At 59.0% G+C, this 115,343-nt stretch carries 91 protein-coding genes, 5 tRNA genes, 7 rRNA genes and 4 pseudogenes; 39 read left to right on the forward strand and 68 right to left on the reverse strand.

The window, feature by feature from the left end:
- Nucleotides 1-100 precede the first annotated feature (100 nt).
- From CLU84_RS18195 to CLU84_RS18285, 19 genes and pseudogenes are all read right to left on the reverse strand, one after another.
- Nucleotides 101-177: transfer RNA gene (locus tag CLU84_RS18195), tRNA-Ile, on the reverse strand.
- Between the two features lie 99 nt (nucleotides 178-276).
- A 16S ribosomal RNA gene (locus CLU84_RS18200) occupies nucleotides 277-1,802 on the reverse strand.
- Between the two features lie 352 nt (nucleotides 1,803-2,154).
- A 5S ribosomal RNA gene (gene rrf / locus CLU84_RS18205) occupies nucleotides 2,155-2,267 on the reverse strand.
- 180 nt (nucleotides 2,268-2,447) lie between these two features.
- Nucleotides 2,448-5,323: ribosomal RNA gene (locus tag CLU84_RS18210) — 23S ribosomal RNA — on the reverse strand.
- A gap of 418 nt (nucleotides 5,324-5,741) precedes the next feature.
- A tRNA-Ala gene (locus CLU84_RS18215) sits at nucleotides 5,742-5,817 on the reverse strand.
- Nucleotides 5,818-5,846: 29 nt separating this feature from the next.
- Nucleotides 5,847-5,923 (reverse strand) — tRNA-Ile (locus CLU84_RS18220).
- 100 nt (nucleotides 5,924-6,023) lie between these two features.
- A 16S ribosomal RNA gene (locus CLU84_RS18225) occupies nucleotides 6,024-7,556 on the reverse strand.
- Nucleotides 7,557-7,908: 352 nt separating this feature from the next.
- Nucleotides 7,909-8,021: ribosomal RNA gene (gene rrf / locus CLU84_RS18230) — 5S ribosomal RNA — on the reverse strand.
- Between the two features lie 180 nt (nucleotides 8,022-8,201).
- Nucleotides 8,202-11,081, reverse strand: a 23S ribosomal RNA gene (locus CLU84_RS18235).
- 418 nt (nucleotides 11,082-11,499) lie between these two features.
- A tRNA-Ala gene (locus tag CLU84_RS18240) sits at nucleotides 11,500-11,575 on the reverse strand.
- A gap of 29 nt (nucleotides 11,576-11,604) precedes the next feature.
- Nucleotides 11,605-11,681: transfer RNA gene (locus CLU84_RS18245), tRNA-Ile, on the reverse strand.
- 100 nt (nucleotides 11,682-11,781) lie between these two features.
- A 16S ribosomal RNA gene (locus CLU84_RS18250) occupies nucleotides 11,782-13,314 on the reverse strand.
- Together the 16S, 23S and 5S rRNA genes with 5 tRNA genes alongside form the textbook arrangement of a ribosomal RNA operon.
- Nucleotides 13,315-13,725: 411 nt before the next feature.
- Entirely contained in the window at nucleotides 13,726-14,676 is a 951-nt protein-coding gene (gshB, locus tag CLU84_RS18255) for a glutathione synthase (RefSeq protein ID WP_099739139.1), read from the reverse strand.
- 72 nt (nucleotides 14,677-14,748) lie between these two features.
- Nucleotides 14,749-15,927 (reverse strand): benzoate/H(+) symporter BenE family transporter, encoded by a 1,179-nt coding sequence (locus tag CLU84_RS18260; RefSeq protein WP_099739141.1) that lies wholly within the window; start codon nucleotides 15,925-15,927, stop codon nucleotides 14,749-14,751.
- Between the two features lie 138 nt (nucleotides 15,928-16,065).
- Nucleotides 16,066-17,933, reverse strand: a pseudogene (locus CLU84_RS18265) (potassium transporter Kup).
- 79 nt (nucleotides 17,934-18,012) lie between these two features.
- Nucleotides 18,013-19,308 (reverse strand): glutamate--cysteine ligase, encoded by a 1,296-nt coding sequence (gene gshA / locus CLU84_RS18270; protein ID WP_099739143.1) that lies wholly within the window; start codon nucleotides 19,306-19,308, stop codon nucleotides 18,013-18,015.
- A 79-nt stretch (nucleotides 19,309-19,387) separates the two neighbouring features.
- The gene (locus CLU84_RS18275) at nucleotides 19,388-20,854 is read right to left on the reverse strand and encodes a TrkH family potassium uptake protein (RefSeq protein ID WP_099739145.1); all 1,467 of its coding nucleotides are present in this window, start codon (nucleotides 20,852-20,854) and stop codon (nucleotides 19,388-19,390) included.
- 9 nt (nucleotides 20,855-20,863) lie between these two features.
- Entirely contained in the window at nucleotides 20,864-22,324 is a 1,461-nt protein-coding gene (gene trkA / locus CLU84_RS18280; protein WP_099739147.1) for a Trk system potassium transporter TrkA, read from the reverse strand.
- An 84-nt stretch (nucleotides 22,325-22,408) separates the two neighbouring features.
- A complete protein-coding gene (locus CLU84_RS18285; protein ID WP_233210304.1) occupies nucleotides 22,409-23,689 on the reverse strand; it encodes a glutamate-5-semialdehyde dehydrogenase in 1,281 nt (426 codons plus the stop codon).
- Between the two features lie 107 nt (nucleotides 23,690-23,796).
- Between CLU84_RS18285 and CLU84_RS18290 the strand changes: the two genes are divergently transcribed.
- A complete protein-coding gene (locus CLU84_RS18290; RefSeq protein WP_099739151.1) occupies nucleotides 23,797-24,099 on the forward strand; it encodes a hypothetical protein in 303 nt (100 codons plus the stop codon).
- A 3-nt stretch (nucleotides 24,100-24,102) separates the two neighbouring features.
- On the opposite strand, the pseudogene holA reads toward CLU84_RS18290, so the two are convergent.
- The 3 genes and pseudogenes from holA to leuS form a co-directional block, all read right to left on the reverse strand.
- Nucleotides 24,103-25,148: pseudogene (gene holA, locus CLU84_RS18295) on the reverse strand (DNA polymerase III subunit delta).
- Nucleotides 25,149-25,318: 170 nt separating this feature from the next.
- Complete coding sequence (lptE, locus tag CLU84_RS18300; protein WP_099739153.1) at nucleotides 25,319-25,828, reverse strand: LPS assembly lipoprotein LptE; 510 nt, start codon at nucleotides 25,826-25,828, stop codon at nucleotides 25,319-25,321.
- A 128-nt stretch (nucleotides 25,829-25,956) separates the two neighbouring features.
- A complete protein-coding gene (leuS, locus tag CLU84_RS18305; RefSeq protein ID WP_099740035.1) occupies nucleotides 25,957-28,638 on the reverse strand; it encodes a leucine--tRNA ligase in 2,682 nt (893 codons plus the stop codon).
- 359 nt (nucleotides 28,639-28,997) lie between these two features.
- Between leuS and CLU84_RS18310 the strand changes: the two genes are divergently transcribed.
- The 3 genes from CLU84_RS18310 to CLU84_RS18320 all read left to right on the forward strand — a co-directional run bounded on the left by CLU84_RS18310 (nucleotide 28,998) and on the right by CLU84_RS18320 (nucleotide 31,354).
- Nucleotides 28,998-30,236: a mechanosensitive ion channel family protein gene (locus CLU84_RS18310; RefSeq protein WP_099739155.1), complete on the forward strand. Its 1,239-nt coding sequence runs from the start codon at nucleotides 28,998-29,000 to the stop codon at nucleotides 30,234-30,236.
- A gap of 70 nt (nucleotides 30,237-30,306) precedes the next feature.
- Nucleotides 30,307-30,888 carry a DJ-1/PfpI family protein gene (locus tag CLU84_RS18315; protein WP_099739157.1) on the forward strand — a complete coding sequence of 194 codons (582 nt, stop codon included), beginning with the start codon at nucleotides 30,307-30,309 and terminating at the stop codon, nucleotides 30,886-30,888.
- Between the two features lie 118 nt (nucleotides 30,889-31,006).
- Nucleotides 31,007-31,354 carry a ribbon-helix-helix domain-containing protein gene (locus CLU84_RS18320; RefSeq protein ID WP_099739159.1) on the forward strand — a complete coding sequence of 116 codons (348 nt, stop codon included), beginning with the start codon at nucleotides 31,007-31,009 and terminating at the stop codon, nucleotides 31,352-31,354.
- Between the two features lie 5 nt (nucleotides 31,355-31,359).
- Here CLU84_RS18320 and CLU84_RS18325 read toward each other — a convergent pair whose 3' ends face one another.
- From CLU84_RS18325 to trxA, 6 genes are all read right to left on the reverse strand, one after another.
- Nucleotides 31,360-31,854 carry an META domain-containing protein gene (locus CLU84_RS18325; protein WP_099739161.1) on the reverse strand — a complete coding sequence of 165 codons (495 nt, stop codon included), beginning with the start codon at nucleotides 31,852-31,854 and terminating at the stop codon, nucleotides 31,360-31,362.
- 76 nt (nucleotides 31,855-31,930) lie between these two features.
- A complete protein-coding gene (locus tag CLU84_RS18330) occupies nucleotides 31,931-32,710 on the reverse strand; it encodes an SDR family NAD(P)-dependent oxidoreductase (RefSeq protein ID WP_099739162.1) in 780 nt (259 codons plus the stop codon).
- A gap of 137 nt (nucleotides 32,711-32,847) precedes the next feature.
- Nucleotides 32,848-34,629 carry a GDYXXLXY domain-containing protein gene (locus CLU84_RS18335; RefSeq protein ID WP_099739164.1) on the reverse strand — a complete coding sequence of 594 codons (1,782 nt, stop codon included), beginning with the start codon at nucleotides 34,627-34,629 and terminating at the stop codon, nucleotides 32,848-32,850.
- A complete protein-coding gene (locus tag CLU84_RS18340; protein ID WP_099739166.1) occupies nucleotides 34,626-35,606 on the reverse strand; it encodes a DUF2157 domain-containing protein in 981 nt (326 codons plus the stop codon). Before CLU84_RS18340 ends, CLU84_RS18335 begins: the two co-directional genes overlap by 4 nt.
- A 56-nt stretch (nucleotides 35,607-35,662) precedes the next feature.
- Nucleotides 35,663-36,661, reverse strand: a complete 999-nt coding sequence (locus CLU84_RS18345) for a nuclease-related domain-containing protein (protein ID WP_099739168.1) — start codon at nucleotides 36,659-36,661, stop codon at nucleotides 35,663-35,665.
- 142 nt (nucleotides 36,662-36,803) lie between these two features.
- A complete protein-coding gene (trxA, locus tag CLU84_RS18350) occupies nucleotides 36,804-37,754 on the reverse strand; it encodes a thioredoxin (RefSeq protein WP_099739169.1) in 951 nt (316 codons plus the stop codon).
- A gap of 316 nt (nucleotides 37,755-38,070) precedes the next feature.
- Here trxA and CLU84_RS18360 point away from each other — a divergent pair, with 316 nt between their 5' ends.
- From CLU84_RS18360 to CLU84_RS18405, 10 genes are all read left to right on the forward strand, one after another.
- The gene (locus tag CLU84_RS18360) at nucleotides 38,071-39,063 is read left to right on the forward strand and encodes an ABC transporter ATP-binding protein (protein ID WP_099739173.1); all 993 of its coding nucleotides are present in this window, start codon (nucleotides 38,071-38,073) and stop codon (nucleotides 39,061-39,063) included.
- A complete protein-coding gene (locus tag CLU84_RS18365; RefSeq protein WP_099739175.1) occupies nucleotides 39,060-40,460 on the forward strand; it encodes a hypothetical protein in 1,401 nt (466 codons plus the stop codon). Before CLU84_RS18360 ends, CLU84_RS18365 begins: the two co-directional genes overlap by 4 nt.
- A 120-nt stretch (nucleotides 40,461-40,580) precedes the next feature.
- A complete protein-coding gene (gene purE / locus CLU84_RS18370; RefSeq protein WP_099739176.1) occupies nucleotides 40,581-41,075 on the forward strand; it encodes a 5-(carboxyamino)imidazole ribonucleotide mutase in 495 nt (164 codons plus the stop codon).
- Nucleotides 41,072-42,247, forward strand: a complete 1,176-nt coding sequence (locus CLU84_RS18375) for a 5-(carboxyamino)imidazole ribonucleotide synthase (protein ID WP_099739178.1) — start codon at nucleotides 41,072-41,074, stop codon at nucleotides 42,245-42,247. Before purE ends, CLU84_RS18375 begins: the two co-directional genes overlap by 4 nt.
- Before the next feature lie 9 nt (nucleotides 42,248-42,256).
- Complete coding sequence (locus CLU84_RS18380; protein ID WP_099739180.1) at nucleotides 42,257-43,255, forward strand: L-threonylcarbamoyladenylate synthase; 999 nt, start codon at nucleotides 42,257-42,259, stop codon at nucleotides 43,253-43,255.
- Nucleotides 43,256-43,375: 120 nt separating this feature from the next.
- The gene (locus tag CLU84_RS18385) at nucleotides 43,376-44,404 is read left to right on the forward strand and encodes an ABC transporter substrate-binding protein (RefSeq protein WP_099739182.1); all 1,029 of its coding nucleotides are present in this window, start codon (nucleotides 43,376-43,378) and stop codon (nucleotides 44,402-44,404) included.
- Nucleotides 44,401-45,279 (forward strand): ABC transporter ATP-binding protein, encoded by an 879-nt coding sequence (locus CLU84_RS18390; RefSeq protein ID WP_099739183.1) that lies wholly within the window; start codon nucleotides 44,401-44,403, stop codon nucleotides 45,277-45,279. The genes CLU84_RS18385 and CLU84_RS18390 overlap by 4 nt, the downstream gene beginning before the upstream one ends.
- On the forward strand, nucleotides 45,276-46,112 hold the full coding sequence (locus CLU84_RS18395) for an ABC transporter permease (protein ID WP_099739185.1): 837 nt from the start codon (nucleotides 45,276-45,278) through the stop codon (nucleotides 46,110-46,112). Before CLU84_RS18390 ends, CLU84_RS18395 begins: the two co-directional genes overlap by 4 nt.
- Nucleotides 46,105-46,965 (forward strand): hypothetical protein, encoded by an 861-nt coding sequence (locus CLU84_RS18400; protein ID WP_233210305.1) that lies wholly within the window; start codon nucleotides 46,105-46,107, stop codon nucleotides 46,963-46,965. The genes CLU84_RS18395 and CLU84_RS18400 overlap by 8 nt, the downstream gene beginning before the upstream one ends.
- A 39-nt stretch (nucleotides 46,966-47,004) precedes the next feature.
- Nucleotides 47,005-48,168, forward strand: a complete 1,164-nt coding sequence (locus CLU84_RS18405) for an acyl-CoA dehydrogenase family protein (protein WP_099739186.1) — start codon at nucleotides 47,005-47,007, stop codon at nucleotides 48,166-48,168.
- Nucleotides 48,169-48,228: 60 nt separating this feature from the next.
- On the opposite strand, the gene CLU84_RS18410 is transcribed toward CLU84_RS18405, so the two are convergent.
- The 3 genes from CLU84_RS18410 to dacB form a co-directional block, all read right to left on the reverse strand.
- Nucleotides 48,229-48,900 (reverse strand): OmpW family protein, encoded by a 672-nt coding sequence (locus tag CLU84_RS18410; RefSeq protein WP_099739188.1) that lies wholly within the window; start codon nucleotides 48,898-48,900, stop codon nucleotides 48,229-48,231.
- Nucleotides 48,901-48,934: 34 nt separating this feature from the next.
- On the reverse strand, nucleotides 48,935-50,110 hold the full coding sequence (locus CLU84_RS18415) for an SGNH/GDSL hydrolase family protein (protein ID WP_099739189.1): 1,176 nt from the start codon (nucleotides 50,108-50,110) through the stop codon (nucleotides 48,935-48,937).
- Between the two features lie 232 nt (nucleotides 50,111-50,342).
- On the reverse strand, nucleotides 50,343-51,791 hold the full coding sequence (dacB, locus tag CLU84_RS18420; RefSeq protein WP_099739191.1) for a D-alanyl-D-alanine carboxypeptidase/D-alanyl-D-alanine-endopeptidase: 1,449 nt from the start codon (nucleotides 51,789-51,791) through the stop codon (nucleotides 50,343-50,345).
- A gap of 135 nt (nucleotides 51,792-51,926) precedes the next feature.
- Between dacB and tsaB the strand changes: the two genes are divergently transcribed.
- The 4 genes from tsaB to corA all read left to right on the forward strand — a co-directional run bounded on the left by tsaB (nucleotide 51,927) and on the right by corA (nucleotide 55,256).
- On the forward strand, nucleotides 51,927-52,646 hold the full coding sequence (gene tsaB, locus CLU84_RS18425; protein WP_099739193.1) for a tRNA (adenosine(37)-N6)-threonylcarbamoyltransferase complex dimerization subunit type 1 TsaB: 720 nt from the start codon (nucleotides 51,927-51,929) through the stop codon (nucleotides 52,644-52,646).
- A gap of 6 nt (nucleotides 52,647-52,652) precedes the next feature.
- Nucleotides 52,653-53,168, forward strand: coding sequence for a ribosomal protein S18-alanine N-acetyltransferase (rimI, locus tag CLU84_RS18430; RefSeq protein WP_099739194.1), 516 nt, complete (start codon nucleotides 52,653-52,655; stop codon nucleotides 53,166-53,168).
- Nucleotides 53,159-54,058 (forward strand): uracil-DNA glycosylase family protein, encoded by a 900-nt coding sequence (locus CLU84_RS18435; RefSeq protein ID WP_099739196.1) that lies wholly within the window; start codon nucleotides 53,159-53,161, stop codon nucleotides 54,056-54,058. Before rimI ends, CLU84_RS18435 begins: the two co-directional genes overlap by 10 nt.
- 211 nt (nucleotides 54,059-54,269) lie before the next feature.
- Nucleotides 54,270-55,256, forward strand: coding sequence for a magnesium/cobalt transporter CorA (gene corA, locus CLU84_RS18440; protein ID WP_099739198.1), 987 nt, complete (start codon nucleotides 54,270-54,272; stop codon nucleotides 55,254-55,256).
- 124 nt (nucleotides 55,257-55,380) lie between these two features.
- Here corA and CLU84_RS18450 read toward each other — a convergent pair whose 3' ends face one another.
- From CLU84_RS18450 to CLU84_RS18470, 5 genes are all read right to left on the reverse strand, one after another.
- Nucleotides 55,381-56,130 (reverse strand): 5'-methylthioadenosine/adenosylhomocysteine nucleosidase, encoded by a 750-nt coding sequence (locus CLU84_RS18450; protein ID WP_099739200.1) that lies wholly within the window; start codon nucleotides 56,128-56,130, stop codon nucleotides 55,381-55,383.
- Nucleotides 56,131-56,256: 126 nt separating this feature from the next.
- Entirely contained in the window at nucleotides 56,257-57,933 is a 1,677-nt protein-coding gene (locus CLU84_RS18455; RefSeq protein WP_099739202.1) for a long-chain-fatty-acid--CoA ligase, read from the reverse strand.
- Nucleotides 57,934-58,136: 203 nt separating this feature from the next.
- Entirely contained in the window at nucleotides 58,137-59,201 is a 1,065-nt protein-coding gene (gene fba, locus CLU84_RS18460; protein ID WP_099739204.1) for a class II fructose-bisphosphate aldolase, read from the reverse strand.
- A gap of 129 nt (nucleotides 59,202-59,330) precedes the next feature.
- Nucleotides 59,331-60,689, reverse strand: coding sequence for a histidine kinase dimerization/phospho-acceptor domain-containing protein (locus CLU84_RS18465; protein ID WP_099739206.1), 1,359 nt, complete (start codon nucleotides 60,687-60,689; stop codon nucleotides 59,331-59,333).
- A complete protein-coding gene (locus CLU84_RS18470) occupies nucleotides 60,686-61,381 on the reverse strand; it encodes a response regulator transcription factor (protein ID WP_099740037.1) in 696 nt (231 codons plus the stop codon). Before CLU84_RS18470 ends, CLU84_RS18465 begins: the two co-directional genes overlap by 4 nt.
- Nucleotides 61,382-61,546: 165 nt before the next feature.
- Here CLU84_RS18470 and CLU84_RS18475 point away from each other — a divergent pair, with 165 nt between their 5' ends.
- A complete protein-coding gene (locus tag CLU84_RS18475) occupies nucleotides 61,547-62,134 on the forward strand; it encodes a phosphatase PAP2 family protein (RefSeq protein WP_099739207.1) in 588 nt (195 codons plus the stop codon).
- Between the two features lie 71 nt (nucleotides 62,135-62,205).
- Complete coding sequence (locus CLU84_RS18480) at nucleotides 62,206-62,946, forward strand: phosphatase PAP2 family protein (RefSeq protein WP_099739209.1); 741 nt, start codon at nucleotides 62,206-62,208, stop codon at nucleotides 62,944-62,946.
- 182 nt (nucleotides 62,947-63,128) lie between these two features.
- Here CLU84_RS18480 and pyk read toward each other — a convergent pair whose 3' ends face one another.
- From pyk to CLU84_RS18500, 4 genes are all read right to left on the reverse strand, one after another.
- Entirely contained in the window at nucleotides 63,129-64,565 is a 1,437-nt protein-coding gene (pyk, locus tag CLU84_RS18485) for a pyruvate kinase (RefSeq protein WP_099739211.1), read from the reverse strand.
- Nucleotides 64,566-64,931: 366 nt separating this feature from the next.
- Nucleotides 64,932-65,711: a CPBP family intramembrane metalloprotease gene (locus tag CLU84_RS18490; protein ID WP_099739213.1), complete on the reverse strand. Its 780-nt coding sequence runs from the start codon at nucleotides 65,709-65,711 to the stop codon at nucleotides 64,932-64,934.
- A 20-nt stretch (nucleotides 65,712-65,731) separates the two neighbouring features.
- Nucleotides 65,732-67,114, reverse strand: a complete 1,383-nt coding sequence (locus CLU84_RS18495) for an aminopeptidase P N-terminal domain-containing protein (protein WP_099740038.1) — start codon at nucleotides 67,112-67,114, stop codon at nucleotides 65,732-65,734.
- A 34-nt stretch (nucleotides 67,115-67,148) separates the two neighbouring features.
- A complete protein-coding gene (locus tag CLU84_RS18500) occupies nucleotides 67,149-67,991 on the reverse strand; it encodes a sulfite exporter TauE/SafE family protein (protein ID WP_233210306.1) in 843 nt (280 codons plus the stop codon).
- A gap of 420 nt (nucleotides 67,992-68,411) precedes the next feature.
- Between CLU84_RS18500 and CLU84_RS18505 the strand changes: the two genes are divergently transcribed.
- The 4 genes from CLU84_RS18505 to CLU84_RS18520 all read left to right on the forward strand — a co-directional run bounded on the left by CLU84_RS18505 (nucleotide 68,412) and on the right by CLU84_RS18520 (nucleotide 72,006).
- Entirely contained in the window at nucleotides 68,412-68,915 is a 504-nt protein-coding gene (locus CLU84_RS18505; RefSeq protein ID WP_099739215.1) for a hypothetical protein, read from the forward strand.
- A 1-nt stretch (nucleotide 68,916) separates the two neighbouring features.
- Nucleotides 68,917-69,582, forward strand: a complete 666-nt coding sequence (locus tag CLU84_RS18510; RefSeq protein WP_099739217.1) for a PspA/IM30 family protein — start codon at nucleotides 68,917-68,919, stop codon at nucleotides 69,580-69,582.
- On the forward strand, nucleotides 69,579-70,205 hold the full coding sequence (locus CLU84_RS18515; protein WP_099739219.1) for a YqiJ family protein: 627 nt from the start codon (nucleotides 69,579-69,581) through the stop codon (nucleotides 70,203-70,205). Before CLU84_RS18510 ends, CLU84_RS18515 begins: the two co-directional genes overlap by 4 nt.
- Nucleotides 70,206-70,272: 67 nt before the next feature.
- A complete protein-coding gene (locus CLU84_RS18520; RefSeq protein ID WP_099740040.1) occupies nucleotides 70,273-72,006 on the forward strand; it encodes a flotillin family protein in 1,734 nt (577 codons plus the stop codon).
- A 26-nt stretch (nucleotides 72,007-72,032) separates the two neighbouring features.
- On the opposite strand, the gene CLU84_RS18525 is transcribed toward CLU84_RS18520, so the two are convergent.
- The gene (locus CLU84_RS18525) at nucleotides 72,033-72,797 is read right to left on the reverse strand and encodes a nucleotidyltransferase family protein (RefSeq protein WP_304441943.1); all 765 of its coding nucleotides are present in this window, start codon (nucleotides 72,795-72,797) and stop codon (nucleotides 72,033-72,035) included.
- 154 nt (nucleotides 72,798-72,951) lie between these two features.
- On the opposite strand from CLU84_RS18525, the gene tkt reads away from it, so the two are divergent.
- From tkt to CLU84_RS18540, 3 genes are all read left to right on the forward strand, one after another.
- The gene (tkt, locus tag CLU84_RS18530) at nucleotides 72,952-74,997 is read left to right on the forward strand and encodes a transketolase (protein WP_099739223.1); all 2,046 of its coding nucleotides are present in this window, start codon (nucleotides 72,952-72,954) and stop codon (nucleotides 74,995-74,997) included.
- 149 nt (nucleotides 74,998-75,146) lie between these two features.
- Complete coding sequence (gap, locus tag CLU84_RS18535) at nucleotides 75,147-76,145, forward strand: type I glyceraldehyde-3-phosphate dehydrogenase (protein ID WP_099739225.1); 999 nt, start codon at nucleotides 75,147-75,149, stop codon at nucleotides 76,143-76,145.
- Between the two features lie 219 nt (nucleotides 76,146-76,364).
- Nucleotides 76,365-77,867, forward strand: coding sequence for a rhomboid family intramembrane serine protease (locus CLU84_RS18540; RefSeq protein ID WP_099739227.1), 1,503 nt, complete (start codon nucleotides 76,365-76,367; stop codon nucleotides 77,865-77,867).
- An 18-nt stretch (nucleotides 77,868-77,885) separates the two neighbouring features.
- On the opposite strand, the gene CLU84_RS18545 is transcribed toward CLU84_RS18540, so the two are convergent.
- Nucleotides 77,886-79,205 (reverse strand): hypothetical protein, encoded by a 1,320-nt coding sequence (locus CLU84_RS18545; RefSeq protein ID WP_099740041.1) that lies wholly within the window; start codon nucleotides 79,203-79,205, stop codon nucleotides 77,886-77,888.
- Nucleotides 79,206-79,627: 422 nt separating this feature from the next.
- On the opposite strand from CLU84_RS18545, the gene CLU84_RS18550 reads away from it, so the two are divergent.
- Nucleotides 79,628-80,044 (forward strand): OsmC family protein, encoded by a 417-nt coding sequence (locus CLU84_RS18550; RefSeq protein WP_099739229.1) that lies wholly within the window; start codon nucleotides 79,628-79,630, stop codon nucleotides 80,042-80,044.
- 63 nt (nucleotides 80,045-80,107) lie between these two features.
- Here CLU84_RS18550 and CLU84_RS18555 read toward each other — a convergent pair whose 3' ends face one another.
- A complete protein-coding gene (locus CLU84_RS18555) occupies nucleotides 80,108-80,389 on the reverse strand; it encodes a hypothetical protein (protein WP_099739231.1) in 282 nt (93 codons plus the stop codon).
- A 233-nt stretch (nucleotides 80,390-80,622) separates the two neighbouring features.
- Between CLU84_RS18555 and CLU84_RS18560 the strand changes: the two genes are divergently transcribed.
- Nucleotides 80,623-81,555, forward strand: coding sequence for a pirin family protein (locus CLU84_RS18560; RefSeq protein WP_099739233.1), 933 nt, complete (start codon nucleotides 80,623-80,625; stop codon nucleotides 81,553-81,555).
- Between the two features lie 305 nt (nucleotides 81,556-81,860).
- Entirely contained in the window at nucleotides 81,861-83,261 is a 1,401-nt protein-coding gene (locus tag CLU84_RS18565) for an aspartate ammonia-lyase (RefSeq protein ID WP_099739234.1), read from the forward strand.
- 124 nt (nucleotides 83,262-83,385) lie between these two features.
- Here CLU84_RS18565 and CLU84_RS18570 read toward each other — a convergent pair whose 3' ends face one another.
- The 5 genes from CLU84_RS18570 to CLU84_RS18590 form a co-directional block, all read right to left on the reverse strand.
- Nucleotides 83,386-83,763 carry an HPF/RaiA family ribosome-associated protein gene (locus CLU84_RS18570; RefSeq protein ID WP_099739237.1) on the reverse strand — a complete coding sequence of 126 codons (378 nt, stop codon included), beginning with the start codon at nucleotides 83,761-83,763 and terminating at the stop codon, nucleotides 83,386-83,388.
- Between the two features lie 279 nt (nucleotides 83,764-84,042).
- A complete protein-coding gene (locus CLU84_RS18575; RefSeq protein ID WP_099739239.1) occupies nucleotides 84,043-84,486 on the reverse strand; it encodes a biopolymer transporter ExbD in 444 nt (147 codons plus the stop codon).
- A 23-nt stretch (nucleotides 84,487-84,509) separates the two neighbouring features.
- Complete coding sequence (locus tag CLU84_RS18580; RefSeq protein WP_099739242.1) at nucleotides 84,510-85,172, reverse strand: MotA/TolQ/ExbB proton channel family protein; 663 nt, start codon at nucleotides 85,170-85,172, stop codon at nucleotides 84,510-84,512.
- 60 nt (nucleotides 85,173-85,232) lie between these two features.
- Nucleotides 85,233-86,066: a 4-hydroxy-tetrahydrodipicolinate reductase gene (gene dapB, locus CLU84_RS18585; protein ID WP_099739245.1), complete on the reverse strand. Its 834-nt coding sequence runs from the start codon at nucleotides 86,064-86,066 to the stop codon at nucleotides 85,233-85,235.
- Between the two features lie 108 nt (nucleotides 86,067-86,174).
- Entirely contained in the window at nucleotides 86,175-86,720 is a 546-nt protein-coding gene (locus tag CLU84_RS18590; protein ID WP_099739247.1) for an outer membrane protein assembly factor BamE, read from the reverse strand.
- 146 nt (nucleotides 86,721-86,866) lie between these two features.
- Between CLU84_RS18590 and fur the strand changes: the two genes are divergently transcribed.
- From fur to CLU84_RS18605, 3 genes are all read left to right on the forward strand, one after another.
- The gene (fur, locus tag CLU84_RS18595; RefSeq protein ID WP_099739249.1) at nucleotides 86,867-87,292 is read left to right on the forward strand and encodes a ferric iron uptake transcriptional regulator; all 426 of its coding nucleotides are present in this window, start codon (nucleotides 86,867-86,869) and stop codon (nucleotides 87,290-87,292) included.
- A gap of 135 nt (nucleotides 87,293-87,427) precedes the next feature.
- The gene (locus CLU84_RS18600; RefSeq protein WP_099739253.1) at nucleotides 87,428-89,026 is read left to right on the forward strand and encodes a DUF1800 domain-containing protein; all 1,599 of its coding nucleotides are present in this window, start codon (nucleotides 87,428-87,430) and stop codon (nucleotides 89,024-89,026) included.
- Between the two features lie 22 nt (nucleotides 89,027-89,048).
- Nucleotides 89,049-90,260, forward strand: coding sequence for a DUF1501 domain-containing protein (locus CLU84_RS18605; RefSeq protein WP_099739256.1), 1,212 nt, complete (start codon nucleotides 89,049-89,051; stop codon nucleotides 90,258-90,260).
- 83 nt (nucleotides 90,261-90,343) lie between these two features.
- On the opposite strand, the gene hprK is transcribed toward CLU84_RS18605, so the two are convergent.
- From hprK to hpf, 3 genes are all read right to left on the reverse strand, one after another.
- Complete coding sequence (hprK, locus tag CLU84_RS18610) at nucleotides 90,344-91,303, reverse strand: HPr(Ser) kinase/phosphatase (protein ID WP_099739258.1); 960 nt, start codon at nucleotides 91,301-91,303, stop codon at nucleotides 90,344-90,346.
- 37 nt (nucleotides 91,304-91,340) lie between these two features.
- Nucleotides 91,341-91,814 carry a PTS sugar transporter subunit IIA gene (locus tag CLU84_RS18615; RefSeq protein WP_099739260.1) on the reverse strand — a complete coding sequence of 158 codons (474 nt, stop codon included), beginning with the start codon at nucleotides 91,812-91,814 and terminating at the stop codon, nucleotides 91,341-91,343.
- A gap of 156 nt (nucleotides 91,815-91,970) precedes the next feature.
- A complete protein-coding gene (hpf, locus tag CLU84_RS18620; protein WP_099739262.1) occupies nucleotides 91,971-92,330 on the reverse strand; it encodes a ribosome hibernation-promoting factor, HPF/YfiA family in 360 nt (119 codons plus the stop codon).
- Nucleotides 92,331-92,773: 443 nt separating this feature from the next.
- Here hpf and CLU84_RS18625 point away from each other — a divergent pair, with 443 nt between their 5' ends.
- The gene (locus CLU84_RS18625; protein WP_099739265.1) at nucleotides 92,774-93,691 is read left to right on the forward strand and encodes a phosphoribosylaminoimidazolesuccinocarboxamide synthase; all 918 of its coding nucleotides are present in this window, start codon (nucleotides 92,774-92,776) and stop codon (nucleotides 93,689-93,691) included.
- Nucleotides 93,692-93,895: 204 nt separating this feature from the next.
- On the opposite strand, the gene CLU84_RS18630 is transcribed toward CLU84_RS18625, so the two are convergent.
- The 4 genes from CLU84_RS18630 to CLU84_RS18645 all read right to left on the reverse strand — a co-directional run bounded on the left by CLU84_RS18630 (nucleotide 93,896) and on the right by CLU84_RS18645 (nucleotide 97,324).
- On the reverse strand, nucleotides 93,896-94,381 hold the full coding sequence (locus CLU84_RS18630; protein WP_099740042.1) for a peptidylprolyl isomerase: 486 nt from the start codon (nucleotides 94,379-94,381) through the stop codon (nucleotides 93,896-93,898).
- 104 nt (nucleotides 94,382-94,485) lie between these two features.
- Entirely contained in the window at nucleotides 94,486-95,541 is a 1,056-nt protein-coding gene (locus CLU84_RS18635) for a pirin family protein (RefSeq protein WP_099739266.1), read from the reverse strand.
- A 135-nt stretch (nucleotides 95,542-95,676) separates the two neighbouring features.
- On the reverse strand, nucleotides 95,677-96,393 hold the full coding sequence (locus CLU84_RS18640; protein ID WP_099739269.1) for a glutathione binding-like protein: 717 nt from the start codon (nucleotides 96,391-96,393) through the stop codon (nucleotides 95,677-95,679).
- A gap of 52 nt (nucleotides 96,394-96,445) precedes the next feature.
- On the reverse strand, nucleotides 96,446-97,324 hold the full coding sequence (locus CLU84_RS18645) for a LysR family transcriptional regulator (RefSeq protein ID WP_099739270.1): 879 nt from the start codon (nucleotides 97,322-97,324) through the stop codon (nucleotides 96,446-96,448).
- A 163-nt stretch (nucleotides 97,325-97,487) separates the two neighbouring features.
- On the opposite strand from CLU84_RS18645, the gene CLU84_RS18650 reads away from it, so the two are divergent.
- A complete protein-coding gene (locus CLU84_RS18650; RefSeq protein WP_099740043.1) occupies nucleotides 97,488-98,300 on the forward strand; it encodes a substrate-binding domain-containing protein in 813 nt (270 codons plus the stop codon).
- 66 nt (nucleotides 98,301-98,366) lie between these two features.
- On the opposite strand, the gene CLU84_RS18655 is transcribed toward CLU84_RS18650, so the two are convergent.
- Entirely contained in the window at nucleotides 98,367-98,849 is a 483-nt protein-coding gene (locus tag CLU84_RS18655; protein WP_233210307.1) for a DUF1439 domain-containing protein, read from the reverse strand.
- Between the two features lie 325 nt (nucleotides 98,850-99,174).
- On the opposite strand from CLU84_RS18655, the gene CLU84_RS18660 reads away from it, so the two are divergent.
- Entirely contained in the window at nucleotides 99,175-99,843 is a 669-nt protein-coding gene (locus CLU84_RS18660) for a DUF924 family protein (RefSeq protein WP_369826886.1), read from the forward strand.
- Nucleotides 99,844-99,849: 6 nt separating this feature from the next.
- On the opposite strand, the gene CLU84_RS18665 is transcribed toward CLU84_RS18660, so the two are convergent.
- The 7 genes from CLU84_RS18665 to CLU84_RS18695 form a co-directional block, all read right to left on the reverse strand.
- Nucleotides 99,850-100,947, reverse strand: coding sequence for an acyltransferase (locus CLU84_RS18665; protein ID WP_099739276.1), 1,098 nt, complete (start codon nucleotides 100,945-100,947; stop codon nucleotides 99,850-99,852).
- 440 nt (nucleotides 100,948-101,387) lie between these two features.
- Complete coding sequence (locus CLU84_RS18670) at nucleotides 101,388-102,149, reverse strand: sterol desaturase family protein (RefSeq protein ID WP_233210308.1); 762 nt, start codon at nucleotides 102,147-102,149, stop codon at nucleotides 101,388-101,390.
- A gap of 59 nt (nucleotides 102,150-102,208) precedes the next feature.
- On the reverse strand, nucleotides 102,209-103,165 hold the full coding sequence (locus CLU84_RS18675; RefSeq protein ID WP_099740046.1) for a transporter substrate-binding domain-containing protein: 957 nt from the start codon (nucleotides 103,163-103,165) through the stop codon (nucleotides 102,209-102,211).
- Nucleotides 103,166-103,338: 173 nt separating this feature from the next.
- A complete protein-coding gene (locus tag CLU84_RS18680) occupies nucleotides 103,339-104,151 on the reverse strand; it encodes a tRNA-uridine aminocarboxypropyltransferase (RefSeq protein ID WP_369826897.1) in 813 nt (270 codons plus the stop codon).
- A 33-nt stretch (nucleotides 104,152-104,184) separates the two neighbouring features.
- On the reverse strand, nucleotides 104,185-104,796 hold the full coding sequence (locus CLU84_RS18685; protein ID WP_099740047.1) for a class I SAM-dependent methyltransferase: 612 nt from the start codon (nucleotides 104,794-104,796) through the stop codon (nucleotides 104,185-104,187).
- Nucleotides 104,797-104,957: 161 nt separating this feature from the next.
- Complete coding sequence (locus CLU84_RS18690; protein WP_099739281.1) at nucleotides 104,958-105,200, reverse strand: hypothetical protein; 243 nt, start codon at nucleotides 105,198-105,200, stop codon at nucleotides 104,958-104,960.
- Nucleotides 105,201-105,424: 224 nt separating this feature from the next.
- Nucleotides 105,425-105,808, reverse strand: a complete 384-nt coding sequence (locus tag CLU84_RS18695) for a VOC family protein (protein ID WP_099739283.1) — start codon at nucleotides 105,806-105,808, stop codon at nucleotides 105,425-105,427.
- Nucleotides 105,809-106,148: 340 nt separating this feature from the next.
- Here CLU84_RS18695 and CLU84_RS18700 point away from each other — a divergent pair, with 340 nt between their 5' ends.
- Nucleotides 106,149-106,982 (forward strand): hypothetical protein, encoded by an 834-nt coding sequence (locus CLU84_RS18700; RefSeq protein ID WP_233210309.1) that lies wholly within the window; start codon nucleotides 106,149-106,151, stop codon nucleotides 106,980-106,982.
- A pseudogene (locus CLU84_RS18705) lies at nucleotides 106,975-108,038 on the forward strand (PAS domain-containing protein). The gene CLU84_RS18700 and the pseudogene CLU84_RS18705 overlap by 8 nt, the downstream one beginning before the upstream one ends.
- A gap of 1,518 nt (nucleotides 108,039-109,556) precedes the next feature.
- Here the strand turns inward: CLU84_RS18705 and CLU84_RS18710 are convergent.
- From CLU84_RS18710 to CLU84_RS18720, 3 genes are all read right to left on the reverse strand, one after another.
- Nucleotides 109,557-110,219, reverse strand: coding sequence for a hypothetical protein (locus tag CLU84_RS18710; RefSeq protein ID WP_099739288.1), 663 nt, complete (start codon nucleotides 110,217-110,219; stop codon nucleotides 109,557-109,559).
- 32 nt (nucleotides 110,220-110,251) lie between these two features.
- A complete protein-coding gene (locus tag CLU84_RS18715) occupies nucleotides 110,252-112,054 on the reverse strand; it encodes a 3'-5' exonuclease (protein WP_199173800.1) in 1,803 nt (600 codons plus the stop codon).
- A gap of 387 nt (nucleotides 112,055-112,441) precedes the next feature.
- Complete coding sequence (locus tag CLU84_RS18720; protein ID WP_099739292.1) at nucleotides 112,442-113,449, reverse strand: NAD(P)-dependent alcohol dehydrogenase; 1,008 nt, start codon at nucleotides 113,447-113,449, stop codon at nucleotides 112,442-112,444.
- Between the two features lie 167 nt (nucleotides 113,450-113,616).
- Here CLU84_RS18720 and CLU84_RS18725 point away from each other — a divergent pair, with 167 nt between their 5' ends.
- Complete coding sequence (locus CLU84_RS18725) at nucleotides 113,617-114,027, forward strand: helix-turn-helix domain-containing protein (protein WP_199173801.1); 411 nt, start codon at nucleotides 113,617-113,619, stop codon at nucleotides 114,025-114,027.
- 89 nt (nucleotides 114,028-114,116) lie between these two features.
- On the opposite strand, the pseudogene CLU84_RS22525 reads toward CLU84_RS18725, so the two are convergent.
- Nucleotides 114,117-114,215, reverse strand: a pseudogene (locus CLU84_RS22525) (hydrolase); the annotation flags it as partial.
- An 18-nt stretch (nucleotides 114,216-114,233) separates the two neighbouring features.
- Nucleotides 114,234-115,130, reverse strand: coding sequence for a pirin family protein (locus CLU84_RS18735; protein WP_199173817.1), 897 nt, complete (start codon nucleotides 115,128-115,130; stop codon nucleotides 114,234-114,236).
- Nucleotides 115,131-115,343 lie beyond the last annotated feature (213 nt).

Consider the following 115,343-nt stretch of genomic DNA (forward strand, 5'->3'; position numbering starts at 1 on the left):
GGAGGATGACGGGATCGAACCGACGACCCCCTGCTTGCAAAGCAGGTGCTCTCCCAGCTGAGCTAATCCCCAGGATCCTCTTGCACTGGCATTGGAATCTTGGTGGGTCTAGTTGGGCTCGAACCAACGACCCCTGCGTTATCAACACAGTGCTCTAACCAGCTGAGCTACAGACCCATTCCTCAACACAACAAGCAAGTTTCCTTGCCTATCAAGCTTTGGCTTGTTCCAACAACCGATAAGTGTGGACGTTCATTTAAAGCAGCATTTTTCCAGAAAGGAGGTGATCCAGCCGCACCTTCCGATACGGCTACCTTGTTACGACTTCACCCCAGTCACGAACCCCGCCGTGGTAAGCGCCCTCCTTGCGGTTAGGCTACCTACTTCTGGCGAGACCCGCTCCCATGGTGTGACGGCGGTGGTACAAGACCCGGGAACGTATTCACCGTGACATTCTGATCCACGATTACTAGCGATTCCGACTTCACGCAGTCGAGTTGCAGACTGCGATCCGGACTACGACTGGCTTTATGGATTAGCTCCCCTCGCGGGTTGGCAACCCTTTGTACCAGCCATTGTATGACGTGTGTAGCCCACCTATAAGGGCCATGAGGACTTGACGTCATCCCCACCTTCCTCCGGTTTGTCACCGGCAGTCCCATTAGAGTGCTCAACTGAATGTAGCAACTAATGGCAAGGGTTGCGCTCGTTGCGGGACTTAACCCAACATCTCACGACACGAGCTGACGACAGCCATGCAGCACCTGTGTTACGGTTCTCTTTCGAGCACGAAACCATCTCTGGTAACTTCCGTACATGTCAAAGGTGGGTAAGGTTTTTCGCGTTGCATCGAATTAAACCACATCATCCACCGCTTGTGCGGGTCCCCGTCAATTCCTTTGAGTTTCAACCTTGCGGCCGTACTCCCCAGGCGGTCAACTTCACGCGTTAGCTTCGTTACTGAGTCAGTTAAGACCCAACAACCAGTTGACATCGTTTAGGGCGTGGACTACCAGGGTATCTAATCCTGTTTGCTCCCCACGCTTTCGTGCATGAGCGTCAGTACAGGTCCAGGGATTGCCTTCGCCATCGGTGTTCCTCCGCATATCTACGCATTTCACTGCTACACGCGGAATTCCATCCCCCTCTACCGTACTCTAGCCATGCAGTCACAAAGGCCGTTCCCAGGTTGAGCCCGGGATTTCACCTCTGTCTTACATAACCGCCTGCGCACGCTTTACGCCCAGTAATTCCGATTAACGCTTGCACCCTACGTATTACCGCGGCTGCTGGCACGTAGTTAGCCGGTGCTTATTCTTACGGTACCGTCATGACTCCGGGATATTAGCCCAGAGCTTTTCGTTCCGTACAAAAGCAGTTTACAACCCGAGGGCCTTCATCCTGCACGCGGCATTGCTGGATCAGGCTTTCGCCCATTGTCCAAAATTCCCCACTGCTGCCTCCCGTAGGAGTCTGGACCGTGTCTCAGTTCCAGTGTGGCTGGTCGTCCTCTCAGACCAGCTACAGATCGTTGGCTTGGTGAGCCTTTACCCCACCAACTACCTAATCTGCCATCAGCCGCTCTAGTAGCACAAGGTCTTGCGATCCCCTGCTTTCATCCGTAGATCTCATGCGGTATTAGCTACTCTTTCGAGTAGTTATCCCCCACTACTAGGCACGTTCCGATGTATTACTCACCCGTTCGCCACTCGTCAGCATCCGAAGACCTGTTACCGTTCGACTTGCATGTGTAAAGCATGCCGCCAGCGTTCAATCTGAGCCAGGATCAAACTCTATAGTTCGATCTTGAATTTAAAGTCTTTCGACTGCTCACTCACTTGACGGAATCAAGAAGAATAAATTCTTCAATAATTACTGTTTTTGTGAGCGCTTGATACTCCGAAGAGTTTTGTTCCGAAGAACTGGCTGCTTGCCATCAAACGCCCACGCTTATCGGCTGTATTTTTTTAAGGAACCGAGAACTCAAAACCGGCAGAACCACTTTTGAATTTCGTTGCTTGCTGTGATCAGCGAAGCCTTAGATTTTAGCACTGTTTTGCAGCACTTTAAAAACGTTTTTGCGTTTTCTTCTCACCCCTCTTTCGAAGAGAGAGAAGAAAACGCCTGGCGTGAGCCAGGCGTTTTGGCGTAAGAGCCTGACGATGACCTACTTTCACACGGGAACCCGCACTATCATCGGCGCTAAGTCGTTTCACGGTCCTGTTCGGGATGGGAAGGAGTGGTACCAACTTGCTATGGTCATCAGGCATAAACTTTTTGTCAGATTGATCGCTCTTCGATTAACTTCTTAATCAAAGCTCACTTTCAATCCAACGAATTCATAGAGTCTCGATCAGCTTATTCGATTGCGCCTTTTTGGCATAACTTGAATGATCACTTGCATGATTCATTCTGTCTTTTCATTTCTGAGCTAAACCCAAAGTTATAGGGTCAAGCCGCTCGGGCAATTAGTACTGGTTAGCTTAACGCATTACTGCGCTTCCACACCCAGCCTATCAACGTCGTGGTCTACAACGACCCTTCAGGGGGCTCAAGGCCCCGGCAGATCTCATCTTGAAACGAGTTTCCCGCTTAGATGCTTTCAGCGGTTATCTCTTCCACACTTAGCTACCCTGCGATGCCACTGGCGTGACAACAGGTACACCAGAGGTGTGTCCACTCCGGTCCTCTCGTACTAGGAGCAGGCTTCCTCAAATCTGCAGCGCCCACGGAAGATAGGGACCAAACTGTCTCACGACGTTTTAAACCCAGCTCACGTACCTCTTTAAATGGCGAACAGCCATACCCTTGGGACCGACTACAGCCCCAGGATGAGATGAGCCGACATCGAGGTGCCAAACACCGCCGTCGATATGAACTCTTGGGCGGTATCAGCCTGTTATCCCCAGAGTACCTTTTATCCGTTGAGCGATGGCCCTTCCATACAGAACCACCGGATCACTATGTCCTGCTTTCGCATCTGCTCGACTTGTCAGTCTCGCAGTTAAGCACGCTTATGCCATTGCACTATCGTCACGATGTCCGACCGTAACTAGCGTACCTTCGAACTCCTCCGTTACGCTTTGGGAGGAGACCGCCCCAGTCAAACTGCCTACCATGCACTGTCCCCGATCCAGATAATGGACCAAGGTTAGAACCTCAAACGCACCAGGGTGGTATTTCAACGTTGGCTCCATGTGATCTAGCGACCACACTTCAAAGCCTCCCACCTATCCTACACAGATCCGTTCAAAGTCCAATACAAAGCTACAGTAAAGGTTCATGGGGTCTTTCCGTCTTTCCGCGGGGAGATTGCATCATCACAAACATTTCAACTTCGCTGAGTCTCAGGAGGAGACAGTGTGGCCATCGTTACGCCATTCGTGCAGGTCGGAACTTACCCGACAAGGAATTTCGCTACCTTAGGACCGTTATAGTTACGGCCGCCGTTTACTGGGACTTCAATCAAGAGCTTGCACCCCATCATTTAATCTTCCAGCACCGGGCAGGCGTCACACCCTATACGTCCACTTTCGTGTTTGCAGAGTGCTGTGTTTTTATTAAACAGTCGCAGCCACCAATTTTTTGCAACCCCTTTTAGCTCCGTTTGTTCAACTTCACTGACTTGGGGTACACCTTCTCCCGAAGTTACGGTGTTAATTTGCCGAGTTCCTTCTCCTGAGTTCTCTCAAGCGCCTTAGAATACTCATCTCGCGCACCAGTGTCGGTTTGCGGTACGGTCGTCAATAGCTGAAGCTTAGTGGCTTTTCCTGGAAGCAGGGTATCACTCACTTCGTCTGCAAGCAGACTCGTTATCACCCCTCATCTTAGCCCGGCGGATTTGCCTACCAGGCATGACTACAGGCTTGAACCAACATATCCAACAGTTGGCTGAGCTAACCTTCTCCGTCCCCACATCGCACTATTGATCGGTACAGGAATATTGACCTGTTTCCCATCAGCTACGCATCTCTGCCTCGCCTTAGGGGCCGACTCACCCTACGCCGATGAACGTTGCGTAGGAAACCTTGCGCTTACGGCGAGGGGGCTTTTCACCCCTTTAACGCTACTCATGTCAGCATTCGCACTTCTGATACCTCCAGCATCCGTCTCCAGACACCTTCACAGGCTTACAGAACGCTCTCCTACCACGTGCCATAAATGACACATCCGCAGCTTCGGTAACTGGCTTAGCCCCGTTACATCTTCCGCGCAGGACGACTCGATCAGTGAGCTATTACGCTTTCTTTAAATGATGGCTGCTTCTAAGCCAACATCCTGACTGTTTTAGCCTTCCCACTTCGTTTCCCACTTAGCCAATTTTAGGGACCTTAGCTGGCGGTCTGGGTTGTTTCCCTCTTGAGTCCGGACGTTAGCACCCGGTGCTCTGTCTCCCAAGCTGTACTCGTCGGTATTCGGAGTTTGCATAGGTTTGGTAAGTCGCCATGACCCCTAGCCTAAACAGTGCTCTACCCCGACGGTAATACTTGAGGCACTACCTAAATAGTTTTCGGAGAGAACCAGCTATTTCCAAGTTTGTTTAGCCTTTCACCCCTATCCACAGCTCATCCCCTAATTTTGCAACATTAGTGGGTTCGGACCTCCAGTACCTGTTACGGCACCTTCATCCTGGCCATGGATAGATCACTTGGTTTCGGGTCTACACCCAGCGACTGATCGCCCTATTCGGACTCGATTTCTCTGCGCCTCCCCTATTCGGTTAAGCTTGCCACTGAATGTAAGTCGCTGACCCATTATACAAAAGGTACGCCGTCACCCCTTACGAGGCTCCGACTTTTTGTAAGCATACGGTTTCAGGATCTATTTCACTCCCCTCCCGGGGTTCTTTTCGCCTTTCCCTCACGGTACTGGTTCACTATCGGTCGATGATGAGTATTTAGCCTTAGAGGATGGTCCCCTATATTCAGACAGGGTTTCTCGTGCCCCGCCCTACTTGTCTGCAGCCTAGTACCACCGATCGGTTTTCACATACGGGACTATCACCCACTATGGTTGGCCTTTCCATGCCATTTTGTTAACCGGTCGACTATCACTGCAAGGCTCTTCCGAATTCGCTCGCCACTACTATCGGAATCTCGGTTGATGTCTTTTCCTCTGGGTACTTAGATGTTTCAGTTCTCCAGGTTCGCTTCGCATGACTATGTATTCATCATGCGATACCTCTTGCGAGGTGGGTTCCCCCATTCAGAAATCTCCGGATCAAAGCTTATTTGCCAGCTCCCCGAAGCTTATCGCAGGCTATCACGTCTTTCGTCGCCTATCATCGCCAAGGCATCCACCATATGCTCTTAGTCACTTGACCCTATAACTTTGACGTCTCTTGCGAAACACAAAGCTCTAGATTTCAAAGACTGGTGAGGTCTTGCACCTCACGCGTTATGCCGTAATGTGAATATCTTTGGCTGTATCTTTCGATACAGCTTAGAGAATATTCGTCATTACTAAATATCTTTGCTTTCGCAAAATATTTGTTTTGACGCAATCAAAAAGTTGCTGATGGCACGGTGCACAAACCTTGGTTTGCGCTTTCCACCAGCAACGCTGATTTCGACTCTATGAATTTTTAAAGAACAGCCTATTGATCAAAGATCAATATAAAAGCAGTCTGCTTCAGACTGCTTTTATATTGAATTTCTGTTTTCTTGCTTCTCAACCTCATGCCTTGCAACATCTGCTGAGCCAACGATTATAGCACCTTCAGGCGCTATCATTTTTAAACTTGGTGGAGGATGACGGGATCGAACCGACGACCCCCTGCTTGCAAAGCAGGTGCTCTCCCAGCTGAGCTAATCCCCCAGGATCCTCTTGCACTGGCATTGGAATCTTGGTGGGTCTAGTTGGGCTCGAACCAACGACCCCTGCGTTATCAACACAGTGCTCTAACCAGCTGAGCTACAGACCCATTCCTCAACACAACAAGCAAGTTTCCTTGCCTATCAAGCTTTGGCTTGTTCCAACAACCGATAAGTGTGGACGTTCAATTTAAAGCAGCATTTTTCCAGAAAGGAGGTGATCCAGCCGCACCTTCCGATACGGCTACCTTGTTACGACTTCACCCCAGTCACGAACCCCGCCGTGGTAAGCGCCCTCCTTGCGGTTAGGCTACCTACTTCTGGCGAGACCCGCTCCCATGGTGTGACGGGCGGTGTGTACAAGACCCGGGAACGTATTCACCGTGACATTCTGATCCACGATTACTAGCGATTCCGACTTCACGCAGTCGAGTTGCAGACTGCGATCCGGACTACGACTGGCTTTATGGGATTAGCTCCCCCTCGCGGGTTGGCAACCCTTTGTACCAGCCATTGTATGACGTGTGTAGCCCCACCTATAAGGGCCATGAGGACTTGACGTCATCCCCACCTTCCTCCGGTTTGTCACCGGCAGTCCCATTAGAGTGCTCAACTGAATGTAGCAACTAATGGCAAGGGTTGCGCTCGTTGCGGGACTTAACCCAACATCTCACGACACGAGCTGACGACAGCCATGCAGCACCTGTGTTACGGTTCTCTTTCGAGCACGAAACCATCTCTGGTAACTTCCGTACATGTCAAAGGTGGGTAAGGTTTTTCGCGTTGCATCGAATTAAACCACATCATCCACCGCTTGTGCGGGTCCCCGTCAATTCCTTTGAGTTTCAACCTTGCGGCCGTACTCCCCAGGCGGTCAACTTCACGCGTTAGCTTCGTTACTGAGTCAGTTAAGACCCAACAACCAGTTGACATCGTTTAGGGCGTGGACTACCAGGGTATCTAATCCTGTTTGCTCCCCACGCTTTCGTGCATGAGCGTCAGTACAGGTCCAGGGGATTGCCTTCGCCATCGGTGTTCCTCCGCATATCTACGCATTTCACTGCTACACGCGGAATTCCATCCCCCTCTACCGTACTCTAGCCATGCAGTCACAAAGGCCGTTCCCAGGTTGAGCCCGGGGATTTCACCTCTGTCTTACATAACCGCCTGCGCACGCTTTACGCCCAGTAATTCCGATTAACGCTTGCACCCTACGTATTACCGCGGCTGCTGGCACGTAGTTAGCCGGTGCTTATTCTTACGGTACCGTCATGACTCCGGGATATTAGCCCAGAGCTTTTCGTTCCGTACAAAAGCAGTTTACAACCCGAGGGCCTTCATCCTGCACGCGGCATTGCTGGATCAGGCTTTCGCCCATTGTCCAAAATTCCCCACTGCTGCCTCCCGTAGGAGTCTGGACCGTGTCTCAGTTCCAGTGTGGCTGGTCGTCCTCTCAGACCAGCTACAGATCGTTGGCTTGGTGAGCCTTTACCCCACCAACTACCTAATCTGCCATCAGCCGCTCTAGTAGCACAAGGTCTTGCGATCCCCTGCTTTCATCCGTAGATCTCATGCGGTATTAGCTACTCTTTCGAGTAGTTATCCCCCACTACTAGGCACGTTCCGATGTATTACTCACCCGTTCGCCACTCGTCAGCATCCGAAGACCTGTTACCGTTCGACTTGCATGTGTAAAGCATGCCGCCAGCGTTCAATCTGAGCCAGGATCAAACTCTATAGTTCGATCTTGAATTTAAAGTCTTTCGACTGCTCACTCACTTGACGGAATCAAGAAGAATAAATTCTTCAATAATTACTGTTTTTGTGAGCGCTTGATACTCCGAAGAGTTTTGTTCCGAAGAACTGGCTGCTTGCCATCAAACGCCCACGCTTATCGGCTGTATTTTTTTAAGGAACCGAGAACTCAAAACCGGCAGAACCACTTTTGAATTTCGTTGCTTGCTGTGATCAGCGAAGCCTTAGATTTTAGCACTGTTTTGCAGCACTTTAAAAACGTTTTTGCGTTTTCTTCTCACCCCTCTTTCGAAGAGAGAGAAGAAAACGCCTGGCGTGAGCCAGGCGTTTTGGCGTAAGAGCCTGACGATGACCTACTTTCACACGGGAACCCGCACTATCATCGGCGCTAAGTCGTTTCACGGTCCTGTTCGGGATGGGAAGGAGTGGTACCAACTTGCTATGGTCATCAGGCATAAACTTTTTGTCAGATTGATCGCTCTTCGATTAACTTCTTAATCAAAGCTCACTTTCAATCCAACGAATTCATAGAGTCTCGATCAGCTTATTCGATTGCGCCTTTTTGGCATAACTTGAATGATCACTTGCATGATTCATTCTGTCTTTTCATTTCTGAGCTAAACCCAAAGTTATAGGGTCAAGCCGCTCGGGCAATTAGTACTGGTTAGCTTAACGCATTACTGCGCTTCCACACCCAGCCTATCAACGTCGTGGTCTACAACGACCCTTCAGGGGGCTCAAGGCCCCGGCAGATCTCATCTTGAAACGAGTTTCCCGCTTAGATGCTTTCAGCGGTTATCTCTTCCACACTTAGCTACCCTGCGATGCCACTGGCGTGACAACAGGTACACCAGAGGTGTGTCCACTCCGGTCCTCTCGTACTAGGAGCAGGCTTCCTCAAATCTGCAGCGCCCACGGAAGATAGGGACCAAACTGTCTCACGACGTTTTAAACCCAGCTCACGTACCTCTTTAAATGGCGAACAGCCATACCCTTGGGACCGACTACAGCCCCAGGATGAGATGAGCCGACATCGAGGTGCCAAACACCGCCGTCGATATGAACTCTTGGGCGGTATCAGCCTGTTATCCCCAGAGTACCTTTTATCCGTTGAGCGATGGCCCTTCCATACAGAACCACCGGATCACTATGTCCTGCTTTCGCATCTGCTCGACTTGTCAGTCTCGCAGTTAAGCACGCTTATGCCATTGCACTATCGTCACGATGTCCGACCGTAACTAGCGTACCTTCGAACTCCTCCGTTACGCTTTGGGAGGAGACCGCCCCAGTCAAACTGCCTACCATGCACTGTCCCCGATCCAGATAATGGACCAAGGTTAGAACCTCAAACGCACCAGGGTGGTATTTCAACGTTGGCTCCATGTGATCTAGCGACCACACTTCAAAGCCTCCCACCTATCCTACACAGATCCGTTCAAAGTCCAATACAAAGCTACAGTAAAGGTTCATGGGGTCTTTCCGTCTTTCCGCGGGGAGATTGCATCATCACAAACATTTCAACTTCGCTGAGTCTCAGGAGGAGACAGTGTGGCCATCGTTACGCCATTCGTGCAGGTCGGAACTTACCCGACAAGGAATTTCGCTACCTTAGGACCGTTATAGTTACGGCCGCCGTTTACTGGGACTTCAATCAAGAGCTTGCACCCCATCATTTAATCTTCCAGCACCGGGCAGGCGTCACACCCTATACGTCCACTTTCGTGTTTGCAGAGTGCTGTGTTTTTATTAAACAGTCGCAGCCACCAATTTTTTGCAACCCCTTTTAGCTCCGTTTGTTCAACTTCACTGACTTGGGGTACACCTTCTCCCGAAGTTACGGTGTTAATTTGCCGAGTTCCTTCTCCTGAGTTCTCTCAAGCGCCTTAGAATACTCATCTCGCGCACCAGTGTCGGTTTGCGGTACGGTCGTCAATAGCTGAAGCTTAGTGGCTTTTCCTGGAAGCAGGGTATCACTCACTTCGTCTGCAAGCAGACTCGTTATCACCCCTCATCTTAGCCCGGCGGATTTGCCTACCAGGCATGACTACAGGCTTGAACCAACATATCCAACAGTTGGCTGAGCTAACCTTCTCCGTCCCCACATCGCACTATTGATCGGTACAGGAATATTGACCTGTTTCCCATCAGCTACGCATCTCTGCCTCGCCTTAGGGGCCGACTCACCCTACGCCGATGAACGTTGCGTAGGAAACCTTGCGCTTACGGCGAGGGGGCTTTTCACCCCCTTTAACGCTACTCATGTCAGCATTCGCACTTCTGATACCTCCAGCATCCGTCTCCAGACACCTTCACAGGCTTACAGAACGCTCTCCTACCACGTGCCATAAATGACACATCCGCAGCTTCGGTAACTGGCTTAGCCCCGTTACATCTTCCGCGCAGGACGACTCGATCAGTGAGCTATTACGCTTTCTTTAAATGATGGCTGCTTCTAAGCCAACATCCTGACTGTTTTAGCCTTCCCACTTCGTTTCCCACTTAGCCAATTTTAGGGACCTTAGCTGGCGGTCTGGGTTGTTTCCCTCTTGAGTCCGGACGTTAGCACCCGGTGCTCTGTCTCCCAAGCTGTACTCGTCGGTATTCGGAGTTTGCATAGGTTTGGTAAGTCGCCATGACCCCCTAGCCTAAACAGTGCTCTACCCCCGACGGTAATACTTGAGGCACTACCTAAATAGTTTTCGGAGAGAACCAGCTATTTCCAAGTTTGTTTAGCCTTTCACCCCTATCCACAGCTCATCCCCTAATTTTGCAACATTAGTGGGTTCGGACCTCCAGTACCTGTTACGGCACCTTCATCCTGGCCATGGATAGATCACTTGGTTTCGGGTCTACACCCAGCGACTGATCGCCCTATTCGGACTCGATTTCTCTGCGCCTCCCCTATTCGGTTAAGCTTGCCACTGAATGTAAGTCGCTGACCCATTATACAAAAGGTACGCCGTCACCCCTTACGAGGCTCCGACTTTTTGTAAGCATACGGTTTCAGGATCTATTTCACTCCCCTCCCGGGGTTCTTTTCGCCTTTCCCTCACGGTACTGGTTCACTATCGGTCGATGATGAGTATTTAGCCTTAGAGGATGGTCCCCCTATATTCAGACAGGGTTTCTCGTGCCCCGCCCTACTTGTCTGCAGCCTAGTACCACCGATCGGTTTTCACATACGGGACTATCACCCACTATGGTTGGCCTTTCCATGCCATTTTGTTAACCGGTCGACTATCACTGCAAGGCTCTTCCGAATTCGCTCGCCACTACTATCGGAATCTCGGTTGATGTCTTTTCCTCTGGGTACTTAGATGTTTCAGTTCTCCAGGTTCGCTTCGCATGACTATGTATTCATCATGCGATACCTCTTGCGAGGTGGGTTCCCCCATTCAGAAATCTCCGGATCAAAGCTTATTTGCCAGCTCCCCGAAGCTTATCGCAGGCTATCACGTCTTTCGTCGCCTATCATCGCCAAGGCATCCACCATATGCTCTTAGTCACTTGACCCTATAACTTTGACGTCTCTTGCGAAACACAAAGCTCTAGATTTCAAAGACTGGTGAGGTCTTGCACCTCACGCGTTATGCCGTAATGTGAATATCTTTGGCTGTATCTTTCGATACAGCTTAGAGAATATTCGTCATTACTAAATATCTTTGCTTTCGCAAAATATTTGTTTTGACGCAATCAAAAAGTTGCTGATGGCACGGTGCACAAACCTTGGTTTGCGCTTTCCACCAGCAACGCTGATTTCGACTCTATGAATTTTTAAAGAACAGCCTATTGATCAAAGATCAATATAAAAGCAGTCTGCTTCAGACTGCTTTTATATTGAATTTCTGTTTTCTTGCTTCTCAACCTCATGCCTTGCAACATCTGCTGAGCCAACGATTATAGCACCTTCAGGCGCTATCATTTTTAAACTTGGTGGAGGATGACGGGATCGAACCGACGACCCCCTGCTTGCAAAGCAGGTGCTCTCCCAGCTGAGCTAATCCCCCAGGATCCTCTTGCACTGGCATTGGAATCTTGGTGGGTCTAGTTGGGCTCGAACCAACGACCCCTGCGTTATCAACACAGTGCTCTAACCAGCTGAGCTACAGACCCATTCCTCAACACAACAAGCAAGTTTCCTTGCCTATCAAGCTTTGGCTTGTTCCAACAACCGATAAGTGTGGACGTTCAATTTAAAGCAGCATTTTTCCAGAAAGGAGGTGATCCAGCCGCACCTTCCGATACGGCTACCTTGTTACGACTTCACCCCAGTCACGAACCCCGCCGTGGTAAGCGCCCTCCTTGCGGTTAGGCTACCTACTTCTGGCGAGACCCGCTCCCATGGTGTGACGGGCGGTGTGTACAAGACCCGGGAACGTATTCACCGTGACATTCTGATCCACGATTACTAGCGATTCCGACTTCACGCAGTCGAGTTGCAGACTGCGATCCGGACTACGACTGGCTTTATGGGATTAGCTCCCCCTCGCGGGTTGGCAACCCTTTGTACCAGCCATTGTATGACGTGTGTAGCCCCACCTATAAGGGCCATGAGGACTTGACGTCATCCCCACCTTCCTCCGGTTTGTCACCGGCAGTCCCATTAGAGTGCTCAACTGAATGTAGCAACTAATGGCAAGGGTTGCGCTCGTTGCGGGACTTAACCCAACATCTCACGACACGAGCTGACGACAGCCATGCAGCACCTGTGTTACGGTTCTCTTTCGAGCACGAAACCATCTCTGGTAACTTCCGTACATGTCAAAGGTGGGTAAGGTTTTTCGCGTTGCATCGAATTAAACCACATCATCCACCGCTTGTGCGGGTCCCCGTCAATTCCTTTGAGTTTCAACCTTGCGGCCGTACTCCCCAGGCGGTCAACTTCACGCGTTAGCTTCGTTACTGAGTCAGTTAAGACCCAACAACCAGTTGACATCGTTTAGGGCGTGGACTACCAGGGTATCTAATCCTGTTTGCTCCCCACGCTTTCGTGCATGAGCGTCAGTACAGGTCCAGGGGATTGCCTTCGCCATCGGTGTTCCTCCGCATATCTACGCATTTCACTGCTACACGCGGAATTCCATCCCCCTCTACCGTACTCTAGCCATGCAGTCACAAAGGCCGTTCCCAGGTTGAGCCCGGGGATTTCACCTCTGTCTTACATAACCGCCTGCGCACGCTTTACGCCCAGTAATTCCGATTAACGCTTGCACCCTACGTATTACCGCGGCTGCTGGCACGTAGTTAGCCGGTGCTTATTCTTACGGTACCGTCATGACTCCGGGATATTAGCCCAGAGCTTTTCGTTCCGTACAAAAGCAGTTTACAACCCGAGGGCCTTCATCCTGCACGCGGCATTGCTGGATCAGGCTTTCGCCCATTGTCCAAAATTCCCCACTGCTGCCTCCCGTAGGAGTCTGGACCGTGTCTCAGTTCCAGTGTGGCTGGTCGTCCTCTCAGACCAGCTACAGATCGTTGGCTTGGTGAGCCTTTACCCCACCAACTACCTAATCTGCCATCAGCCGCTCTAGTAGCACAAGGTCTTGCGATCCCCTGCTTTCATCCGTAGATCTCATGCGGTATTAGCTACTCTTTCGAGTAGTTATCCCCCACTACTAGGCACGTTCCGATGTATTACTCACCCGTTCGCCACTCGTCAGCATCCGAAGACCTGTTACCGTTCGACTTGCATGTGTAAAGCATGCCGCCAGCGTTCAATCTGAGCCAGGATCAAACTCTATAGTTCGATCTTGAATTTAAAGTCTTTCGACTGCTCACTCACTTGACGGAATCAAGAAGAATAAATTCTTCAATAATTACTGTTTTTGTGAGCGCTTGATACTCCGAAGAGTTTTGTTCCGAAGAACTGGCTGCTTGCCATCAAACGCCCACGCTTATCGGCTGTATTTTTTTAAGGAACCGAGAACTCAAAACCGGCAGAACCACTTTTGAATTTCGTTGCTTGCTGTGATCAGCGAAGCCTTGAATTGTAGCACAACTTTCAGCATTTCAATTTCTTGATTTACCTCGAGAAAACCAAGTGATCTCGTTCAGTGCAGCCTTGCATTGTACACAGAAATTTAAGCACTTCGCAACCCGCACCAAGACAATCGAAAAAGAAGCCAGACAGGCCTTGGCCTGTCTGGCTTCTTTTTTCTTACAAGGACAGGGCCGCAGATTCCAAGGCATCGACAAACAGTGCTGCGACATCACAGCCTGTCTGGTCAAAGATCTCCTGGAAGCAGGTAGGACTGGTCACATTGATCTCGGTGACGTTATGGCCGATGACATCCAGACCAATGAGTAGCAAGCCACGCTTGACCAGTTCTGCACCGATGAACTCTGCAATGGCTTTGTCTTGTTTAGCCAAGGGCTGAGCCACGCCCTTACCGCCTGCAGCCAGGTTACCGCGCACTTCATTACCTTGAGGGATGCGAGCCAGACAGAAGGGGACAGGCTTCCCGCCAATAATGAGGATTCGCTTGTCGCCATGAACGATGTCGGGCAGGAACTTCTGCACCATGACACTGATTGCACCGCCCTGATTCAGGGTTTCGATAATGCTGCCCAGGTTGCGGCCATCTTCACCGACGCGGAAGATACCCATGCCACCCATGCCATCAAGTGGCTTGAGGATGATGTCTTTGTGCTCTTCATGGAACGCACGGATGTCCTGAGCGCTGCGTGTAACCAAGGTGGGCGAGATGAACTGCGCAAATTCCATGATGGCGAGCTTTTCAGGGTGCTCGCGCAGGGAACTGGGCTTGTTGAAGACCTTGGCACCTTCACGCTCGGCTTGGCTGAGCATGTGCGTGGCATAGAAGAACTCGGAATCAAAAGGAGGATCCTTGCGCATGACGATGGCACCAAAGTCAGCCAGGTTCACCGCTTTGCAGGCTGTTTCATCAAACCAAGCATCCTTATTACCGGTCAGCGAGATGTAGCGCACCTGCGCTTTTACCTTGCCACCGCTTTGCCAAGAAATGTGCTTGGGCTCGCAGACCACGATCTGGTGACCACGGCGCTGGGCCTCGCGCATCATGGCAAAGGTGGAGTCTTTGTAGATAACAAAGGATTCCAGCGGATCGGCAACAAACAGTATTTGCATGGTAATGAACTCTATCGGTAGATATAGGCATCATGCCCACCCGGGCATAACACCACAAAGGGCAGCAGATGATCAAACCGCCCGAGCTCGGAAGCTCTGGACGAACAAAGCCAGACTACCAGCAACCACGCCCCAGAATGCCGAGCCCACGCCGCCAATGACTACGCCGCTAAGCGTAACGAGGAAGGTGATGAGCGCTGCCTCCCGATGTTTTTCATCTTTGAAAGCGGTCGCCATACCGCCACCAATGGAGCCCAGCAGGGCCAAGCCCGCAATGCAGGCGACCAACTCTTTAGGAAAGGCCGTCAGCAACCCGGTGACGATGGCACCAAAGATACCTATCAATATATATAGCAGGCCGCACACAGCTGCAGCGGTGTAGCGCTTGTTTCTATCCTCATGGGCCTCATCACCCATACAGATAGCAGCAGTAATGGCGCTCAGGTTCAAAGCATAGCCGCCAAACGGCGCCAGCAGCAAGGTCGCCACGCCCGTGGTGCTGATGATGCGAGACACAGGAATTGGATAGCCTGTGGCACGGATTACCGCTACACCCGGCAGATTCTGAGAAGCCATGGTCACCACAAACAGGGGCAAGGCTAGGCTGATGAGCGCCTGCAGCGAGAACTCGGGAGCCGTATAAACCGGAATCGCCAGCCCAGCATGCACGGCCGACCACTGCATTTGCCCCCGCAGTGCGGCCCAGAGCGTGCCAACCAGCAAGGTAATGATGACGGCGTAGCGCGGAACCATGCGACGCGACAGCAGATAGGCCAGCAGCATGACCAGCACCAGAGGCAGATTGCTCTCTGCCGCTGAGAAGGCCTGCATGCCGAACTTGGCCAGCACCCCGGCCAGCAGGGCTGAGGCAATTTCCATAGGGATGCGGTTCATGATGCGCTCGAACCAACCAGTCACGCCCACCAAAATGATGAGCGCCGCGCTGACGATAAAGGCTCCGATGGCCTCGCCCATAGAGAAACCACCCGCCAGACCGGCCGTAGCCAATACCGCCGCACCCGGCGTGGACCATGCCACCATGACGGGCATACGCAAAATAAGCGAGGGCACCAGCGAGCAAAGCCCCATGCCCAGACCCAGCGCCCAGATCCAGGAGGTGATTTGCTCAGGCGTGGCATGAAAAGCCTGCGCCGCCTGAAACACCAGAGCCACAGAGCTGGTAAAACCGACCAGAACCGCCACAAAGCCTGCGGCAACAGCGGCAGGACTCAAGTCTTTGAAAAAGCGCATCTGCGCATTCTGGCATCAGGTCGGCCAGATTTTCTGCCGCATGTGCGACGACAGATGCAGCTCAAACGCACCACTATTAAATGAGTAGCTGCTAGCGCTTATATATAAAGCGCTAAAGCACTATTTGAGTCAAAGTTCTTACAGCTCGATCTTGGAGCCCAGCTCCACCACCGAATTGCTGGGCAGGTGCAAAAAGTCTGCAACACGGCTGGCGTTGCGGTGCATCTGGGCAAACAGCTTCTCCCTCCAGTGGGCCATGGAGTTGTTCATGCGCGGAATGATCACATCACGCGACAGGAAGTAGCTGGTGGACATAGGGTCCAGCAAACAACCCTGGGTACGCAGCTGCGCCAGCGCGGCGGGTACATCGGGCTCATTCTTGAAGCCATAGTGAATCATGACTTCCCAGCAGTCGCCTCCCAGCGACTCGGACTCCACCCGTTTATCCAGACCTACCCATGGCACCTCATGATTGCGCACGGTCACAAAGAGATTGCGCTCATGCAGCACCTTGTTGTGCTTGAGGTTGTGCAGCAGCGCATGGGGCACCGTGCCCGGCTCGCCCGAGAGGAACACCGCCGTGCCCGGTACGCGCGTGGGCGGATGACGCCAAGTGGATTCCAGAAAATTGCGCAAATTCAGCGCGTCGGCCTGCAGCTTCTGATGCAGCAGGTCACGGCCACGGCGCCAGGTCATCATCAGCGTAAAGACCGTGCCACCAATAAGCAGTGGGAACCAGCCGCCTTCAAACAGCTTGAGCAGGTTGGAAGCAAAGAAAGCCAAGTCCACCAAGAAGAAGAAACCAGTGCTCAGCAGGCACAGAGCCAGCGGGTAGTTCCAGCGATAGCGAATCACGAAGAAGGTCAGCATGGTGGTGATCAGCATGTCCAGCGTCACCGCAATACCGTAGGCCGCGGCCAGATTGCCACTGCTTCTGAACAACAGCACGGCCAGCGCAATCGCCACAAACAGACCCCAGTTGACCAGCGGCATATAGATCTGACCGGTTTCCTTCACGCTGGTGTGGCGTACCTCAAAGCGCGGAAAATAACCCAGTTGAATGACCTGGCGGGTCACGCTGAAGGCACCAGTAATCAGCGCCTGCGAGGCAATCACGGTGGCCATGGTGGCCATGATGACCAGCGGCAGCAGAGCCCAGCTGGGTGCCATCATGAAAAACGGGTTCTTCACGGCCTCTGGGTTGGCCAGCAGCAGCGCACCCTGGCCAAAGTAGTTCAACGTCAGCGCCGGCATGGCGATGCTGAACCAGGCTAGGCGAATCGGTTTTTTGCCAAAGTGCCCCAGGTCGGCATACAGCGCTTCCGCACCGGTCACGCAGAGCACCACGGCGCCCAGAATGATGAAGCTGGTGCCGGGGTTGTTCCAGATGAACAGTACGGCGTAGTGTGGGCTCAGGCCCGCCAAAATTTCAGGGTGGCCCATGATCTGGCGCACGCCCAGCAAGGCGATACAGGCAAACCAGGCGACCGTGATGGGGCCAAAGAACTTGCCAATGCCTGCCGTACCGCGCTTTTGCACAAAGAACAGCAGAAACAAAATCACCAGCGTCAGCGGAATCACCGCCTTGGTGAAATGCGGCGAGATGACCTCCAGCCCCTCAACCGCCGAGAGCACGGAGATTGCCGGGGTGATCACCCCATCGCCATAAAACAGCGAGGTACCGAACATGCCCACCAGAAACAGCGCGCTAGAGAGGCGCGGCTTGTCTTTGACGGTCTGCGATGCCAGAGCCAGCATGGCCACCAGCCCCCCTCGCCGTTGTTATCGGCGCGCAGCACCAGAACCACATATTTGAGAGAGACGATGACCGTCAGCGTCCAGAACAGTACCGAGAGCACGCCGTAGACGTTGGCCGGTGTAAAAGGCACATGGCCTGAGCCGAAAACCTCCTTAACCGAGTACAAAACACTGGTGCCAATGTCTCCATAGACAACACCAATTGCACCCAAGGTCAGGGCGCCTAGCGAGGATTTCGAATTTTGCACAGGTCAGGAAGCGACTCGTAAGGCAGTCACCGAGTGATGAAATTGACGGCATTGTGCGCTGTCCCGCGCACATGCGATATCAGTCGTAGATTTCTGCGTCAGGATTAGTGGCTTCCAGCTCATAGCTCGCCGCCAACATGGCCAAACGTGCTACCACGCCATACATATAGAAGCGATTAGGTGCGCTGGCACCAGGGCGCATGCCCGCCTGAGGCAGGTGATTGCTCTGCTGGAAGGCCAGCGGCACATAGCCGGCACCGGGGGCATTGAGGTTTTCGTCCTCACCGCGCTCAGGGTGCATGCGGTAGAAGCCGCCCACCACATAGCGATCCATCATGTAGACCACGGGCTCGGCCACGGCATTGTGCATGCGCTCATAGGTCAGCACGCCTTCCTGCACGATGACGTCATGCACGGTCTGGCCGTCTTTAATGATGCCCATCTTGTTGCGGCTCTTGCGCGGCAGTGCAGCCAGCTCCTTGGCATCACGCACGGTCATCACGCCCATGCCGTAGGTGCCGTTGTCGGCCTTGACCACGGCAAACGGCTTTTCCTTGATGCCGTATTCCTTGTACTTGCGGCGCACCTTGGAGAGGATCACATCGACCTGATCGGCCAGCGCGTCCATACCCGTGCCTTCGGCAAAGTCGATATTCTCCACCTGACCAAACAGCGGGTTGATCAGCCACGGATCAATCCCCAGCAGCTTGCCAAAGCGCTTGCCGACTTCTTCATAGCTCTGAAAATGGCGGCTCTTGCGGCGCACATTCCAGCCTGCATGCAAAGGTGGCAGCAGATATTGCTCGTACAGCTCTTCGACAATCCCGGGAACGCCTGTGGACAAATCGTTGTTCAGCAGGATGGTGCAGGGGTCGAAATCCTTGAGGCCCAGACGGCGCTTGCTACGAATCACCGGCTCTAGCTGAATCACATCACCCAATGGCAAAGTGATGGACAGTGTCTTCTTGATCTCTGGGCTGATGGAGCCAATGCGCACATTGAGACCCGCCATGGAGAAGATGCGCTTGAGCTGCAGCACGCTGGCCAGATAGTGGGTGTTGCGCGTGTGGTTCTCAGGAATGATGAGCAGATTGCGCGCTTCAGGACATATCTTTTCGATAGCAGCCATCGCAGCCTGTACGGCCAGCGGCAGCATTTCATCGGTGAGATTGTTCCAGCCACCCGGAAACAGGTTGGTGTCCACCGGTGCCAGCTTGAAACCCGCATTACGAATGTCCACCGAGCAATAGAACGGTGGCGTGTGCTCCATCCATTCAAGGCGGAACCAACGCTCGATGGCAGGCATTGAATCGAGAACGCGCTGCTCAAGTTCGTTAATGGGGCCGGTCAAAGCCGTGACAAGATGTGGAACCATAAATACCCTCAGGAGACGGTGGTGGGGTGCGATTGTAGAGATTGGAGCATGAGATAGGTGTTTTCCCTAGTTTTTTGTCTCAGCGACGCCAGAAAGCCGGCGTCAGCAAAGCCATAAAACTCAGGATCTCAAGCCGCCCCAGCAGCATGGCTAGAGTACACACCCAGATCTGGAAATCAGTCAACACCGTGTAGTTGGATGCCGGCCCAATCGCCCCAAGTCCTGGCCCCATGCAATGCACACTGGCCAGAACAGCAGAAAAAGCAGTCAGAGGATCAAGGTCCGTCAGCAGCAACACCATGCTCAACACAATGACCGTGGCGCCATAGACAAGCATGTAGGCCAGCACCGAAAAAATCATCGGGTTATCCACCACTGCATCGCCCAAGCGCACGGGTTGCACAGCGCGCGGATGCACAAGGCGCGTCATTTCGCGCCTGGCCTGCTTGACCAGAATCAGCATGCGCACCATCTTGATGCCGCCGCCAGTCGAACCCGCGCTGGTGGCCACCCCGGAGAGCAGCAGCAGTAGTACCGGAATGAAAACCGGCCAGGAAAGATAGTCTGTGGTGGAAAAGCCCGTGGTGGTGGCCACCGAGACGGTGTGGAACATGCCAAAGCGCAGTGCATCCAGCGGGCCGTACACGCCCTTGACCCAGAGCAGCAGCGCCACCAGCAGACCCGCCCCCACCAGCACGCCAATCGTGGCGCGCATTTCGGGGTCACGCATAAAGCTGTCTAGCCGCCCCTTGCGCATGGCCACAAAGTACAGCGCAAAGTTGCAGCTGGCCAGCAGCATGAACAGCAGCGCAGCGGCCTCCAGCAGGGGCGAATTGAAATAGGCAAAGCTGCTGTCGTGCGAGGACAAGCCACCCAGACTTACCGTGGCAAACATATGCATCAGCGCATCGAGCGGCCGCATGCCACAGACCCAGAAGGCAAGAAAGCAGCCGATGGAGAACAGCGCGTACACGCCCCACAGGCCCTTGGCGGTTTCGGTAATGCGCGGGGTGAGCTTGGTATCTTTAACGGGGCCAGCCGCCTCAGCGCGAAACAGTTGCGCCCCTCCAACACCCAGCAGCGGGAGAATGGCCACAGCCAGAATCAGAATCCCCATGCCGCCCATCCACTGCATGAAAGTACGCCACACATTGATGGATACCGGCAGTTGATCCAGCCCGTTGAGAATGGTCGCCCCGGTTGTCGTCAGGCCAGAAACTGCTTCAAAATAGGCATGGGTAAAGCTGATGGAGATACCCACCCGGCTCAGCCCCATCATCAGCGGAACCATGGCGCACAGCGGCAACACCACCCACACCAGCGTCACCAGAATCACACCATGGCGCGGCTGCAAGTCCTGCTTGTAGCGATGCAGACCGCCCCACAGCAGCAGGCCCACGCTCACGGTCAGGCCAATCGCCCAGGGGTAGATGCGCCAGATGCCATCCTGCATGAACCATGAGACGCCAAAAGGCAGGAGCATGGAAGCGGCAAACATGATCATCAACATGCCCAGCACGCGCAGGACAGGAAGCAGGTCTTTCATGGGAGCAGCTTAGAAAAAGGTAGCGCTGACGCGGAACAGGTTTTCCACGTTGCGCACCAGCCGCTTGTTAGGCAGGAAGAACACCACATGGTCGCCGGATTCGATCACCGTATTGCTGCGCGGAATGATGACCTCGGTCGCCAGCGGCAAACCCGCAACCTCTTCACAGGTCTTGCCTTCGGGGATGCCGCGCACGATAAGACCGATGTGCACATCCTCAGGCAGGCGCAGCTCTTCCACCTTGCGGCCCACCACACGCGAGCTTTTCCGGTCGCCGCGCGCCACAATTTCCAGCGCCTCGGCCACGCCGCGGCGCAGGCTGTGCACGGCCTGTACATCGCCACGGCGCACATAGGCCAGAAACTCGCCCAGCATGGCCTGCGCAGGGGACAGCGCAATATCAATCTGCGTGCCATGCATCAGATCGGCATAGGCACGACGGTTGATGAGCGACAGCACCCGGCGCGCACCCATGCGTTTGGCCAGCAGGCTGGACATGATGTTGTCCTCATCGTCGTCTGTCAGCGCCAGAAACAGGTCCACCTCTTCGATGCCCTCTTCCTCCAGCAGGTCCTCATCTGTGGCATCACCCTCCAGCACCAGCACTTCGGCAGGCAGGGCGGACGCAAGGCTCAGGCATTGCTGCGCATTGTGTTCGATGATCTTGACGTGAAAGCGCCCTGGCGTCTGCGCCAGCTTCTTGGCCAGACGCAGGCTGAGCTGACCGCCACCCGCAATCATGATGCGATAGACCGGACGGCTCGGACGCCCCTCTGGCAGGTTGATGGCTTTCAGTGCCTCCGGCACATGCACGGTGGCAGCCAACATGAAGACTTCATCGCCGGGCTCAATGCGCGTATTGCCATCACAGCGCACAAAGCGGTCCGGCTCATCCATAAAACGGCGGTAGATGGCAACGATGCGCATGGCCAGCGCAGGCATACGTTCACGCACCTGAGCAATCTGCAAGCCCACCGCTGGCGCGCCAGCCCGGGCGCGCACCGACGCCAGCGCTGCACGGCCACCCGCAAAGGAGCGCACCTGCATGGCTTCGGGGTACTCAATAAGCTTGCTGATGTAGTTGGTGACGGATTCTTCAGGGCAGATGATGCGGTCTACCGCAAAGCCATCTTTGCCCAGTACAGGGTCATCGACCGCAAAGCTCGAGGAGCGCACCCGCGCAATGCGGGTGGGAATATCAAACATGGCCTGCGCAATCTTGCAGCAGACCAGGTTGGTCTCATCCATGGACGCACAGGCGATGAGCAAGTCCGTATCTTTGGCCCCCGCCTCGGCCAGCACTTGCGGGTCAATGCCATTGCCGACCACGCCACGCAGATCAAAGCGCGACTCCAGATCACGCAAGGCGCGTGCATTGGTGTCGATGACAGTGATTCCGTTTTGCTCGGAAACCAGACTTTCGGCCACACTTTGACCTACGCGCCCGGCACCCAGAATAATGATTTTCATGGTGTTATGGAGAGGGGAACCCAAGCTGCGGTATCAATTCAACGCTGGAGAAGGCCGCTGATGGCCTCCCCCGGCAGGCAGTCTTCAGCCGCGGACTTCGCCGTCGCCCAAGACCACGTATTTGAGCGACGTCAGGCCTTCAATGCCCACAGGACCACGCGCATGGAACTTGTCGGTGCTGATGCCGATTTCGGCCCCCAGACCGTACTCAAAGCCATCGGCAAAGCGGGTGCTGGTGTTGACCATGACGCTGGACGAGTCCACCTCGCGCAAAAATTTCTGCGCATGCTGATGATTGGTCGTCAGTATGGACTCGGTATGGTGGCTGGAGTATTTGTTGATGTGGGCGATGGCCTCATCCACGCCATCCACCAGCTTCACGCTGATGATGGGAGCCAGATATTCCTCGTACCAGTCTTGCTCGGCGGCTTCGGCCAGCTTGGCATCCTTGACCGATTGCAAAATGGCCAGTGCCTCGGCATCACAGCGCATTTCCACACCCTTGGCGGCAAAGACAGCGCCAATCAGGGGCAAAAATTCAGCGGCCACGGCGCGCGCCACCAGCAGACTTTCGCTGGCGTTGCAGGGGCTGTACTTGCTGGTCTTGGCGTTATCGGCCACTTTCACCGCCATGGCGATGTCGCAGGGGTCGTCCACATAGGTATGGCAGTTTCCATCCAGATGCTTGATGACAGGCACCTTGGCTTCGCGACTGATGCGCTCGATCAGGCCCTTGCCACCACGGGGGATGATGACATCGACATAGTCAGGCATGGCAATCAGCTGACCCACGGCATCGCGGTCGGTCGTGCCAACCAGCTGCACGCCGTTTTCAGGCAGACCTGCCTCAGCCAGCGCCTGGGCCACCAGCTTGGCCAGCGCCTTGTTGGACTCGATGGCCTCGGAGCCGCCACGCAAGATGCAGGCATTGCCGCTCTTGATAGACAGGCTGGCCGCTTCAATCGTCACATTGGGGCGGCTTTCGTAAATCATGCCGAACACGCCGATGGGCACACGCATCTGACCGACACGAATACCGCTGGGCATCTGCTTGAGGCCGCTGATCTCGCCAATCGCATCGGGCATGGCTGCCAGCTGCTCGCAGCCTTCGGCGCAGGTCTCCAGAACCTTGGGGGTCAGGCGCAGTCTATCGACCATGGGAGCGGCCAGGCCATTGGCCACAGCACGCTCCAGATCCTTGGCGTTGTCGATCTGCAGCGGCTCGACATGCGCGCGCAGCAGGCGGGCAAGCGCCTTGAGTGCTTTGTTTTTAGTAGCTGCAGACGCACTAGCCATCAGCGCAGAGGCAGCTTTTGCCTGTACGCCAAGGTGATGCATGTATTCGACGGTGTTGAGCGCGTTCATATGTTGATTTTCGCCGAGTTGCGGGCTTTGCGCAGACAAGCCCATGCAAGAGCGTATTTATCTCGCAACCGCCACCTACACTGGGCAGCAAAATTGCAAGGAGCCCCATGACCGCCACCACCTCGCCCACGCTTCTAGAAGCCACACGCCAGCTCCAGCAACTGCGCAGCGGCTTTGAGCAACTGGCGCAAGCGCAAATCTCGGCAGCCGCCCTCAGCCAGCAAGCGCGCGCCGCCACAGCCCTGCTGCAGACGCTGCCACCGCGCTATAGCGAAGTTTTGTTCAATCTGCTGGACCGGCTTGAATCCAGCGCGCTGTTTACCGAGGAAAGCTGCTCTTTCAGCCAGAAAGGCCTGCTGGACAATCTGCAGATGTGGGCTGACAAGGCTCAAGGCAAGCTCAACGCATGAAGATCAGCGCCCGGCCTGCGCCAACTGCATGGCCAGCTGACGCAAGGCCTGCCAGCTGTCGCGCGGCCAGCCTGCGCTGGGAAGACCTTTGACAATGCCGTCCACCGCATGCGCAGACTGCAACAGTTGGGCAGCGCGCGCATCGCTGACGCGGGGCAGCAAACGCTCCATCAGCCGTTCCTTGGGTCCCCAGATGCGGTTTTCGCGCAGCGCCATGGGCAAGGGCTTGCCGCCTGCCATGGCGTCTTTCACCCGTTTGATATTGCGAATATCTTCGGCCAGCGCCCAATGCACCAGCACTTCGGCCTCGCCCTCGGCCTGCAATCCATCAAGCATGCGCATGCTGCGCGCAACCTGACCGGAGAGCACGGCTTCTGACAGCTTGAACACGTCATAACGCGCCACGTTGAGCACGGCCTGCTCGACCTGCTCAAAGCTCAGCTCACCCTCTGGGTGCAGCAGCGCCAGCTTCTGAATTTCCTGGTGCGCAGCCAGCAAGTTACCTTCCACGCGGTCAGCAAAAAATTGCAGCGTGCGCTGACCTTCCTCGCCCGCCGCCACGCGTTGGTTTTGCAGCGCCAACCGTTGGGCAATCCAGTGCGGCAACGCGCCACGCTCTATGGGCTCGACCTGAATGGTGACGCCCTGAGCATCCAGCGCCGAGAACCATGCGCCCGTGCGCGTGGCCTTATCCAGTCGCGGCAGGCTGATCAGAGTCAGCGTGCTGTCATTGCCCTGCGCACTGCTGGCCAGTTGCTGCAGCGCAGCGCCCCCCTCTTTACCCGGTTTACCGCTGGGGATGCGGACTTCCAGAATCTGCTTGTCGGCAAACAGGGATAGAGAGCCCCCGCCGCCAGCACCGCACTCCAGTCAAAGTGCGCGCCCATCACGGTGTAGCTGCTGCGCTCGGTATAGCCCTGCGCACGCGCCGTGGCGCGAATGGCATCCGCCGCTTCCTGCAGCTGCAGCGGTTCGTCCCCATGCAGCACATAGAGCGAGCGCAAGCCCTTGGCCAGATGAGAGGAAAGCTGGTTCAGCGCAAGCTGCATGAGAATATATTTCTATTGAAAAATGCCTGCAGCGCCCATCATTAAAGCGCTGGCAGCTATCAAAATTAACATTTTTGCTTGCACGCCTGACTCATGCGAGAGACAGCAAGCAAGGGCCGCCCCGCAGCGAGGCTGTCGTCCCCCTTTCAGGGGGGAAGGCGCAAAGCGCCTCAGGGAGTTAATGTTTTCACAGCCGCCAGACGACGAATGATTTGCTGAACGATGTCGTTGCGCATGTCCTTGTTCAGCATTTCTTCTTCTGTCGCCTTGGACAAGGCATTGGTTTCGTTATAGGTCACGTTGCGAATCTGGCGAATCTCGGTCGGCTCAATCACAGCATCGCCACCGGGAGTACGCAGAGCAAAGCGCACGATCAGTCGCAGCTCGATTTCACGCACCTGACCGGCGACGTTGGAGCCGATGATGATGCGCTGGGCCTGCTCACTGACGACCTGGCAGATCACCTCTGCCGTATCGGGTGAAGCCGGGTCTTTGACCACGGTGAGCTTGTCGCTGGAGGACTCCAGATTACGACGCAACAATGTGCCTACGGGCGAACCGCGCCCAGCCTGCACATAGATGGAGCGGAACACAAAGTTCGGCGCACCGCGCAAACGGAATCCGCAGGCTCCCAGCAAAGGCGTCAAGGCCATGGCGGCCAGCAGCGTACGTTTTTGCATCAACTGTCCTTTAATCTACAAAATCCTGCTGCCTCACCAGAAGCAGCAGGATCACGGCGGGTGGCGCTGCACCTATCGCCACCTCTCAAAGACAGAGGTGGCAGGCGCGCCAGCGCCTCAGGGAGTGATTAGATCACCACGTTCACGAGACGACCGGGCACCACAATGATTTTCTTGGGTGTCTTGCCTTCGGCGAACTTCTGGTACTCCTCGTGGGCCAGAGCCGCAGCTTCGATGGTGGCCTTGTCGGCACCTGCAGCCACCAGAATGGAGCCGCGCAGCTTGCCATTGACCTGCAGCACCAGCGTAATCTCGTCCTGCACCAGTGCCTTGGGGTCCACCTGAGGCCATGCGGCATCCAGCAGATCACCCATGTGGCTGGCGTAGCCCAGCTCGCTCCACAGCACATGGGCGACGTGAGGCGTTGCGGGGTACAGCACGCGCAGCAGAATGCCGAAGCCTTCGATCAGCGCGACCTTGGCACCAGCGTCATCCAGCGCCTTGAAGTCTTCCAGGGCGTTGATCATCTTCATCGCGCCAGAGACCACGGTGTTGTACTGCATGCGCGAGTAGTCGTACTCGACCTGCTTGAGCACGTTATGGATTTCCAGACGCAGGGCCTTGGCGGCCTTGCTGAATTCCACATCGTCCAGCGACTGGGCACCGGCAACGCCTGCCACGGCAGAAGCCATATCCATGCCCGCCAGCTTGGTGCCGAAGTTGTAGACGCGGCGCAGGAAGCGATAGCTGCCTTCCACGGCGGACTCGTTCCACTCCAGTGTCAGCTCTGGCGGCGAGGTGAACATGGTGTACAGGCGCGCGGTGTCGGCACCGTACTTTTCGATCAGGTCCTGAGGGTCCACGCCATTGTTCTTGGACTTGGACATAGTCGTCATCTCGTAGTCGAGCTTGGAGCCATCGGCCTTGAGCGTGCAAGTCGCGACGTCCACGTCCTTTTCCCAGTAGTACTCCTTGGCACCGCTGGGCAGTTTTTGCGAGTACGCACCGCGCAGCACCATGCCCTGCGTCAGCAGCTTGGTGAAGGGCTCGTCGATCTTGAGCAGGCCCAGATCGCGCATGACCTTGGTCCAGAAGCGGGCGTACAGCAAGTGCAGGATGGCGTGTTCCACACCACCGATGTACTGGTCCATGCCGCTGCCACCGGTCGCCAGATTCTGATCGCGCATCCAGTAATCAGCGCCTGCGCCCACCATCTGCTCGCTGTTCTTCGCATCGCAATAGCGCATGAAGTACCACGAGCTGTCCACAAAGGTGTCCATGGTGTCGGTTTCACGGCGGGCTGGCTTGCCGCAGCAAGGGCAGACCACACCGGCGTGGAACGCTTCGCTCTTGATCAGCGGGTTACCTGAGCCATCGGGCACCAAATCCTGTGGCAGCACCACGGGCAGGTCCTTCTCAGGCACAGGCTGGGCACCGCAGTCTTCGCAGTGAATGATCGGGATAGGCGTGCCCCAGTAGCGCTGGCGGCTCACACCCCAGTCGCGCAGACGCCAGGTGGTCTTGAGTTCGCCCAGACCCTTGTCGCCCACAATCTTGGCCACGGCTTGCACGGCATCCTTGTGGTTCAGGCCGTTCAGCTCGCCAGAGTTGATCAATACGCCGCGTTCCTTGTCGCCGTACCAGTCGCTCCACTGCTTGTCGTCGTACGCGGCCTGGCCTTCAACCGTCACCACTTGCTTGATGGGCAAGTTGTATTTGTTGGCAAACAAGAAGTCGCGTTCGTCATGGGCAGGCACGCCCATGACAGCGCCGTCGCCATAGCTCATCAGCACGTAGTTGCCAATCCACACTTCGACTTGCGCGCCGGTGATGGGATGGGTGACGAACAGGCCGGTGGGCTTGCCTTCTTTTTCACGAACGGCCAGTTCAGCCTCTGTGGTGCCGCCCTTTTTACATTCTTCAATGAAGGCAGCCAGCTCGGGCTTGTCTGCAGCGGCGTGCGTGGCCAGCGGATGCTCTGGTGCCACGGCGCAGAAGGTCACACCCATGACGGTGTCGGCACGGGTGGTGAAGACGTACATCTTGCCGTCTTGGATCAGGTTGCCGTCGGCACCCTTGATGTCGTGGGTGAACGCAAAGCGCACGCCCGCCGACTTGCCGATCCAGTTTTCCTGCATCAGGCGCACCTTGTCGGGCCAGCCGGTCAGCGTAGCCTTCTCGTTGCCCATTTGCACATGGTCGAGCAGCTCTTGCGCATACTGCGTGATGGCTAGGTAGTAACCGGGGATCTCGCGCTTTTCCACCAACGCGCCAGTGCGCCAGCCGCGGCCGTCGATCACTTGCTCGTTGGCCAGCACGGTCTGGTCCACCGGGTCCCAGTTCACGACCTGGGTCTTGCGGTAGGCAATGCCCTTGTCCAGCATCTTCAGGAACAGCCACTGGTTCCACTTGTAGTAATCAGGGTCGCAGGTGGCGATTTCACGCGACCAGTCGATGGCCAGGCCCATGGCCTGCATCTGCTTTTTCATGTACGCGATGTTCTCGTACGTCCACTTCGCAGGCGGCACCTTGTTCTTCAGGGCTGCATTTTCAGCGGGCAGACCAAAAGCATCCCAGCCCATGGGCATGAGGACGTTGAAGCCCTTCATGCGCAGCTGGCGCGTGAGCATGTCGTTGATGGTGTAGTTGCGCACATGGCCCATGTGCAGCTTGCCGCTGGGGTAAGGCAGCATGGAGCAGGCGTAGTACTTGGGCTTGCTGCTGTCTTCGGTAACGCGGTAGGCGTCCTTGGCTTGCCAATGATCTTGCGCGGCGCGCTCGACGTCGATGTGGTTGAATTTTTCTTGCATGGTGCAGTGCAGTGGCCGCCAGCCCCCTTGGGTCACGGCAAGGTAGTAATCTGAAATCAGCAGGGATTTTAGGCTGCCCGCTCGCTTGCGCCAGTTTCGGCCAGCATGACCGCAAAGTGCGCTGCGCCTTCCAGCCCTGGCTTCCCACGCGCAACACTGGGAAATGCCGCTGTGCGTAAGCTTTGGGCTGAACTTTGGCACCTGCCAGCAGTCTCACCCTTTCTGCCCCGCCATCGCCGGCCCTCTGCCAGAGTCTTGTCAGACCGTATCGGCTTGCGCCCCTTACCCCAATGAATTTGCTTTCTGAGGAGCTGTTGTTGCTTTCCCTATGGTCTTTTGCTTCTGAGTGGAACCCTTCCATGCAAACGCTGGCGGCACTGTGCGCGCTGGCCTTTGCGGCCATGCTGGCCGGCTGGCTGACCCGCTGGCTGGTGCTCAAGGTGTTTAGGCACATGCGCGATACGCTCAAGACCGGCTGGTCGCAAGTCCTCATGCACGACAAAGTGCTGCGCCGCATTGCCAAGGCCGTGCCATCCCTGATCGTGCAGTTTGGCGTGATGGGCGTGCCGTATCTGGAGCCGCGCTGGACCACGCTGATCACCAATGTGGCGATTGCATTCACGGTCTACCACCTGGGACGCGCGCTGTGCGACCTGCTCAACGCCATGAACGAGGCGCACGAACGCGACGAAGAGCGCAAGGCCGCAGCGCAGACCCACTCCATCAAAAGCTATGTGCAACTGGGCAAGCTGCTGATCTGCAGCTTTGCGGTCGTACTCATCGTGGCCACGCTGCTCAACCGTTCGCCCCTGCTGCTGCTGTCGGGGCTGGGCGCCATGTCGGCCGTGCTGATGCTGGTGTTCAAGGACACCATCCTGTCCTTTGTCGCAGGCGTGCAGCTGGGCAGCAACGACATGCTGCGCGTGGGCGACTGGATCGAGATGCCACAGGTCGGGGCCGACGGCTTTGTGATCGACATCGCACTCAACACCGTCAAGGTGCAGAACTTTGACAAAACCATCACCACCATCCCCACCTGGCGTCTGATGAGCGACAGCTTCAAGAACTGGCGCGGCATGTTCGAGGCCGGAGGCCGCCGCATTCAGCGCTCGCTATCCATCGATGCCCACAGCATTCACATGCTATCCAAAGATGAGCGGCATGCGCTTTCTGACATTGCGCTGCTGCGCGATTACTGGAATGAAAAAACCGGCTTGCGGGCCGTGGACGATGTACAGCCCGGCAGCATTACGGCCCAGAGTGGCCACCTCATCGCCCCCAATCAGGTCAGCAATCTGGCCGCATTCAAAGCCTATGCCTATGCCTATCTGCTGGCCCACCCCCGCATTCACCAGGGGCCGGGCATGTTTTTGCTGGCACGCACGCTGGAGCCGTCGCCACAGGGTGTGCCGCTGCAGCTGTACTGCTACACCAACACCACCATCTGGGTGGAGTACGAAGCGATTCAGGGCGAAATCTTCGACCACCTGATCGCCATGCTGCCGCACTTTGGGCTCAAGCTGTATCAGCGCTCTTCCGACTACGGCATGCACTACCCCGTCCCCGGGCCTGTCACAACCACACCGACAGCAATGTAGTAGCCCATTAACACCCGCTGCGCCCCTTGCCTGCCCACAATGGTTTGACCACCTACAAAGGAGACAGACCATGGCAGGCAAGAAGATTTTGATGATTTGCGGCGACTACTGCGAGGATTACGAGACCATGGTGCCGTTTCAGGCACTGCTGGCCGTCGGCCACACCGTGCACGCCGTCTGCCCCGACAAAAAGGCCGGCGACCAGATCAAGACCGCCATTCACGACTTTGAAGGCGCTCAGACCTATAGCGAAAAGCCTGGCCACAACTTCACGCTCAACGCCACGTTTGCCGACGTGAAAGTGGCCGACTACGACGCGCTGGTCATCCCCGGCGGTCGTGGCCCCGAGTATCTGCGTGGCTATGAAAGCGTGCGCGCCGCTGTGCGCCACTTTTTTGACACCAACAAGCCCGTAGCCGCCGTCTGCCACGGTGCGCAGCTGCTGGCTGGCGCTGGCGTGCTCAAGGGCCGCACCTGCTCCGCCTACCCCGCCTGCCGTGCGGAAGTGGAACTGGCGGGTGGCACCTATGCCGATATTCCCGTCGATCAGGCCCATACCGAAGGCAATCTGGTCAGCGCGCCCGCCTGGCCTGCGCACCCTGCGTGGATTGCACAGTTCCTGGCGCTGCTGGGCACCAAGATTTCGCACTGAAATCGGCCTCCAGCGCTTATTCAACAAGCGCTTTAAGCTACACATTCAAGAGCAAGCCTCTTGACTCCACGCAAACCGGGCCACACCATGGCCCGGTTTTGTTTTGGAGAGCCGCGCCATGTGCCAGGTCTTTATCAGCGCCGACCCACAACTCTGGAGCCACCGGGCTCGCTCCATCCGTCTGCATGGGGTGGCAACCAGCATCCGGCTGGAAAACCTGTTCTGGCAGGTACTGGAAGAAATCGCTGCCCGCGATGGCTTCAGCGTGCCGCAACTGTGCACCAAGCTCTATGACGAGCTGATTGCCGAGCGCGGCGCGGTGGACAACTTCAGCTCTTTTTTACGCGTATGCTGCACCCGCTACCTGGCGCTGCAGCTGTCGGGCGAGATTCCGCAGGACATGGGCATACCGATTCGCTCGCTGAGCAACACACCCGGGCGCGAAGCGTCATCCCTTGCGCACTGATGCTTTCAGCGCAGATACACCGCCTCAAAGCGCAGCAGCACCTGACCATCGGCATCGCTCAGCGCCAGCTTCTGGCCCTGCACCGCAAAGCTGCTGACCTGCGCCAGCGAGCTGAGAAACGCCTGCTCCCTGAGCCGCCCCTGCACACAGGCCATTCGGGTCGTCGTCACCGCAGACAGGCGCAGCCAGCGCCCATCAAGGCTATAGCTACCCCGCAGCCGGTTGCAGCCACCCGCGCCGTGAAAGCGGCCGGTGCCGGTCTCCAGCACGATATGCGGCTCGGGCTGGTTGTCATAAGCGCTGACATGCGAGCCATCGCCCATTTGCACCAGCCTCCAGTAGGTATTTAGCAGCGGCGCGGACTCTGCGGCCATGGCTCCGGCTTCGCTCACGCCTGCGGGCTGATTCACCTCGGCCGCGCAACCCGCCAGCGCCCATAACATGCACAGTGCGCCCAGCGCCGGGCGAAGAAAGCCTCTGAAATGAGATGTGGCATGCATGGCAGGAAGTAATTAAGAGATAAAAGTGCCGCTAATGCCTACAGGCTAAGCACTAGCAGCTCATTTTTCAGGAGTCCTACATCCCCGGCGCACCGGGCATTCCCACATAGTAATGACCTGCCGTCATGCCGCCATCCACCACGATTTCTGCACCAACCATGTAAGAGGACTCGTCGCTGGCCAGAAACAGCGTGGCAGCCGCCACTTCTGACGGCTCACCCACGCGCTGCAGCGCAATGTTGGTAAAGCCTTGGTTGACCTGCTCACGCGAACGCTGGCCGGGGTTGCCCATGGCGGTATCGACACCGCCCGGGTGCACGGAATTCACGCGCACGCCACGGTGACCCAGCTCCATGGCTGCCACCTTGGTCAGCCCGCGCACGCCCCATTTGCTCGATGCATAGGCCGCCAGCCCGTTCGCGCCCTTCATGCCATCGACGGAGGACAGGTTGACGATGGAGCCGCGCCCACGCTCGATCATGCCCGGTGCCACGGCCTTGATGCCCAGAAACTCACCCACCAGATTGACCTTGAGAACGCGTTCGTAGTCTGCCAGCGAGGTGTCAAGCAAGGTCTTGAACAGCAATACGCCTGCGTTATTGACCAGCACATCGACCACGCCCAAGTCTTTCTCCACATTGCGCACCAGCGCGGCCCAGGATTCTTCGCTGGTCACGTCATGGGGGTAAAAACGAGCCGCGTCACCCAGCTCGGCAGCCAGTGCCCGGCCTTCGGCCTCCAGCATGTCGGCAATCGCCACTTTGGCACCCTGCTCTACAAACAATCTGCAAGTAGCCGCGCCCATGCCGCGTGCGCCGCCGGTGATGATGGCGGTCTTGCCTGCCAGTCGGTTCATTGCTTTGTCTCCTTATCGTTATGAAAAAAGCCTCGTAAGAGGCTTTTTGATTATTGGTTGCATACCCCTTTGGCCCCCGGCCAATTTCTGCCGGGATATACCTAGGCCAAACAGGGGTAGCGCAATGTGTAAGGCAGCTATGGGCGTGGCTCCTTCGCACCCTCCGCAGGCTCTACGGCAGCCTCGGTCTGCTCCTCAGCGGCGCGCTCGCTGGGGCTGGCGGCATCCGCCCCGGATTTCCAGCTCCAGATGGGGCCACCGGGCAAAGGCTCAATGACTTTGCCCTCGGCATCGGCCAGCCCCACCAGCAGAGCGCGACCATCGGGCAGCACGCGAAAGTCGCCGTATTTGCCGCTTTCAAAATGCGTGCCCTGCCCTTCGGGGAAGAAGTAGGCATCGGTCACCAGCACCCACTGTCCTTTGAGCCGCTTGAGCGGCAAGATCACCTCGCCCGCGCCAGCTTGCTTGTGGTCAGTCACCAGCGCCTGCACCGTGGCAATGCCTTGAGCATCGACGGCGGCACGCACATAGGCTGTAGGGGACGTGATATTTTCCAGCCCTTCTCTGACGGCAGGCGGCAGATCAAAGCGCAGCGCCATATAGTCACCCTGCATCAGCGACCGCGGGTCCACAGGTATCAGCGGCACCAGAATGCGCTGACCGTGGGCAATGACTTGCTCTTTGCCGCGCACATCCCAGTTGACCGCGCCAAACACCAGCACCGCGCTCGCCAGCATCCAGGCCAGCTGCGCCTTGTTGCTGCGCGTTTGTGGCTGCGCGGCTTGCGGCACCGCAACTGCGGCTGTGCGCTGGCGCAGCGCCCACAGGCCTGCCAGAAGCACGGCACCCAGCGCGGCTACGCCAACACCTTTGATGGCCAGCGGCCAGTGCGACTCGTAATAAAACTGACTCAGCATCACCAGGCCCAGCAGCGCGCACAGCAAAGCAATACGCCAGCGCCCAGCCAGCAGGGCGGCAGCGGCAATCAGGGCAATGGCTCCCAGATCCAAACGAAACCATGCGCACACAGCCAGCAAAGCCCCCACCAGCATCAGCAATGCCGGCATGCGGGCTTGCAGCAGGCCCCGGCCGCGCCAGGTGCGAACCAGCAGCGCCGTAGCCAGCAGCACCTCTGCAGCAGACAGCCAGCGCGCGGCAACAAAAGCCCAGCTCCAGCCTTCTTCCCAGCCTTGGCTCCAGCGCATCTGCCCCTGCACATCCAGCCAGTCATTGCCGTAGCTGCCCTTGGCAATGAGCAGCAGCACCCCGACGATTGCGGCATCGGCAAACACCGCCCAGCGAGTCTGCGCCGACCCTTGCCGAGGCCGTGCCAGCCGTGCGGGTTCGGCCCGCAGCCACAGCCACCACAGGGCCACCAGCAGCAGACTATCGAGCTGCAGCGGCAACAGCCACGGCAACCAGCTTTGCAGCACCATAAAGAAAACCAAGGCAGCGACCGCCCAGGCCACACCCATGATGGCCTGAATCCAGCGCGCCGCAGACAGCCAGGCCCCCAACACCTTCAGGGCCGCCAACAACACACAGGCCATCAACAGGTGGGGGCGGGAATCCAGGTAATCGACACCCAGATTGATCAGTACCAGCGCCTCGCCCAGCAGCCACAGCACCAGCCCTGCGCAGCCTGCAAAAGCCTGCGGCCCGCTGCGCAGCAAAGCACCGCCACCGGCCAAGGCCAGCAGGCCTAGCACCATGCCGCCATGACCTAAAAACATCTCTTCGCCCAAGCCCAAAAACGCAAAGGCAAGCAGTGGAACCATGCAGACCAGCACGCCCAGCATGGCCATGACAATGACCAGCACCGAGGGCTCGTGGGCATCAACGGGCGCAGCATCGCCCTGCACCAGCCCTTGCTGCCGCGCGGCAGGCCACCAATGGGGCTGTGATGAAAAATACTTCATACCTGCTCCTCCCGCATGCGCTGCTGCACGCTCACCAGCCAGCGCACCGAGCCGCCCAGACAGGCCAGCCCCACCAGGGAAAAAATCAGCAGACCGCCAATATCTGCACGCACCAGAACCCGGGCCGCCGCCGACAGCAGCAGTGCATTGACGGCCAGCGTGGCCAGGCAAAGCGAGACATAGTCCTGAAAACGCCCTTGCAGCGACAGCACCAGACTGGCGACCACCAGTGCCAACGTGCAGACCAGTACCGCACCCGTGCCACGCTCCTCAAAATCAAAAACCTGCGCCACAAACATGCTGCTCCACACCGTCAGCGCACAGGCCAGCGCCGCACGGTGCGACCACCAGCCCATGCCGCCCTGCACACGCAACCAGGGCAGCAGCGACACCAGAGTGGGCACACAAAGCAGCGCCAGCCACAGGCCGATGTTCAGCCAGCGGCTCGGTTGCGAGCCATTGCCGAGGAACAGCACATCGCCCCAGTCCAGCCGCCCCGTCCACATGACAATGCCCAGCGCCACAATCAGCACCCACAGCAGCCACAACCAGTCACTGCGCAACATGCCCACCCAGATCAGCGACAGCGCGGCCCACACGGCAAACAGCTGCCAGGCATCGGCCCCGGTTTGGTAGGTCTGCCCAACAAAAGCCAGCAAGCCGCCCAGCACCAGCGTGGCGCAGAACAGTGCAGCCACCCGCATGCTCGGCCACAGGCAGGCTGCCAGCACGGCTGCCGCCAGTGCCGCTTCAATCAAGCTTAGTTTGAACAGGCGAGACTGCTCCTGCCAGTTGGCCGCAATCCAGAAAATCAGACCACAGCCCAGCAACAGGGCGGCCACCAGCAGCAGGCCGGTGCGCATACGCGCTTCCATGGTTTGCGGGTTGCGGGGTGACACCGCCAGTTGATAGAGCTGCGCCACGCGCTCTTGGTCGGGCACCAGTGGCTGGGAGACCTGATACAGATGAGGGTCCATCACATGCTTTCTGTTCAATCAGCCCATCATGCATGGCAAGCGCGGACTCTGACAAATCAGCTGTGTGACGCTTCCTCTTGCACAAAGCTGCAAGCTGCCGTATTGGTGCAGCGCCAGACGCCCTGTCCGGCCAGTGGTCCACGCTGCATTACCAGCTTGCGCAGCGGCCATGTGCACTGCGGGCATTCGCGCACCTCATTCATGCGCTTGACTGCGGCAAGAGTCCGGTCAGGGACGGGAGCGGCTCGCTCGGGCGGCACATCTACCGGCAACTCGACCATCGCCGCAGCCACCGGCTCCAGCAAGATATCGACCACATCGGGCGGCGGTGGCTTTACGGGCTCTGCCACAGGCTCAGGCTTGGGCCGCGCAGGCGTCTTGCTCTGCATCTTTGGCTTGGGTTGCAACTTGGCGGCTTGCAACTCCTTCACATGCGCCACATGCTGCTTATCCGTGGCGCGGCCAGGTTGCAGACGCACGGCTTCGAGCTTGTCCAGCAGCTCCTGCATTTGCTCAGGGCTCCATACCCTCTGTGTAAAGCTCTGGATGTGGCTGACAAAGCCATCGCCACGCGTGACTTGCGGCGGCATCTCTGTCTTGAACTCGCAGTCGCCTACAAAGGCAATCACCGAGTGCACATGTTCAGGCGCAACGCCCAGCAACTCCTGAATCGCCTTGGTGTGCTTGTAGTTCTGGCGCAGCGGGTTCTGAAAGCGGCTGCGCTTTTTAAAGATTTGCTGCGTCCACTGCGACTGGCGCTCGCTGCCAAAAATCCAGCCCTGATAGTTCTTGGTTTCCAGCACAAACAGGCCGTAGGGCGAAAAAATCAGGTGGTCAATCTGCGTGCTGCCATCGGCTGTGGGCAAGGTGACGTTGTGCAGATCCACATAGACCAGCGGATTGAGCTGCTTGCGAATGGTGTTTTGCACCGTCCGCTCCCCACGCCAGCCCTTGAAGCGCGGTGAGCGCAACACGCCCAGCAGCACGGCAACCAGCAGCGCCAGTCCCAGATACAAAAACAGGCCCTGAAAGGCCGTCGCAAAAATCTGATTCATACCGCCCCTAAGGCCAAAAACCGTCACTCACCCAACAAGGGACAGCAAGCAAGCGCCGCCGCGCAGCGAGGCTGTCGTCCCCCTCCCGCATTGCGAAGCAAAGCGAGAGAGGGGGAAGGCGCAAAGCGCCTCAGGGGGAGCCTTAATTCAACGCCATGCTCAAACGACGGCGGTAGCTGTTGACCATGGCGGTCGCCTCATCCAGCTCGGCGTTGCTTTTGCCCAGCAGCTCGATGCCGCCAGCGGCCTGGCCGGGCACGGCGTCTTGCTTTTTGGGCTTGGGCGGGGTGAGCAGTTCCAGCACTGCGACGATGAGCTTGCGAGCGGCCTGATCGTTCCAGCTCTTGTCGCGCATGATGATTTCCAGCAGCTCATCCATGGCCATGGTCCACTGGTTGTGGGCCAGCAGGGCTCGGGCGCGGCCAAAGCGGGCGTCAAAGTCGCGCTTGTTGGCGGCGATCAGCGGGTCGTATTTGGCCACGTCGGCGTTGTCGCCTTCGGTGGCAAATTCCAGCGCCTTGAGCCACTGGTTCAGCGCTTCAAAGCGCAGCGGCTGGGGGATGCGCTTGATGGGCTCGGCCAGCAGGGCGCGGGCTTCTTCAAAGCCGCCGGTGGCGATCAGCAGGCGCACATAGTCAAAGCGGGCGTCGTCGTTGGCGGGGTCGGCCGCCAGTGCATCGGCCATTTTTTGCAGTGCGGCCTGGGTGTCGCCCGCCGCCAGCAGGGCTTGCGCTTCGTCAACTTCAGATTCAGCCGCCATCTCGTCGCCTGCAGGCAGGTGCTTGTCGAGGAATTCGCGCAGCTTGCCTTCGGTCTGAGCCCCTGTGAAACCGTCCACGGGCTTGCCTTCAATCATCAGCACGCAGGTGGGAATGGAGCGAATGCCAAACATGCTGGCCAGTTGCTGCTCTTGATCAGAGTCGATCTTGGCCAGCTTGAAGCGACCTTCGTAGGCGATTTCCAGCTTTTCCAGAATCGGACCAAGCGTCTTGCAGGGGCCGCACCAGGGCGCCCAGAAGTCCACCAGCACCGGCACGGCCATGGAGGCGGCAATGACTTCGGCTTCAAAATTCTCGATGGTGATGTCAATCATGTGATTCCCAATGCTGCTTGTGCGCTGCCACGGGGCAGCGGCGCTGATGTGTCGGCGATCTTCCGGTCACTGCCCGGCCGCCGCGCGATGCTGCGATTCTCCATGCAAATGCGCGCCAGCAATTCATAGGCTGGCGCAGGGCGGGTCTTTGCTGCACGAATGAGAGCGGCTAGCGCCTGCATCAAATGCTTTTAAACATGTTTTATGCCAAAAACCAATATGGATAAAGCGCTAGCCGCTCTCGTTTTGAGAGTGCACACGATGCAGCCCTGACAGCCGCCTCCGCTATATTGCTCACCAACCAAGGAGCGCAGACTTGATTGAAGTTTCACAACTGGTGTTCGAATACCCCGGCCACCGCGCACTCGATGGCGTGAGCGTCTCGATTGGCGCAGGCAGCGTCACCGCGCTGGTGGGGCCCAATGGCGCGGGCAAATCCACGCTGATGCGCTGCATTGCCGGGCTGGATCAACCGCTGTCCGGCCATATCCGCGTCAAAGACTTGTCCGTCGAAGAGCAACCGCGCGAAGTGCACCGCCACCTCGGCTATCTCTCTGATTTTTATGGTCTGTACGACCGCCTGAGCGTCATGCGCTGCCTGCAGTACTCGGCGCTGTCCATGGGCGTGGCGCCCAGTGGCGTGCCCGCCCGCGTGCAGCAGGTCGCTGCGCAACTAGGGCTGACGGAGCTGCTGCACCGCCACCCTACCGAGCTGTCTCGCGGCCAGCGCCAACGGGTGGCGATTGGGCAGGCGATTGTTCACCAGCCCAGCGTGCTGCTGCTGGATGAACCCGCCAGCGGGCTGGACCCGGATGCGCGCAGCAGCCTGTCACAGCTGTTTCGCCAGTTGCAGGCGCAGGGCATGACGCTGATCGTCTCCAGCCACATCCTGAGCGAGCTGGACGAGTACTGCACCCACATTCTGAGCATTCGCAACGGCCGCATTGAAAGCCATGAGGCGCTGCAAAGCGCAGGCGGCGTCAGCCAAAGCCAGCAGAGCCATCAGGCCGCCGCCAACGCTCAGCCACAGCTTTACGCGCTGGAAGTGCCCATGCCGCAGACCGAGGGCTTTGAAGCCCGCCTGCGTCAGGCGCTGCTGACCACCACGGTGCAGGACTTTGACATCACCGGCAGCCGCCCCATTCAGCTGTGGCTGCCCGCCGCTGCGCCCGCCCGGGCCGAGTGGCTGAGCCAGCTGGTGCAGGCAGGCATTCCCGTCGCATCGCTGGCCTCTGTGCGTGAACGGCTGCAAGACCGTTATGCCCGCACGGCCCAGGCCCGTGATACCGAGAACAAGGAGCAAGCATGAGCGCCGCGCGCAACCCCGAATTTCAGCGCCAGCTCTGGCTGAACTGGCGCCCCTCGCTGCTGGCATGGAGTCTGGGCCTAAGCCTGCTGATACTGGCCATGCCGCTGGCCCTGTCTTCCCCCAAGGATTTGCCGGGCTCACTCAGCATGACGGCCATTGCCGGGGTGTGGGTGGCCGCCATCGTCTACGGCAGCGTGCTGGCCGGGCGCAGTCTGGCCGAAGAAGCCAGCCAGAACACCTGGGACTGGCAGCGCCTGTCTGCCCTGTCGCCCTGGCAGATGGCATGGGGCAAGCTGCTGGGCGCGGCCCTGCCCGCATGGCTGTATGTGCTGTGGTTTGCGATTGCCTCGGCAGCCATTGCCACCCTGTGGGTGATGGAGCCCATAAAGATTCACCACACCATTGGCTTGGCCGTGCTCTGGGGGCTGGGCCTGCAGACCTGGGCCATGAACTCGGTGCTGATGAGCTGGGGCCAGCAAGACCGCCCCGTCAACCGCAGGCGCGCGGCCCTGTTGCCATTGCTGCTCCTGTTTTTCATACCCGGCCCCTTCATCAGCCATGTTTACACAAGCGTGGTGGAGAACAGCAGCGATCCCGTGCTGTGGTGGGGCATGGATGTCGGCGGACTGGGGCTGGCCTATCTGTCTGGCGGGCTGATACTGGGTCTGGGCCTGTTGGGTCTGTGGCGACAGCTGTGCACGCGGCTGGATGTGCGCACCCTGCCCTGGGCCTGGCCGCTGGGTCTGACTCTGACGGGCTTTTTCTCCGCTGGTTCGATGCACATGGGTACTGCCGCTTTTTTCAGCAGTACCGCCTTGATTGCGCTGGCAGGCACCGCCTATGTCGCGCTTCAGCACATGGACCAGCATCTGCGAGCATGGAGGCAGGTCCAATGGTCGGCCAGCCGCCAGCGCTGGCGCGAGGCACTTGAGGCGCTGCCGCTGTGGCCCGTCAGCCTGCTGCTGGCTTTTGCCATGGCCTTGCTACTGCTGTTCGCCCCGCATAGCTTCGAGGCTGCCATCCGCGGCCAGCTCAACAGCCTCAACCTCTATCTGTGCTTGCATTTGCTGCGCGACTGCCTGCTGCTGACGGGTTTTGCCCTGCTGGCGGGCAAGCTTAAATCGCCCATGGCCGCGTTTGTGATTGCCTGGCTGATCCTCAACTTCGCCGCGCCGCTGCTGGCCTATGGCGTGGGCGGCTCTACAGGTGCCTTGATTGTGCAACCCGTGGTCGCCATGTGGTTTGGCTCGACCAATGCGGCAGAGCAAGTCGGCGCATGGGTGCGCTATGTGCCGTGGGTGTCTCTGAGCCTGCAGATTCTGGTCACGCTGGGCTGGGTGGTTTACGTCTTCAAGGACCGCGTACTGGGCTTTGCGCGCGACAACGCGGCGGCCTGAATCGGGCGGTCATAGCTGCTTTGCAAAGCAGGCTATGACCCACCGCCGCAAGGCCGTGCAGCAAAACCGTAAAATCAGGGGTTCCACTAGGCCGGGCGGCAGCCGCCCTCAAGAGACAACATGAACCCCATCCAAGTTGGCGTAGTCATGGGTTCCAGCAGCGACTGGGACACCATGCAACACGCAGTTGCCATCCTCCAGCAATTCGGTATCACTTTTGAGGCCAAGGTCGTGTCGGCCCACCGCATGCCGGACGACATGTTCCGCTTTGCCGAAGGCGCAGCAGACCGCGGTATCAAGGCCATCATCGCCGGTGCTGGCGGCGCAGCCCACCTGCCCGGCATGATTGCCGCCAAGACCACCGTGCCCGTGCTGGGCGTGCCCGTGGCCAGCCGCCACCTGCAAGGTGTGGATTCGCTGCACTCCATCGTGCAAATGCCCAAGGGCGTGCCCGTGGCGACCTTCGCCATCGGCACCGCCGGTGCTGCCAACGCGGCCCTGTTTGCCGTGGCCCTGCTGGCCAATGAAGACCCTGCGCTGCGCGCCAAGCTCGACGCCTTCCGCGTGGAGCAGACCGAAGCCGCCCGCAACATGACGCTGCCGGTGAACGAATGAGCAACGCCAACAACACCGCCGTGATCTTGCCGGGAGCGACCCTCGGCGTGCTGGGCGGCGGCCAGCTGGGCCGCATGTTTGCGCACTCCGCGCAGGCCATGGGCTACTTCACCGCCGTGCTGGACAAAGACGAAACCAGCCCTGCGGGTCTGGTCAGCCACCACCACATCCGCACCGGTTACGAGGATGCGCAAGGTCTGGCAGAACTCGCCCAGCTGTGCGCTGCCGTGACCACCGAATTTGAAAACGTGCCCGCCGCCGCTTTGAACAAGCTGGCGGAGAGCCTGCCCGTATCGCCCGCCGGTTCTGCCGTGGCGATTGCTCAGGACCGCGCTGCCGAGAAGGCCCACTTTGTGAAGTGCGGCGTGCCCTGCGCGCCATACGCCGTGATTGAGACACCCGCGCAACTGGCTGTCGTCAATGACGCACTGCTGCCCGGCATCTTGAAGACGGCCCGCATGGGCTACGACGGCAAGGGCCAGATTCGCGTCAAAACCCGCGAAGAACTGGCCCAAGGCTGGGCTGAGCTGGGTCATGTGGCCTGCGTGCTGGAAAAGATGCTGCCGCTGGCACACGAATGCTCCGTCATCGTGGCCCGTGGCCGCAATGGCGACATCGTCAACCTGCCCGTGCAGCGCAATCTGCACCGCGACGGCATTCTGACCGTCACCGAGGTTTATGAAGGAAATCTGCCTGCAACGCAGGTAGAACAAGCGATTGCAGCTGCAAAGTCTGTAGCAATCGGCCTCGACTATGTGGGCGTGCTGTGCGTAGAGTTCTTTGTGCTGGACAACGGCCAGCTCGTGGTCAACGAGATTGCCCCGCGCCCGCACAACAGCGGCCACTACAGCCAGAACGCGCTGGATGTGTCGCAGTTCGACCTGCAAGTGCGCTGCATGACCAACCTGCCGCTGACACAGCCCCGCCAGCACAGCGCCACCGTCATGCTGAACCTGCTGGGCGACCTGTGGTTCAAGGACAGCGATGTGGCCCAGAGCCCTGCGTGGGACCAGATTCTGGCCCTGCCCGGCGCTCACCTGCACCTGTACGGCAAGGTCGATGCCAAGCGCGCCCGCAAGATGGGCCACTTGAACATCACCGCCGCCACGCCCGAAAAAGCGCGTGAAACCGCGTTGAAGGCTGCCGAAATTCTCGGCATCGAAGCGTTTTAAGGAACTGACGTGATTTTGGATGGAATGCTGGACGCCTCGGTACAAGCCGCTGCGCTTGCCCTGCAACAAGGCAAGCTGCTGGGCCTTCCCACCGAGACGGTTTATGGCCTGGCAGCAGACAGCGACAACGACGCTGCCGTGGCCCAGATCTTTACCGCCAAGGGCCGCCCCGCCAACCATCCGCTGATCGTGCATGTGGCAGACGCTGCGGCTATCACCCGCTATGCCAAGCAAGTACCGGTCTTTGCCCAGCAACTGATTGACGCTTTCTGGCCCGGCCCCCTCACCCTGATCCTGCCTCGCCTGCCCGAAGCCGCCAAGGCATCGACGGGCGGGCAGGACAGCGTGGGCCTGCGCTGCCCCAGCCACCCCGTGGCGCATGCGGTGCTCAAAGCCTGCCAGCAGTTGACGCCGCCCGTGTGGGGCGTATCGGCCCCCAGCGCCAACAAGTTTGGCCGCGTCAGCCCCACCACGGCCGAGCATGTGACCACAGAGTTTGGTGACGACCTGCTGGTGCTGGACGGCGGCGCTTGCGAAGTGGGCATTGAATCCACAATCGTCGACTGCACACGCGGCGTGCCCGTGCTGCTGCGCCCCGGAGCCATCACCCGCGACGATATTGAACGCGCTTGCGGCATGAAGCCGCTCTCAAAAGAAGAGCTGTCAGCGGATACACCACGTGCGTCAGGCACGCTTTTGGCGCATTACGCTCCCAACGCCAAGGTGCGGCTCATGGACGCCAAGCAGCTGCAAGCAGCGCTGGATATTCTGGGCAAAGACGGTAAGAACATCGCCATCTACCACCGCAGCCCTCTCAAGGCACCCAGCGCCCAGTTGCTGCTGCGCCGCATGTCTGACGACCCCCGCGACGTGGCCCGTGAGCTGTTTGGCATGCTGCGCAATTTTGACGACTGGGGCGCCAAGCTGATCTGGATTGAAACCCCGGCTGACACCGCCGACTGGGAAGGCGTGCGTGACCGCCTGCAGCGCGCCGCCGCTGCGGGTTAAGAGCCGTAAAACGCTTCTTTAGCTAAGTTCAAAGTAAAGATACAAATTTTTATTCGTTTTCTTTATTAGCGGCTTTCTCTAACCTTTGATGCATCAACTGCAACATCAAAGGTCAGAACCATGGGTACCCGCCGCGACGCGCTTAGCAAGCTTTTATTCATCAGCTCGGCTTCCCTGGGCCTCGCGGCCTGCTCCCACTCGGACGATACGGCCAGCAGCCAGACCTCGCCTGCAGACAAGCTGGCCCAGAACGGCGGCAAGATCGTGCCGTTCAACTACCCGGACAACCCTTCGTTCGACCTGATCTATCTGGCCGATCGCCTGGGTTACTTCGAGGGCACCTCCACCCGCCCCAATTACATAGGCAAGGTTGCCGCACCGCAAATCATTCCGCTGGTGGGCACGGGCGATATTCACTTCGGTGCCCGCATGGTGCCCCTGGTCATCTCGGCCATTGCCGCCGGGGCCGACATGAAGGTGATTGCCGCCGGCAGCAAGACGCTGCAGGAAGCGCCGCACATGAAGTACTTTGTGCGCAAGGATTCCGCCATCCGCACGCCCAAAGATCTCGAAGGCAAAACCATTGGCTTCAATAGCTTTGGTGCCTGTGCAGAGTTCGTCTCCAAGACCTATTTCCGCGAGCATGGCGCGGATGTGAGCAAGATCAACTTTCTGGTCGTGCCTGACAACCAGAACGAGCAGGCCGTGCTCAGCAAGAACGTGGATCTGGCCATCATTCACCCGCCGCATTCCGGCGGCGCCGAAGCCAACCCCGAGCTACTGCGTCTGTGGAGCGATTACGACCTGGACCGGGGCCTGGGCGGCATGTCGCCCTATAGCGTCAACGGCAAGTTCGCCCGCGAGAATCCTCAGGCCGTGCGCGATGTGGTCACCGCCATCGCCAAGGCCGGAAACTGGGTCAACGCCCACACCGACGAGGCGCGCCAGTACACGGCCGAACGTCTGGGAATGGATCTCAAGCATGTGGAGCGCTATGCCTATGTGGACGACCAGATCATCACCGAGCCGCCCATCCAGTACTACATCGACATACTGGAGCGCGAAGGCAAGCTGCAGCCGGGCAAGGTCTCGGTCAAGGATGTCTACACCAACGCCTTCAATCCCTTTGTCAACGGAACGGCCGCATGAGTGGGGGCCCCGCCATCAAGATCCAGGCACGCGATGTGCGCATGGATTTCTCCATCGCCGATGACCGAGGGCGCAAGCAACAGATCTCGGCACTGCAGGACTTCAACCTCGACATCCGCGAAGGCGAGTTTTTCACCATCCTGGGCCCCTCGGGTTGCGGAAAATCCACCTTCTTGAACGTGCTGGCCGGCTTGGCCCGCAAGACGGGCGGCAGCATAGACATAGACGGGCAGGCGGCCAGCGGCATCAACCGCCAGCAAGGCGTGGTGTTCCAGGGCTATGCGCTGTTTCCCTGGCGCAACGTGCTGCATAACATCGAGATGGGGCTGGAGATTCGCCGCGTACCCCGGCGCGAACGCCGCCAGACGGCCGAGCATTTTCTGCATCTGGTGGGACTGGACGGCTTTGGTCACCGCTATCCGCATGAGCTGTCCGGCGGCATGCGCCAGCGCGTGGCGATTGCACGCGCGCTGGCCTACTCGCCCAGCCTGCTGCTGATGGACGAGCCTTTCGCTGCATTGGATGCCCAGACACGAGAAATTCTGCAGTCCGAGCTGCTGCGCATCTGGGAGCAGCACAAGACCACCATCGTCTTCATCACCCACAGCCTGGATGAAGCCATTTTCCTGTCGGACCGCATGGCCGTCATGACGCACCGCCCCGGGCGCATCAAGTCCATTCTGGACGTGCCGCTGGCCCGCCCCCGGCCCGCGGAGATCCGCCACTCGCCTGGCTTTGTTCAGCTGCGCGAGCAGGCCTGGGACATTCTGCGCGACGAGGTCGCCTTTGCCAGCGGCCACCGCCAGCAGCCTCTGGCACCCATCACACCCAGCGCCCCCGACTACTCCCTGGCCTTGCGAGGATTTGCCCTATGACCGATTTGACCGCCCCGGCAGCTCCTCGCGCCGCCCCCAGCATTCGCTCGGGCCTGAATCTATGGAAATTAGGCGTCAAGTGGCTGGAGCGTTTGACCTGCCTGCTCCTGTTTTTTGCAATCTGGGAGTTTCTGCCGCGCGCTGGCATCGTCAGCTCGGCCTTTCTGAGCCCGCCTTCCGCCGTGCTGGCTGCCATCGCCCAGCTGATAGAAAGCGGGCAGCTGAACAAGCATATCTTCGCCAGCCTGCAACGCTCGCTGGCCGGTCTGTCGCTGGCCATTCTTGCGGGCGTGAGCCTGGGCCTGCTGATGGGCGTGGTCCGCCGCTTTGAAGCCTTCGTCGATCCCCTGCTGCAGCTGTTCAGGCAGGTTTCGGCTCTGGCCTTGTTTCCGGTGTTTCTACTGTTCTTCGGCATTGGCGAAGCCTCCAAGATCGCCATCATCTTCTGGGCGGCTTTCTGGCCCGTGCTGCTCAACACCATCAGCGGTGTCAAACAGGTGGAAAAGCTGCTGATTCACTCGGCACTTTCCATGGGTGCCACACGCGGCTTCATCTTCTTCAAGGTCATCCTGCCGGCCGCTGCGCCTTCCATCTTCACCGGCATCCGCTTGGCCGGGGCCTACTCCATCACGGCACTGGTGGCGGCCGAGATGATTGGCTCGCATGCGGGCCTGGGCTTTCTGACGCTGAACTCGCAGGAGATCTTTCAGATTCCCAGCATGTATGCGGGCATCGTTCTGCTGGCTTTGTTGGGCCTGGCGCTCCACTATGTGCTGGCCTTGCTGGAAAAGCGGCTGACGCGCTGGCGCAGCGGGCTGGAATTTCATGAATAAGTTCAGCCCCGTACCGACGGCCAGAGCAGCGGTCATTGCCAGCATCGCCGCCGCCGTGGCGTTGGCATTGTTCTGGCCCTCGCTGCCCGCATATTCCAGCGCCAGCCCCGGCCCGGTCTTGGCGCAGGCACAGCAGCAAGGCGTGCTCAAGCTGGCTTTGCGCAGCTACTCGCGTCCTTCCCTGCCCAGCGATCCGCTGCCGCCGGAGCCCGATGTGCTTGATCAGGCTCTGGCCCAGTGGCTGGGCCGGCAGTTGGGCGTGCGCGTAGAGCTCACCAACGTGCAGCAGGCAGATATTGCGCTGCAAGGCATACACCTTGAAAATGCCGCTCCGCAGACCGTCAGCGCCTATGCCGAGCCGGGCCTGCAACTGGTGTCGCTCAAACAGCAAGCGGCGCGCTGGCCCAGCTATGCACCTAGCTACTGGCAGCTGCTTGAGCCCAAGACTCGCCAAGCCACGACCGGCCCCAGCGTGTGCGTGGGCTCGGGCGTGGCCTCGGCCAAGTCCTTGCAAGCCAGAGGCTTGCAGCCGCGTATAGCCCCCTCTTCGATTCACGCCATCAGCGACTTTCTGGCCGGCCGATGCGATTTGCTAGCCGATACGCCGGCCGTCATTGACCGCCTGCTGACGCAGGACTCCTGGCGCTTTTATGCCCGGTTAGGCCACGGCTTTGCTTCCGATGATCCGGAAGGCATCACCCTGCGCAGCAAAGACGAACAGTCTGCCCAATGGTTGCAGCAAAGCCTGCAGCAATGGCAGGCCAGCGGCCAGCAGCAGAAGGCCTTCAACAACCGTGTGAGCACGATTGCGCTGGAAGCGTCGCTGCTGGAAGACGGTGCCATCTGCCACTGATGGCCGGCCTCCATTCTTCAGTCTCTTGATTGTTTTCTCATGCTCTCTTGCGCCTTCAAAGACGTTCTCTCCGCACTCGAAAAAACCGCCGTCGCACGTGATCGCCAGGGCGGCCACGCAGCGCATGAAAAAGCGCTGCTGCGCGATGCAGGCCTGCTGCGCCTGGCCATCCCGGCACAGCATGGCGGCAACGAACGCAGCTGGCCCGATATCTACCAGCATATCCGCGCCCTGGCGGCGGTGGACAGTGCGCTAGCCCATGTGCTGGCCTTCCACCAGTTACAGGTGGCCACGGTGTTGATCTACGGATCACCCCAGCAGCAGCGCGCTTGGCTGCGCCGCACCACGGATGAAAACGGCTGGTGGGGCAATGCACTCAATCCGCGTGACACGCGGCTGCAGGCCTTGCCCAGCAAGGCCGCTGCGCCCGGCTATGAACTCAACGGCATCAAGGGCTTTTGCTCGGGCACGCGTGGCTCCCACTATCTGACCGTGTCGGCCCGCGTCGAAGGTCATTCACAACCCGTACTGGGCCTGCTGGAAACTGCGGCTGCTGGCATTGCCGTCAAGGACGACTGGAACCCCATGGGCCAGCGCCAGACGGATAGCGGCTCCGTGCAGTTCAGCCAGGTGCATTTGCCTGCCAGCGCCGTGATGCGCGATGAAACCGCAGGCACCAGCGCATTTCATACCTTGCGCAACTGCCTGGCCCAGTTGGTGCTGGTCAATCTGTTTGTGGGCGTGGCCCAGGGCGCGCGCCAGCAGGCGCGTGACTACGCGCTGCAGCATGCCAAGCCCTGGATGGGGTCCACGGTGGAACGCGCCACGGACGATCCCTATCTGCTGCGCCGCATGGGCGAAATGCAGGCCCAGATTTCCGCTGCCGCGCTGATGGCCGATCATGCCGCCGCACTGCTGCAAAAGGCCTGGCTGCGTGGCGAGAGCCTCGTCACCAGTGAGCGTGCAGAAGTGGCCATTGCCGTGTTTGAAGCCAAGGTCATGGCGCATCGCTGCACGCTGTTTGCCACGCAGGAGATGTTCGATGTGGTGGGATCTCGCGGCACCCATGCCGATCTGGGCTTTGACCGTTTCTGGCGCAATGTGCGCACCCATACCCTGCACGACCCGCTGGACTACAAGCTCCAGGCCCTGGGCCGCTGGGCCGTATATGGCGAAGAGCCTTCCGCAGTGAATTACAACTGAGCACTGCGCCAACAAAAAATCCGGGTCTGGCCCGGATTTTTTCGTTGCACCCATAGCTGATTAGAAGCGGTAGCCGACTCCCAGAGAGAACACATTGGGATTGAGCTTGACGCTAATGCTTTGACCTGAAGACAGATGAATCTGGGTCTTCAGAAAGCTCTTGGAATAAGAGGCATCGACAAACCAGCGCTCGTTGAACTGATAGACAAAGCCCAGTTGCGCGAGCGCGCCGAACTTGTCGTCCACCTTGGCCGTGGTCGGATTGGCTTGGGTGCCGCCAGTCAGGCCGTTGAGCGTGGCCGTGGTCTTTTCGCCAAAAAAGTGGGCATAGGTCACGCCCGCTGCCACATAGGGCCTAAAGCTCGCATTGGCCGCGTTGAAGCGGTACTGCAGCAGCAGCGTGGCGGGGAGCGCCTTGGTGCTGCCCAGCTTGCCCACGCCGGCAATCGCACCGTCGCCAATCAGGTCATGCTTGAATGGCATGGCCAGCGGTACATCCAGTGCCAGATTGTCGGTGACCATATAGGTAATGCCGCCCGACAGCTGGGTGCTGCTCTTGGCATCCACCTTGGTGTTGGGAAAGGACGGAGCCGAGAGATTGCCGCTGCTCACATCGGGAGCCAGATGGGTGACGCCCAAGCGCGCCGACCAGCTTCCGGCCGACTGGGCACTGGCCCCACCGCAGGCTGCCAGTGCAACCAGGGCCGTTGTAATCCGCATAGTGTTTTTCATAGATGTCTCTGCTTGTTGTTATTGCGGATGGTGATTACAGCCAGCCCTTTTGGGACAGCGAGCGCGCGACCAGCTGGCTTAGCTGCTGGTGGCCGTAGGGCGTGGGATGGAAGCTGTCGGCAAACACATGGTGCTGCCACCAGTCAGGGCTGGGCTTGCCCGGCGTCGCGCTCAGGGCGGCGGCCGTGCAGGTGGGGAAGGTATATGTGGGCAGACCGCTGCTGTCCACGCCGGTGACAGGGCAAACAGGGTCTTTGACGTTGTCAAAGTCGTACTGGGCGGGGTTGCTGATCTGGCTCTTGAACTCTGTGTAGAAATCGACCAAAGCCACCTGGGATTGGCCGGACAGGCTGGCTGCCAGCTGGTTGTTGAACACCTGCACCAGGGAGTCGAAAGCGGCTTCTTGCTTGGCAGCGGCGGCAGCGCCCGTGTCACCGCCGCCGGCGGCCTGGGCAATGCTGGCCAGGACCATCTGGAAGCGCGGCGTCTTGGTGATGGCCGGAACGTTCAACACCGCAACCCGCGTCGCGCCTTTGGCGATCACATTCTGTGCAATGGAGCCGGCCAAGGTCTTGGCCAGGGTCTGCAGATAAGCGCCTGCGGCAAGGCCGGCAAACTTGGAGGCATCGCCCCCGGCCTGCGTCATCAGCGCCGTGGACGTGCCCGGCGCTTTGGAATCCAGCCAGGCCACCATGGCATTGAGCGGTTGCGAATCACCTCTGGCTGCCGCAATCAGGGCGCCGATCACATCCGCAGCATCATTGGCACCACCATCGATGATGACCAGATCATCCGCGCTGAATCCGGCCTTGGCTGCCGCCTGAATCTGCACCAGCACCGACTTCGGCGATGTCGGTGCATCCAGCGGATTCACGCGACCGCCACCCACCGCATAGTTGGTGCAGCTGGCGACCTCCTGGTAGGTCGTCAGATTTTCGTCTCCAGCGCGGTAGTGAGCGCACAAACTCTTGCTGAACTGGTCGGCGATACGCTCGGGCCAGATCAGGGTGGAGCCGGCACCGGTGGGAACCGAGCCCTGCACCGTGAACTTAAAGCCAAAGGTGCCGCTGTCCGCCAGACTGTCGCCCATGACCTTGACCGAAGTCACCTTGGCCTTGGGCGTGGTGTCTGCCCCGCCACCGCCGCCACAGGCAGCCAGCAGACCGGCGGTTGCCAAGGCCGCAGCCAGGAGTTTGAGTTTGTTTGCCAAGATGAGTCCTCCATCGTGTTGTTAATAGCACGGTCGTGCTTTTTCGATGTGACATCATCCTAGCGACTCCCGTTGCAGAAAACACGTCGGGCAAACACTGAGAAGCTGTGGAGGATTTCCCGCGATGGATCACAGGGGAAATCATGGGTTTGCGCATGCGGCAGCCAACGGGCGCCAAGCCCGTAGCACCTGACAGAGGATCGGCCTGAACCCGCCGCCTAGAGCCTGACGTTTACTGCGCCGCCGTCCAGTCCACCAGCGCATCCCAGGCGGCGCGGGCCGCTGTGGCGTTGGCGTGGTTGGCCATGGCTACCAGCACATAGCGCTGGCCGCTGATGCCATCGACATAGCCTGCCAGCGCCGCCGAATCACGCAGGGTGCCGGTCTTGAGGTGAGCAGAGCCCGCAAATTTGCTGCGGCTGCGGCGCAAGGTGCCATCCACGCCGACGATGGGCATGGAGGAGACGAACTCCGGCATCACGGGCGACACCCAGGCGCTTTGCAGCATGCGACCCAGGCCGTTGGCGGTAATGCTGGCATTGCGGCTCAGGCCTGCGCCGTTGTCCACGGCGGGCTGTTCGACATTGCCAAGACGTGCCGTCCACCACTGCGCCAGAGACTGGCGTGCGGACTCGTAATTTGTCACGCCCGTGCGTTGCATGCCCAGCGTCAGCAGCACATGCTGGGCCATGATGTTGTTGCTGTATTTGTTGATGTCGCGCACCACTTCAGACAGCGCGGGCGACTCTAGCTGAAACGCAGGCTGCAGACCTTGCGGCACGGTGCCGTCATGCGCGCTGCCGGTGAGCTTGCCGCCCAGCTCGCGCCACATGCCTTCGATGGCCTTGGCCGCAAAGCGCTCGGGCTGCGCCGGGGCGATGGACCAGCTCTTGTCGCCGCAACTGGCCGGATAGCTACCGTTGAAAGCGATGCGCTGCGGGTTGGCCATATCCAGCTGCATCTTGCTGCGCCAGTCGCCGCAATCAGAATTAGGAGCTGCCAATGCCAGTGTTTGCTGGTTATCCATGCCAAACATTGGTGGATCGTACTGAATACGAGCGACACCAGCTCCTGTATCAGGAGCGATATTGACCGCCACCGCCTTGTAATTGATCAGCAGCGCATCGGGAGATGCGTTGTAGGGGCGCCAGGGTTCGTTGTCAAAACCGGCCGCATCATGCGCGGGCAGCTGGAAAGCACTGCGGTCCAGCACGATGTCGCCCACGATGACCTTCACGCCCATGCCTTGCAGGCGACGCAGCATCAGCCACAGGCGCTCCAGCACCAGCTTGGGGTCGCCCTGGCCTTGAATGTAGAGATTGCCGCGCAACGCGCCGTCGACCACAGGGCCACCCAGATACACGGGCGTACGCCACACATAGGCTGGGCCGAGCTGGTCGAGCGCCGCATAGGTGGTGACCAGCTTCATGACGGATGCCGGGTTCATGGGCTGCTGCGTGCGCCAGGCCAGGCTGGGAGCCGTTTTTCCGTCCACGTTCACCACCAGCAAGGACACGGCCTCGCGCGGAATCTTGGCGCGCTGCAGCGCGGTTTCGACCACCGCGGGAATGCGCGTATCAGCAGGCTGGGCCTGGCTGTGAGAGGTCTGAGCCAGCAGCGCCAGCAAAGGTGCGCCAAGCACGGTGAGGGTCTTGCGAAGAAAGGTAGGGGTCAGCAGCATCGCGCAAGTCTACGCCGGGCTTTGGCAGCGCCAGCGGCAAGGTAGCGGCTGGCGTCCGATAATGTCAGCCTCCCTCTGCCAGCCCGTGCAGCACGAATAGCGCTCCAGCCCCATGCGGCTGACGCCCCGCCGAACATGAATCTTCTCGCCATCGACACCAGTACCGATACCCTGTTTGTTGCCGTCCAGCAGGGTGATGCCGTCTGGCAGCACAGCGGACCGGGCGCACAGCAGTCGTCGGCCCAGTTGCTGCCCGCCATTCGCCAGCTTTTGAAGGATGCCGGACTTACCTTCAAGCAGCTGGACGCCATTGCCTTTGGCCGTGGCCCCGGCTCCTTCACGGGTCTGCGCACGGCCTGCGCCATCACGCAAGGTCTGGCCTTTGCCGCCAAGGTGCCGGTGCTGCCCATTGATTCACTGCTGACGGTGGCCGAAGAAGCCCGCCACCTGCATGGCTGCACCGAAGTCGAAGCCGTGCTGGATGCACGCATGAACGAGGTTTATCACGCGCCGTTTCGTTATGTGGATGGCCAGTGGATAGAGCCCGAAGACTTTGGCCTGTGTGCGCCCAGCGTGCTGCAAGTCGCCACCGGCATGACGGTGGCCGGCAATGCCCAGCCCGTCTACCCCGAGCTGCTGGCCCCCGCCGCCGCTCATGTGCAGGCCATGCCCACCGCCACCGCCATGCTGCGCCTGGCACCCGCGCTGTTGGCAAAAGGCTGCGCCGTACCAGCGGAAGAGGCGCTGCCCCGCTACATCCGCGATAAAGTGGCAAAAACGACGGCAGAGCGCGAGGCAGAGAAAGCCGCCGCTGCAGCTGCCGCACTGGTCGCCACCGACAACGCCGCTCAATAAGCTTCAATGACATCACCCAGCAGCTCCTCACTGCCCGCCACCAGCGCCTGCGTGGACGATGCGGCATCTCTGGTGCATTTCGAGCCCTTGTCTGCGCTCTGGCTTGATACCCTGCTCCCCATTGAGGAGCAAGCCTATGCTCACCCCTGGTCGCGCGGCAACTTTCAGGATGCCATGGTGGCCGGGTATGAGGTGCAGTTGCTGGTCGATGCCAATCACCAGTTGCTGGGCTACTTTGTTGCCATGTCCGTGCTCGATGAGGTTCACCTGCTCAACATCACCGTCAACCCTGCTCACCAGCGCCAGGGATGGGCACGCCTGCTGCTGGATGCGCTGGCCCTGTGGTCGCGGCAAAAGAATGCGCAGTGGATCTGGCTGGAAGTGCGCGAAAGCAATCAGCGCGCCCGCGAGGTCTATCTCAAGCACGGCTTCACCGAAGTAGGCCTGCGCAAAAATTACTACCCCAACCCCAACGGCCCGCGTGAAAACGCCGTGCTTATGAGTCTGAAACTATGGCCCTGAACCTGGACGCCCGCCAGCGGGCCATGCTGGAAGCAATGGGCATTACCGTCTGGTTGCCCGAACCTGTAGAAACGGCTGTAGCGCTGGAGACCAGCGCTGTCATTGAAGGCACCGAATTGCGTGCAACTGAGCCTGCGCCTGCGATGCGCGCTACTGTTATTGCACCCGTCGCGGCACCAGCCCCCGTGTCTGCGCCTGAGCCGCAATCTGCAGTGCCAGCACCTGTTGCGGTGCCTGCCCCGGCCCGCGCACCCGCACGGCAACCAGCCCCCATTCTCCCCAGCCACCCGCATGAGCCTCGCCAGTTTGTGCAGCAACCTGCGGCAGGCCCTGCGGGGGAGCCCGGTCTGGGCTGGACGATCAGCCCTCCGCAACTGGTCTACCCGCACGCACCGCAGCATGTGCAGGCCAGCGAGCAAGGCGGCTGGCTGATCTTGCTGGAGCCTGCAGCCAACCCGCCCCTCATCAGCCCTGCGCAAAAGCCCACGCCCGACAGCGCGCAGACCGCGCTGCAAGGCGATGCGGCAAGGCTGCTGGACAATATGCTGCGCGCCCTGCAGCTGCAAGAAAAGCCGCGCGTCTTCAGCGCTGCGCTGCACCGCGCGCCGCCTGATGCCGACCTGAGTCACGCCCAGCCACTGCAACCCGCACTGGAGACCTTGCTGCGCGAGCTGCGCCCCGACTGTGTGCTGGTACTGGGCCTTGCCAGCGCCCGCGCCGTACTGGGCCGCCACGATGCGCTGGGCCGCCTGCGCTCCGAGCCGCACCGCATTGCAGGCGTGCCAACCGTGGTCACTTACGACCCCAATTACCTGCTGCGCGCACCGCAAGCCAAGGCAGGTGCCTGGGCCGATCTGGTGCAGGCCCATGCATTTACAAAACCGGTGTGACAGGGAAAAGACAAGCCCTGCTTACCCACTCTCCCATGCACGTTGCACGCGACATGTTGCGGTGCAACGTAGCATAATCATTGGCTTAGCTTTATTGAAAGACATCCGTGGAAACCTACCCTAGTTGGTAGCTTTCAGCTCCCGGTTCGAACTGCGGGGTTGAAAGCGTCCTGATCCCTGCAGAACCTCAAGAACAACCGGGAGTGAGCTGATGCTCAACATCTTTACGCTAGCCAATGGCCGACTCGTTCAGGAAGAAATCGAGTCCCTGGCCGACCTCGAACGCTTTCAGCCTATCTGGGTCGATCTGGAGTCGCCCACCGCCGATGAAAAGCGCTGGATCAAGCAGCACTACGAGCTGTCCATCCCCGAAGACGCGATGGACGACGATATCGAAGAGTCGGCGCGCTTTTACGAAGAAGACAACGGCGATCTGCACATTCGCAGCGACTTCTTGATTGATGACGTCGAAGACCCGCGTTCGGTACGCGTGGCCTTCATCATCAATCAGCACAACAAGAACCTGCGCAGCTGCGGCGTGCTGTTCTCGATTCACGATGAAGACGTGCCCGTGTTCCGCCTGCTGCGCATGCGTGCCCGCCGTGCACCGGGCCTGATCGATGAAGCCAAGGATGTACTGCTCAAGCTGTTTGACGCGGACGCTGAATACTCTGCCGACACGCTGGAGCGCATTTACGACGACCTGGAAAAAGTCAGCCAGCAAGTGCTTTCCGGCAACGTGACCGACGAAGCAGCCAAGGATGTGCTGGGTGCCATTGCCCGGCAGGAAGATTTGAACGGCCGCATTCGCCGCAATGTGATGGATACGCGCCGCGCCGTGAGCTTCATGATGCGCTCCAAGATGCTAAATGCTGAGCAGTTCGAGGAAGCACGCCAGATCCTGCGCGACATCGAGTCCCTGGACAGCCACACGGCCTTCCTGTTCGACAAAATCAACTTCTTGATGGACGCCACCGTCGGTTTCATCAACATCAACCAGAACAAGATCATCAAGATCTTCTCGGTGGCCAGCGTCGCCTTGCTGCCGCCCACGCTGATCGCCAGCGTCTACGGCATGAATTTCCAGTTCATGCCCGAGCTGAACTGGGAATATGGCTACCCCTATGTGGTCGCTCTCATGGTGGCCAGTGCGCTAGGCCCCATGCTGTATTTCCGCAAGCGCGGCTGGTTGAAATAAAGCTCCCCCTGAGCGGCTTTGCCGCTTCCCCCTCTCTCGCTACGCGGGAGGGAGACGGCACCTTCGCTGCGAGGCGGCTCTTGCTTGGTGCCCCTGGCCTAGATCGCGTCAGTTTTTGGAGTACTTAGAGACGCTTGCACAGGTCTTCAATCACGGCTTGCGCGTAGCGGCTGGCAATGCTCTGCACAAACAAAGGAAAGTCCACGTGCGCCGCGTCGTCGGCCTTGTCCGAGATGCTGCGCATGGCGGCAAATGGCAGGTCGTAATCGGCGCAGACTTGGGCAATGGCGGCACCTTCCATCTCTACGGCCAGCGGTGCAAGATCAGCCTGCTCCAGCCCTTGGCGCAACTGCTCTGCTTCTTCGCTGCCAGAGACAAAGCGATCACCGCTGACAATCAGGCCTTCGTGCACCTGCGGCGCGCCAAGGCCCAGCTCTGCCGCCCATTCCCCAGCCTGCTGCTGTACACAAGCCTGCACCGATTGCAGCAAGGCATTGGAGAGCGTCGCATCGCAGTCAAACACGGCACGGCCATAGCCTGGCACCTCAAAGCACGGAAACAGCGGCGATGCATCCATATCGTGCTGCACATACTGGCGTGCCACCACCACATGGCCCACATGCACGGTATCACCCAGTCCGCCCGCCACGCCGGTGAAGACGATGGCTTTGGCGCCAAAGCGCTCAATCAGCGCCACCGCCGTGGTGGCCGCGGCCACCTTGCCAATGCCAGACAGCGCGCAGATCACCTCTTTGCCATGCAGCTTGCCAGTCCAGAAGATGCGGCCTGCATGCCGAGCTTGCTGCGCGTTCTCCAGCAAATGGACGAGTCCGTCCTGTTCTTCGGCAAGCGCGCTGAGTATGGCTATCGGCATGGAGAAACTCTTCTTGGGTTCAGATCAAAGAGCCTATTGTGGCCGCTGCCGTGATCGCCGATGAAGACAAAAAAGGAGCGCATGGCGCTCCTGTGAAATTGCCTTGGAAAGACAAGATGAAATCAATCAGGCATCGCGCAACTCGCGGCGCAAAATTTTGCCTACAGGGGTCTTGGGCAGCTCGGTGCGGAAGACGATGTGACGCGGGCGCTTGTAGCCAGTCAGATTGGCATGGCAGTAGTCACGCACGATCTGCTCGGTCAGCGCCGGATCTTTCTTGACGATGACCAGCTTGATGGCCTCGCCTGATTTTTCGTCGGGCACACCGACCACGGCACATTCCAGCACGCCGGGGCAGTTGGAGACCACGTCTTCCACTTCATTCGGATAGACGTTGAAGCCGCTGACGATGACCATGTCCTTCTTGCGGTCCACGATCTTCACAAAACCGCGTTCATCCATGGTGCCGATATCGCCGGTCAGAAAGTAGCCGTCAGCCGTCATGGACTTGGCTGTTTCATCGGGGCGTTGCCAATAGCCAGCCATGACCTGCGGCCCCAGCACAGCCACTTCGCCAGGCTGACCCCATTCGGTCACCTCTTGCCCGTCGCTGCCCACCAGCTTGACGTAGGTGCTGGGCAAGGGCACGCCAATCGTGCCCGAGTAAGCAGTTGCCGTGACAGGGTTGCAGGTGACAGAGGGACTGGTCTCCGACAGGCCATAGCCTTCGCAGATGGGGCAGCCGGTCTTTTTAAGCCACAGCTCGGCCACAGCGCTTTGCACGGCCATGCCACCGCCCACCGAGACCTTGAGATGGCTCCAGTCCACCGTGTCGAAATCGGGGTGATTGGCCAGCCCATTGAACAGCGTGTTGACGGCCGGCAGGCTGTGAAAGCGGTGCCTGGACAACTCTTTCAGCGTCGCCTTGAGGTCACGCGGATTGGGGATGAGCACGGTTTTTCCGCCCGTGCGCATGGAGAGCATCATGTTCACCGTAAAGGCGAAGATGTGATACAGCGGCAGTGCGCAGATGCTGGTGGGCTGCTCGCCCGCAGGCACCTTTTTCATCGCCGGCTCGTTCCACGCTTCGGACTGCAGCACGTTGGCAATGATGTTCTTGTGCAGTAGCACCGCGCCCTTGCTCACGCCCGTGGTGCCGCCTGTGTATTGCAGCAATGCCATGTCGTCGGCCTTGAACACGGGGGCCGCAAAGTTGCCGCCGCGCCCCTTGGCCAGCGCGTCTTTGAAGCGCACAGCACCGGGCAGGCTGAAGGCTGGCACCATCTTCTTGACGGAGCGCACCACGTAGTTGACCAGCGCGCCTTTGAGAAAGCCCAGCTCGTCGCCCATGGCGCACAGCACGATATGCTCAATAGCGCTGCCATGCATGCCGTCTTGCAGCGTCTTGGCGAAGTTCTCGATGATGACGATGGCTTTCGCACCCGAGTCCTTGAGCTGGTGCTCCAGCTCGCGAGCGGTGTAGAGCGGGTTGACGTTGACGACCACATAACCGGCACGCAGCACCCCCGCCACTGCCACCGGATACTGAGGAATATTGGGCATCATCAGCGCCACGCGGTCGCCGCGCTGCAGGCCCAGCCCCTGTAGATAGGCGGCAAAGGCCTTGCTCTGCGCATCAACCTCGGCAAAGGTCAACTCCTTTCCCATAAAGGAGTAAGCGACCTTGTTGGCATGCTTGGCAAAGGCCTCCTCCATCAAGGCCACCAGCGATGGATACTGGGACGTATCAATGTCCGCAGGAACACCCTCCGGATATGCATTCAGCCAAGGACGGTCACTCATTCATCTGTCTCCGTGTCTTATCGTCTGATCAGACTATTCTGATAAAAAGCACGGTCGTTCGGTAGTCTCGTAACCCCTTAGAGAATTGCGTAAAAGTCATTTCCAAAAACAAAAAGCCCGCAAGAACCAGTCCTGCGGGCTTTAAGTATTTCAAGCCTCTAGCGCTTATCAATCAAGCGCAATTAGCTATCAAAACTGTAGTCTTACTTGACCAGCTGAGCCAGATCGCCAGCAGCGTACTTCTTGGCCATTTGATCCAGGGTGTAGCCCTTGATCTTGGAGCCCTGGCCTTCGCAGCCGAACTCGATGTAGCGAGCCTTGCAGACCAGCTTGGCAGCTTCACGGGCAGGCTTGAGCCATTCGCGGGCGTCAAACTTGTCGGGGTTCTCGGCCAGGAACTTGCGCACAGCGCCGGTCATCGCCAGACGGATGTCGGTGTCGATGTTGATCTTGCGCACGCCGTACTTGATGGCTTCCTGGATTTCCGACACGGGCACGCCGTAGGTTTCCTTCATCTTGCCGCCGAACTCGTTGATGATGGCCAGCAGCTCTTGAGGAACGGAAGACGAGCCGTGCATCACCAGGTGGGTGTTAGGGATGCGGGCGTGAATTTCCTTGACGCGGGAAATAGCCAGAATGTCGCCTGTAGGGGGGCGGCTAAACTTGTAAGCGCCGTGGCTGGTGCCGATGGCGATCGCCAGAGCGTCCAGTTGCGTGGCTTGCACAAACTGAGCAGCTTCTTCGGGATCAGTCAGCATCTGGCTGTGGTCCAGCTTGCCGACAGCGCCGATGCCGTCTTCTTCACCGGCTTCACCGGTTTCCAGGTTACCCAGGCAACCCAGTTCGCCTTCAACCGTGGCACCAATCTGGTGAGCCATGGCCACAACCTTCTGAGTCACTTCGATGTTGTATTCGAAGGAGGAAGGAGTCTTGCCGTCGCTCATCAGCGAGCCGTCCATCATTACCGAGCCGAAGCCCAGGTTCAGCGCGCCCTGGCAGATTTCAGGAGTCGTGCCGTGATCCTGGTGCATGACCAGAGGGATGTGGGGATACATCTCGGCAGCAGCCTGAATCAGGTGCTTGATGAAGGGCTCACCGGCGTACTTGCGGGCACCAGCGCTGGCCTGCAGGATCACGGGCGCGCCGACTTCGTCAGCAGCCGACATCACGGCCTGGACTTGTTCCAGGTTGTTCACGTTGAAGGCGGGGATGCCATAGCCGTTTTCAGCAGCATGGTCCAGCATTTCGCGCATCGAGATCAAAGGCATGGTGGGTTCCGTTCAAAATTTTGATAGGCAACGCCCCGGCGAGGGAATGGCTGTAGTGCCCTGCACAGCAGCTTGCGGCCTGAAGAATGACCAGGGCCACGCTTGGTAACCACTTGGTAACCCGTCATTTTAACCGGCAGACGGCATTTCCATGCGATAGCAGGTGGTGAAGCCTTGTGGTGCATCCGCCACCGCAAAGCGCCCGTCGTGGGCCTGCATGACGCGGCTGACGATTTCATGGCCCAGGTGCAGGCTGTCCACAGGCGGCACATGGGCAGGCGCGGCATCACGCCGCCCGTCATCGCAGACCTGCACCCATGCCAGACCAAGTGATGAATCACACCCGGCCTGCACCTCGATCTGCGTGCCCGGCGGCGTATGGCGCACCGCGTTTTCGACCAGATTGCGCAGGGCAGAATCCAGCAGCAGTGCATTGCCGCGCACCATGACGGACTCAGGTGCATCCACCGCCAGCGTGTCTTCGCGCAGCCATGCGCTCTGGGCCTGTGCAGCAGCCACATCACGCGCCACGGCAGCCCAGTTCACGGCCTGCAAGGGCGCATCCAGCATGCCGCGCCCAGCTCTGGCCAAGGTCAGCAGTTGGTCAAGCACATGCCCGGCATGCAAGGCATCTTGCCCAATACGCTGCAAAGCCGCCTGCATGGCTGCGTTATCGGTCTGCGGGCCAGACTTGAGAGCTTGCGCCTGCAAAGCAATGGAGGCCAGCGGCGTGCGCAGCTCATGCGCGACCTCGTTGGCCAGATTGCGCTCGCGCGCCAGTGCCTCTTGCTGGCGGTCAAGCAGCGTATTGATGGAGTTCACCATGGGCGACAGCTCACGCGGCACATTGGCATCTGATACGCGCTGATCGCGACTTAAATCGAGGGCTTCGACCCGCTGCGTGATCTGGTTCAGCGGCCGCATGCCCCGGCGCACAGCCACACCCAGCGCAATCACGATAATGGGCAGCAGCCAGAAGCCCGGCTCAATCATCTGCATGGCGATGTCATCAGCTAGGCTATCGCGCTCGGCCAGGTCAATCATCACTGTGACCTTGGCTTTTTTGTCTTGACTCCACTGGGTAAAGCTGCGCCAGGCCTTGTGCTCGGTTTCGCTAAGCGTGGCGAAGCCCTGATCGATATTGAAGTCCGGCAAAGGGGCCTGACCCGTGCGTGAAATCAGCAGGCCCTGAGCATTCCACAGTGCCACGCTCAGCGACTCCTGATAGTCGTGGGCGCGCAGTCCAGGCGGGCGTTGCGTCGGGGTTGTTTCCCGTACGGGCACGTCGTCCTGCACATGCCAGTTCAACGCCAGCGTTGCCACACTGGCCAGATGGCCGTCCGTCAGCTCATCGGCTTCCGTGACGCCCGTCTGGTAACCCCAGATGACAAAACTGCCCCAGACCAGCGCCAGCGCCGCCAGCACCCAGGCCAGCAGAGTCAGCTGCAATGAGCTGCGGCGCTTTTCGGTGGGCGCTGCGGCACTCATTCTTGCTCCTGCGGCATGAAGTAGCCCACTCCGCGCATGGTGACGATAATTTTCTGGCCCAGTTTTTTGCGCAGATGGTGCACATAGACCTCTACCGCATTGCTCTCCACCGTATCGCCCCAGCTGTAGAGATGCTCTTCGATCTGCGGGCGCGACAGCACCCGGCCGCGCGCCAGCAGCAAGGCCCAGAGCACGGCAAATTCACGCGGTGAGACCTCTACCTTCTGCCCCGCCTGCCTGATGATTCGGGCCGCCGGATCAACCTCAAGATCGGCATGGCGTATGACCGGTGATGCCTGACCGGCAGCGCGGCGCATCATGGCGCGCAGGCGGGCTTCCAGCTCGTCCATGTCAAAGGGTTTGACCAGATAGTCATCGGCCCCCAGGTTCAGCCCCGCAACCCGGTCCTGCACCTGATCGCGCGCCGTCAGAATCAGTACTGGCGTAAAGGCGTCGGGCAGTTGCGGCAGTCCGGGCCGGGCCACCTGCGCGCGCAAGCGGCGCACCACCTCGCTGCCGTCGCCGTCGGGCAGGCCGAGGTCAAGCAGTACGGCATCAAAGCGCTCTGCCGTCAGCGCGCCCCAAGCTTGCGCCACGCTGGCGCACACATCCACCGCATAACCGCGCTGCATCAAATTGCTGCGCAGGCCTTCGGCAATGCCTTCGTTGTCTTCAACCACCAAAATTCGCATGCCTGCATTGTGCGGCGCAAGCGAATATCCGCCAGCTTTGCAAGCACACCTATTTGCCGGAGGCTCCACGCCGCCCTGAGCCGCCACAAATTTGACATCACCTTTGCGGCATTTCGCCTTACCATCCAAGCACTTATCATTGCCACCGCCCGCTGCAGCGCCTTTATGTTCTTCTTCGATCGTTATCTGTTTGCTCTGATCAATGCCGACGCGCAAACCCCCTGGTTCAGCATCGAATTCGCGCGCCTGCTCTCGGCATGGGCTCCCAATATCAGCGCCATTCTCGTGATCATCGCTCTGCTATTTGGCTCACCGGCGGTGCGTCGCACAATGCTGCTGCTGCTGCTGTCCATGGCGACCGCCTGGCTGATCGCAAGACTCATACGCTGGGGCTTCCCAGCGCCGCGCCCATTTCAACTGAACCTGGGCACGCTGTGGATTCAGCATGGCGGGCGCGCCAGCTTCCCCAGCCAGCATGCCAGCGGTGCTTTTGCGCTGGCCATGGCGCTCAGTCTGGGCGTGACGCGCCACCGCAAGGCGCTGGTGGCTCTTGGCTGGACGGTGGCCATTGGCGTCGCCTGGAGCCGTGTTCACCTTGGCGTGCACTTTCCTTCGGATGTGATGGCCGGTGCGCTGGTCGGCATCAGCGCAGCCTTGCTCGTCTGGAATGCGGCTTTCTGGCTGCGCAGCCGACGCTATCTGCGTGTGGCGCCGCACATTAAAAAACTGCGTCTGCGCATCAAGGCCCAGTAAAAGCCAACGAGGCGAGGCAGGTGCCTGCCGCCTTAAGCGCTTGTTAAGAAGTGGTTTCTATCGTTGCGGGCATGCATTCGCCCTTTCGCAATCCCCCCTCAGAAACCACCACCTCACAGCTGCTGAGCTGGACCCTCATCGCCCTGGTCTGTGTCGTGGCCTGGGACTTCAGCGGGCTGGATCTGGCCATGGCGCGCTGGTTTGGCAGCAGCAATGGCTTTGCGCTGCAAAACAACTGGTTCATGGTCAACATCGCCCATGAAGGTGCGCGCAAGCTGGCATGGGCCATTGTGCTGGGGCTGAGCCTGATGATCTGGTGGCCGCTGGGTCTGCTGCGGCAAGTGCCTTATTCGCGGCGCATACAGCTGGTGGTTGCGTCTCTGGTCTCACTCATCGTCATGGCCGTCATGAAACGCATCAGCGCCACCAGTTGCCCCTGGGATCTGAGCGAATTTGGCGGACTGGCCCACTATGTCTCTCACTGGGCATGGGGAGTGACGGATGGCGGCGGCGGCCACTGCTTTCCGGCCGGTCATGCCTCGGCAGGCTTTGCCTTTGTCAGCGGCTACTTTTCCCTACGCCACACGGCAGCCCATGCCGCGCGCCTGTGGCTGGCAGCCGCTCTGGCAGCGGGCTTTGCACTGGGACTGGCCCAGCAAATGCGCGGCGCCCACTTCATGAGCCATACGCTGTGGACAGCATGGCTGTGCTGGACAAGCTGCTGGATCTGCGATCTGGCTGTGACGCGATACCTCACACGCCAGACCCGCAACGCAGGCGCTGCACCCAGCGCAGCCTACCCGGCCGACTGAAGAATCAGGCGCTATCAAAACAAAAGCTGCCAGCGCTTTATTGATAAGCGCTGGCAGCTTTTTTACTGGAAACCGGCACACCCCCAACAAGAGACATCCAGCAAGGGCAGCCCCACAGCAAGGATGTCGTACCCCTCCCGAGGAGAGAGGGGAAGGCGCGCCGCGCCTCAGGGTAACGTCAGTTACTCAACCCGGCAAATTTTGAGCATGTTCGTACCACCGGGCTGGCCCATGGGCTCGCCGCAGGTGATGGCGTACACGTCGCCAGATTGCACGATGCCGCGCATCAGCAGATGGGTCTTGGCCTGATCCAGAGCCGTATCGCGGTCAGCGCTGGTGTCCATCAGCAGAGGACGTACATTGCGGTACAGCGCCATCTTGCGCTGGGTCGCCAGACGAGGCGTCAGAGCGTAGATGGGGATGTGGATGCGGTGACGGCTCATCCACAAAGCGGTAGAACCGGAATCCGTCATGGCCACGATGGCCTTGGCGCCCAGGTGGTGAGCGGTGAACAGAGCGCCAATGGCAATGGCCTGATCGGTACGCTTGAACTGGCTGTTGCTGAAATCTGCATCCTTGACGCGGTCTTCTGCAGCTTCTGCAGCGGCGCAGATGGCGGCCATTTCCTGCACGGTTTCCAGTGGGTACTTGCCGGCAGCAGTTTCAGCGCTCAGCATCACGGCATCGGTGCCGTCCAGCACGGCGTTGGCCACGTCGCTCACTTCCGCACGGGTAGGCACGGGGTTGGTGATCATGGACTCCATCATCTGGGTCGCAGTAATCACCACCTTGTCCATGTCACGCGCCATGCGGATCATCTTCTTTTGCAGCGCAGGCACGGCAGCGTGACCCACTTCCACAGCCAGGTCACCACGGGCAACCATGATGCCGTCCGAGACCTTCAAAATTTCTTCAAGACGAGGAATGGCTTCAGCGCGCTCGATCTTGGCGATCAGGCCGGGCTTGTGGCCGTACTGGGCCGCTGCCACGTTGCACAGCTGGCGGGCCATTTCCATGTCGGTGGCGTTCTTGGGGAAGCTCACAGCCACGTAGTCAGCCTGGAAGGACATCGCAGTCTTGATGTCCTCCATGTCCTTGGCGGTCAGCGCGGGGGCCGTCAGGCCGCCACCTTGCTTGTTGATGCCCTTGTTGTTGGACAGTTCGCCGCCCAGCTTGACGATGGCATGCACGGCATCGCCACGCACAGCTTCCACCGTCATCACGATCAGGCCGTCATTCAGCAACAGCACGTCGCCGGGTTTGACATCGCGCGGCAGTTCCTTGTAATCCAGGCCCACGCCGTTGATATCGCCGGGTTCGGTGCGCGATGCGTCCAGCACAAAGCGGGCGCCGGGCTCCAACATGACCTTGCCCTCGGCAAACTTGCCGACGCGAATCTTGGGGCCTTGCAAGTCGGCCATGATGGCTACTTCACGGCCAGCACGCTTGGCGGCTTCACGCACCATGGTGGCGCGGTCCACGTGGTCCTGGGCCTTGCCGTGGCTGAAGTTCAGGCGAACAACGTTTACGCCCTCGCGCACCATTTGCTCAAGCAGTTGCGGATCGCTGGAAGCAGGGCCCAGTGTGGCGACGATCTTGGTAGCACGACTTACTTGCATGATGGAATGTCTCTCTCGCGATGGAATGTAATCGGGTTTCAATTCTTGCATGAATGCAGTTACATGAATGCATCATCAAAGGTGCTGTAACACATGACCTTTAGAGCACAGCTGCACAAAAATAGTAGCTGCTCGCGCCCGCCCCTGAATTGAATAAGATCAAATATGCGCTGAAACCTAGGTATTTCAAGCGCTTGCAGCTACTTTTTTAGAAGTGCAAGAGGGAGTTTCTAGCGAAAGAAGACATCCGTTGTGCAGCGCATCAACGACCGCGTCGAAACAGTTTTGCCCGGCGGGTTCAAATGCAGGAACGGGCGGATGCGTCGAAAGCGAAAAAGCCGCCAATTAAGGGTGGCGTCAGCGACTCTAAATCAGCCCGTGAGAGAGCAGATAAGTCACCAAGTGGGTCAGCATGGCTGACTCAAGGCCGTAGCGCCAGAACATGACGCCTGCAAGCAGGCCATAGACAATTTCACAGACCAGCAGTTGCGCCACGATGGCGGCAGACATGGTGCCCGTCACCGTCCAGCCCAGGTACACCGGAATGCCAGCCGACAGCAGAGCGGCAATAGCAATGGCCGACCAGCCAAGCAACCAGCGGGGGCGGCGTTTAGGGCTACCGAAGGCTTTCCACAGCAGCCACATGACCAGCGACAACATGCCAAAGCGCAGCAGCAGCTCTTCGGTAAAGCCGCCATAAAGAATCTTGGGCAGCAGCGGCAGGCCGTAGACCGGGTCGACAAACGACATGCTTTCGGGCCAGACCACCGCCAGCGTCACCAGCCAGGCAGCGCCGATCACGCCCCCAGCCACGCCCGGCAGGCTCAGCACACGCATGCCGCGCCAGGGTATGCGGCCCTCTACGACAGCATGGATCAACGGCGTACTCAAACCCACTTGCGGGCCCAGTTTCAGCCCTAGCCCTATGGCCAGCGCCAGCATGATGCCAAAGCCCATTACCGCAACCCAGCCCAGCGTCTCTGCAGACGCTCCGCCTGCCAGAGTGACTAGCCAGGCGGGCGGTGCCGTGTGAGCCAGAGCCACCGCGCCGGGCATGCCCATGACCCACAGCGCTAGTCCCATGCGCGCAGCGGGTAAAGGCTGGGTCGCAACAGGTAGCAGGACGCGTTGGGAGGTCAAGGGCATGGTGCGATCAACCTCGCAAATTAGCCACGCATCAGCGCTTCAATTTCATCCGCCTTGACGGGCACGCCTCGCGTGATGAGCTCACAGCCGCTTTCGGTGACGATGGCATCGTCCTCGATGCGAATGCCAATGTTGTGGAACTGCTCAGGCACGCCCGCAGCCGGACGCACATAGATGCCGGGCTCGATGGTGGTCACCATACCGGGCCGCAGGATGCGGCTGGGACGGTTGGCAATGGTTTCGCCCGAGATCGGGTCCTTGCGCTCGCTGACCACATCCAGCTCGGTCGGATCCACATAGCTGCCGCAGTCATGCACATCCATGCCCAGCCAGTGGCCGGTGCGGTGCATATAGAACTGAAAGTAAGCGCGCGACTCGATCACATCCTGAGCCGTGCCGTACTTGCGCTTGTCCAGCAAACCCAGATCGAGCATGCCCTGTGCCAGCACGGCCACGGTGGCATCGTGTGGGTCATTGAAGCGGTTGCCGGCCTTGGTGACGGCCACGGCCGCCTCCTGGCTGGCATGCACCAGGTCATACAGCGCGCGCTGCGGTCCGCTGAATTTTCCATCGGCCGGGAAGGTGCGGGTGATGTCGCTGGCGTAACCATCGAGCTCGCAGCCCGCATCAATCAGCACCAGCTCGCCAGGTCGCACGGGAGCTTTGTCGGCCTGATAGTGCAGCACGCAGGCATTGGCGCCGGCTGCCACGATGGAGCCGTAAGCCACATATTGCGAGCCATGCTGGCGGAATTCGTGCAGCAGTTCGGCATCCAGGTGGTATTCACGCACCTCTTCACCATTGCGAATCATGCGGGCAGAGCGCTGCATGGCGCGCACATGGGCACGCGCGCTGATCTCGCTGGCACGGCGCATGATGTCCAGCTCGTGCGCGTCTTTGACCAGTCGCATTTCATCGAGCAACGCACAGGCATCGCCTTGCTGAGTAGGACACAACACGCCAAAGCGCGAGCGGCCACGCACCTGACCCAGCCAGCCTTCAATCTGTTCAGCCAGGCCTTTATGCGTGGCAAACGGGAACCAGACCCGCTCGCGGTTTTCAAGCAGACGCGGCAGGCGTGCGTTGATTTCATCGCTGGAGAAAGCCTGATCCACGGCCAGCTTTGCCTTGGCCGCCTCGGGGCCGAGACGGTAGCCGGTCCAGACCTCGCGCTCGAGATCCTTGGGCTGACAGAACAGCACGCTTTTGCCATCGCTGGTCAGCACCAGACAGGCATTGGGCTCGCTGAAGCCGGTGAGGTAGTAGAAGTAGCTGTCGTGGCGATACAGATATTCGGTATCGCGGTTGCGGTGCAGCTCTGGGGCCGTGGGGATGATGGCGACACCGCCAGCGCCCAACTGGGCGGCCAAGCGTGCGCGGCGTTGAGCATAAACAGAAGTCATTGGCATATCGTACTGCTGCGCGGCCTGTTGCACATCAGCTTTGCGCTGAGAGCGTCAGTAATTGCGCATCAAAACACTGCTCGGTGTGCGTCAGTGAGGCGGTTGAATCATCGGGCACCACCGCCTCCGGCTGGCTGGCTTTCCAGCCCGACCACAGCAGGCTGCCGCCCGACAGAATCAGCAGGCCGCACACCAGCCATTCCACCAGTTTTTTGGGCAGCGCGGGCGGGCGCTTGGCACTCCACCAGGTCACGCCCGTCACCATAGGGAAGGCCAGAGCCGTCCAGCCCATAACGCCCCAGTTCAGTTGTCCTTCCACAGCCACCATGGCGGCGCGCAGCAGCGAGCAGGTGACGAACATGGCAAACAGGCAATGGCGCACCAGCATGCGATCAAGCGGCTGGCGGTAGAGGTGATAGACCATGGGTGGGCCGGGCGTGGCGAACAGGCCACCCAGCAAACCCGATGAGATGCCCGCAAACCACAGTGCAACAGGGCCAGAAGGCTTGTCCAGCGCTTTTTTCTGCATCAACAGCAAAAGCGCACACAGCACGATCACCACGCCCAGCAACATGCGCAAACCGTTCAGCGTATTGCCGCTGAGCCAGTGCAGCAGCAGCACGCCACCAATCACCCCCAGCACACTGCTGATGAGCATGGGTTTAAGCAGCGTCCAGTCCGCCTCAAAACGGTAGGCGCGCATATAGCTCACGCCATTGATGATGGACAGCAGACAGGCCACGTTGGCCGCATCGGCAATATTCATCAGGCCCGTGGCACCGGCCACACCCACAAAGATCAGCCCGAACGCAAAACCCGTGAGGTTCTGACAGAACGAGGCCAAGCCCACAAGGGCCATGAAAAAAACAATTTGCATGCACTCATCCGATGACGGCCATCCATGCAGCGGTGAAAAACGCACCCATCACGCCCGTCAGAAAGGGCAAAAGCATAGTCGACGCATGACATGTCCAGCATCCGTGCAACCCACAAGCAGCTCTCAAATTAATAGCTGAGAGCGCTTTATGCAAAAGCGCCAAAAGTACTTTCCATGCATCTATCAGCATGGTCTGCTGGCCCAAGCACAGCACTCATTGCCGACGCGACCCATGCCAGCACAGGGGTGCAAAGCTTTATGTTCTGGCATCTCCAAGTCCCATCCAATCTTCAACATCGCTTCCTGGGCACAGACCACTCTTTGCACTCATGAAATACAAAAGATGCCGCTTGATGTAAGGCTGTTGACGCATGAATCCATTTGAATACAATCGTTTTCAAGCTTCCGAGGATAAGCACCATGCCCGTACTCACCGCTTCAATGGAACCCCTGTCGGCTCGCATTCCCAGCGACATCTACCTGTGGCTGGCGCAGCTTCCCGTGGAAGGTGCCACCACCAATAGTGACAAGCTACGCGTGCTGCTGGGCCAACTCAAGCGCCAGCACGACGGAGCCATGGACTACCCCACCGCCCACGGTTGGGCGCGCGACATCACCGCCCCGCTTCGTGACGCCACCGTCCGCCTTGAGGGCAACACAGGTCGCAACTCCGAAGTCCTGAATCTGCTGCTGGAGCATGTGACCGCCAGTCTGGCCATGATCGTGAGCCACACCCCCGACAACGAGTCCCAAGCCGCCGAGCTGGAGGACATGCTGGTGCGACGCCTGTTTGGCCTGAGTGCCAGCCTGCTGCGCCAAGCGACCACTGAGAAAGCCCAAGCTTATGACCCGGCGGTCATCCGGCGGCATATGGGCGCAACCATCGAGCTGGCCCAAAGCATTCCCAACCCCGAAGGAGTATGAAATGGCAGATTCCCTGAAGACTCGTGTTGGCCGCGTCATCGCAGGCAGCGCCCATGCCTTGGTAGATCGACTGGAAAATCAAGCGCCGCAAGCGGTCATGGAGCAATCCGTTCGAGAAGTGCAAACCATCATTGGCGAAGTACGCTATGAACTGGGCCTGGTCAGCGCCAACCGTCACCTGACGCAGCAGCAGCACTCCAGCCTCAATGGTCAACATTCCAAGCTCGATGAGCAAACCCAGCAGGCGCTGGCATCGGGCCGCGAGGACCTGGCCCGTGCGGCCGTAGCTAGGCAGCTTGACATCGAAGCACAAATCCCGGTGCTAGAAACCGCATTGGCCGAGCTTGCGCGCAAGGAAGAAGAGCTGACTGGCTATATCGCCGCTCTGCTGGCAAAGCAGCGCGAGATGAATGATGCGCTGGAGAATTTCGTGCGCAGCCGTGCCGCCAGTGCAGCGCCCACCGCAACGCCCTCTGCCAATGCCCAGCAACGGCTGGAATCGGCCACCGATTCATTTGACAGACTCTATCAGCGCCATACCGGCCTGACGCCCACTGGCGTCGGCGCAACCCTGGATCAGGCTGCAAAGCTGAAAGACCTGGAAGAGCTGGTGCGCCAAAACAAAATCAACGAGCGGATGGCGCAACTGCGCAACAACCAATCGTGAGCCTGTTCACCACCCCCGAGACCCTGCCTTTTGGCGTGGCCTTCGCCATGATCGTGGGCATTGCTCTGATCGAAGGTGTGGGCATTCTGGCTGCCATGAGCCCCAGCCACCTCATCGATAACCTGCTGCCTGACGTTCACGGCGACTCGGGACTAGACCGCATGCTGGGCTGGTTGCACCTGGGGCGCGTGCCGTCGCTGGTGTTGTTGATCCTATTCCTGGCGGGCTATGCACTGTTCGGCTTCGGTCTGCAAATGGTGGCTCATGGTCTGATAGGCCACTATCTGCCCGCCTGGCTGGCGGGACTGCTGGCAGTGCCATCAGGACTGGCCACGGTGCGTGGCCTTGGCGCACTGGTCGCACACATCATTCCTCAGGATGAGACCAGCATCGTCAGCGAGCAGTCTTTGCTAGGCCGAGCGGGCGTGGTCTCCGCAGGCGCTGCACGACGCGGCCTTGCCGCCCAGGCCCGTGTGCGCGATGCCCATGGCCGAACTCACTATCTGATGGTGGAGCCGGACATCGACAGCGATATCTTCGAGGAAGGTGCACAAATTCTGGTGGTACGCAAGATCGGTGCCATCTACCGCTGCATCGCCAACCCGCATCCTTCGCTGCTGTGAGCAGGCAACCACCTTTTCCAAAAGCATTTACAACCTGACCTGGGGGAGTTCGCAAAATATGAACAGCATGAGCAATTTGGCAGACCTGAGCCTGATGACCATCATCGCCCTGGTGGCGCTGCTGGCCATCGGCATCATCTTCGCGCGCTTGTACAAGCGCTCAACCAAGGAAATCGCCTTCGTGCGAACCGGCCTGGGTGGGCAAAAAGTCATCATGGATGGCGGTGCCATCGTGCTGCCGATATTCCACGAGCGTGTGCTGGTCAATATGAACACCCTCAAGCTTGAAGTCCAGCGTCGCGAACGCGAGAGCCTGATCACCAAGGACCGCATGCGTGTGGACGTCACCGCCGCCTTCTTTGTGCGCGTCAAACAAACCGAGGAAGCCGTTAGCATCGCCGCGCAGACACTGGGCACCCGCACCATGAGTCCAGATGAACTCAAGGCACTGGTGGAAGACAAGTTCGTCGACTCGCTGCGCGCCACCGCCGCGACCATGACCATCCAGGAGTTGCAAGACATGCGCCGCGACTTTGTGCAGGCTGTACAGAATGCAGTCGCCGAAGACTTGGAAAAGAACGGACTGGAGCTGGAGTCCGTCTCACTGACCAGCCTGGACCAGACCGACAAAAAGTTCTTCAACCCCGACAACGCCTTTGACGCCGAAGGCTTGACGCGACTGACCGAGCAAACCGAAGCCCGCCGCAAGCAGCGCAACGATGTGGAGCAAGACACCGAAGTGCAGGTACGCACCAAGAACCTGGATGCCACACGCCAAAAACTCACGATCGAGAAAGATCAGGAATTTGCCACCCTATCGCAACAGCGCGAGATTGAAAACACGCGCGCTGAGCAGTCGGCATTGATTGCCACGCAACTAGCCGAACGCAGCCGTGAAGCCGAAGCCGCCAAGATCGAGGCGGAGCGCCTAGTGAGCCAGCAGCGCATCGAAGCCGAACGGCAAGTAAGCCAGCAACGCATTGAAGCAGACCGCGAGATTCGAGCCTCCGAGATTGAGAAAAATCTGGTGATTCAAACCCGCGAAATCGAGCTGGAGCGGCATACAGAGACCAAACGCGCAGAGCAGCGCAAACAGGTCGAAATTGCCCGCCAAGACACACAAATCGCGATCTCCACCAAGTCACGCGAGCAATCTGACGCCGACGCCGTCGCCAATATGGCGCGCGCCGAGGCCGTGAAGGCCGAAGAAGCGGTGAACACCGCCCGTCAGGTCGCAGTCGCCGAGCGGGAAAAGAACATTCAGCTGATCGAGGCCTCCAAGGAAGCAGAGCAGAACGCCATCTCCGTCAAGGTGTCGGCGGCAGCAGAGAAAGAAGCCGCAATGGATCGCGCCGAAGCGCTGACCATTGAAGCCCGCGCCCGCCAGGCCGCAGCACTGGCAGAAGCCGAAGGCAAGCGCGCTATCAATGAGGCACTCAACACCTTGTCAGCGGCCCAGATCGATCTGCAGGTGCGCACGCAGCTCTTGCAGCAATTACCTTTGATCCTGTCTGAGGCCGTACGCCCCATGGAAAAGATCGACTCCATCCGCATCGTTCAAGTGGCAGGCATGCCCGGCGGCGCAAGCACGACGGGCCAAGGCAATGCAGCTCAAGGAACATTTCCGGAGCAGGTCATGAACTCGGCCCTGCAATATCAAATCGCCAAACCTATCGTCGATGCGGTGATGAAGGATGCAGGCCTATCCAATGAGGGCATTACCGGCATGGCCCAGAGCTTGGCGGGCATGCTCTCCACGCAAGAATCGGCAGCTACTTCGTCCGCCTTGCTCCAAGGGTAAATCTGCAAGCCCGCTGGCTCAGCGCTTCATTGGTTGAGTTGCGCCAGTCTCTCGGGCGTGCCCACATCCACCCAGCGGCCGGTGTAGAGCGATGCGCCTACACGGCCATCCGCCATGGCGCGACGCAGCAGCGGGGCCAGCGGAGCGCGCAAGCCTTCAGGGTTTCCGGGATGTACCTCAAACCAGGGCTGCGCAAACAGCTCTGCTTTCAGTAGCGCGATGGTGCTGTAGGTGTAGCGCGGGCTGGCGTCATCTGCGGGCAGGTCGAGTGCCTTACCGTCTTCACTCAAGCCAAAGTCGCCGCGCAAGTTGTGCGCGGGGTTGGGCACCAGCCACAGGTGGGCCAATTCATTGCTTTGCGCAAAAGCCTGCGCAGCATCGGCAGAAAAAGTGAAGTCTGGCGCATACACATCGCCAGCCGCCAGCCAGAAAACATCACCTAACTGGGGCAAGGCGCGGCTGATGCCGCCTGCGGTTTCAAAGGCTTTTGCAGGCTCGGCTGAGTAAACAAGCGATAGCTGCTTGCGCTCATCCCCATTGCCTTGCAGCACAAATTGACTACCAAAGTGGGCAGGAATTTGCTCACCCAGCCAGCCAGTGTTGATGACGGCGCGCGACACGCCTGCGGCTACCAGCGACTGCATGTGGTGCTGCAGCAGCGGCACGCCCTGCACTTGTAGCAGGGGCTTTGGCGTGACATCGGTCAGCGGCCGCATGCGCTCGCCACGGCCTGCGGCCAAGAGCATCACTGGGGGTTGAACAAAGGGAGAAGTGGTGGTTTTTGCAGTCATTCGCGCTCAGTTTTCAGACGGACTTTTCAACAAGGCTACTGCCCGTTTTCTGAATAGCACTGTAGAGCATTGACCCGTACGCCGCCTGCGAAAACTCACCCTCCATTAAAATGATGGGCTTAGCAGAATTACACCCTCCTTTTGGAGCGCCCTGATGGCCAACACTCAACAAATGGCGAATGCGATCCGCGCACTCGCAATGGATGCCGTTCAACAAGCCAACTCCGGCCACCCCGGCGCCCCCATGGGCATGGCCGATATGGCCGTTGCGCTGTGGAGCCGCCACTTGCAGCACAACCCCGTGAACCCTCACTGGGCTAACCGCGACCGCTTCATTCTGTCCAACGGACACGGCTCCATGCTGATCTACGGTCTGCTGCACCTGAGCGGCTACGACCTGTCGATCGACGAGCTGAAGAACTTCCGCAAGCTGCACAGCAAGACCGCAGGCCACCCCGAAGTGGGCGTGACTCCCGGCGTGGAAACCACCACCGGCCCTCTGGGCCAAGGCATCACCAATGCCGTAGGCTTTGCACTGGCTGAAAAGCTGCTGGCTGCCGAGTTCAACCAGCCCAAGCACGAGATCGTGGATCACCACACCTTCGTGTTCATGGGTGACGGCTGCCTGATGGAAGGCATCTCGCACGAAGCCGCTGCTCTGGCTGGCGCCTGGAAGCTGAACAAGCTGATCGCCCTGTGGGACGACAACGGCATCTCCATCGACGGCAAGGTCACTCCCTGGTTCGGCGACAACACCCCCGCCCGTTTTGAAGCCTACGGCTGGAACGTGATCAAGGGCGTGGACGGCCACAACGTGGACGCCGTGGACGCCGCCATTGCCGCCGCCAAAAAGAGCGCCGACAAGCCCACGCTGATCTGCTGCAAGACCCACATCGGCAAGGGCTCGCCCAACCGCCAAGACACGGCCAAGGCTCACGGCGAGCCTCTGGGTGCTGAAGAAATCGCTCTGACCCGCACCGCGCTGGGCTGGACTGCTGCGCCTTTCGAAATCCCTGCCGAGGTCTATGCTGACTGGAACGCCAAGGACCAGGGCGCCAAGATCGAAGCCGCATGGGACAAGAAGTTCGCTGCCTACACAGCCGCCTTCCCCGAGCAAGCAGCCAACTTCACACGCCGCATGGCGGGCAATCTGCCCGAAAATTTCGGTGAAATCGCCGCCAAGATCGCTTCCGACGCGCATGACGCCGGTGCCACCGTGGCCAGCCGCAAGGCCAGCCAGCTGGCCCTGGAAGGCCTGACCGCTGCGCTGCCCGAACTGCTGGGCGGCTCTGCCGACCTGACAGGCTCCAACCTCACAAACACCAAGTCCACTCCCGCTTTCCGCGTGGACGACAAGGGTGCCGTGGTCAAGACCGAAGAAGGCCAGATCGGCCGCCACATCAACTACGGTGTGCGCGAGTTCGGCATGGCCGCCATCATGAACGGTGTAGCGCTGCACGGCGGCTACATCCCCTACGGCGGCACCTTCCTGACCTTTGCCGATTACAGCCGCAACGCCATCCGCATGGCTGCGCTGATGAAGCAACGCGTCATCCACGTCTTCACCCACGACTCCATCGGTCTGGGCGAAGACGGCCCCACCCACCAGTCCATCGAGCACGCAGCATCCCTGCGCCTGATCCCCGGTCTGGATGTGTGGCGTCCCGCTGACACCACAGAAACTGCCGTGGCTTGGACCGTGGCACTGAGCCAGAAGAACAAGCCCACAGCCATGCTGCTGAGCCGCCAGAACCTGGCTTACTCGCCCAAGAGCGAAGACGCGCTGGACAACATTGCCTGCGGCGCTTACGTGCTGAGCGAGCCCAAGGACATTGGCTTCAAGAAGAAGGCTCAGGCCATCATCATCGCTACCGGCTCCGAAGTGCAACTGGCTCTGGCTGCCCAAAAGCTGCTGGCCGAGCGCAAGATCGCCGTGCGCGTGGTCTCCATGCCCAGCACCACCACCTTCGACAAGCAGGATGTGAAGTACAAGAAGGCCGTGCTGCCCGCCGGCCTGCCCCGCATCGCCGTTGAAATGGGCGTGACCGACTTCTGGTGGAAGTACGGCTGCGCCGCTGTGGTCGGTATCGACACCTACGGTGAGTCCGCTCCTGCACCCGTGCTGTTCGAGCACTTCGGCTTCACGCCTAAAAACGTGGCTGACACCGTGCAGGTCGCTCTGCAAAACGCTGCCAAGTAAGCGCAAAAGGGGCCTCGTGCCCCTTTTTTCTGGCTGAAGTGGACGCTTTTGTACTCATCAGCCATCCGGACGAGGCACCCATCCCGCCAGTCCGGGCACAATCTGCCCCAGTTTTTGTTTTTTCACTATCCAACCATCTAGAGGCAACTATGACGATCAAGGTAGGCATCAACGGTTTTGGCCGCATCGGCCGTAACGTGCTGCGTTCCGCAGTGCAAAACTTCTCCGACATCGAAATCGTCGGCATCAACGACCTGCTGGAGCCCGACTACCTGGCTTACATGCTCAAGTACGACAGCGTGCACGGTCGTTTTGACGGCGAAGTTTCGGTTGAAGGCAACACCCTGGTCGTCAACGGCAAGAAGATCCGCCTGACCCAAGAGCGCGACCCCGCCAACCTGAAGTGGAACGAAGTCGGTGCCGACATCGTGATCGAATCCACCGGCTTGTTCCTGACCAAGGAAACCGCCCAGAAGCACATCGACGCTGGCGCCAAGAAGGTGATTCTGTCCGCGCCTTCCAAGGACGACACCCCCATGTTCGTGTTCGGCGTGAACCACGCCACCTACAAGGGCGAAGCCATCATCTCCAACGCATCGTGCACCACCAACTGCCTGGCTCCCGTGGCCAAGGTGCTGAACGACAAGTGGGGCATCAAGCGCGGCCTGATGACCACCGTGCACGCAGCGACTGCCACACAAAAGACCGTGGACGGCCCTTCCAACAAAGACTGGCGCGGCGGCCGCGGCATTCTGGAAAACATCATTCCTTCCAGCACTGGCGCAGCCAAGGCCGTGGGCGTGGTGATTCCCGAGTTGAACAAGAAGCTGACCGGCATGTCCTTCCGCGTGCCTACGTCTGACGTGTCCGTGGTCGACCTGACCGTGGAACTGAACAGCGAAGCCACCTACGAAGAAATCTGCGCCGAAATGAAGGCCCAGTCCCAAGGCGCTCTGAAGGGCGTGCTGGGCTACACCGAAGACAAGGTTGTTGCGACTGACTTCCGCGGTGAAACCTGCACTTCCGTGTTTGACGCCGAAGCCGGTATCGCCCTGGACAAGACCTTCGTCAAGGTCGTGTCCTGGTACGACAACGAGTGGGGCTACTCCAACAAGTGCCTGGAAATGGTGCGCGTGGTGGCCAAGTAATCTCTGATTACAAACCAAACATGCCTCTAGCGCTTATCTGATAAGCGCTAGTAGCTATCAAAAAGCCAGTATGGGACGCCATGCTGGCTTTTTTGTTGCCCAGGCGCAAGTCGTCACGCAAGCAGGCTGGGCAGCGGCTCGGATACATTTGTAACGCGCAGCGGGCAACGGACTTCCAGCCTCCTGAATGCGCAGCCATTTCCTTTCGACAAGGCCGCCATGTTTATCGCGATCCCTCTTGAGAACAAGCCTTCCTGGCGCTCTCCGCCCTGGATGACGGTGCTGCTCATCGCCGTCAACTGTTTGATTTTCTGGGGCTGGCAGGCTCCCGAAGAAACAGCGGTAGAACGGGCCGGGGCCCGATACGCCCAGACCATGCTGCCCACAATCGAGCTGCCCTTGTTTCTGAGCCATCTCAAGCAACAGGCTGCTCAAGGCAACACCCGCTATGAGCACAATATCGTCCAGGCGGCCGAGGGCCTTTACAAACGCAAGGCCTACGCCCAGCTGTATGCGCTGATGTGGCAGGAAAAGAAATTCCGCCAGCAGTTACTGGATGGGCTGCTCATCACGACCAGCCATCCACGCCATGCCCAGTGGAAAGAAGCGCGGGACGCCTTTGCCCCGCAAGAACCCCGCAGCCGCTTTACCGAGCGCTGGTCCATGAGCTATGAGCCGGGTGCGGGCTGGCAACCCCTGCAGGCTTTGACCTCCATTTTTCTGCATGGCAGCACCGGCCATCTGCTGGGCAATATGGCGTTTCTGTTCCTGTTCGGCTTCACGCTGGAGCTGGCGCTGGGGGCCTTCACCTATCTGATCTTTTATGTGGTCGGCGGCATAGGTGCCTCACTGTTCGCACTGATGTTCTATGCCGGCATGGGTGGTTACGGCCTGGGGGCATCGGGGGCGATTTCGGCCCTCATGGCCATGTACGCCGTGATGTACCGCATGCGACGCATACGCTTTTTCTACATGCTGCTGTTCTACTTCAACTACGCCACCTGGCCCGCGCTGATCATGCTGCCGGTCTGGATGAGTGTGGAGCTGCTGCAGCATCTGCTGGGCGGCAAGCAGGTGGCCTATATGGCCCACTTTGGCGGTTTGCTGACGGGTGCCCTGCTGATGTGGATCTATATGCGCCTGCAGGCCGTAGAAGCACCGGTCAACGAGCAAGAGCTTGCCAACGCCGCCACCCAACCGCTGACCGAAGCCGTGGCGCGTGCCCAGCGCTATACCGACGCCCTGGAGTTTGGCCGTGCGGCACCCGCCTGGCGCGAAGCGGCACGTCTGGCACCGTCGGACCTCGGCATCTTGCGTGCATGGTTTGAAAGCTCGCGGCATCAGCCTGGCAGCGAGGATTTTCATGCCGCGGCGCGGCGGATCTTCAAGCTGCCGGCGGCTACCGATACCGAACGCCAGCTCCAGTTGTCCAGCTATCGCACCTACCAGCAACGCGCACAACCCGGCATGCGCATGAGCGCGGACACCATGCATGGTCTGGTACGCAGCTTTGTGCGCTTAGGAGCCCTGCCCGAAGCGGAAAATCTGTGCCGGTCGCTGCACAGAGCTGCGGAGCATCCGCAATGGCCTGCCACCCTGCTGCTGCTGGTCAACGGCATGGCCCAGGCCGGGCGTGTGCAGGAGGCCAAGGCCTGGCTGCCCACGCTGCAGCAACTAGCACCCCAGGAAACGGTTACACGCTGGCTGGCCCAGCAGGGCTAGCGTGCAGCGGCACCACGATTAAGGTGTCGCACCGAGTTCTTCCAACTCATCGCGCAGCACCCATTCCGCCTCCTTGGTGCTGGCATGCTCGGGGAAGCGCTGCTTCATGCGCATATACACGTGCACTCCCTGCATGGGCTGCTCAAGCACCTGCTTGTAGGCCCGCACCACTAGCTCCAGCATGGACGGAATCAGGCTGCTGCCTGCAAAGCGCTTTTCAAACTCCTTCGCCAGAATCAGCACATATCGAGGCTTGCCCGCCTTCCATGCCTGCTGGGCCAGCTCGTAACTGAGCTGAGCCGAATCGATTTTGAAATCCGGCTTGCGCTTGACGCAGCTCACCCAGGCATCCAGCGCCTCGCCCGCACGCTGCTGGGCCATCAGCTTGGGGATAAACCGCTGGGCATGATCGGCCAGCGTATCCACGTGTTCGGTCAGCTTGAGCACCCGGAAATAACGGCGATGATCGGGCAGACTCTCGTCATCCTCGCGCAGCCATTCGCGGGCCTGATTCACGGCCTCGTCCATCTTGTTGTTCTGCACCAGCCGGGCAACCACGGCATCGCGGCGCTTGGCTTCCAGGGCTGCCGGATCGATCTGCACGCTGGCAGGGCCTTCAGGGGCCTGCACGGGCTCGATATCAAGCGCGGCATGATGCTGATACATCACATACCCGATCATGGAAGCCATCACCCAGGTGAAGTAAATCATCACAAAGCTCATCAGCGGCAGCACCAGTGCGGGTGCCGCAACCTTGAGCAGCATGGTCATGACCATGGGCGATCCCTGCTGTAACAGAAACAGAAAGAAGCACAGCAGCAGATAAGATTTTCCGATACCGAAAATTGTGGCCAACAGCTCAAGCGGATTGATGGCCGAACTCAGGCTATTGGTATTGATCAGCACCATCCAGGTGGCGGGAATCAGGAATGCCACCACCAGATTGGCAACCACGCCCAAGGTCAGGCTGCGGGTTGCAAGAAAACCCACAAATATCCCGAAGACAACAAGCACCCCGAAGAATTTCCAGGGCAGCCATTTCCAATCTTCATCGACCTGACTAGCTCGAAAATCGGAGCTATGAGTAATTCCTCGGGATGCAAGAGCCGAAACCTTGAATGCATAGCGGCTGACCGCCAGCATCAGGCCCAGACCCACAACAAAAATCCCAATCGGTCCGAACATCAGCCCATAGCTGCATGCAGACAGCACCAGCGCATAGAGAAAGGGCTCGGTCTGCAGAGGAAAAAGAAAGAAATTATTGAGTTTTTGCCAGAACGGAGGAATTTTCCACTCGGAAGAATCTCCTGAATGACGGACGCCGCGTATTGAATTCAATGCCTGTTCTCCCACTCTCTGTGATGAATCGACTGCACATTTTTTTGCAGTGACTTAATCCGCTCTGGTATTGCCCGATCTTTCTTGGAGGTCGAGTCATTTTTGGATTTTGAGCTAGAAAATAGCGTCGCACTGAAAACACCAGTAAACCGCCGGCATATTGATTTTTCGCTTGCCAGAAATTCGACAAATGCTTTTATCAGCGGCCCGAATAACTAAGGGCATTTCAGGCATGTGCTTTCATACCATCCGCCCAATACCGTGCAGTCATTGCCATACACACCCCAAGCACCAATACACAGGTCAACCACTGCCGATGTGGCATTTGCCCGCGCGCAAAAGTCACTATCAGTTGAATGCAGGCACGACTGCGCCAATTCTTTGCAGCGCTTAAAGTGACTCACGTTTTAGGAGACCCATCAATGATTCACAGCGCACAGGCCAAAAGCGGCAACATCCCATATCGCATCACCCTGACCGATGGCCGGGGCCACACCTGGTATGCCGATGAGCCCGTAGCGGATGGCGGTGCAGATACTGCGCCCAACCCTATGCAGCTGGTGCTTTCAGCGCTGGGTGCCTGCACGGCCATCACCCTGCAGATGTACGCAGGCCGCAAGCAATGGCCGCTGACGCAGATTGACGTCAACTTGCAGCTCAACCCCGAAGGCAAGCCCGCTGACGGCAATCAGATCACACGCAGCATCACCCTGCATGGCGAGCTGGATGACGAGCAGCGCCAGCGCCTGCTGCAGATTGCCAATGCCTGCCCGGTGCACAAGCTACTGGAAGGCAATATGAGCATCCCGACCACTTTGGCAGAAGCCACTCAGGCATGAAAAAAGCCCTGCAAGCGATTGCAGGGCTTTTTACTGTGGGACGTACTGACGCGTGTAACCTGATTACACCGTCACTTCCAGCGCGCCCACTTCCACATAGTGCTCAAACTCACGTTTGGCCAGAGAAGCGGTTTCAGGCTGCTGGTCCTCAGGATCCACCCAGGACAGTACATAGCTGGCAATGGCCGTATCAACCTTCATCTCGATACCTTGGGGAATCAGCTCGGATGGCCCGTCTCCCACACGGTGTTCGACCTTGCCTGTCACGCGAGCCGCAAAGTGCTCCGGGTACTGCTGCACTTCAATCGCAGAGATCTGATTACCGGGGATATGTTGTTCGCTCATGGTCTATTCCTCCTGCCGTTGTTAGGTCGCTGCGCACAGATGGCGCACATGAAAGCCACTGCTGGCGGCCTACGCCTTCAAAGTAGCCGACTCAAGACTGAGTCGCTGTCAGCCAATGGGCTGAGTAGTCACGTTGATGTAACTGCGTGCAAGGCGTCAGCGCATTTTGCCGTCTGATTGCATGAAAGCCCTGTTTGAATGACACTCGATACCCGTTGCCGTCAGGATTTGTCATGAGTGAATCAAAGAACTTACAACGTTTCCCCACCCGGATTGCCGATGTTGGCGGCATCCCCATCCACCGCGCCATTCCCCAGGCCGCTCTGCGCAAAGTGGGGGCATGGTGCTTTCTCGATCACGCAGGCCCTGCAGAACCGCCACCACCCGGAATGCAGGTAGGCCCACACCCCCATATCGGCTTGCAGACTTTTACCTGGATGATTGAAGGTGAAGTACTGCACCGGGACAGCCTGGGCTCCGAGCAAATTATTCGTCCCGGCCAGGTCAATCTGATGACGGCTGGCCGTGGCATCGCCCACTCCGAGGAAGCCCAGACCCTGGGCGTGCACGCGGCCCAGTTGTGGATTGCCCTTCCGGACAGCCACCGCAACATCCCTCCTCGCTTTCAGCACTACCCCGATCTGCCCAAGACGCTGATTGGCGACTTTGCGGTGACCGTACTGGCCGGTGAAGCGCTGGGCCTGAAGGCCCCTGCAGAAGTCCACTCGCCCCTGATGGGCGTGGACCTACTGGCCTCTGACACTCCCAGCCCCGCCCGCGCCAGCATGCCGCTACGCGAAGACTTTGAGCATGCGGTGATGAGCATGTCCGGCGAAGTGCGCGTGGAAGGCGAAATCCTGCCATCTGAAAACCTGATTTATCTGCCAGCAGGCACCAAGTCCGTGAACCTGGAATGCTCGCCCGGCAGCCGCCTGATCATCATCGGCGGCGAGCCCATGGATGAGGCCATCTTGCTGTGGTGGAATTTTGTGGCTCGAACCACCGAAGAAATGAAAGAGGCCCAGACCCAATGGGAAGCCGAAGCCGCCAGCGCGGATGACACCATCAACGGCCAGCCACGCCGTTTTGGCAAGCCTGTGGCCTCTGCCCTGAAGTCACTGCACTCGCCTTCGCTGCAAGGTGTGAGCCTGCGCGCATCGAAATAAGTCCTGCCAGCATCGGTTCAATTCGCACCAAATTGGTGCGAATTGAAACTTCAAAACTAACAATTAAGCACATTTTTAATGCTCTTAATTGTTTTTGGATTCTTTTAAACGCGCTCAGTACATCACAGACTTTGCCGCACAGACGTTATGCATGAAACGTTTGTACTCATGCAGATCTTGCTTTCATAATCCAGCCAACGCCCTGGCCTCGAAATGCGACCTCCGCTTTTTCGTCCAGGGCGTTACCACGCCCGGCTTTTGCTGCGCGTGTGAACCATCAAATCTGGAAGCAAGAAAGCACATCCATGCGTCAAGAACACGACTTCATCGGCATCAAAACCATTCCTCCCGACGCATATTGGGGCGTTCACTCCGCACGCGCAGTGGAGAACTTCCCCATCACCGGTCACACCGTGGCACTCATGCCCGAACTGATCCGCGCTTTCGCCTTTGTCAAAAAGGCCGCCGCCCAAGCCAATCTGCAAATGGGCGCGATTAATGAGACCCAGACCCATGCCATCACCAAGGCCTGCGACGATCTGATCGCCGGTCAGCTACACGACCAGTTTGTGGTCGACGTCATTCAAGGCGGCGCTGGCACATCCACGAATATGAACGCCAATGAGGTGATCGCCAATCGTGCCCTTGAGCACCTGGGATTGCCAAAGGGCAGCTACGACGTGATTCACCCGAACGATCACGTCAACGCCTCGCAAAGCACCAACGACGCCTACCCCACCGCCGTCAAGCTCGCCACCTATGCTGGCATTCAGAAGCTGTTGACCGCCTTGGCCGAGTTGCGTGGTGCTTTTGAAGCCAAGGCTGATGAATTTGCCTCCATCCTGAAAATCGGCCGCACACAACTACAAGACGCCGTGCCAATGACTCTGGGTCAGGAGTTCGCAGCATTCGCCGCCATGATCGCTGACGATGAGAAGCGTCTGCGTGAATCCGCCTACCTGATGTGCGAAGTAAACATGGGCGGCACCGCCATTGGTACGGGCATCAATGCGCCTGTGGGCTACGCTGATTCCGTGACCAAGGCTCTGGCCGAAATCTCGGGAGTGCCTGTCGTCAAGGCCAGCAACCTGATTGCCGCTACTGGCGATACCGGTGCCTTTGCCGACATCTCTGGCATCTTGAAGCGCGTTGCCGTCAAGCTGTCCAAGATCAGCAATGACTTGCGCCTGCTGTCTTCCGGCCCGCAAGCTGGCGTGGGCGATATCAAGCTGCCCGCCCGCCAAGCGGGCTCGTCCATCATGCCCGGCAAGGTCAACCCCGTGATCCCCGAAGTGATGAACCAGGTCTGCTTTGAAGTGATCGGCAACGACGCCGCCATCACCATGGCCGTGGAAGCCGGTCAGCTGCAGCTCAACGCCTTTGAGCCCCTGATGGGCTGGGCACTGCACAAGAGCCTGAGCCACCTGTGCAATGCCTGCAAGACACTGCAAGTGAACTGTGTGGAAGGCATTGTGGCCAACGAAGTGCTGCTGGATGCCCGCATTGCCGAATCGGTGACGCTGGTGACGGCGCTGAACCCGCTGATCGGCTATGAAAAAGCCGCCCAAATCGCCAAGACCGCGATTGCCAACGGCAAACGTATTGCTCTGGTAGCGGAAGAGCTGGGCATCATGAGCCAGGCCGAAATGAAGAAGCTGCTGGTCGCCGACAAGCTGACTCAAGCCGGTGCACTGACCACGGCCTGATCGCCGAGTCCTCCACAACGAAAAAGGGCATGTTCATCAAGAACATGCCTTTTTTTATTTGATATGGTTTTTGTAGCTTCCAGCGCCTGCATCTAAAGGGCTAGAGGCCAAAAACCTTCAAAATTTATGCCACAGATGCGCTTTCGTCGCTGAGGTCATCTACGCCACGCACGCTATCGCGCAGGTTTTTGTCCTTGACCTTGTCCAGATCGGTTTCCACCGCGCGCTTGAGTTTTTCAATGGCGGAATTGAAAGCGTCCTTGACCTTTTCAGCCTCGGCATTCACGGCGATGGGGGGCCTGCCTGTCGCTCGGGTTTCGAGCACACAACGCTTGCCGGGGCCGCCAGTGCTTTTGAGGGCATCTACGCCTGTGAGAAAGACCTCCACACGCACCACATATTCTTTCAGGCGGGCCAGCTTGGTATTGATCTCCTCCTGAGCCCATTGAGCCAGAGACTCTCCACCCTGGATGGAATCGTCGGCATGAACCTGTACTTGCATGCAAATCCTCCTAGTCACCAAATGCCGCAAACACTGCGGCGAAATTAGTCGGGGTGCCCTAAAGGCAGGCGAAACCATCGTAACGCCAGAACCTTGTTCTGCACATCAGGGCTTGTTACGCCAGCGATGGTCAGGGGCTTTATCCATTGTGGATGCGGGCTGGAGGCGATTTGAAAGAGATAGCAACAAGGGCAGTGCTTATGAGCGCTGGCCTTGCGCCAGAGCAAGGATTGCTGACCGGCAATTTGCAAAAAGTAAAGGTTTTTACGAGCGCAGTCGTCAGTTACTGCCAGCCTTTGGCTCAGGCTCTGTCACAAAGCCGATACGCGTCAGTCCTGCCGCATGCGCCCAGCCCATGACCTGCACCACGCGGCCATAAGGCACGCTGGCGTCGGCGCGCAATTGCACCTCGGCCTGCGGATTGCGCTGCCCCAGTTGCAGCAACTGCTGCTGCACCGCGGCATCATCAGCCACGGCACCTTGGATCCAGATTTCGCCCTGCGGGCTGACTTCCACCACCAGCGCATCGCCCTGCGCCACAGGCGCCTGCTGCGTGGCGGCCTGCGCCTTGGGTAGTTGCACGCGCAAGCTAGCGGCCAGCACGGGAGCGGCCAGAATAAAGATCACCACCAGCACCAGCATCACATCGACCAGCGGGGTGACGTTGATGGTGTTAATGGGCGTATCCGCGCTCTGGCGTGTACTCATGCGGCCAAATGCCATGGCGCTACCCTTTGCAAAGAGCTTTACGAAGCATCAACCCCAAACTGGGCGTGCAGATCATGGGCAAAACCTTCAAGAACTGCTTCCAGCTGGCTGGCTGATCGGCCCAGCAGGTTATAAGCCAGCACGGCGGGCAGTGCCACGGCCAAGCCTGCGGCAGTCATGACCAGAGCCTCACCCACCGGGCCTGCGAGCTGGGCGATATCGACCTGACCGCTGCCAGCCAGCGTCCCCAACGCATGGTGAATGCCCCAGACCGTGCCCAGCAAGCCGACAAACGGTGCCGTCGCGCCAATCGTGGCCAGCAAAGTCTGCCCCCATTGCAACTGGCTGGCAGCCGCACCCAGTGCAGTGCGCAGGCTGCGCATCAATCGCTGGCCTTGTGCCGCGCGCTGGGCCAGCGATCCATCAGCCGCTGCGCTGTCGGCCTGCGCCACGGCACCGGCCATGGGCTGCACCAGACCTTGCCCGTCCAGCTGCTTGACCTTGGCCTGCGCCTGCGCCAGATCGGGCATCTGCCAGAACGCATTCACCGCCTGCGGCACGTTGCGGCGCGCAGTGGCCATGAACCAGAGTTTGTAGAGGATGACCACCCAGCTGAGCACGGACATCAACAGCATCACCGCTGCCGTGCCCCAAGTGACGGTATCGCCTTCTGCCAGCCATTGCCACATTCCTGCAGACATCAATCACCTCACTCCCAAAAACAGCAAGGGGCCATCATGGCCCCTTTGCAATCCGCGTTATCAGCGCAGTTTCAGCACATCGTACATATCGTACTGACCGGTCTTCTTGTCGGCCAGATAGCCCACGGCGCGCAGACTGCCGTTGGCATAGCCAGCGCGGCTGCTGGACTTGTGTGAGATCTCGATACGCTCGCCCGTACCGGCAAACAGCACTGTGTGGTCGCCCACAATATCGCCACCGCGCACGGTGGCAAAGCCGATGCTGTCAGCCTTGCGCTCACCGGTGTGGCCAAAGCGCTCGTACACGGCGCGGTCAGCCAGATTGGTGCCTTGGGCTTCGGCAATCACTTCGCCCATCTTCAGCGCCGTACCCGAAGGTGCATCGACCTTGTGCTTGTGGTGAGCTTCGACGATTTCGATGTCGTAGCCACCTTCCTGCAGCGCCTTGGCCGCCATTTCCAGCAGCTTGAAGGTGACGTTCACACCCGCGCTCATATTGGCCGACAGTACGAGGGAAGTCTTCTTCGCAAACTCGGCAATCTGCGCCTTCTGTTCATCGCTGAAGCCGGTGGTGCCAATCACCACACCCACACCCAAGTCAGCCGCTACGGCCAGATGCTCCATCGTGCCTTCAGGGCGTGTGAAGTCGATCAGACAATCGGCCTTGGTCAGCGCTGAGCGCACATCGCTTTCAATCTTCAGGCCGCTGGGCTTACCCAGAAAAGCGGAAGGATCGGTGCCAATGGAGGGGCTGTCTGCGCGATCCAGCGCGGCGGCCAGCACACAGTCGCTGCTGTTCAGAATGGCTTCGATCAGCATCTGGCCCATGCGGCCAGATGCACCAGCCACGGCAACGCGCTGACGGGTGGAGGTATGGGAGGTGGCTGCGGTCATGGCGCTATCACTCGGTCAAATAAACAAGCGGCAGGGTTTCAATCCATGCCGTCATAAAAAGAGAGCATCCGTCGCTTGCTGCAAGCGGGGATAAGCATGTTTTCGTACTTAACGCGATTCCAGCGGAGGGTAGCTGGTAGCGGCTGGCGGCAGATTGGCAGCAGCCTGCTCTGCTTCCGCATTGTTGCGCGCAGGGAACTTGGCCAGCTGCGCTTCGCTGGCTTCCAGCGGAGGAATCTTGGGTGTGCCCTTCATGCCCTTGAGGCTGGCCACAAACTCGGATTCGGAAGGCATTTCGTCACCTTCGGCGCGCGCAAAGCTGTCGCCATTGAAGTAGACGGTGAGCTTGCGAACCTGCGACTCCACACCGGGGCGCTTGATGGTGAACACATATTCCCAGCGGTCGCCGTGGAATACGCTGGTCACCAGCGGTGTACCCAGGATGTCGCGGATCTGCTGGCGGCTCATGCCAGGCTGCAATGCCTCGACCTGTTCCTTGGACACGAAATTGCCCTGAACCACATCAATTTTGTAAGGCGTGATGACATTGGCGACGCGGTGAGCGGCACCATCGATACTGTTGCAGCCGGCCAGTGCCGCTGCGATTGCCAGCGTCAGGGTCAGAGCTGCGCGGCTACGGGCTTGAACATGCATGGGTAATGGCATAGGGATATGATCAGGTTCATTGTAGCGGCAGGCCCGGAGACACTTGAGGATTCCCTTTATCTGCGTGTAAAGCTTCTCTGCAAACGCGTGATTCCAGCCTTCCATGTGCCCGTAGTCCACCAAGAGATAGACACATGAAAAATATTGATGAACTCAAAAGCACGGGCCTCAAAGCCACTTTGCCGCGACTGAAGATTCTGGAAATCTTCCAGAAGGGCGCTCAGCGCCACATGACGGCTGAAGACGTGTTCCGCGTACTGCTCGATGAGCGCTCGGACATCGGCCTAGCCACTGTCTACCGCGTCCTGACTCAGTTTGAGCAGGCCGGCATTCTGATTCGCAGCAATTTTGAAAGCGGCAAGGCCATTTATGAACTCGACGAAGGTCAGCACCATGACCACTTCGTCTGCACCAGTTGTGGCAAGGTCGAAGAGTTCTACGACGCTGAGATCGAAAAGCGCCAGAACCTGATCGCCAAGGAAAAGGGCTGGGTGATTCAGGATCACTCCATGGCTCTGTACGGCCATTGCGCCGCATGCGCCACCCGCGCAGCCAAGTAAATCGCTGACTCTTCTGCAAAGGGCAAGGCATGTAAGTGCCTTGCCCTTTTACGTTTGCGACACATTTTTTCATGCGGACATCCATGATGCAGAGCCAACATACATCACTCATGTGAGGTCGAGGAGGCATTTCCAATGCAGCTGACGCATTTCTTTCCTATCAAAAGTCTGCTCTGCTTGGCCGCAGTCGCGCTGACAGCTTGCGCGCAACTGCCGCCTTCGTCACAAGGCAAGCTCAGCCCTCAGGCTTTAGAGATGGTGAACCGCAGCCATTTACCGGATCAAACCAGCGAACTGCAACGCCAGCAATGGCTGGACAGAATAACTTGGGGCGCAACCGACCATGATGCAGCCCAGCTGCAGCAGCAGGGCCTGAAGAAGTGGCTGGCGGCTCAGTTGACACCATCCACCAGTCCCATGCCTGCCGAAGTGCAGCAGCGCATTGACGCACTCACCATCAGCCAAAAGCCCATGGCGCAAATCCAGCGAGAGATTGCCGAGCAGCGCAAGGCCATTCGCATCACACAAGATGCTGATGAAGCCGCCCGGCTCCGGCAGGACTTGCAGCGCCAGCTCAACCAGCTGAGCTCAGACGCGCAAAAGCGCCATATCTGGCGCGCGCTTTATTCACAGCACCAGTTGCAGGAGCAGATGACCTGGTTCTGGATGAACCACTTCAACGTCAGTACGCGCAAAGGGGACGTGCGCATGTGGGTTGGCGACTATGAGGAGCAGGCCATCCGCCCCCATGCGTTAGGCAATTTCCGCGACCTGCTGGCCGCCAGTATGCGCCACCCGGCCATGCTGCTTTACCTGGACAACGCCAGCAATGCTGCAGGCCGTATCAACGAAAACTATGCGCGTGAGCTGCTCGAGCTGCACACCATGGGCGTGGGCAGCGGCTACACCCAGGCCGATGTGCAGGCCATGGCTCATGTGCTGACCGGCCTAGGCTTCAGCACCCGCGATGCAGATGCACCGCCGCCCAAGCTGCGACCAGAACGCCAGGCAGAGTATTTCCGCCAGGGGTTTTTCGAGTTCAATCCCACCCGCCATGACTACGCGCCCCAGGTATTACTGGGAAAACCGCTGGAAAAGAGTGGCATGGCCCAAGTCAACGAGGCGCTAGAGCGCATTGTGGTTGCACCAGCCACTGCACATTTCATAGCACGCAAGCTGGCTGTCTTCTTTCTGGGAGACAACCCAGCTCCGGCTACCGTGGAACGCACGGCACAGGCCTTCGCGCGCAGCCATGGCGATATTGCCGCCACCCTGGTCAGCCTGCTGACGACCCCGGAGGCGCAGCTGTTTAGCCAGCGCTTCAAGGACCCCATGCACTATGTTATGAGCTCCACACGCCTTGCATATGACCAGCGCATCGCCAGCGATGTGGGCCCCGTACAAGGCTGGCTGAACCAGCTGGGCCAGCCTCTGTATGGTCATGAAACGCCGGATGGCTACCCACAAGCTCAGTCGGACTGGTCCAGCTCTGGCCAACTGATGAATCGCTTTACCGTCGCGCAGCAGATAGGTACACGCGGTGCTGTACTGTTTCGCAGCAACGCCAAAGAACCTCTGGAAAAGCCACCCTACCCTGACTTCAAGCAGCGGCTCAGCGTGCAGGTACGCCTGCCTGCCTTGAGCCCTGCCACTCTGACAGCGTTGGCTCAAGCCAAGAACCCGGCGGACTGGAACACATACTTCCTGTCCGCCCCTGAAATGATGTTCCACTGAGTCAGCCCCAAGGAGTCCACTGATGCAAAGACGTCAATTTCTGAGTCTGGGCGCCGCAGTGCCACTGTCCTGCCACCTAGGCAAAGGCATCGCAGCCCCTCTGCAAAACAGCTCGCCCCGCTTTTTGCTGGTTTTTCTGCGCGGTGCCTATGACTGCAACAACCTGCTGGTGCCTACGCACAGCGACTTTTACTATCAGGCCCGCCCCGGCATTGCCATTGCCCGCCCCGGCGCAGCCGATGGAGCCCTGCCGCTTAACAGCGAGTGGGGACTGCACCCCGCGCTGCAAGCCAGCTTGCTGCCCCTTTATCAGCAAGGGCAGGCCTGCTTTGTGCCATTTGCGGGGACGAACGACCTGTCACGCAGCCACTTCGAGACGCAAGACTCCATTGAGCTGGGCCAGCCATTGGATGGCCGTAAAAGCTTGACATCGGGCTTTCTCAATCGTCTTGCACAAGTGCTGCAGGCGGACCGACGCAGCCTCGCCCCCATGGCATTCACGGCACAAATGCCGCTGTCCCTGCGCGGCAATGCGGATGTGGCCAATATGTCGCTTGCCACCGCGGGCCAGGGCGCAGCGCTGGGCGCTCGTGCCCAAGTGATTGCATCCATGTATCAGGGCACAGCGCTAGAAACAGCTGCCCATGAAGGCTTTGCTACACAAATGGCTGTTCAGCGCTCCGTGCAGGAAGAAATGGACAAGGCCGGGCGTGATGCCATCAGTGCCAAAGGCTTTGGACTGGTTGCTCAGCGCATGGCCCATCTCATGCGCGAGCAGTTTGACCTGGGCTTTGTCGATGTGGGTGGCTGGGACACCCACGTCAATCAAGGTGGTGCCAGGGGCAACCTTGCCAACCGCCTGAGCGACCTAAGCAATGGACTGGCGACTTTTGCAGAAGCGATGGGGCCAGAGACATGGAGCCACACCGTCGTCGCCGTCATCAGCGAATTTGGCCGCACTTTCCGCGAAAATGGCAACAAGGGGACGGACCACGGCCACGGGACAGCGTACTGGTTTCTTGGAGGAGGGCTCGCCGCTCAGGCGGGCGGCAGAGTCATTGGTGAACAGATCGAAGTCACCGAGAAAGCGCTGTTTCAGAACCGCGACTACCCCGTGCTCAATGAATACCGCTCTGTACTGGGTGGCCTGTTTTCCCGTATGTACGGGCTAAGCGCTCAGCAGCTGCAGCAAATCTTTCCGGCTTCAGCCGCCGGAAAGCTACAACTGGTTTAGAGCAGCGAACAACGCTCTTGATACGTCGTAGCGAAGCCGCGACTCCCGTAAACCTTCGGTTGACTCGGTCGTGTCAGCAGTTCTTAGAACGACTCGCCTTTTTCCATGGCCCGGCGGTGGCGGAGCACAAACTCCTGATAGGTATCAATACCGCGCAACTGCAAGATGGCGTTGCGCACAGCAGCTTCCACCAGCACGGCGATATTTCGACCAGCCACCACCTGAATCACCACCTTGCGGATAGGCACACCCAGCACATCCTGAGTCAGCGGCTCGGCGGGCAGGCGCTCGTACTCGCGCTCCATGGTCTCCTTACGCACCAGATGCACAATGAGCTTGAGGCGCATCTTGCGGCGCACCGCAGTCTCGCCAAAGATGGAGCGAATATCCAGCAAGCCGATGCCGCGCACTTCCAGCAGGTTCTGCAGCAGCTCGGGACACTTGCCTTCTACCGTGGTCTGGTTGATGCGATACAGGTCCACCGCATCATCGGCCACCAAGCCATTGCCACGTGTGACCAGCTCCAGCCCCAGCTCACTCTTGCCCAGACCTGATTCACCTGTAATCAGCACACCCATACCCAGAATGTCCATGAACACGCCGTGCATGGTGATGCGGTCGGCAAAGTGCTTGGACAGATAAGCGCGCAGCACGTCGATGACGAAAGCAGACTGCTCCTTGGTCGAAAACAAGGGGATATGCGATCGCTCGCATGTGGAAATCAACTCGTCGGGCGCTTCCTGGCCATCCGCCAGCACCAGCACAGGCGGCTCCAGCGTCACGATTCGCGCAATGCGGCGCAGGCAATCCTGCGAGGTGGCATTGGTCAGGTAAGCGATTTCACGCTCACCCAGCACCTGCAGACGGTAGGGGTGGATGTAGTTGAGGTAGCCCACCAAGTCGGCACCAGAGCGGGCCGAACGCACGGCCATCTCATCAAAGCGGCGTTCAGAGGCACCGAGGCCCGCCACCCATTGCCAGCGCAGGCTGGAGTTGCGAAATGCCTCGAACAGTACGTCCGCACTGATGGCGCTGGGTCTCATGGCAAGGCCCTGTCAGTCAAAAAGAAGGGGACAAGCCTCAGGCCTGAGAGGCAACAGAAGACTGCCAGCTATCGATCATGCTGTGCAGCAGCTGTGCATCCGAGGAGGATTTCAGACGCTCGCGCAGCTGACTATCGCTGAGCAGCTCAGCAATCTCGGAAAGGATTTCGAGATGCTTTTGCGTCGCAGCTTCGGGCACCAGCAAAAAAATCAGCAGGCCAACAGGCTGCTCATCGGGCGCATCAAAGCCAATGGGGCTAGCCAACTGAAACACAGCAGCCATGGGAGCCGTCAGGCCCTTGATGCGACCGTGCGGAATGGCAACTCCGTGCCCCAGCCCCGTAGAGCCCAGACGTTCGCGAGCGAACAGGCTATCGGTGATCAAGGCACGAGACAGACCATGCAAGCTCTCAAAGAGTAAACCCGCTTCTTCGAAAGCGCGTTTCTTGCTGGTGACATCAACGCTCACAAGCACTTGAGCGGGTGGAAGGATAGAAGCTAGGCGATTCATGGTGTGATCAACAATTATGCACCGCTGCGCTGGAAACCGTGGGGAAACCCTGATCACTATCAAAAACCGCCCCATAGGGCGGCGTGTTTAGCGTTGTAACAAGGCTACAGCCATGCAACAAGTTGGCGCAAACGCAGGGTTTGCGCCTCACTTTCATCAAACTGACAGCTCCGCCAGCTGCATGCCATCCGTATCCAGACGTTTGGCTCCCAAGCGAGGCGCCTGCAGACGGGTTTTGTAGCGCATGACGACACGGTCAAGCTTGTCTGCCAGAGCATCCACGGCAGCGTAGAGGTCAAAGTGCTGCGTTTCTACAAACAAATCTTGCCCTTTGACCCGCACCGTGCAGCCGGCGCGCTGGCGTTTGTCTTTTTCCTTTTGCTTGTGAACGGTGAGAAGCACCTTTACGTCGACCACTTGATCGAAGTGCCTAAGGATGCGCTCCAGCTTGGCCATGACATAACTACGCAGCGAGGGAGTGACCTCCAGGTGATGGCCGCTAATCGTCAGATTCATAACAAAACACTCCTTTGCTCTCAGTGAAATTCAGCGGTCTCACAGCCCTTGATGGCTGTGCCGCAGCCTTGCAGTTCTGAATGCGCATTCGTCTTTGCCTGTGAATCCACTATGCGCCCGGCCTCAACCAAAGGCAAAGAAAAAACGCTGATAACGCAGCCTCATATGGGGCCTTGCATGTCAGTTTGATGACATGCTGTTTTGGCTACACAATGAATGGCTTTGAGCTGCATGAGAGGGGGACTTCTTTATGCTTCCAAGGCTTGTATCGCGGCATACCTGCCCACGCAAAGACCGTGACCGTCCAAACGCCTGCCCACGCCAGTAAAATCGCCTTTTACGCAGCCGCTTATCGAGCCTGCGACGCTGGCAGCCCCCTGTGGCTTCAGGCGCCTGCTGACCGACTGCTCGCCTGAATTGCCTGACAGCCTTCTATCTCGACCATGACCACCCAGCCTTCTGCCCTGCACACTTCCAACATTGCCTCGCTGCCATTGCTCGCACGTGGCAAGGTCCGCGACAACTACGCCGTGGGCGATGACCGCATCCTGATGGTGGCGTCCGACCGTCTGTCCGCTTTTGACGTGATCATGGGCGAGCCCATTCCCGGCAAGGGCGTGCTGCTGACGCAGATGGCACTGTTCTGGTTCGACAAGCTGGGCCATATCTGCCCCAACCACCTGACGGGCGAAGCCCCTGAGTCCGTGGTCAAGCCCGAAGAAGTCAAGCAAGTCGAAGGCCGCTCCATGCTGGTCAAGCGCTTGAAGCCCATCATGATCGAAGCCGTGGTGCGTGGCTACCTGGCTGGCAGCGGTTGGAAGGAATACCAGGAATCGCAGTCTGTGTGCGGCGTGAAGCTGCCCGCTGGCCTGACAAATGCAGCCAAACTGCCCGAGCCCATCTACACCCCCGCCGCCAAGGCCGAGATGGGTGACCACGACGAAAACATCACCTACGAGCGCACCGTGGAAATGGTGGGCGAGCAACTGGCCGCCCAGATCCGCGACACGGCTATTCGCATCTACAAGGAAGCAGCCGAGATCGCCCTGACCAAGGGCATGATCATTGCCGATACCAAGTTCGAATTCGGTCTGACCGAAGAGGGCGAGCTGGTGCTGATGGACGAAGTGCTGACCCCCGACAGCTCGCGCTACTGGCCCGTGGAAGGCTATGCCGACGCACTGGCCGCTGGCGCCAACCCTCCCAGCTACGACAAGCAGTTCGTGCGTGACTGGCTGGAGCAGGCTCAGGTCAACGGCAAGCCATGGGACAAGAAGGCGCCATCGCCCCGCCTGCCCAAGGAAGTGATCGACAAGACCGCTGCCAAGTACCGCGAAGCGCTGGAACGCCTGACCGCCTGAGCAAGCTAAGCGCTGAATAAAGAATGGCCCCCGGACAAAAATCCGGGGGCCATTCTTTTTTGATAGCTGCCAGCGCCTGTTGTACCTGGGCTAGACCCCTGAAACACTACAAATCACCAGCTATCCAGTGCTGAGACATGCAGACCGTGGCAGCGCCACCGCAAACGGCTGCAACGACGTATCAGCGCCGCTGCGGCGGACTCATTAATGGTGGTGGCCGTGGCCACCGTGTACGTGTTTGTGGGCAATTTCTTCGGGCGTCGCTGCGCGCACTTCATTGACCACGGCGGTAAAGCGCAGGGCCACACCAGCCAGAGGGTGGTTGCCGTCCAGCTGTACCACAGGGCCCTTGATCTTCACGACGTTGTAGATCTGGGGCTCGCCCTGATCGTTGGCACCGCGCAGCTGGCCGCCGACCTTCACGCCCGCTGGGAACTCGCCCTTGGGGATGGTGCGCAGCAGGCTCTCGTCGCGTGCGCCAAAGGCATCTTCCACGGCCAGATCCACGGTCACGGTATCGCCCTTTTGCTTGCCGTCCAGAGCGGCTTCGACCTTGGCGAAGATATTGTCATAGCCACCGTGCAGGAAGGCGACATCGCCCTTGTCCAGCAGTTTGACGGCCACGCCGCCCGCGAGCAGCTCGTGAATCTTGTAGTTGATGGTGACAGCGGTGTCTTTGGTGATGTTCATGGCTTGGCGTTCGGTCAAAACAAAGCCGCCACGGCCCGCAAAGGTCGTGGCAGTCAGGCGCACATTGTGGCAGCGTTTAAACAACCGCCGCAGGGGGCGCGTTTTCAGGCCGTTGCCACTACAGGCGGCAGATCATCTTCGGTCGCACCGGGGTAGCGGGCAAAACGACGATTCTCAGCACCATGCACCGGGTCGTTGTCCTTCCAGGGCCAGCCGCCGAACTGGGTGCGGCGGTAGTCCTGCATGGCCTGCATGATCTCTTGCTGCGTGTTCATCACGAAGGGGCCGTACTGCGACACGGTTTCGCCAATGGGCTTGCCCTGCAGCAGTACCAGCTCCACCACGTCGTCGCCGGTGTTGACCAGCTCAACGTCGCTTTGCGCATCGATGTGCATGGCCAGATGCTGCTTCACGGCTTCGCCGCCCACAGACAGGCTCTTGCCCATAAAGAAGTAGAGCATGCGGTGAGTTTCAGCCCCTGCGGCCTTGGGCATGGTCCAGCGGGCACCGGGCTCCAGCTCCAGCGTCCAGATGGCGACATCGCTGCCAGCCTCCGAAGCCCAGGACTCGGGAGGAGGCGGCAAGGTCTTGTCCACGCCTTCCAGCGCGCCAGCCACCACGGTCACTTTGGTCTTCTTGCCTGCCGCATCGCTGAAGGTCACGCGCGGAATCTGCTCGTTCCAGAACATGGTGAAGTGCGGCTCCACCATCTTGTTCTTGGCGGGCAGGTTCAGCCAGATCTGGAACAGCTCCAACGGGTTGGGCTTGTCGCTGTTGAGCAGCGGGAACATCTCAGAGTGCTGAATCCCCTTGCCGGCCGTCAGCCACTGCACATCACCGCCACCAAAGCGCGCAGCCGCGCCCAGCGAATCGGCATGGTCGATGCGGCCCTTGCGCACCAGCGTCACGGTCTCAAAACCGCGGTGCGGGTGGCCGGGGAAGCCAGGAATCGGCTCGCCGTGGTACATGGAAAAGCCATCCTTGGCACTGAAATCGCTGCCCATCTCGCGGCCCTCCAACTCCACGGCCTGCACACCCATCTTGCCGTTGCTAGCAGGGTAGGTGTCATCGTGGTGAGCGCAGAACAGGAAAGGATCCAGACAAGGCCAGCGTGGGCCGAGTGGAGCGCTTTCGAGAATGGTTTTGCGATTCGTGGTCATGGAGTTCTCCTCTTGAGGGCCGCTGCCATCTGCAGGGCCTGAGTTTCAAAGATAAGGCCTGACCACCTGATTGAAAGACATCACTGGCAGGACAGTGTTTTCAGGTTTTGCAACAGCGACAAAGACCGCCACCGCTCAGTCACGCGGCGGCATGTTCAGACCTTTTTGCACGGCTGGCCGGGCCACAAAGGCTGCCAGCACACGTTGCAGTTCGGGGAAATCGCTCCAGCCCACCAGCTCAGCGGCGTTGTAACCGGCCTCCACCACCATATTGCGCACCCAGGGCCAGATGGCAATGTCCGCCAGCGTGATCTGCTCGCCCATGATCCACTCGCGGCCCTGCATACGCTGCTCCAGCACCCCCAGCAGACGCTTGGATTCATTCACATAGCGGTCACGGGGGCGCTTGTCTTCAAAATCCTTGCCCGCGAACTTATGGAAGAAGCCCACTTGTCCAAACATGGGGCCGACGCCGCCCATCTGGAACATCAGCCACTGCAGGGTTTCATAACGCGCAGCAGGGTCTGCAGGCAGCAGCGGGCTGCCGGTCTTTTCGGCCAGATAGATGAGGATGGCTGCCGACTCAAACAGCGCCAGCGGCTGACCGCCGGGGCCTTGCGGGTCGATGATGGCGGGAATCTTGTTGTTGGGGAAGGTTCCCACAAACTCGGGCGTGAGCTGGTCATTGGTCTGAAAGCTGACCAGATGGGCCTCATAGGGCAGCTGCATTTCCTCCAGCGCGATCGACACTTTCACGCCATTGGGCGTAGGCAGCGAATACAGCTGAATGCGCTCGGGGTGCTGAGCAGGCCATTTGCGGGTGACAGAAAAATCGGCGAGGGTGCGGGTCATGCGGCGGTCTCCTGAAAAGAATGCTTTGCCGCATCGTAACGGCAGAGCTTGCTCAGCGCAGCAGCTGCCAGAACATCTGCACACAGGGCGATGGTGCCTGCTGCATGCTCACCATGGCAATGCGCGAGTGGCGCGCGGCATCGGCCAGCGGCTGCAACACCACGCCGGGAGGGCAAATGCGCTCATACACACTGGGCACGATGGACAGGCCCAGCCCGGCGGCCACCAGCGCCAGCATGGTCGAGGTTTCGCGCGCTGGCTGGGCGATGTGCGGCACAAAGCCGGCTTCGCTGCACAAGGCCAGAATATGTTCGTGCAGCCCGCCGCCCAGCACGGTGGGGTGCAGCACAAAAGGCTGATCGGCCAGAGCGCTCAGCGCCACGGGTAGCGAATCTGCCGCCTGCCTGGCGGGCAGGGCCAGCATCAGCTCGTCGCGCCACAGCGTTTGCTCGCGGATGGGCACGGGAATGCGAAACGCGGGCGAAGGCCGCATAAAACCAATATCAATCTGCCCGGCAGTCAGCGCCGCAATCTGCTCGCCCGTGGTCATGTGCTGTAAATCCAGCTCGACCTCGGGGTAGCGGGTGCGGAAGTCACGCAGCATGGCCGAGAACTCGTCAAACAACGGCACCGAGGCGGTGAAAGCAATGCGCAGCCGCCCTGCCAGCCCATGGGCAGCCATGCGGCACAGCTCACCAGCCTGCTGGTGCAGCTCCACGATCTGTCTGGCTTTTTCCTGCAGCAGCAGGCCCGCAGGCGTCAGCGTGACCGCCCGGCGCGAGCGTTCAAACAGCTGCACCCCCATTTCCTGCTCCAGCAGGCGTATCTGCTGGCTCAGCGGGGGCTGGCTCATGTGAAGGCGCTGGGCAGCGCGGCTGAAGTTCAGCTCATCGGCCACGGCCAGGAAACAAGTGAGGCGGCGCAAATCCATAGGACGATTTTCGTATCAAGTCCAGACGCAAACGGTATTGGACGGAAAGACCGCGACTTTTCACAATCCCATCAGCCGCAAAAGCTATGACAAACATAGCTGCTTGCGCTTATTCAATAAGGGTTCAAGGCCATTTGAACCTAATCAAGAACCGAGAGACATGATGCAAGCCTTTGCCCTTTTCACCGCCCGCCGCGCCCTGCTGATCAGCGCTGTTGCCCTGGTCGCTGGCTGCGCCCAGCAGCCCGCCAGCCAGAGCAGCAAAGAGCCCGTACGCCTCATGACCTCGGGCGGCTTTACGGCAGCGCACAAGCTGCTGGCTCCGCAGTTCACGGCACAGACCGGCATTGCGGTTGAATCGGCCTATGGCTCCTCCATGGGTTCATCGCCCACCTCCATTCCCAACCGTCTGAGCCAGGGTGAAAAGGCCGACGTGGTGATTCTGGCGCGCGGCGCGCTGGATGATCTGGCGGCCAAGGGACTGGTCAAGCAAGGCACGCAGATCGATCTGGTGCGCTCTGCCGTGGGTATAGCCGTCAAAAAAGGCGCGCCCATCCCCGACATCAGCAGCGAAGACAAGCTGCGCCAGGTGCTGCTGAATGCCAAGAGCATTGCCTACTCGGCCAGCGCCAGCGGTACTTATTACGAAACCCAGATGCTCAAGAAGCTGGGCATTCACGATCAGGTCATGCCCAAGAGCAAAAAAATCGTGACTGAGCGCGTTGGCACCATCGTAGCCAGAGGCGAGGCAGAAATCGGCCTGCAGCAGGTCAGCGAGCTGCTGCCCATTGAAGGCATCAGCTATGCCGGCACGCTGCCTGACTCGGTTCAGCACTACACACTGTTCTCGGCAGGCACGGCCAGCACCTCCACCAACCCGCTGGGGCTGGAACAGCTGCTGAAGTTCTACACCTCGCCCGGCGCTGCCAAAGCCATTCGCGACACGGGTCTGGAGCCGATTGCCAAGCCTCGCTAATCCACCCTGTAAAAGACAAAGCCCGCAGGCAGGCCGTGCGGGCTTTGGTATTTCAGCTGGAGAGACTCAGCGCTTGACGCCTTGCGGCGCTTTTTGCACCAGCGCCACCGTCAGGCCCTGAGCCGTGACCGTGATGGTGCCGGGCTCCATGGCCAGCGCATCGACCAACGCCAAATCCTGATCTTGCAGCTGATAAAGCACCATCTGGCCCATGGCCTGCTCGGCCAGCGCCGTGGAATAAGTACCCAGCATGTCGCTGAGCGCGGGCGACAGGCCGTCAATGTTCAGCTGGTTGACCTTGATCTGGTGAGCGCGCAGCGTGCGGTCCGAGGGCTCGTAGCGCAGGGCAAAGTCCACATCCAGCAGACCGCTGAAACGCTCCTTGAGCACTTTGCCGCTCAGCTCAGCCGGAATGACGGCGTTGAGCATGTTGCGCTCGGGCCGCATGCTCAGCTGCGGCACCTGCAAATCCAATTGCAGCAACCCCGCCACGGGGAACTGCTTGGGGAAACGCCTTGCCAGCATCTCCTGCAGTTTCTGCTGACTCACACTTACGCTGCTGGGCACTGATTTGCCCGAGCAACCTGCAGCGACTATACCCAGACCCATTGCTGCCGACATCAACCATGCGCGCCGATTCATCACGACCACCCAACTCCGTAAAATCTGATTCAAAAACAATGGGAACGCTTGACAAACCAGTGCTTAACGCTATGGTTTTTGAATAATCCATTGTCTCTCGCTTGCTATTCCACAGAGTCTCGATGGGTGTTTGAGGTTCCCCATTTCTTACTATCTGCAGGTAAAAGTCTGTTGTTTAACGTCCTGCCTGCGCGCAGGTTGACGCAAAAGCCGCAGCAGCGCTCCATGCACAATGACTTACATGAATGCTCACCCCACTCCCACCCATGAGGCCCTGGCAGCAGCGGCCGCAGATGCCACCCTGCCCGATCAGGTTCTGACCCAATGGTTTGGTAGCGCCAGACCCGGCAACGCACAGGCTTTGCAGTACAAGAGCCGGTGGTTTACCAAGTCCCCAGCGTTTGATGAGGAGCTGCGCGAACGCTTTGGTGTGGCGGTTGAGGCGGCCTTGGGCGGCGGCCTGCAGCACTGGTCTGCGCAAGGGCCGTGGCAGCATCTGGCACTGGTGGTGCTGCTCGACCAGTTCACGCGCAATATCTTTCGCAACACGCCCAAAAGCTTTGCGGGCGACCCGCAGGCGCTGACGCTGGCTTTGCAGGCCATGCAGTCAGGTGCTGACCAGCAACTGCCCGAGGTGGTGCGCGTCTTCATGTACCTGCCGCTGGAGCATGCCGAAGACCCTGCCATGCAGCAGCGCTGTGTGGCCGCGTTTGATGCCATGCACCAGGCCGCCGAAGATGCAGAGTTGCGCGAGTACCTGGCCGGATCGCTGGACTACGCCCACCGCCATCAGGTGGTGATTGAGCAGTTCAGCCGCTTTCCGCATCGCAACGCAATTTTGGGCCGCACCAGCACGGCTGAAGAAGCAGCGTATCTGGCCCAGCCCGGCTCTGGCTTCTGACGACCTTTACGAGCCGTGCGTCGCCTCACGCAGCGCGGGCTCTTTGCGCGGCTGCGGCTGACGCGCAGGCTTGCTGCCCGCATCGCGGTAGCGCATGGCCCAGCGCTCTACCGTATAGAACGACAGGGCAGACAGGGCTGTCGAAATCAGCAGCCCCAGCACCACCGTCACCGGCCACGAGTAATCGGCCCGCAAATAGCGCACCACCGGGTAGTGCCAGAGGTAAATGCCGTAGGACAGCTGACCCAGCTTGATGAACAGCGGCGCTGTCAGCATTTCATAGACCAGCCCCGTGGGCTTTTGCACGGCCAGCAGCACGACCAGTGCGGCACACTCCACAACCGTAATGCCCCAGACCATGGCGTGCTGGTTGTCCCACTCCAGCTCCATGATCAGCGGCACGGCAAGCACAAACCACATGGTGTAGGCGCGCAGGGATTGAAGGCTCTCGATCCACTTAGGCTTTTCCAGCGTCAGCGCCGCCAGCAAGGCACCTGCCAGCAGGCCCGAGGCGCGGGTATCAAAGCGGAAGAAAATCTCGTAGAACTTCTGGTCCTGCATGACCCAGAAGATGCGCCACAGCGTGCTCAGCACCCACAGCGCCAGCAGCGGTGCCCACACCCTGCCCGGCGTGGCCTTGCGCAGCAGCAAGACCAGCAGTGGCGGCCAGATCAGATAGAAATGCTCCTCCACCGACAGCGACCACATGTGCAGCAGCGTGTCCGGGCTGTCGAAGAAAGCGATGCCGTAGTCGGCCAGGTAGAGGATGGAGACCAGTGCGTCTGAGTAGATGTCCGTCAAATCCGGCCAAAGAAACGGAGCCACCACGCAGTAGACGCCCAGAAACAGCGCCAGCGCCGGCATCAGCCTGAAAAAGCGGCGGCGGTAAAAGCGCCAGTAATCCAGCTTGCCATGCTGCTGGAACTCCATCAGCAGCAGCGAAGTGATCAAAAAGCCGCTGAGCACAAAGAACAGATCGACACCGAAGAATGCGCCATCAAACATAGGCGCATGTGCGTGCGAGAGCAGCACCAGCACAATGGCAATGCCTCTCAACCCATCAAGCGCTGGGTTGTAGCGCAGCTTGAAAGCTGACTCCACCAAAACCGGACACCTTTCCTTTCGCTCAGGCACAGGCCGAGCTTGCGATCCACAAAACACAGCCATGCCCATGCACGGCTGTTGCAGTATTCAGAGTTTGCGCAAAAAGGCAGTAACAGCTCTTTGCAGCGACCCGAAGTCGCAGAGCGTGCGGAGCACGCTCAAAGCGCCTGAACTGTGCAGGCCTCGCAGTCCTTCATCCCCCGCCATCAAGCAGCAAGAAATGGCGCGAGCCCGCAGCCAGGCGGCTGGTTATCTGTTGACAAGTGAACAGATTCGGGGGATTTAAACAGATTTTTTCGAATATCCAAAACCAAAAACCCCGGCGATTGGCCAGGGGCTGGATGTTCGAAAGCTGTTTTAACAATTAAGAACAAAAAAGGCCTGCTTCGCTACATCTGCAAGCGCTAGCAGCTATCAAATTTGATACTACAAAGATAATTTCAAAGACGCTTTTTGCGCCCGCAGACCGGGGCGCTTTGGTGCACATCGCGCCAGAGCAGCATCTCGGCAATCCGCTCGGACTTATCGTCGTCAAACCCAAGTTTCTGTGCGCGCTCTGCCGGGTTGACCCAGGTGCCGAACAGCATGTCCCACAGCGGCAGACCATAGTTCTGCGCATGGTGACCATGCTGATGGTGCACGGTATGCATCTCGGGGCGCTGCAGCACATAGCCCAGCCAGCGCGGCGTGCGCAGGTCGGCATGGGTGAACAAATCAAACGCTGCGGTCAGTCCCAGGGCCACGGCAGCTGCGGCCGGGCTGGCACCCAGCACCCAGTAGCTGGAGATCACGCTCAGCAGCATGGCCGCAGCAGAATCCAGCGGGTGGGCGTAAAACGAAGTCAGCACCTCGATGCGCCGCGCGCTGTGGTGCAGCTGGTGGAACATGCGCCACAGCAGATCAGACGCATGGGTGGCGCGGTGCCACCAGTAAAAGACAAAGCTGGTGATGAAAAAGCTCAGCAGCCCCACCAGCAAAGGGTTCCAGCGCGCGCCCACATCCAGCAGCGCGTGCTGGCGAATGCGCTCTTCAAGCACCCAGCCCAGCGCCAGCGTGCACACCAGCGTCAGCGCGCCCAAAGCACTGCTGTAAATCAGCCAGCGCCGGTCGCAGAGATTGCGCGACGCAGGCGCAATCACCTCGCGGGTGAACACAGCGACAAACATCAGCGCAATCAGTGGGTAGACCAGATACTCCAGCACGGCAATTACTCCCCTTGAGTTATGCCTTGCAGTCTATCGATGCTTGCAGCGACCGTGCCTTACTGGGGCAATACAAACTGCTCCAGCGACGTGTCGTTGGGCGCTGCCAGCTGCTTCTTGAGCATCTCGCCCATGGGCAGATTCAGATTCACGTTCTTGGGCGGGATGGGCTGCATAAACCACTTGGCGTAGAGCTTGTGAATTTCACCCGAGCGGATCATCTGCAGGATGGCTCCATCCACGGCCTTCTTGATCTGCGGGTCGTTCTTGCTGAACTGGATGGCGATGGGCTCGGCACCAATCACCTCGCCCACGATCTTGTAGCCCTTGGGGTTCTTGCTCTGGCCAATCACGCCGGCCAGCATGTTGTCGTCCAGCACAAAGGCATCGACGCGGCCGGACTCCAGCAGCAAAAAGCTCTCGAACTGGTCCTTGCTCATCAGCGTCTTGAAGTTCAGCTCGTTATCGCTGGCGTACTTGCGCAGAATCTGCACCGCCGTCGTGCCGGTGATGGCCCCCACGTTGCGGCCCTGCAGCTGCCTGAAGGAGGTGATGCCCGAATCGGCACGCACGGCCATGCGCACCTCGCTGACATAGGTGGTCAGGCCAAAGGCCACCTGCTTCTGGCGCGTGAGGTTGTTGGTCATGCTGGCGCAGTTGAAGTCCGCCGTGCCGTTGTTGATCAGCGGCATGGTGTTCTGCGGCGTCAGCACCATGTATTTGAGCTGGGCCTTGGGCGCAATGGCCTGCACCACGCGCTCGCACAGCTCCATGTGATAGCCGACGAACTTCTCGTTCGCACCCAGCGCATAGACCATGGGCGTGGCCGCTTCGCGCGTGCCCAGCACCACGGTGCCGCCGGCCTGCCAGCGCTGCAGCGTGGGCGATGCAGAAACATCAACGGTCGTATCAATGTTGGCACCCAGCTCTGGCTTCACAGGCTTGCCCGCTGCCATGGCCGAACCTGCGCACACCAGCGCTGCCGCCAGCCAACCCCATTTCAACGACTTGCTCATCACCCACACTCCCAAAACAAAAGCGCCGAGACCTATGGCCATCGGCGCTTATCACCAACCCAATCCGGCAAACACCTCATGTCCATGTACACGAGGCCCTTGTCCGATTGTCGTTGCTCACTTATTGCTTTCAGTGGAATGCTTATTCCGCACCGGGCTCCATACGTCGCGTTTCACGGGGCTGACCCCATCAGTTCGCGCAGGCGCTGGTGGGCGCTGCTGGCTTCATCGGCGTTTTGCTGGTGCTTGGCTTGCAGATAGCGCTCGGTAAACACGCCCAGATAACTCTCTAGCACCTGACCGGCATGCACATCGGGAGCGTCACCGACCAGCTCCAGGCACAGCGCCGCCACCTCGCTGGTGCAAAAATGGTCATCGCGCTTGGATCTGCGTAATTGATAGCGCGAGAGCAAATCCGGGTGCAGGCTGAGCACCGGAAATCCATCCAGATACGGACTCTTGCGAAACATCTTGCGCGCCTCGGACCAGGTTGCATCCAGCAAGATAAACAGCGGGCGCTTGCCCGCTTGCAGCGCAGCCCTGCCCGGCTCATCCAGCGACTGCACCACGCGCTCTGGCGACTGCGCATATTCACCGGGGAAGACGACGTAAGGCTGCCACTGAGGGTCGGCCAACAAGGCCTCTATCTGCGGGTCCACCTCGGTACGCGACCAGCCAAAGGCATAGGTCTCGCGCACCACATCGGCAATCAGCCAGCCGGTGTTGCTGGGCTTGAGCGGCTCGGCGTCATGCATCAGCAGGCAGAACGCAGCGCGTGTGCCCAGCTCAGGGCGCAGCGCGCACATGCAGTGACTGGGGCGCAGGCGGCAGCCCTCGCAGCGCTCGCCCTTGGGGCCGCCACGCGCCAGAAACGGCCGCGTGCTGCGCGCCAGCCGCGCCGTGCGCAGGCGCGATACGGCGTGGGGCGCAACGGCAGACTCCACGCTGCGCACATGGGTCAGCAGTACAGGCACATCGTTGGTCATCGTCATGGTTTCATCACCCCGGAAAGCATCAGCTCATCCACCCACAGCTTCCAGCTCAAACAGCGGCAGCTCGGCCTTGCGGCTCAGCCACACTCCGCCGCCCAGCTCCTTGAAATGGGGCTGCAGGCCACGGCGGTACAGCTCGGCACGGTGGCGGTACAGGCGCGAATCGGTCAGGTCTTCGTCGATGATGTCACGCTCGTAGTCTTCTTTGGCCACTGCTTCGATGTAGAGGCCGCCACGCGAGAGACGGCCCAGATTGGTCAGCGCTTTTTTCAGATCAGCCGGGCTCAGATACGGCAGAACGCCCTGGCAAATCACCAGGTCAAACGGCTGGCCATCCTTAGGTCGATAGTCCACCACCGAGCCCTGCTCCCAGCCATAGCGCTCGCACAGATAGGGGCTGAATTCCACGCCGTGATAACTCACGCCGGGAAAGTGTGCTTCCACCGCCTCGCGCCACAGGCCAATGCCGCAGCCAACATCGAGAACGCGCTGCACAGGCACGCGCAGATACGCAAGATACGAGCAGACAAACGCACCCAGCCGACGGGCGTGCTCGGGGTCGATCACGCTGGTCTTTTTGTCAAAGTAAAAGCGCTGGTAATACGCCTCGTCAAACCACTCGTTGCTTGCAGATTGCACGCAGCCTCCTTCAAAAAACAAACGGCGCCCGAAGACGCCGAAACTTCAAAAACCGACGCTGACTCAGCAAGGAGACAGCAAGCAAGGGCAGCCCCGCAGCGAGGCTGTCGTCCCCCTTCCGCGAAGCGAGAAAGGGGGAAGGCGCGCCGCGCCTCAGGGAATTAAATTCGTCCAATCACAGACCAGCCCTTGCGCTGATCCTGCTTGTTGTTTTCGTAATCCCACACCGTGCCGCAACGCTCACAGACATAACGGGTCACCGTCACCGAGTTGGAGCCGCGATCTTCCTTGCGGTTGCCGTGCTGCATCAGTTCGGCATGGCCGGGGGCTTTGCGCCAGTTGCGCTGAATGCCGGCGCAGCTGTCGCACAGATGGTCTTCGGCAGGATTGGTGGTGTTGGTCATGAAAAAGCTACTGGAATGTGGTGCAGAGCCCGGACGCATGCCCGCGCTGCAAAGCAGCCATTGTGCCGCCTGCCCCGGATTTTCACCGGCGACAGGGTCAGCATCACCGCTTGCAACTCAGTCTCTCAAGGCATTCAGCGCCCGGCCCCAAGGGCAGCGAGCAAGGGCCGCCCCGCAGCGACGGTGTCATCCCTGAGGGAGGAGGCGCACAGCGCCTCAGGAGCTCAAACCTTTGCCGGACGATGCAGCAAGCAAATTTTGTTGCCCGATGGGTCACGCAGATACGCCAGATACAGCGCACCCACGCCCTCGCCGCGCCAGCCCGGAGCCTCTTCAATCGATTGGCCGCCAGCCGCCAGGCCCGCTGCATGGGCCGCGTTCACCTGCTCAACAGACTGCGCGGCAAAACCCGTAGTCGCGCCATTGCCCGCTGTGGCGGGAGAGCCGTCAATCGGCGTCGTGATCGCAAATGTGCCCGTGGGGCTGCGGTAGAAAAAACGGTTCTTGTTGGCAACGCCAGGCGCAATGCCCAACTGGCCCAGCAGTGCGTCATAAAAGCGCTTGCCGCCTTCCAGATCATTCACGCCCAACATGATGTGACTAAACATGGTTGTCTCCTAGGTGAGCCCGGTTGCAGGCCGATAACGGGAAATCCGGGGGCCATCGTACCGGGCTTTTCGTGGAAGCAGTCGTCTTATTTCTTTGATAGAAAAAAGGGCTGTAGCGCTTTCTGAATAAGCGCCAGCAGCTATCAAAACCACAAAACACCATGGCATACCCCACTTGTTTTTGCCTGTGCAGATGCTGCGCCCGCACATTCAGGCGCGTCACCGCCCTAGGCCATCATTCCTGCTTGATTTAGACTGCTACAACTTGGTTACATATAAGAACCAATGACTGCTAGCACCACAACGGTGCACAAGGCAGTGACCACTCCAACCCCGCACCGTGAAATGGCAGACGATGGCCCAACCGTTTTTTGATCCCGTGCTGTTCATCAAGGAAGACTCGCCCACGGCGGTCGATCTTCTGCAGACTCCGTACTTCTGCAATATCGACGGATACCCCCACTACCGCGCCACACCGCCCGAAGGCCAGAAGCCGCTGGAGGCCGCCGCGATGGACCCCAAGGTCGAGATCGGCAACGAATACCACGTCCTCTCTGCGACCACCACACACCCCGATCCCAAGTACGGCAATCAGACCCGACTGGAGTTCCAGGCCAGCGAAGTCAAGTACCAAGCCTTGCCAGCCACACGCCAGGCGGCTGAAGCCTTCGGGATGACCTTGATTGAGCCAGGCCAGAGCATTTACATCACCAGTCCGCAGCCACGTCTTTCACTCGTCGACCTGGAGTTCGGCATGTTTGCTGGTCACCGATCGCCCTATGAAGGAACCGGAAACCGCTTACTGGGCAAGGTCTGTACCGATCTCGAACATCACGATTTCCCGCACATCTTCACCTCCATCGACCCGCATTTGCCGCTGGTAATTTCCGTGGGCAAATACTGGCCTCAGACGCAAAAAATCCGCCTGGCCGACCTCTGGCTGCCACGTGGCCACGCCCTGTACGTCCCGCCCAGACCCAAGCTGCTTGGGCAGACCTGCCTGGCTCTGCACGGCAACCGCAACTCCGCCCTGGCCTGCTGGCAAGGCACAGGGCGCAGCAGCGTCAGAACCCAGACACTGCTGCAGACCGAAGACAGCTATTTCTACTGGTTCTGGAACGAGCTGCCCTCCATCCACCCACCTCTTGATCCCACAGGAGCGTCCCATGCTTGATCGCCCCCCCCGCCTGCGCACCCTGGAGCCCGACACAGACAACGGCCTCTACCAAACCCTGCTGGAATCCACCTTGGCGATTCCCTTCAAAATTGACTGGGCCAGCAAGAAATACAGCTATATCGGCCCTCAGATCGAAGAGCTGCTGGGCTGGAGCCCCGAAAGCTGGGAAACCGTCAATGACTGGGCCGAGCGCATCCACCCCGACGAGCGCGAACAAACCGTCTCGCGCTGCGTGGAGCTCTGCATTGCCGGGGTCGATCACGAAGCCGAATACCGCGCCCAGACCAGCGACAACCGTTTTGTCTGGGTCAAGGAAGTCGTGCATGTGCTGTGCGACGAACAGGGCCAGACCACCGCCCTGATCGGCTTCACCTTCGACATCACCGAGCAGAAAAAAAACGAGCAATTACGGGCCGAGCTGGAGGCCGAAAAACTCTCCAACGCCCGCCTTCAGGAGCGCTTGCGCCTGACCCACGACCTGCACGACGGCGTGGGCGGCGAGCTGGTCCACATGATTGCCTCCGTAGAGCAAGGCAGCGCCTCTCTGACCCGGCCCCAGGTGCTCTCCATGCTCAAACTCATCCGCAGCGACCTGCGCCAGAGCATTGACAGCAGCGCCTCAGCCCAGGTGCGCGTGCCCGCCACACCACAAGAATGGCTGGCCCCCTGCGCCGCCGCTTCAACGACCTGTTCGAGGCCCTTGGCATCCACTGCGACTGGCAGTTTCCGCAAAACTGGAGCACACCGCCCAATGCGCTGCAATACCTGGCGCTGACCCGGCTGATTGAAGAAGCGCTGACCAACATCATCAAGCACAGCCAGGCCCGCCATGTGCGCCTGCTGCTGACGCAGCGCCAGCCTCATGCGCTGGTGCTGGAGATCGAAGATGACGGCGTGGGCTTTGACGTGCAGGCCGTGGATGCATCGGGCCTGGGCATAGGCATGCGATCCATGGCCGTGCGGGTTGCGCGAGTCGGCGGGATGCTGGGAATTGACTCTCAGGCCGGGCGGACGGCGTTGACGGCTCGGGTGGTGCTGGGGTCTGAGGATTAAAGTGTTTTTAGGCTGTAGCGCTTATTGGTTAAGCGCTGGTCGCTATCAAAATCTTTTAGCTTAGTCAGCGGCAGAGGCCGGGTCTCGCCCCGGCTGGCGAGTTACCTTTCTTGCTCGCACAAGAAACGTAACCCAAAGAATGCGACCCGATTGTCTGCGTCCCTGCGCTTCGCTCCGGGCAAACCTGCGTCACGCCATTCAGTCTGCGGTGCCGCCCAACTCGCTTCGCGCTTGCAGCGCTTCGCTCAAACAAACGGCGGCAAGTCAGATCACGATGCATTGGCACTCTGCGGTGCCAATGCCCACAGCCCGAACCGCATGCCGCAGGCGCAGACACACGGGTGAGAGCGGATTCGGATGGCCTGCATGAGTTGTGACGAAATCAACCTACAACGCCTATCCAGATTGCGGTAGCAGCTATCAATTTATTAAAGAAGCTATCCCGCATTCGGTATCTCACCCCTTGTGCCCACGCCTGCGACGGCGGCCTCTTGGGGCTGGCGGCTGCACCGCAGAGTGCAGCCGCATCGTCATCAAATCTGCGGCAATGTGTCTGAACGGAGAGCAAAGCTCGCAGTGAGTTTTGCCGCACAGCCCCAAGAGGTTGACGGCGCAGGTTGCCCCGCAGCGCAGCGAAGGGGTCGGGGGCAGTAGGGGTGCAGCTCTTTGCCTACTTTCTTGCGGAAGAAAGTAGGTCGGCTGGCGGGCCGAGACCCGCCCTCTGTCCACCAATCAGGCATGTCGTTCAAACAAAAAATTAAAGAAAATCGGCCCCAAACCAAAGTACATAAAGCGTAAGCAGCTATCAAAACAGCATCGCTTTGTCGCCAGCGACAGAGGCCGGGAGTCGCCCCGGCAGGCGAGTTACCTTTCTTGCTCGCACAAGAAACGTAACCCAAAGAATGCGCCCCGACTATCTGCGTCCCTGCGCTTCGCTACGGGCAAACCTGCGTCACGCCATTCAGTCTGCGGTGCGGCAAAACTCACTGCGCGGCATGCCGCTCCGTTCAAACACATTGCCGCAAATTGGAGAACGAAGCATTGGCACTCTTCGGTGCCAATGCCCGCAGCCTGAACGACGTGCCGCAGGCGCAGACACACGGGCGGGAGCGGGTACGGACGGCCTGCGAGAGCTATGGCGAAATTAGCTTCCAGAGCTTATTCCAATTGCGGTATCAGCTATCAATTTGATAAAGAAGCTATCCCGCTCCCGGTATCGCCCCTTGTGCCCACGCCTGCGACGGCGGCCTCTTGGGGCTGGCTGCTGCACCGCAGAGTGCAGCAGCATCGTCATCAAATCTGCGGCAATGTGCTTGAACGGAGAGCGAAGCTCGCAGTGAGTTTTGCCGCACAGCCACAACAGGTTGACGGCACAGGTTGCCCGCAGGCGAAGCCGGAGGGTCGTGGGCAGTAGGGGTGCGGCTCTTTGCCTACTTTCTTGCAGAAGAAAGTAGGTCGGCTGGCGGGCCGAGACCCGCCCTCCGTTACTAACTCATAAGAGACTTACTCAGAAAAATCCTATATCTCCCATCTAGCAAAAATCTCCTCACATCCGGCCTCTATATCTTTTAATCGACTTTTTGTCGATTTCGGAGCCTCGTAAATCTCACCTGTTGGATTATCAATTATTAATATTTTCTTTGGATCAATTTTATTCCCGCCCGTATAGTTATCCTCCAAATGCTTTTTCATTATTGTGGCAGTATACTCAGCCGAGTCTTTCTCTAGACTAGCACTTTGTGAGAAGTGAAATTTAATACACCCAACCACCTCTTCTGTATCTGCTGACAGCAGCATCAAATCCGGCTTTGCACCAACCTTTACGCCAGATATTTCAATTGAATTTTCTTGAAAATCAGACCCTTTTCTGATTAAGCAATTCTTAACTACTATTTCATCTTCTAGTTCAATAAAATCTTCAATGGCGGCACCTGATGCATTTTTTGTGCTCTGCGAAAAATTATTGTCTGACACATAATTTTTAAGCTCAATCGATTTTTCCAAAAGCTGCTGAGAAGATATATTTCCAGACAAATAGTCACAAATTGCATTTCGTGCATCTGTGTAATGCATGGCGGGAAATCCACCTTCCTCCTGAATGGTTTTAATAATGCTTCTTCTTCTCCGAGCTGAAGCTGTCAGATATTCACCAAGCTTATTTGCCGTAATCTTTGCTTCCATACATACCTCCTCTAAAAAAACACATTAAAAAATCAAACTTGAATTGCCTTATATGTCGCACGAGTTGTCGCTACATAAACCAACCTGGCCTCCAACGCCCCATCTTTCTTCACATCCTTGACACGACGCTCTTCATCCGAAGTAACGACGGCCACCACAGGCCACTCCAGCCCCTTGCTCGCATGCATGGTCATGAGCTTGATGGAATCGTGCTCAGGTTTAAAGTCACCGGGCTTCAGGCGCACGCGATGCGGCAAGCCCTTGCGGCGTAAGGCATCGGCGCACAGAAACATCTCGTCCTTATGGCGGCACAGCACGGCCATCTCGCCCCAGGCGTGGCCTTGGGCATGCTGGTCGGCCAGCAGCTCGGCCACGCGGGCGGCGCGTTCTGAAAACGTAGGCAAGTCGATGACGATGGGCTCGGGGCCTTCGCGGCCGCAGCTCAGGGGTTTGAGCAAGGGGATGCCGTCTTCGTCCTTGGCGTCTTCCGGGGTGAGCATGTCGCCCGCCACGCGGTGGGCCAGTTGCAGTATCTGGCGGGTGTTGCGGTAGTTGATCTTGAGAATGGTGGTGCGGCCAGACGCCTGTATGCCCACGCTTTTGAGGCTGAAGTTGCGCTTCTGGCCCCGGTCGTAAATGCTTTGCGCATCGTCATAAAGTAGCAGCAGACTGTTGGTAGTGGGGTCCACCATTTGCGTGATGAGCTTGAGCCATTCGGGCGCAAAGTCATGGCCTTCGTCGATCAGGATGGCGTGGTACTGGCCGCCGGGAATGTGTTTGGCATCCACGCCCTTGATGACGCTGCGCGCAATCTCGTCAAACTTTTTGCTGACATGCAGCGCATCCAGCTCTGGCGTGTAGAGGTTGTAGGCGGTGAGCTGGGCACGCGTCCATTTGTCCCAGTGCACCACATGCACGCGGTCTTGCAGGCCTTTGGCGGCGATGCTGGCGGCCAGCTTCACGCCCAGCGGCTCGTTGTAGCAAAGCACGAGGATGGGCTTGCTGCCCGGGCCTTGGGTCTGCGCCAGATGCTCGGCGCGGTAGCCGAGGATCATGGTCTTGCCTGAGCCTGCGACGCCGTGAATGACGCGGTGGCCGTCGCCCAGGCTGCGGGCCAGCTGCTCTTGCTGCAGGTCCATCACACGCATGATGTCGGGCAGCTCGTCTTCGTCAGGCTCCAGGCCTTCGCCAAACAGTTGTTGCTGCTGGGGCACGCGCACTTCGGGGAAGAGAATCCAGCGAATGCGGTCGAGCTGCGGCAGGGTGATAAGCGAGCGAAACGGGTAGGGAAACATGGCCCAGAGCCGCTGCTGAAAAGCCTCTGCATCCACGTCTTCCTGCATCTCGTCTTTGCAGATGACCAGATGCTCAGCAATCGCGTTGCCCAGCCCCGCATCGGTGAACTGTTTGCGGGTAATGCGGGTGAGCACCACGCCATGACCCCACGGGAAGGCGAGCTTGCCTTGGTGCGGGCCTTCGCCTTGCACCAGTTGCGGATCGGCCTCCAGCGCATTGACGACGCGAATCGCGCCATGGCGGGCCTGTGCCAGCGGGTTGATGGTGGTGGTAGGACGACCATCAGGAATGATGTCGAAATACTGCGGCGTGGCTTGCTTGATCGTCTCCAGATGCCAGTCTTTGGTCTCCAGAATCAGGGCCCCGCGCCGAGGGTGAATCACGATGAAGTCAGGCCGCGTCTGCATCGGGCCCACGGGTACGTCCCACCACAGCAAATAATCGTCTTCCAGCTTCTGCTGCAAGCGCTCTGCCAGCCGTTTTTCACCGCTGGTCATTCGCCCCGCGCAACTGCCGAGCGCGGGTATTAATACCGCCATTGCCCCACCTCTTACTTGTATCTTCTTGTTTCGAGAATGAGGGGTTTATAGCCGATTCAACCTTTTTGAATCTTGCAAAAACAATTAAAGCTGTCGCTCACATTGGCTGTAATTCGGTTTTGGCTTTGTTTCGGATATGGATTGCGGTTGATATTCGGGACGCGTTTTTTCTTCAGCAGCGGACGAGCCGTTAAAGAACGATTTCAAGTCAAATCCGCCTCTAGCCCAATCAAATCAAGCGTTGGCAGCTATCAAAATATATTCAACTTGGTTGTCAGAGGCAGAAACCTGGCCTGCAAAGCTTCAGCAAACAAATCGGGCATGTGACCCAAAGAAATCACATGCCCGATCTGCTCTCAATCAAGGCGCACAAAGCGCCAGCAGCTATCAATATTCCAGGCAAATCTTGCCAAAGTGCTTGCCCGCCGCCTGATGCGTAAACGCATCCACCATTTTTTCCAGCGGGTAGCGGCTGTCAATCACAGGCTTCCAGCCAAAGTTCTCCAGCGCCCGCACCATGTCTTGTTGCTGCTCGCGGCTGCCGACGATCAGGCCCTTGAGGGTTTGCTGCTTGCGCATCAGCTCCAGCGTTGGCACGGCACCGGCAATGCCGGTCAGCACGCCAATCAGCGCGATATGGCCGCCCACGGCGCAGGCGCGGATGGACTGGGGCAGCGTGCCGGGGCCGCCCACTTCGACCACGATGTCAGCGCCGCGCCCGCCGGTGGCGGCCAGCACCGCGTCGCCCCACTCAGGGGTGTCCTGGTAGTTGATGACCACGTCGGCCCCCAGAGCCTTGAGCTGCTCGGCCTTGGCATGGCTGGATGTGGTGGCAATGACTTGCGCGCCCATGCTCTTGGCCATTTGCAGCGCAAAGATGGAGACGCCACCCGTGCCCAGCACCAGCACGGTGTCGCCAGCCTGAATGCCGCCATCCACCACCAGCGCGCGCCAGGCGGTGAGGCCAGCGGTGGTGAGCGTGGCGGCTTCGGCATGGCTCCAGCCCTTGGGGGCGTGGGTGAAGCTGGTGGCGGGAAGATTGACGAGTTCACGCGCAAAGCCGTCCACACCATCACCGGGGACCAACTGGAAGTCCGACGGCACCTTGCGGCCCGACAGCCATTGCGGGAAGAAGGTGGAGACCACGGCATCACCCACGGAAAATTCGCTCACGCCTGCGCCCACGGCGGTGACGACGCCTGCGCCGTCCGCCATGGGAATGCGGCCGTCGGCGGCCGCGCCGGGGCGACGCACCACGCCCAGGTCGTGGTAGTTGAGCGAGCTGGCGTGAATGCGCACCTGAATCTCACCGGCCGCAGGGGCTGAAGGCGCGGGCAGATCGGCCAGCTTCAGATTCTCGAATCCGCCGGGGGCGGCAAGTTGCATGACTTTCATGGAGGCTCCTCAAGGGCGTGAAGTACAGATGCCGTGCATGGTGCCGCCAAAGGTTGCAGCGCGCCAGTACCAACATATTTGTTGGGTAGTATTAAAAATGTAAGTAATGCGCCAGCACTGACGGGCGGTAGGATGGCGCTATCTTTTGAACGAGCAGCGGAGGCCTCATGAAACGCTTGAACAGCAAAAGCGGCTGCGCCGTGGAGGTGACGCTGTCCGTCATGGGCGGAACGTGGAAGCCCATCATCCTCTTTCACCTGCTGCACGGCAAAAAGCGCTTTGGCGAGCTGGGCCGCAGCATTGGCGGTATCACCCAGCGCATGCTGACCCTGCAACTGCGCGAGCTGGAAGAGGCTGCCATTGTGCAGCGCACTGTGTATGCCGAGGTGCCGCCGCGCGTGGACTATGAGCTGACAGAGCTGGGCCGCAGCCTGCAGCCGGTGCTGATTGCCATGCGCAACTGGGGCCAGGGCTACAGCCAGCGTTTTGACGCAGCCGAGTCGCTGCATGACGATGCAGAAGTCAATGCCGAGACAACAGCCTCTTCCGCCCCAGATATTGCACAAAAAGTGGCCTAGGCCATTGATAGATAATCGATCTAAGCTATCAAATTTAAATAAGCACCCGCAAAAAAGCCCGCAGGCTGCAGCAGCTTGCGGGCTTTTTTTCAGGTCAGCAGGGTGTCGCTGGTGATCCGATTGCGATCGTCAAGGATGCGGGCACTGAACAGAGCGCCCAGACCTTCAATGTCATTGCGCCAGTTGCGCGAGCGGGCACTGCACTATTAATGGTTGGTAGCCGCGCTGGTGCGCTCAGCAGCAGGAATACGTCCGAAGCGGCCGCTGCGGAAGTCGTCCATGGCCTGAGCGATTTCTTCATCGCTGTTCATCACGAATGGGCCGTAACCCACTACCGGCTCGTTGATCGGCTCACCCGAAAGCCACAGCAGCGTGACGTCGTTATTCGCTTCAAACTGCACGGTGTCGTCATCACGATCGAGATGCACCAGCTGACCGGCGCGCGCCACTTCCTTGCCGTTGATAAGCACAGTGCCGTGCTGCACGACCAGCGCCAGCGTGTGGCCGGGCTGGGCCTTGAATTCAGCCTTGGCACCGGCTTTCAGCCGCATGTCCCAGACATTGATGGGCGTGAAGGTGCGTGCAGGACCCTGGGCCCCAGCGTAGTCACCGGCGATCACGCGCAGTGAACCCGCGCCATCAGGCAGTTCAACCTGGGGAATGTCGGCGTTCAGCAGGGTCTGGTAGCCGGGTGGGGACATCTTGTCCTTGGCAGGCAGGTTGACCCAGAGCTGCACCATTTCCATGGGGCCGCCGGTGCTGGCAAAGGCGTCGGAGTGGAACTCTTCGTGCAGAATGCCTGCACCAGCCGTCATCCACTGCACATCGCCGGGGCCGATGGTACCGCCCGCGCCAGTGGAGTCGCGATGCGCCAATTCACCGTCATAGACGATGGTCACGGTTTCAAAGCCACGGTGGGGATGGGTGCCCACGCCACGACGCTCGGTGGTGGGCGGAAAGTCTTCTGGAGCCGCGTGGTCCAGCAGCAAAAAGGGGCTGAGCGCCTGACCGTGGTCACCATAGCTGAACAGCGAGCGGACATGAAAACCATTGCCCACCCAGTGGGGACGAGGAGCTTCGTAAACACCCAGAATTTTTTTCAGCACGGCATTCTCCTTTGCACGACCAACAGAGCGCACGCCAGGCATCAATAAGTCAATCGCTTTTGAAGACCGTCAACCGATAGACGTTAACGATCAATTAAACATCGTACAAAGTATAAATTCAGAACAAAGAAGGCAAAAGTCAACAATATTCCTATTCACAGTTCTATTTTTAGAACAATGATTAAACGAATATCAAAATTTGACGGCTAG

The sequence above is a fragment of the Comamonas sp. 26 genome (assembly GCF_002754475.1).
In the GTDB taxonomy this organism is placed as follows: Bacteria; Pseudomonadota; Gammaproteobacteria; order Burkholderiales; family Burkholderiaceae_C; genus Comamonas.

Coding starts and splice junctions, on each gene's coding strand:
- gshB (WP_099739139.1), bottom strand. CDS start 14,676: ATGCAAATACTGTTTGTTGCCGATCCGCTGGAATCCTTTGTTATCTAC.
- CLU84_RS18260 (WP_099739141.1), bottom strand. CDS start 15,927: ATGCGCTTTTTCAAAGACTTGAGTCCTGCCGCTGTTGCCGCAGGCTTT.
- gshA (WP_099739143.1), bottom strand. CDS start 19,308: ATGGTTCCACATCTTGTCACGGCTTTGACCGGCCCCATTAACGAACTT.
- CLU84_RS18275 (WP_099739145.1), bottom strand. CDS start 20,854: ATGAAAGACCTGCTTCCTGTCCTGCGCGTGCTGGGCATGTTGATGATC.
- trkA (WP_099739147.1), bottom strand. CDS start 22,324: ATGAAAATCATTATTCTGGGTGCCGGGCGCGTAGGTCAAAGTGTGGCC.
- CLU84_RS18285 (WP_233210304.1), bottom strand. CDS start 23,689: ATGAACGCGCTCAACACCGTCGAATACATGCATCACCTTGGCGTACAG.
- CLU84_RS18290 (WP_099739151.1), top strand. CDS start 23,797: ATGACCGCCACCACCTCGCCCACGCTTCTAGAAGCCACACGCCAGCTC.
- lptE (WP_099739153.1), bottom strand. CDS start 25,828: ATGCAAAAACGTACGCTGCTGGCCGCCATGGCCTTGACGCCTTTGCTG.
- leuS (WP_099740035.1), bottom strand. CDS start 28,638: ATGCAAGAAAAATTCAACCACATCGACGTCGAGCGCGCCGCGCAAGAT.
- CLU84_RS18310 (WP_099739155.1), top strand. CDS start 28,998: ATGCAAACGCTGGCGGCACTGTGCGCGCTGGCCTTTGCGGCCATGCTG.
- CLU84_RS18315 (WP_099739157.1), top strand. CDS start 30,307: ATGGCAGGCAAGAAGATTTTGATGATTTGCGGCGACTACTGCGAGGAT.
- CLU84_RS18320 (WP_099739159.1), top strand. CDS start 31,007: ATGTGCCAGGTCTTTATCAGCGCCGACCCACAACTCTGGAGCCACCGG.
- CLU84_RS18325 (WP_099739161.1), bottom strand. CDS start 31,854: ATGCATGCCACATCTCATTTCAGAGGCTTTCTTCGCCCGGCGCTGGGC.
- CLU84_RS18330 (WP_099739162.1), bottom strand. CDS start 32,710: ATGAACCGACTGGCAGGCAAGACCGCCATCATCACCGGCGGCGCACGC.
- CLU84_RS18335 (WP_099739164.1), bottom strand. CDS start 34,629: ATGAAGTATTTTTCATCACAGCCCCATTGGTGGCCTGCCGCGCGGCAG.
- CLU84_RS18340 (WP_099739166.1), bottom strand. CDS start 35,606: ATGGACCCTCATCTGTATCAGGTCTCCCAGCCACTGGTGCCCGACCAA.
- CLU84_RS18345 (WP_099739168.1), bottom strand. CDS start 36,661: ATGAATCAGATTTTTGCGACGGCCTTTCAGGGCCTGTTTTTGTATCTG.
- trxA (WP_099739169.1), bottom strand. CDS start 37,754: ATGATTGACATCACCATCGAGAATTTTGAAGCCGAAGTCATTGCCGCC.
- CLU84_RS18365 (WP_099739175.1), top strand. CDS start 39,060: ATGAGCGCCGCGCGCAACCCCGAATTTCAGCGCCAGCTCTGGCTGAAC.
- purE (WP_099739176.1), top strand. CDS start 40,581: ATGAACCCCATCCAAGTTGGCGTAGTCATGGGTTCCAGCAGCGACTGG.
- CLU84_RS18375 (WP_099739178.1), top strand. CDS start 41,072: ATGAGCAACGCCAACAACACCGCCGTGATCTTGCCGGGAGCGACCCTC.
- CLU84_RS18385 (WP_099739182.1), top strand. CDS start 43,376: ATGGGTACCCGCCGCGACGCGCTTAGCAAGCTTTTATTCATCAGCTCG.
- CLU84_RS18390 (WP_099739183.1), top strand. CDS start 44,401: ATGAGTGGGGGCCCCGCCATCAAGATCCAGGCACGCGATGTGCGCATG.
- CLU84_RS18395 (WP_099739185.1), top strand. CDS start 45,276: ATGACCGATTTGACCGCCCCGGCAGCTCCTCGCGCCGCCCCCAGCATT.
- CLU84_RS18400 (WP_233210305.1), top strand. CDS start 46,105: ATGAATAAGTTCAGCCCCGTACCGACGGCCAGAGCAGCGGTCATTGCC.
- CLU84_RS18405 (WP_099739186.1), top strand. CDS start 47,005: ATGCTCTCTTGCGCCTTCAAAGACGTTCTCTCCGCACTCGAAAAAACC.
- CLU84_RS18410 (WP_099739188.1), bottom strand. CDS start 48,900: ATGAAAAACACTATGCGGATTACAACGGCCCTGGTTGCACTGGCAGCC.
- dacB (WP_099739191.1), bottom strand. CDS start 51,791: ATGCTGCTGACCCCTACCTTTCTTCGCAAGACCCTCACCGTGCTTGGC.
- tsaB (WP_099739193.1), top strand. CDS start 51,927: ATGAATCTTCTCGCCATCGACACCAGTACCGATACCCTGTTTGTTGCC.
- rimI (WP_099739194.1), top strand. CDS start 52,653: ATGACATCACCCAGCAGCTCCTCACTGCCCGCCACCAGCGCCTGCGTG.
- CLU84_RS18435 (WP_099739196.1), top strand. CDS start 53,159: ATGGCCCTGAACCTGGACGCCCGCCAGCGGGCCATGCTGGAAGCAATG.
- corA (WP_099739198.1), top strand. CDS start 54,270: ATGCTCAACATCTTTACGCTAGCCAATGGCCGACTCGTTCAGGAAGAA.
- CLU84_RS18450 (WP_099739200.1), bottom strand. CDS start 56,130: ATGCCGATAGCCATACTCAGCGCGCTTGCCGAAGAACAGGACGGACTC.
- CLU84_RS18455 (WP_099739202.1), bottom strand. CDS start 57,933: ATGAGTGACCGTCCTTGGCTGAATGCATATCCGGAGGGTGTTCCTGCG.
- fba (WP_099739204.1), bottom strand. CDS start 59,201: ATGCCTTTGATCTCGATGCGCGAAATGCTGGACCATGCTGCTGAAAAC.
- CLU84_RS18465 (WP_099739206.1), bottom strand. CDS start 60,689: ATGAGTGCCGCAGCGCCCACCGAAAAGCGCCGCAGCTCATTGCAGCTG.
- CLU84_RS18470 (WP_099740037.1), bottom strand. CDS start 61,381: ATGCGAATTTTGGTGGTTGAAGACAACGAAGGCATTGCCGAAGGCCTG.
- CLU84_RS18475 (WP_099739207.1), top strand. CDS start 61,547: ATGTTCTTCTTCGATCGTTATCTGTTTGCTCTGATCAATGCCGACGCG.
- CLU84_RS18480 (WP_099739209.1), top strand. CDS start 62,206: ATGCATTCGCCCTTTCGCAATCCCCCCTCAGAAACCACCACCTCACAG.
- pyk (WP_099739211.1), bottom strand. CDS start 64,565: ATGCAAGTAAGTCGTGCTACCAAGATCGTCGCCACACTGGGCCCTGCT.
- CLU84_RS18490 (WP_099739213.1), bottom strand. CDS start 65,711: ATGCCCTTGACCTCCCAACGCGTCCTGCTACCTGTTGCGACCCAGCCT.
- CLU84_RS18495 (WP_099740038.1), bottom strand. CDS start 67,114: ATGACTTCTGTTTATGCTCAACGCCGCGCACGCTTGGCCGCCCAGTTG.
- CLU84_RS18500 (WP_233210306.1), bottom strand. CDS start 67,991: ATGCAAATTGTTTTTTTCATGGCCCTTGTGGGCTTGGCCTCGTTCTGT.
- CLU84_RS18505 (WP_099739215.1), top strand. CDS start 68,412: ATGCCCGTACTCACCGCTTCAATGGAACCCCTGTCGGCTCGCATTCCC.
- CLU84_RS18510 (WP_099739217.1), top strand. CDS start 68,917: ATGGCAGATTCCCTGAAGACTCGTGTTGGCCGCGTCATCGCAGGCAGC.
- CLU84_RS18520 (WP_099740040.1), top strand. CDS start 70,273: ATGAGCAATTTGGCAGACCTGAGCCTGATGACCATCATCGCCCTGGTG.
- CLU84_RS18525 (WP_304441943.1), bottom strand. CDS start 72,797: ATGACTGCAAAAACCACCACTTCTCCCTTTGTTCAACCCCCAGTGATG.
- tkt (WP_099739223.1), top strand. CDS start 72,952: ATGGCCAACACTCAACAAATGGCGAATGCGATCCGCGCACTCGCAATG.
- gap (WP_099739225.1), top strand. CDS start 75,147: ATGACGATCAAGGTAGGCATCAACGGTTTTGGCCGCATCGGCCGTAAC.
- CLU84_RS18540 (WP_099739227.1), top strand. CDS start 76,365: ATGTTTATCGCGATCCCTCTTGAGAACAAGCCTTCCTGGCGCTCTCCG.
- CLU84_RS18550 (WP_099739229.1), top strand. CDS start 79,628: ATGATTCACAGCGCACAGGCCAAAAGCGGCAACATCCCATATCGCATC.
- CLU84_RS18555 (WP_099739231.1), bottom strand. CDS start 80,389: ATGAGCGAACAACATATCCCCGGTAATCAGATCTCTGCGATTGAAGTG.
- CLU84_RS18560 (WP_099739233.1), top strand. CDS start 80,623: ATGAGTGAATCAAAGAACTTACAACGTTTCCCCACCCGGATTGCCGAT.
- CLU84_RS18565 (WP_099739234.1), top strand. CDS start 81,861: ATGCGTCAAGAACACGACTTCATCGGCATCAAAACCATTCCTCCCGAC.
- CLU84_RS18570 (WP_099739237.1), bottom strand. CDS start 83,763: ATGCAAGTACAGGTTCATGCCGACGATTCCATCCAGGGTGGAGAGTCT.
- CLU84_RS18575 (WP_099739239.1), bottom strand. CDS start 84,486: ATGGCATTTGGCCGCATGAGTACACGCCAGAGCGCGGATACGCCCATT.
- CLU84_RS18580 (WP_099739242.1), bottom strand. CDS start 85,172: ATGTCTGCAGGAATGTGGCAATGGCTGGCAGAAGGCGATACCGTCACT.
- dapB (WP_099739245.1), bottom strand. CDS start 86,066: ATGACCGCAGCCACCTCCCATACCTCCACCCGTCAGCGCGTTGCCGTG.
- CLU84_RS18590 (WP_099739247.1), bottom strand. CDS start 86,720: ATGCATGTTCAAGCCCGTAGCCGCGCAGCTCTGACCCTGACGCTGGCA.
- fur (WP_099739249.1), top strand. CDS start 86,867: ATGAAAAATATTGATGAACTCAAAAGCACGGGCCTCAAAGCCACTTTG.
- CLU84_RS18600 (WP_099739253.1), top strand. CDS start 87,428: ATGCAGCTGACGCATTTCTTTCCTATCAAAAGTCTGCTCTGCTTGGCC.
- CLU84_RS18605 (WP_099739256.1), top strand. CDS start 89,049: ATGCAAAGACGTCAATTTCTGAGTCTGGGCGCCGCAGTGCCACTGTCC.
- hprK (WP_099739258.1), bottom strand. CDS start 91,303: ATGAGACCCAGCGCCATCAGTGCGGACGTACTGTTCGAGGCATTTCGC.
- CLU84_RS18615 (WP_099739260.1), bottom strand. CDS start 91,814: ATGAATCGCCTAGCTTCTATCCTTCCACCCGCTCAAGTGCTTGTGAGC.
- hpf (WP_099739262.1), bottom strand. CDS start 92,330: ATGAATCTGACGATTAGCGGCCATCACCTGGAGGTCACTCCCTCGCTG.
- CLU84_RS18625 (WP_099739265.1), top strand. CDS start 92,774: ATGACCACCCAGCCTTCTGCCCTGCACACTTCCAACATTGCCTCGCTG.
- CLU84_RS18630 (WP_099740042.1), bottom strand. CDS start 94,381: ATGAACATCACCAAAGACACCGCTGTCACCATCAACTACAAGATTCAC.
- CLU84_RS18635 (WP_099739266.1), bottom strand. CDS start 95,541: ATGACCACGAATCGCAAAACCATTCTCGAAAGCGCTCCACTCGGCCCA.
- CLU84_RS18640 (WP_099739269.1), bottom strand. CDS start 96,393: ATGACCCGCACCCTCGCCGATTTTTCTGTCACCCGCAAATGGCCTGCT.
- CLU84_RS18645 (WP_099739270.1), bottom strand. CDS start 97,324: ATGGATTTGCGCCGCCTCACTTGTTTCCTGGCCGTGGCCGATGAGCTG.
- CLU84_RS18650 (WP_099740043.1), top strand. CDS start 97,488: ATGCAAGCCTTTGCCCTTTTCACCGCCCGCCGCGCCCTGCTGATCAGC.
- CLU84_RS18660 (WP_369826886.1), top strand. CDS start 99,175: ATGACTTACATGAATGCTCACCCCACTCCCACCCATGAGGCCCTGGCA.
- CLU84_RS18675 (WP_099740046.1), bottom strand. CDS start 103,165: ATGAGCAAGTCGTTGAAATGGGGTTGGCTGGCGGCAGCGCTGGTGTGC.
- CLU84_RS18680 (WP_369826897.1), bottom strand. CDS start 104,151: ATGACCAACGATGTGCCTGTACTGCTGACCCATGTGCGCAGCGTGGAG.
- CLU84_RS18690 (WP_099739281.1), bottom strand. CDS start 105,200: ATGACCAACACCACCAATCCTGCCGAAGACCATCTGTGCGACAGCTGC.
- CLU84_RS18695 (WP_099739283.1), bottom strand. CDS start 105,808: ATGTTTAGTCACATCATGTTGGGCGTGAATGATCTGGAAGGCGGCAAG.
- CLU84_RS18710 (WP_099739288.1), bottom strand. CDS start 110,219: ATGGAAGCAAAGATTACGGCAAATAAGCTTGGTGAATATCTGACAGCT.
- CLU84_RS18715 (WP_199173800.1), bottom strand. CDS start 112,054: ATGGCGGTATTAATACCCGCGCTCGGCAGTTGCGCGGGGCGAATGACC.
- CLU84_RS18720 (WP_099739292.1), bottom strand. CDS start 113,449: ATGAAAGTCATGCAACTTGCCGCCCCCGGCGGATTCGAGAATCTGAAG.
- CLU84_RS18725 (WP_199173801.1), top strand. CDS start 113,617: ATGAAACGCTTGAACAGCAAAAGCGGCTGCGCCGTGGAGGTGACGCTG.